Genomic DNA, 112,489 nt, shown 5'->3' on the forward strand with positions numbered 1-112,489 from the left:
TCGACGGTGATCTGCTCGGTCGGCTGGATGTCCTTGTACCGGATGACGACGGGGTCCTTGACGATCACGGGAACGCTCACCCGCATGACGCACCTGCCTCAGGAGATCGGTAGTCGGCCCGGTGGGGCGAGGGTGGGATCGACCCGGCTGCGCAGGGCGGTGTCGGTGATCGCGTAACCCCAGTTGATGAGGGCCCGCTGGGTCGGCTCGTCGAGGCGCGACAGCCCGGTGGGGACCGTCCGGGCCCGTTGCACGTCCGCCCCGGCGATCACCACCGGGTCGGCCAGGTGGTAGTCGGCCGGTTCCGTCCGGAGCCCCCAGTACGCCCCGTCGCGCAGGTTCCGCTGGTAGGCGGCGATGAGCTGGATCTTGCGCAGGGCGCGTACCTGGCTGTCGACGATCTCCAGGACGCGGATGCCGTGCCGCACCCAGTCGCGTCCCGGGGCGGGCTCGGCATCGAACTTCCCGCCGCCGTCGCTGACCAGCAGGCGGCGGCAGCGGTACCAGGCGGTCTGGAGGCCGAGGTTGTCGTACACGCCGCCGTCGGAGAGCCAGACGGACTCGCGGAACGCGGCCGCCTGGTTGACCCCGCCCGGCACGGCTTCGAACCGTCCTGAAGGAGTGATCCGGTGCGGGGACAGCACCGGCGGGAACGCGCTGGAGGCAGCGACCGCGTCGGCCAGCCTGGTGGTCGGATCCCGCCACAGCCCCACCGTCCAGTCCCCCGCGTACGGGCGGGAGAAGCGGAACAGTTTCCCGGTCTGGACGTTGGTGGCGTTGATGACGAACCGCGGCCCGGCGCCGTCCTCGGGCAGCGACCGCAGCGTCGCGCCGTGGAACAGGTGCCGGTCGTAGGCCCGGGCGACCGTCTCGGCCACGCTCCGGCCGGGCAGCAGCACGCCGGTCAGCACGGACTTCTTGTCGATCGACCGGCCGGCCATCGCCCGCAACGGGGCGACGACCCGGTCGGTGAGCGCGCGGGCCACGCCGCCGGGCCCGAAGTCGAGGTCCGGCCAAGCCAGGGCCAGCACGGCCGCGGTGATCGACCCGCCGGACACGCTCGACACCCGGTCGAGGGTGCGCAGCAGGCCGGTCTCGTTGAGCCGGATCAGCGCCCCTACGTGGAAGAGCATCGCGCGGTAGCCGCCGCCGGACAGGCACAGGGCGGTGCCGCTGGTGGGCTCGGGGCGGGCAGCCGGGTCGCTGATCGGTAGCGAGGCCGCTGACCCGGTGGGTCTGGAGTCGGGCATGTGGCACCTGCCTGTGGCGGGCCGGATATGCGCTGCTGCGGTGTCAGAATACGTCCCGGGCCGGCCGCCGGGGGCCAGGTCGGGCAGTCGGATAGGTGACCCGCTGTGATCGGGTCAGGGCAGTCTGACGGTGAACGTCGTACCGCTGCCGGGGGTGCTGTCCACCTCGACGGTGCCGCCGTGCGCGTCGGCCAGCTTGCGCACGATGGCCAGCCCCAGGCCGCTGCCGCCGGTCGCCCGGCTGCGGGACTCGTCGGCGCGCCAGAAGCGGTCGAAGATCTTCGGCAGGTTCTCCGCGGCGATGCCCACGCCGGTGTCCCGGACGGTGATCGTCGAGCCCTGCGCGCTCACCGTGACCGAGCCGCCGCGCGGGGTGTAACGGATGCCGTTGGACACCAGGTTGCCGACCATCTGACGCAGCCGTACCGGATCAGCCGCCACCACCGGGTCGCCGTCCACCTCCATGGCCAGCCCCACACCGGCCGCGTGCGCGGGCGCGCGCTGGCTGTCCACCGCCTGGACCAGCACGTCCCGGACGTACGTCGGTTCGGGGTGGATGCGCAGCGTGCCGGCGTCGGCCGCGGACAGGTCACTCAGGTCGTCGATGATGTGCTGCAGCAGCACCGCCTCCTCGTGCAGCAGCTCGAGCAGCTGCCCGTCGGTCGGGGCCAGGTCGTCCTGGGCGGCCTCCAGCCAGCTGCGGATGTTGGTCAGCGGGGTCCGCAGCTCGTGGGCCACGTCGCTGACCATGGCCCGGCGCTGGGCCTCGGCCCGGTCGCGGCGCTCGGCCGAGTCGTTCAGCGCGCGGGCCAGCCGGCCGATCTCGTCCTGGGTGGACACCAGCGCGGGGGTGTGCCGGTCGGCGGCGTCGGTGAGGGCGCGCAGCGGACGGATCAGGCGGCGGCCGACCAGCACGGTGATGAAGATGGTGGCGAGCAGCACGCCGCCGGTGGTCGTCACGATCCGGATCGTGTTCTGCCGGGACAGGGTGAAGCGGGTCTGGTCGGAGCCGGTGTCCGGGTCGGTGACGAACAGCAGGGCGGGCGGGGCGACGTACGGCTGCAGCATGGCCCGCCGCGACTTCTCGACGCAGCCGCGGATGCGGGCGGTGGCCCGTTTGTTGCCGAGGTCGAACAGCTCCCGCGGGCCGAGCGCGGTCGCGACCGCCTGATCCTTCAGGTCGGCGGGTTCGGCCTTCTGCACGTACGTCGAGAAGTCGGGCCACACGCCGAGCTGGTATTCCGGCGGCGGACCGGCGCAGCGGGTGACCAGCGCGCCCAGCTTGCCCAGCGGCTTGGCCTCGGCCCTGGTCAACGCGGGCAGCTTCGCCTCGCAGGCCGCGATGACCTTGTCGGGGCCGGTCACGGTGAGCGCCGGCCGGCCGTTCGGCAGCTCGGTGATCCGCCCGTCCGAACCGATCCGGCGCACGCAGCTGAGCTGGTCCTCGGCCACCTTCCGCAGCTCGGCCCGCTCGGCGGCCGGGAGCCGGAACGGGCCGACCGCCCGCGCGTCGATGCGCTCGGTGCCCCCGGTCAGGGCCAGGTCGAGGTTGAGCGGGTCGACGGTGGCCGACGGCCGGGCGGCCGCCAGCGACGGGCCCGGGCCGGAGTCGGCGATCACCACCCGGTCGGCGGTCATCAGCGTGATGCGGCGGCCGAGCTTGGCCGAGCGGGCCCGGATCAGCGCCGGCGCTCCCGACCAGTCGGCGTGGGTGGCCCCGTAGCCGACGAGCATGTCGTACACGCCCTTGTCCTCGGTGAGCGAGCGGCCCTGCTCCTGCCGGATGGCCCGGGTGGCGGTGCTGACGGCCAGCCAGGCCGTCGCGGCGGTCGCGGCGATCGCGATCAGCACGGAGGTGACCAGCAGCCGGGTCACCAGGCTGTGCCGCAGCGGCACCCGGCCGCGGCTCATCCGGTCTCCGCCGATCCGGCGGACAGCCGGTAGCCGACGCCGTAGACGGTGACCAGCTGGCTGGGCCGCTGCGGGTCGGTCTCGATCTTGCGGCGCAGGTTCATCACGTGCACGTCGATGGTCCGCTCGGTGGAGCTGCGGTCGATCCCGCGGGTGTGGTGCAGCAGCTGGGCCCGGGTGAACACCCGGTCCGGCTGTTCGGCCATGGCGGCCAGGATGGCGAACTCGCCCCGGGTGCACTCGACCGGCTCGTCGCCGACGGTGACCTGGTGCAGGGCCGGGTCGACGCCGATCCGGCCGATCCGGCGCAGCCCCGGACCGGCCGGCGCCGGGGCGCCCCGCGACGCCCGCCGCAGCAGCGTCCGCACCCGGGCCATCAGCTCCCGCGGGCTGTACGGCTTGGTGAGGTAGTCGTCGGCGCCCAGCTCCAGCCCGAGCAGCAGGTCCTCCTCGGCCGTGCGGGCGGTCAGCATCAGCACCAGCACGTCCGACTCCGCACGCAGCGTGCGGCACACGTGCAGCCCGTCCAGGCCGGGCATCATGACGTCGAGCACCACCAGGTCGGGTCGCCGGCGCCGGGCCTCGTCCAGCGCGGCCCGCCCGTCGTGCACGACGTACGCGTCGTGGCCCGCCGCGGTCAGGTAGCGGCGCACGACCTCGGCCTGGCGGGGATCGTCGTCGGCAACCAGGACACGGGCACGCATGGCGGCGATGATAGGCCCGCCGGGCACGCGGACCGGAGTCCTCGGCGATACCTGACAGCTTTCTAACGATCTCCGGCGACGCTCGTCGGCATGCATCCGAAGCTCGACTCCCCGACCGAGGTGATCCCCCTCGTCCCGGACCCGCCCCGGCGACGCCGCGGCGCGGTGAAATGGCTGGCCGGAGGCCTCGTCGTCGCGGTCCTCGCGGTCGTCGCCGGGGTCGTGCTGACCCGGCACCGGGCATCCGGCAAGCCCGCGGCGCAGACGCCCCCGGCGGTCGAGACGGTCAAGCTGGAGCGCCGGGACCTGTCCACCACCAAGCAGCTGAACGGCAGCATCGGCTTCGGGGCGCCCCGCCCGGTCTCCGGGCACACCGAGGCGACGGTGACCTGGCTGCCGGCCGTCGGCGCCACGATCAAGCGGGGCAAGCAGCTGTTCCGGGCCGACGACAAACCGGTGACCCTGTTCTACGGCAAGATGCCGCTCTACCGGCCGATCGCCGGGCGCAACCTGGCCGGCCGGGACGTACGGATCATCGCGGACAACCTGCGGGCGCTCGGGTACGGCATCGGCCACCAGCCCGCGCCGGGCGCATGGGTGACCCGGCCCTCCACGCCCGCACCCGCCACCAAGGTGCAGGTCAGGTCCGGGGAGAGCGTCCTCACCACCGGGCTGATCGCGGCGATCGAGAAGTGGCAGCAGGACCGCGGCCTGCCGGTCACCGGGCAGGTGGCGGTCGGTGACGTCGAGGTGCTGCCCGGTGCGGTCCGGGTCGACTCGCTCGCCGTGCAGCCCGGCTCCCCGGCGAACGCCCCGCTGATGTCGGTCACCTCCACCCGCAAGGTGATCACCGTGCCGGCCGAGCTCAGCGACGCCGCCGTCCTGGAACGGGGCAAGCGCGTGACCGTGAGCCTGCCCGACGACCGTACGGTCAAGGCCAGGATCTCCGCGGTCGGCCGCACCCTCGCCGCGCCGGAGGGTGGTGTGGCCGACGGGGCACCGACCATGACCGTGTCGGTGACCGTCGACGACCCGAAAGCCATCGCCGACCTGGACTCGGCCGACGTCCAGGTGAATGTGGCCGGCCGGACCGTCGAGGACGTGCTGGCCGCGCCGGTCGAGGCGCTGGTCGCGCTGACCGAGGGCGGCTACGCCGTGCAGGGCCCGCAGGGACTGGTCGCGGTCGGGACCGGGATGTTCGCCGACGGCTGGGTCGAGATCAGCGGCGACGGCCTGGCCCCCGGCACCGACGTGGTGGTCGCGTCGTGACGGACGAACCCGTCCTGCGCGTCCGTGACGCGAGCATGCGCTATCCCGGCGGCGTCACCGCCCTGGCCGGGGTGAGCCTGGACATCGCCCGGGGCGAGATGGTGGCCATCGTGGGCCCGTCCGGGTCGGGTAAATCGACCCTGCTGAACATCATCGGTACGCTCGACCGCCCCACCTCGGGCACGGTCCGGATCTCCGGGCAGGACGTGGCCACGCTCAGCGACCGGCACCTGTCGGCGCTGCGGGCCCGCGAGATCGGCTTCGTCTTCCAGCAGTTCCACCTCACCGACGGGCTCAGCGCGGCCGAGAACGTCGCCACCGGCCTGCTCTACGCCGGGGTGCCCCGCCGCCACCGCGGGCAGCGGGCCCGGCACGCGCTGGCCCGGGTCGGCCTGGCCCACCGCGCCGGGCACCGCCCGCACGAGCTGTCCGGCGGCGAACGGCAGCGCGTGGCGATCGCCCGCGCGCTGGTCAACCAGCCCTCGCTGGTACTGGCCGACGAACCGACCGGTGCCCTGGACACCACCAACGGCCGGGCCGTGCTGGGCCTGCTGCACCGGCTGAACGCCGAGGGCACCACCATCGCGCTGATCACCCACGACCGGGACATCGCGGCGTCCCTGCCGCGGCAGATCGAGATCCGCGACGGGCGCCTGGTCCGCGACGCCGGGGCGGCGCACCGATGAGCCGCGCTCCGGTCCGCCGGGCCCGGCTGGCCCCGATGGATCTGCTCGCGCTGGGCATGATCGGCCTGCGGACCCGGCCGGCCCGCGCTGCCCTGTCCGGGCTGGGCATCGCGATCGGCATCGCCACGATGATCGTGGTGACCGGCATCCCGGCCTCCAGCCAGGCCGCGCTGGTCGACGAGCTCAGCGCCCTGGGCACCAACACGCTGCAGGCGATGGCGCTGCCCGACGTCGACCCGCTGGCCCGGTTGCCGGAGTCGGCGGTGGCCATGGTCCGCCGGATCGGCCCGGTCACCGGCGCGAGCGCGGTCGCCAACACCCACACCGTGGTACGCCGCAACGACCGCACCGACCCGCGGGACGGCTCCGGCCTGACCGTGCTGGCCACCCGGACCGACCTGCTGCCCGTCATCAACGCGCGGATCCGGTCGGGGGCCTGGCTGACCGCGGTCACCGAGAAGTTCCCGGCCGTGGTGCTCGGCTCGGTCGCCGCCGACCGGCTCGGCATCACCGGGCTGCCGGCCGGCGCGCCGTCACCCCAGGTGATGATCGCCGACCGGAGGTTCACGGTGGTCGGGATCCTGGCCACCACTCCGCTGACCCCCGACATCGACCGCTCGGTGCTGGTCGGCTGGCCGTCGGCGAAATCCGAGCTCGCCTTCGACGGCCACCCGACCGTGCTCTACGTGCGCAGCGACGGGTCGCAGCTCGAGGCTGTCCGCGACGTCCTGCCCGAGACCATCTCGGCCGAGCGGCCCGGCGCGGTGATGATCACCCGGCCGTCCGACGCGCTGGCGGCCAAGCGGGCCACCGAACGCAGCTTCTCGGTGCTGTTCCTGGCCCTGGCCGGGGTGGCGCTGGTGGTCGGCGGCATCGGCGTGGCCAACACGATGGTCGTCTCGGTGCTGGAACGGCGCTCCGAGATCGGCCTGCGCCGCGCGCTGGGCGCGACCCGCGGCCAGATCCGCGGCCAGTTCCTCACCGAGTCGGTGGTGCTGGCCACGGTGGGCGGGCTGGCCGGCACGGTCCTGGGCCTGCTCGCCACCATGGGGTACGCGGCCTGGCAGGACTGGCCGCTGGTGGTCCCGGCCCGCTCGGCGGTGCTCGGGATCGGCGGGGCGATCGTCGTCGGAGTGCTGGCGGGCGTCTATCCCTGCGTACGGGCGTCGCGGCTGACGCCGACCCAAGCGCTGGCCACCATCTGAACGGGCGGACGGCGGCCGGGGCTCCGGCCGCCGCCCGGCGTGCTACTTCTTCGCCTTCGCCGCGGCCTCGCGCTCGCACTCGGGCATCAGATCCAGGCCCTTGCTGATCGAGCGGCTGTCGTTCTGGTCGCCGCCGAGCGCGATGTCGATGCCGTTGTCGCCGGTCTCGACGAACTTCACGCCCTTGCCCTTCAGGCACTTGACCACGTCGCGGGCGAAGTCCCGCGCCTCGGGGTTGGCCGGGTCCTTCTCCCACGGCGGCAGCGGGTAGTACAGCGGGTTGCAGATCCGGTCGGCCGCCTCGGCCTTCTCGGCCAGCTTGGTGATCGTCCTGGGATCCGGCCGCTTGTTGTCCTTGGACCACTCGCTCTTGGGCAGCGCGCCGTGCTCCTTGAGGCACTTGTCGTACGGCCCGAGCATGGCCTCGAACTCCTCGGGCGTGCCGTCCAGCCGTTCCCGCGGACGTTCCGGACTGGCTGAGGCGGACGCCTTGGCCTCGGGGCTGGCCAGCGTGGCCACCTTGGACGACTTGTCGGCGGCCGGCTCGGACGATCCGCAGGCCGACAACGCCGCCAGCGCCACGACCGTCACCAGCAGCGGGTGACTTCTCCGCATCGGGTTGCCTCTCTGTCCCGCGCCCGGGACGATCCCGGGCGCAAGGAGCCTGGCAAGCCGAAGTCAGGAACGTGTCAGGTTGCGCACGTCATCGCGACCGTGGGTGTGCCCCCGTGGCGCGCAGCTCGGCGAGCAGGCCGTCCCGGTCAGCCAGGACCGCGCCGAGGATGCGCCGGCCGGCGGCGAGCAGATCGGCGACGGCGGGCGTGCTGAGCGCGTACCGGACCAGACCGTCGTCGCGGAAGGAGGCGACGACGCCGGCCCGGCGCAGGACCGCGAGGTGTTGCGAGAGGGTGGACGGCTCGACGTCGATCTCGGCGAGCAGGTCACGCACCGGGAGCGGGCCTGCCTGCAGCAGCTCCAGCGTACGGATCCGGACGGGATGGCCGAGGACGCGGAACATCTCCGCCTTGGCCTGGTAGAGCGGTACCGACACCAACGGCCCCTCTTGTCATTCACGGAAGTTGCCGGTCTACCCAGTTGCCAATATCGGCAAGTCGGATCGGGGATGCCTCAGTTTTCATCGACGTGTCCCGGCAGGGGCGGACACGGAGTCCGACTGTCCCCCGCCCGGGTCGCTGATCCTCGATCCGGACAACACACCACTGGGGAGGGGTCACACATGGCGGAGATGGACGTTGCTCTCAAGGACGCCCTGCAACTGGACGGCGCGATCGCGGCGGCCATCGTCGACTACACCAGCGGCATGGCACTCGGCACGGCCGGCGGCGACCGCGGCTTCGACGTGGCGATCGCCGCGGCAGCCAACACCGAGGTGCTGCGGGCCAAGCTGCGCACGATGGAGCTGCTGGGCCTCCACGAGAAGATCGACGACATCCTGGTCACGCTCGGCTCGCAGTACCACCTGATCCGGCCGGTCACCGGCGGGTCCGGTCAAGGGCTGTTCATGTACCTGGCCCTGAACCGGGACCGCGCGAACCTGGCCATGGCCCGGCACCGGCTCCGGTCGATCGAGCGGACCCTCGAACTCTGACCGGGCCCCCTACGCCGGGTCGGCGTGCAGGTCGCGCAGCAGCTCCGCCTGGCCGCTGAGCACACCGGACAGGATCTGCCGGGCCACGGCCAGCAGCTCGGCGACGTGCGGGCTGGTCAGCGCGTAGTACACGGTGGACCCCTCCCGGCGGGTGACGACCAGGTTGGCCCGGCGCAGCACGGCCAGCTGCTGGGACAGGTGGGCGGGCTCGATGCCGACCTCGGGGAGCATCTCCGCCACGCAGCGCTCACGTTCGCTGAGCAGCTCCAGCACCCGGATGCGCGCGGGGTGACCGAGCGTCTTGAAGAACTCGGCCTTCAACTGGTACAGCGGTCGGCTCACCGTCACCACCTCGGTCCTCAGTCCCCCGCCGGCCGGCGGCGGGTCGCGGTCGCGGCCTGCGCCGTGCTGATGCTTCCACGACGACGACCGCGCGGGCGACCGCGGGTCCACCGGCACCGCCGCGACCAACGTCTTGCTTAATTGCTAATCTTCGCAAGTCGCGAGATGACGTGGCAATCGGCGGGCGTGAGAAGAGGGTGCCGTGGGCGGGTCCGTGCCTTTCGTCAGGCTGCTTCCGCAGCGCGCCGACTGGGCGGCGGTGCGCCGTGCACCGCGCGCCGACCTGGTCGCCGGGCTGACGGTGGCCGTGGTGGCGTTGCCGCTGGCCCTGGCCTTCGGCGTCACGTCGGGACTGGGAGCGCAGGCCGGACTGGTCACCGCGATCGTCGCCGGCGCGGTCGCCGCCGTGTTCGGCGGCTCGAACCTGCAGGTGTCCGGACCCACCGGGGCGATGACCGTGGTCCTGGTGCCGGTCGTCGCGCAGGTCGGCGCGGCCGGGGTGTTGATGGTGGGCGCGCTGGCCGGGGTGATCCTGATCGGGCTGGCGGTGGCCCGCCTCGGCCGCTACGTGCGGTACCTGCCCACCCCGGTGATCGAAGGCTTCACCGCGGGCATCGCCGTGGTCATCGCCCTGCAGCAGGTGCCGGCGGCCCTCGGCGTCTCCGGCGCGCACGGCGACAAGGTGTGGGCGGTGGCCGCCGACGCGGTGACCCGCTTCGCCCGCCACCCCCACCCGGCCGCCGTCGCGGTGGCTGTGGGCGTCGCGGCGTTGATGCTCCTCGGGGCCCGCCTGCGTCCCGGCGTGCCGTTCTCCCTCATCGGAGTGGCCGCCGCGACCATTCTGGTCGAGGTCACACCCATCGCCCTGCCCAGCATCGGCCGGCTGCCCGCCGGCCTACCGGCTCCGTCGCTGGACTTCCTCGACCTCGGCGCCGTGCGGACGCTGCTGCCCGCCGCGGTGGCGGTGGCGGCGCTCGCCGCACTGGAGAGCCTGCTGTCGGCCACGGTCGCCGACGCCATGACGGTCAACGAGCGCCACGATCCCGACCGCGAACTCTTCGGTCAGGGGCTGGCCAACCTGGTCTCCCCCGTGTTCGGCGGGATCCCCGCGACGGCGGCGATCGCCCGCACCGCGGTCAACGTGCGCGCCGGCGCCCGCTCGAAACTCGCGTCGCTGACCCACGCCGCCGCCCTGGCCGTCATCGTGCTCGCGGCGGCCCCGCTGGTCGCGCACATCCCGCTGGCCGCGCTGGCCGGGGTGCTGCTGGCCACCACCGTCCGCATGGTGGAGGCGGCGTCGCTGCTCGCGCTGGCCCGGTCGACCCGCCGCGACGCGCTGGTGCTGATCCTCACCTTCACCGTGACCGTCGCCTTCGACCTGGTCACCGCCGTGGTGGTCGGCATCGCCGTCGCGATCGTCCTGGCGCTGCGCGCGGTGGCCCGCACCGCCCGTATCGAGCGGATCCCCCTGGAGCAGGGCGATCACAGCGCCGAGGAACACGCCCTGCTGGCCGAGCACATCGTGGCCTACCGCCTCGACGGACCGCTGTTCTTCGGCGCGGCCCACACGTTCCTGCTGCACCTGTCCGAGATCACCGATGCCCAGGTGGTGATCCTGCGCATGTCGCGGGTGTCGACCGTGGACGCCACCGGGGCGCACGTGCTCGGCGATGCCATCACCCGGCTGCAACGACGCGGCATCACCGTGCTGCTCTCGGGCATAGCGACCAGCCACGAGGAGGTGCTCAGCACGCTCGGCGTCGCCGAGCACCTGCGCCGCGACGGGTGCGTCTTCGCGGACACGCCGGGTGCCATCGAGTACGCCCGCAGCCACCTCCTGCAGCACCGCTTGCCACCGGCCGGCTGACCCCGCAGCGGTCTCCCTCATTCAGTGGCGCCGGTCGAGTGAGCGAGGTCCCACTCTGCTTCGAGGGCCTCCAGGCGTCAGACGTCGACGGTGGCCCGATCCTCCTCGGCGGGCTGCTGGGCCCGGATGAGACTGGCCACGCCGATGTCGCGCAACTGGCCCATCACGAACGTGTCGACGTTGATCAGCGCGAAGGACATCCCGGCCCAGCTGACCGCTCGGTGGCTGTCCAGCAGCGCCGCGATCCCGGCGGCGTCGAGCACGCGGACGTCGGCCAGATCGAGCAGGATCGCCTCGGGCGCCCAGCGGACGACCGCCGCCCGCACGGCCCCGGGAATCTGCTCCGGATTCTGATAGACCACCGCACCGGAAAGAGCCAGCACGACGGTTTGATCGAGCAACTCAGCGCGCATCAGCAATGACACCCGTCGACCATGGCACAAGGTCACGTTCCGGTCCAGTCGAGGTCACCAAAAGTGATCGGTGGTGCACGCGGTCAGTAGCCGACGTCCCGGCGCCGCAGGCCCGCGTACCCGGCGGCCACCAGGGCCGCGACCAGGAGAACCAGCACGACCAGCGGCGCGACGGCCAGGTCGTTCAGCGGCACCCTCGGCGAGTGGAAGAACGGCGAGGCCTGCCGCGACCAGCCGGGCAGGTCGAACGAGTCGGCGAACATCGTGATGACGGCGCAGTAGGCGACCACGACCCAGGCGATGACCGCCGCCGCCCGGGGCAGCCAGCCGAACACCAGCACCGTCACGGCACCGACGAGCCACACCCCCGGCAGGTAGGCGAGCGCGACCCCGGCCAGCCGCGGTATCTGACCCAGGTCCGAGACAGTCAGGCCGTAGGCCAGGCCTTCGCCGAGGCCGAACGCGACCAGCACCACCGCGGTGCCGATCAGGGCGACGCTGAGCTGCCCGGCCAGCCAGACCCTGCGGCTCGTCCCGGTGGCCAGCACCATCTCGGCCCGGCCGGACGTCTCCTCGGCCCGGGCCCGCAGGACAGTGCTCACTCCGTAGGCGGCAGCGAGCAGGGCGGCCATGCCGGCGGTGACGGCCAGGTACGCGTTCAGGATGTCGTCGGAGCCGCCGGTCAGGAACTGGGCGATCTCGGGATTCTCCCGGACGTACTGGTCGATGCTCTCGCCGATCGACCCGTACGCGATGCCCAGGAGCAGCAGCCCGGCGGCCCAGCCCAGCAGGGCACCGCGCTGCAGGCGCCAGGCCAGCGCCTGCGCGTCACGCAGCAGCGCCGACGCCCGGGCCCGGCCCGGCCGCGGCGCCACCAGGCCCGCCCCGAGGTCCCGGTGCGTCAGCAGGCCCACCGCGGCCGACCCCAGCAGGGTGGCGACGGCCAGCGACACCAGCAGCGGCCACCAGCGGTCACCGGCGTACGGGTAGGTGCGCTGCCCCCACCCGATGGGTGAGGCCCAGGACAGCGTGCCGTCGCCCACGTCGCCGGCGGCCCGCAGCGCGAAGGCCGCACCGAGAAAGGCCGCGACCGTTCCGTACATCGCCCGGGTGCTCTCGAACACCTGCGCCGTCGCGGCGGTCAACGCGGCGAACACGAGACCGAACGCGGCCAGTGCGGCGCCGAACAGAGCCGAGCCGGCAACGGGCAGGCCGGTGCCGGCCGCCGCGGCGAACACCAGCAGGCCCGCGGCGACATCGGCCAGACCGGCGAGGAGCAGGGCGGCCGCCAACGGCGTACGGCGTCCCACCCGCGCCGAGCGGACCAGCTCCGCGCGGCCGGACTCCTCGTCGGCGCGGGTGTGCCGGCCGACCAGGAACATGTTCATCAACGCGACCACGATCGCGGCGAACGCGAAGATCTCGAACACGACCTCGCCGCCGATCGAGGCCAGCAGACCGGTCGGCCCGCTCATCGCGATCACGGCCGTGTTCGCGCCGATGGTCTGCCGCAGCCGTTGCAGCGCTTCGGCGGTGCCGTACAGATCCTGGCTCTGGGTGGATTGCACGAGGACGAGCAGCGTGACCCCCAGCAGCCACCAGGGCAGACTCCGCCGTTCCCGGCGCAGCAGGAAACGCAGCAGCGGCACCGTCCCGGTCATGACGGGGCTTCGCCGTAGTGGCGCAGGAACAGCTCTTCCAGCGTCGGCGGCGAGCTGGTCATGGTGCGCACCCCGAGCGGGGCCAGCTCGCGGATCACGGCGTCGAGCTGTGCGGTGTCGACGTCGAAGCGGGCGTGGTGGTCGGCGGCGACCACGTCATGGACACCGGGCAGCCGGGCGATGTCGGTGACCGGCCGCGTGGTCTCCACCGCGATCGACGTGCGGGTCAGGTGCCGCAGTTCGCTCAGCGTGCCCGACTCCACCGTGCGGCCGAGCCGGATGATGCTCACCCGGTCACCCAGCGCCTCCACCTCGGCCAGGATGTGACTCGACAACAGCACCGTCCGGCCCTGCCGCTTGACGTCCTGGATGCACCGCTGGAACGCCGACTCCATCAGCGGGTCCAGGCCGGAGGTCGGCTCGTCCAGCAGCAGCAGCTCGGCGTCGGAGGCCAGCGCGGCGATGAGCGCCACCTTCTGCCGGTTGCCCTTGGAGTAGGTGCGCGCCTTCTTCCTCGGGTCCAGGTCGAACTGCTCGAGCAACTCGTCGCGGCGCTGCCGGTTGATGCCACCGCGCAGCCGGCCGAGCAGGTCGATGACCTCGCCGCCGCTGATGCCGGGCCACAGGGTGACGTCGCCGGGCACGTACGCGAGTCGCCGGTGCAGCTGATCGGCGTCACGCCAGGGGTCGCCGCCGAGCAGCCGTACCTCGCCCGCATCGGCGCGCAGCAGCCCCAGGACGACCCGGATCGCGGTGGTCTTCCCGCTGCCGTTGGGCCCGAGGAAGCCGTGCACCTCTCCCCGGGCCACGGTCAGGTCGAGCCCGTCGAGAGCTCTGGTGGCGCCGAACGACTTGTGCAGACCGGTGATGGCGATCGCTGATTCCCGCGACATGGTCAGGTCAACTCCGGTGTGGAGGAAGGGCACACCTGGTCGCAGCGTACGCCCTCTCGCCGAGCGCCGACCGCCGCGCGGGGCCGGCGCAGCAGGCGCCGCCGGGCCGGCCCGGTGGCCGCCGAGATGAGGCAGCACGTGACGCATCGGCGACCGGAGCAGCCGGACCACGGGCGCGCCGGAATCGCGCGCCCGGCCTGAGGCATCGTCAACGACGGGCGTGACGGCGGACGCCGGCCACAGCCCCTTCGACGCCGGCGGCGACCAGCAGGATGAGAACCGTGCTGGTCACCGGCAATGCGACGGCGTACCCCGCCGCGATCAGATGGCGCTTCACCATGATGGCTCTCCTCCTTCGGCGCCCTGCCTTCTGCTGACAGCTCCAGCACACCGCTTCGCCGAGGCAGCCGGCAGAGGCGCAGGCACGGACCGATGCGGGTCTTTCGGCCCTGACCTCGCCGGCAGTGCCGTGGGCGGGAAATGCGGCGGTGCCAGGGCCGGTCCAGGCGGTACCGTCCCCCGCATGAAGGCCGCCCGGGCGTCACGCTTCCGCGATCCGACGTCGGACTACTCCCTGTACAACCTGGCCGCGCACCCGATCGACGTGGTGTGCCCGCGCTGTGCCGCGCATGCCCGGGTGGTCGCGGATCCGGCCGCCGGCGAGCTGCCGACGACCCGGCCGCGGCGGCTGGTGTGCCGCACGTGCGGGCTCGCGGCGACCTGGTCTCCCCGGGACCGCTCGTCCTGCTGGGGTGTGGCCGTCGACCCGTTCTTCCGGCAGCCGCTGTGGCTCACGGCGACCGTGCGGGGGCATCGGCTGTGGGCGTACAACCGGGCCCATCTGGACCTGCTGGCCGAGTTCGTCGCCGCTGATCTGCGGGAGCGCGGCCCGTACGGGGGATGCTCGATGTCCTTGATCGAGAAGTTGCCGGCGTGGCTCAAGTCGCGCCGCAACCGGGCGGACGTCCTGGCCGCGGTGGCGCGGCTGCGGGCCCGGGAAGCCCGGTGACCACCTTCCGGCTGCTGCGCCAGACCGCGCGATCGGCGCGTTTCGCCCGGGTCGGTGTCGAGGTGACGCCGGCGGACACGGCGTCGGTCGAGGTGATCGTGGACGTCGACGAGCACCACCGCCGGGAGGCGGAGCTGGGTGCTCGGTGGGCACTGCGGGATCAGCCGGCTCGGGTGACGGTGACCGAGGTCTTCACCACCGAGATCGACACCGGTACGGGCGACGTCCACGAGGCGACGGCCCGGGCCGTGGTGCAGGCGCTGGGCGATGACCGCTCGGTGCCGTACGCCGGTTTCAGCGATCAGCGGATGATCTCCGCCTGGCTGACCAGCCGGGTCGGCCTGCGGCTGGACGCGGCGACCGAGGCCCGGCGGTCGTCCGGGCTGGATGCGTGGTTGCTGTTGGCGGGTGACCTGCCGGTCGGGCTGCACGGCCGGGGCGATGAGCTCCGCCTGGTACGGGATGATCCCTTCCCCTCCGACGGCCTGGGCGACGGTGTCCTGTCCGGACTCGTCGGGGAACGGCTCAATGCCGGGGCCGTGATCCCCGCGCCGGGCGGCGAGCCGTTCTGCGCCGGTCTGGTGCTGCGCTTCGGGGACGACGACCTCGTCATCGGCCCGCAGGGTCTCCGCGCCGGCGTTCAGCCGGCGCTGAGCCACCTGGAGTGGATCTCCTCGTAGCGCAGCGGGTCGACCGCGGCCGGGTCGTCGAGGAGTTCGATCAGCAGAGCGCCGTTCGGCAGCAGCTCGCGCAGAGCCGGTTCGCCGGCCACCGGTACCTGTAGTTCCCACGTCCAGTCCGAGCCCACGACAGCATGGTGCCAGCCACGACGAGCACGTGCGCTCGTGGCACCATCGACGGGCGGCCAGGACCCATGACGAGGAGTATCGCGGTTGAACCAGACGCAGACACGGGAGCTCGCCACCCGGCTGATGCACCAGCACGGCCTGACCGACTGGCGGCTCGTGCTCGACAACGCCCGGACGCGGGCCGGGGTCTGCCACTCCGACCGTAAGGTGATCGGCCTCTCGCGGCACCTGATGAGCCTCTACTCCCCGGAACAGGTCACCGAGACCGTGCTGCACGAGATCGCGCATGCTCTCGTCGGCCCGCGGCACGGTCATGACCGGGTGTGGCGGGCGGCGGCGCGGCGGATCGGTTGTTCGGGGCAGCGGTGCATGCCGGCCGACGCGCCGAAGGTCGACGGTGCGTGGGCGGGGGTCTGCGCGGCGGGTCACCGTACGACGGCTCATCGCCGGCCCGTCCGGGTGCGCTCGTGTGCCGTGTGTTCCGCGGCCTTCGACCTGGCCGCGCTCTACACCTGGACCTACCGGGGAGAGCCGGCTCCGATGCACCCTCGCTACACGGCCGAGCTCGCGCGCCTGCGCGCACCCCGGACCGAGCCGGTAACCGTCGACCTCAAGGTGGGCGACCGGGTCCGGCTGACCGGCGCGGGACGGTACGGCGGGCTGGCCGGCACGATCGTCAAGCGCGGTCGCAGCCGCTACCAGGTGCAGACCAGCGCCGGCATGCTCAGCGCCGCGTTCCGGTCGGTGCAGCCCCTGACGCGCGACTGACGCCGGCTCAGGCCGGCCGGTGCTGGACGGCGACCACGCCCGGCATGCCCTGGACCTCCTGCACCAGCGCGGGGAAGTCGCTGGCCACGTCCAGGTCGACGGGGAAGAAGTACGGCAGTCCGGCGACGGCCTCGGCCTGCACCGGCCCGCCGTCGCAGTAGGTGTCGCGGAACTCGGCGGCGTCCGGCTCCCAGATCATCCCCTGGGTGTCGCCCGCCCAGCTCCGGCGGATCGCCGCGGTGATCAGGTTGCGCTGGTCCGGCGTGGAGGCCGGATCCACGTACACGTGGGCGAGCAGGCTGTCCCGGGTCTGCTCCGCCGGGGCCTCGGCCGGCACGCCGGGCGCGGGCCGGCACGCCGCCCTGACCGCGGGCAACGCGGCCGGCGACGACGGCAGGACGGTCGCGGTGACCAGGGCGGCGACCACCACGGCGAGGCCGGCGAGGGCGGCCCGGGGACGACGGCGCAGCGCGGCGGTGGCCCATCCGCGGGCCCGGCGCCAGCTCACGCTGCGGCTCAGGGCCACGGCCCCGGCGAGGACCAGCAGCAGCACGGCCGCGAGGGCGGCCAGCACGGTCGTGAAGAGGCCGAGATAGCCGAGGCCGCCCCACCAGGGTGACGCGCCCGGCGGGTCCGGCGGCGAGTTCATCAGCATGGCCGGCACCGACAGCACCAGCATGCCGACGGTCAGCACGCCCGTGACGGCCGTGCCGCCCGCGACCCCGGACAGGGTCCGGCTCACCCAGGCGCCCAGGAACCACGCGAGGAGCGCGCCCAGCACCGCGCCGGCCCACCCGGCCGTCGTCGCCCCGGACGAACCGCCGCGGCGCAGCGTCAGCTGGACACCACCGTCGGAGTCGTACGCCGGAAACCCGGTCAGCAGCGAGTTGTCGTACCCGAGCACCAGGCCGGAGCGGTCCGCCCAGAACGTCGCCCCGCTGCCCTGACCCCCGTCGATGTAGTTCTCGGGGCCGGTGAGCGTGAAGTCGTGCACCTCCCATCCGGCGGCGACGAGCCGGTCCCGTGCCGCGGCGCTGTAACCGCCGACGTCGCGGGTCGCGTCGTTGTGGCGCACCCAGTAGGTCGCGTAGCCGTACTCGACGCCCTCCCCGTCCGGCTGCGAGACGACAGGATCGGGGTCGCCGCCGCCCCACACCTTGAGCCCGGGCAGCACCGTCCCGGTGATCTGCGCCGCGGCCGCACCTTGGGGCAGCTCGGGAGCCAGCTCCAGGCCCACCCGATGTCCCGCCGCACCGCCGTACCACGCCCCGATCAGGGCCACCAGACCGACGAGAATGATCGCGGGCCCACGGCGCGGGAGGACGCTACGGACGCGTCCTTTTGGAGAAGCCATGGCCGACACGGTACGGAGGACCGTCAAGCGATGTCGACGGTCACCTTCGACAAGGGGCAGGCGGTGCAGGTCAGCACAAAGGTGTCCGCCCGCTGCGCGGCCGTGAGACAGTTCGGCTCGTGCTGGCTCACCTCGCCGCTGCGCAGCCGGACCATGCAGTCACCGCAGTTGCCCACCGTGCACGAGTACGGCATCGGCAGTCCCGCGGCCAGCCCCGCGTCGAGCAGCGTCTGCCCCGGCTCGACCACCACCGTCCCCAGCGGCCGCCCGTCCTGCTCGACAGTCAGCTCCCGCGGCACCGTCGTCGCGTTCCCCGGGTCAGCTCCGCTGGTGTAGCGCTCCTGGTGCACCTGCGCGTCCGGCACCCCGAGCCCGGCCAGCACCCCCTGAACAACCTCCATCAGCGGCTCCGGACCGCACACGTAGTAGTGAGCCTCCGCAACCGGGGCCACACCGGCGAGCCACCGCCGCACGCCCTCGGCGTCCAGCCGGCGGTCCCGGCGGGTCAGCACGTGGGTGACCGACAGCCGGCCGGGATGGTCCTTCGCGAGCCGGGCCAGTTCGTCGGCGAAGATCACCTCGTCCGCGTCACGGCTGCTGTAGAGCAGCGCGGTCCGGTCGCCGCCCGGTTCAGCCGTCAGCCGCGTACGGATCATGCTCATCATCGGTGTCACGCCGCTGCCCGCCGCGACCAGCACGAGCTGCTCCGGAGCATGCGGCTCGGTGTGGAAGGACCCGGAGGGGCCGAGCACCGCGAGCCGGTCCCCGACCCGGAGGCCGCCGTGCACGTGGGTGGAGAACCGCCCCGGCTCGACCCGCTTGACGGTGACCTCCAGCCGCGACGATCCCGGCACCGAGGACGCCGAGTACGCCCGCCGCACCGGCCGGCCGTTGATGTCGGCGATCAGCGTGAAGAACTGTCCGGGCCGGAAGTCGAACGTGTTGCGGCGCTCGCCGGCGTCCTCCAGGACGAGAGTGACCGCGCTCGGCGTCTCCCGCCGTACCTCCGTGACGCGCACCTCCCGTAGCGGATCGCCCACCTCGGCGCGGCGCCGGCGGCGGCCGCCCGGGACGGGCGCGATCTCCCCGTAGCCCTCCTTGCGCAGGCCGAAGCGGTAGGCGCGGTTCATCACCAGCCGCAGCAACCGCGTCATCCCGGGGATCACCCCGACAACCTTCATCAGGTACGTCGTCGAGCGACCGTCAGCGTTGGCGGCGAGGTGCTCCCCCGCCAGCGCCATCAGGTCCGGCGCGGCGCCGCGGTCGAGGTGCGCGCCGGGCGACCACAGCCGGGACCGGGCCACGGCGTCGTTGCCCGTCACCTCGGCGTGCTCGACGTCGATGAGCAGCGCCGCGTGCGGCGGTGTGCCGCGCAACGCCATCGTCTCCAGCAGCGCCGGGTCGGCGGTGATCGCGCCGCGGCCGCGGACGTGCAGGACACCGCTGCGGCCCGGGACCAGCGCGGCGAACGAGAGCCGGTCGTCCTGGAGCAGGTTGTGCAGCGTGTCGGCGCGTTTGTTGCCGCGGCGGTCCGGGATGACGAGCGTGCGGCCGTCCAGGATCCGCGCCACCGCCTGCTGATCGCCGCGCGGGCTCGTGTCGCTGCCGCCGGAGGAGTCCCACGTGGACAGGGCGAGGAACGGCGCACCGGCCAGGAAGTCGGCGACGCCGGATCGCGTCAAGGGCCCGTCCCCCGCGATCTCCACGGCCGGCTGCGGCCGGGCGGGTGGCTGCCAGAGACCGGACCGGAGTACGGCCTGAGCACAGTGCACGTACGCCTCCTGGATCTCGACCGTCGTCTCGGAGCCCTGGCGTGCGATGACCGTGCCGTTGACCCGCAGGAGCTCGCCGACGCCCGGCAGGAGGAAGAACAACGAGACCGGACCGTACGGGTCACCGGGTTCGGCGAGGGAGAACGAGATCCGCGTGGGTGAGTGGACACGCGTGAATCCCGGTGCGCCGCCGATGAAGGTCGTCCGGCTGGTGCCGTCGGTGCTCCGGTAGCCGAACGCCGCGATCGGGCACCGGGCCAGGACGGTCCGGCAGCCCGCGTCGAGGGCGCCGATCTGCTTGAGCAGGATCATCGGGGCCGGGCGGCCGATGGCTGTCTCGATCTGGTCCACCGTGGTCAGGACATGGTGCCGCACAAGGGGTTCCTCTCAGCCGGGGGCGGACCGGCCGAGGCGCCAGTAGCCGATGAAGGAGATGTCCCGCTTGGGCACTCCGCGGTCGTTGACCAGGTGTCGCCGTACCGTGGTGGCCAGCCGGGACTCGCCCGCGACCCAGGTGTAGAAGGGGCTGGGCGGTAGGTGCGCGTCGCGTACCGCCGCCACGGCCAGGGTGCCGGGCCGCAGGTCTTCGTCGTCGCGGCTCAGCCAGTGGATGCGGGCGCCGGCCGGCGTCGGCCCGGGCCGGATGTCGGCCCGAGCGGCCACCTCCAGGTAGACCTCTGTGGCCAGGCCCGGCGGTGTGCCTTCGAGGATCGACAGGATCGCCGGCAGCGCCGTCTCGTCGCCGATCAGCAGCTGGCCCCGCGCGTGCCCCGGCCGCCGGTACGTGGTGCCGATGTCGAAGATCCCGGCCGGGTCACCCGGCTCGGCCCGGCGCACCCAGGACGACAAGGGCGAGTCACCGTGCACGGCGAACTCGATGTCGAGCTCGTCGTCCGCGGGCCGCACCCGCCGGATCGTCAGGTTGCGGACCCACGGGCGCACCGCTTTCGGCGCCAGCAGCAGCTGGGCGATCCAGGCCTCGTTCGACAGGGTCGGCATCCGCAGCCCGGTCTGGCCGTCGCGGGGAAAGAACAGGCGTACGGCCTGGTCATTGCCGGCCACGACGAGCTCCCGCACGGCCGGGCCACCCAGAGTGACGTTCGCGAATCCGGGCGACAGGAACTCCCGGTGGCGCACCGCCAGGGTGATCATCGAGCGGGACCCGGGAAGCTGGACCTTGGGAATCACGTATGGGCCTTGTTTTTGCAGCTCATCGCATTATTGTGAACAATAGCTCAGGTTTTGGCTACTCGCTTTCCGCGCCCCCAAGGAGACCCCCCGATGCCGTCGGCCGACCGTCGCCTTCAACCACGTCGCACGCCCCGCCAGGTCCGCGCCGAGCTCACCCGCGAGCGGATCCTCGCCGCCGCTGCTCACGTTTTCGCCGAGCACGGCTACGCCGCCGGCACCACCAACCGCATCGCCGAACGCGCCCGCATCTCGATCGGCTCGCTGTACCAGTACTTCCCGAACAAGGACGCCATCCTCGCCCAGCTGCTGATGCGGCACCTGGACCGCGGCACCTGGACGCAGGCCGACCAGCTCGACCTCTCCCCCGGCACCCTGGAGGCGACGGTACGGGCCCTGGTCCGCGACGCGATCGACAACCACGGCGACGACCCGCAGCTGCTCCGAATCATGATCGAGGAGGCCCCGATGTCCCGGGAGCTGCTCGAGACGATCGACCGCCACGGCCGGGAACGCGGCGCTCAGGTGCGCGATCTGCTGGCCCGGCACCCGGACGTGCACGTCCGCGACATCGACACCGCGGCCGAGCTGATCATGGTCACCGTGGAGCTGAACACGCACAAGCTCATGGCCGACCCGCGCACCATCCCGGTCGAGACGTTCGAGCAGGAGCTGGTGGACATGGTGACCCGCTACCTGCGCGGCGACCGGTAACCGCCGGATCAGTTCTCGGTGAGGGCCTTCAGCGCCGCCGGCGTCAACGGCCGGTCACTGTAGAGCAGCCGGATCGCGCCCGGATCGGGGTTGCCGGCGTCCGGGCCCCGCCAGACCCGGCCGAGTCCGGTCCGCTCGACCGCCCGCAACGACTGATCATTGCCCTCCAGCAGGTACGCGGTGACCGGAAGCTCCGGCCGCCGCTGCCGGGCCGCCCCGATCGCCGCCGCGCCGATCTCCTGCGCGTAGCCCCGCCCCCAGCGCGGCGGGCTCAGCCGGAACCCGAGATTCCAGGCGACGCCGTACCGGAGGAAGCAGCCGCCGATCCCGACGAACTCGCCGCCCTCCCACGCCGTCCACATGCCGAGGCCGTCACGCTCCCACGCGGCCCGCCAGTTCCCGATCATCCGCTCGGTCTGCGCCGGATCCTCGTGTCGGCTCAGCGGATCCGGCCCCCAGACCCGCGGATCGGAGTAGAGGTCGAACAGCCGCCCCAGGTCATCCGGCTCGGGCACCCGCAGGATGAGGCGCCGGGTCGTGCTCTCGCGAAGCTGCGGATCGGTCACGCAGACCATGATGGCGGACCTCGGGCCGGATCAGGTGCCGGCGCCGCGGCGGGCGGCGCGGCGCCGGTCGGTCTGCCGGCGCGCCTTGGTCTGGCTGCCGCAGTCCTCCATGCTGCACCACCGGCGGCTGCGGTTCTTGGTGGCGTCGATGAAGAGCCAGGAGCAGCCCTCGTCGGTGGGGCACTGCTTGATCCGGTCGAGCGGCCCGTGGCCGAGCAGCTCCATCGCCGAGACGGCGACCGGCCACCACGGCCGGTCGAGCGACCCGGGGGCGTCCCAGGCCCAGCCGAAACCGCCCCCGCCGGGGACCAGCCGGCCGTGCGCGGTCGCGGCCGCGTAGGCCCGCCGCAGCACCTCGAGGTCCCCGTCGGCCGGCGCGGTGCCGTCGACGATCGCGGCGAACAGCCGGAACAGTCCCTCGCGCAGGTCGATGGCGGCCCGGAACGCGGCCCGGGCCTCCGCCGGCCGATCCGCGGCCGTGCGCAGGAGCGCGTCCGCCGCCGCGTCGTCTACAAGGTCGCCGTGCCGGGCCCACACGACCAGGTCGGCGTATCCGGTCAGCCACTCGCGGTCCACCGGACCGGTCCGCGGCTCCACCGTGTTGATGAAGTCCAGGCACAACGATCCGCCGTTGCGGACGAGGTCCGCCACGCCGCCGGTCGAGGTCACGTCGTCCATCGCATTCAACCTACTACCAAAGACTGTTTTGCTGGAAGCATCTCCGGTATGCTTCCACTAAAGCGGGTTTAGCCGGTAGCACGAGGAGGAACGATGCTCACCTACTACGCCGTCGGACGACTGGGCGTGCAGCAGGCACGCGAGGCGGCACAGTCCGCCCTGCCGGACGCGCCGGTGATCCCGGAGCGGCAACCACGACCCGCGGCCCTGCGCCTCCGGACCGCCGGCGCGCTGCACCGGCTGGCCGACCGGATCAGCCCGGCCTGCCCCGGCCCCCTGCAACAAGCCTGAGAGATTCCGGTACGCCGCCGCGCCGTCACCCGTACCGCCTCACCTCGTTGGCAGGGCGTGGACCGACGGCTGCTGGCGGTGTCGAGCTGGCTCACCGTGCTCGTCATCGGGGTGTCCCCGCCCTCCCCGCGGGCCGCCTCGTCCACCGCCGCGCGCCTGGACGCCCTGACCGTCGCCACCACCGGCAGCCTCGAGGAGAAGCGGGCGTCGGAGATCGTCAAGCACGACCGGGTCGAGACCGTGATCGCGACCTGCATGCGCGACGCCGGCCACCGCTACGACAAACGGCCGGTCCTGAGCTTCTACCGGGACTTCACCGGAGCCGACCTCGGCTACGGCATCGGCCACGCGACGGTCATCGATTCCCTGACCGCGGGCCCCCGAATTCTCATCCTCAACGAGATCGCCTACGCCCGGCTGGCTCGGGAGTCCGCCGAGGAACCGGCCGTGGCCCCACACGAGGCGAGGTGCCGGAGGACGGCCGGCCGTCGCACGTACTACCAGGTCGAGATGCCACGCGGGCTGGACCGGATCGGCCTGGCCTTCAGCGAGCTGCTGCTGGCCGTCAATCGCGATCCCGGCGTCGTCCGCGGCATGCGGCACTACCGCTCCTGCATGCACAACCGCTACGGGTACGTCGTCGACGAGCGCCGCGACTTCATCTTCGTGTCCGGACTCGACCGCCGGGACGCCCCCGTCGACGGGGCACCGGCGTCGCCCGCTTGGCGGCAGGCAGTCGCCGAGCTGGAGAGACGGTTCGCCGCCGACGCGGACTGCCGGCGCCCGGCGTACGAGGCCGGCCTGCGCGTCATCGCCGAGCGGATCGACGGCTGGGAGGCCCGGCACCGCGGTGAGATCGCCGCCGTACGCGCCCAGTGGCAGCAGCGCACCGACGACGCCGCGAAAGTGCGCCGGTAGCAGTCATCCCTGCCGCGTCGGGCGGACGACGATCTCGCCGATCTCGACGTCGTCCGGCTGCTCGACGGCGAAGGCGATCGTCCGGGCCACCGCCTCCGGTGCGATCGCGAACTCGGCCATGGTCCGGCGGGTCAGCTCGCGTACCGCCGGGTCGTCGATGGAATCGGCCAGCTCGGTGCGCACGTAGCCCGGGGACACCGCCGTGGTCCGGATGACACCGTCGGTCGACTCCTGGCGCAGCCCCTCCAGCACGGTCCGGACCGCGTTCTTGACGCCGCCGTAGACCGCCATCGTCGGCGTGATCTTCAGGCCGGCGGTCGACACCGTGGTGACGAAGTGTCCCCGGCCCTGCCGCCGGAACGCGGGCATCGCCGCGGCGACGCCGTTCAGCACGCCGCGCAGGTTGACGTCGATCATCGCCGTCCAGCCGTCGACGTCCAGGTCGGCCATCGGGCCGATCCTGGCGATCCCGGCGTTGCCGACCAGCACGTCGATCCGGCCGAACCCCTCGACGGTGCGGGCCACGAACGCGTCCATGTCGGCGCGCCGGGTGACGTCGACCCGGCCGGTGATCACCGACGCGCCCTTGTCGCGGAGCTCACCGGCGACGGCGTCCAGCCGCTCGGTGCGCCGGGCGCCCAGGGACACGAGCGCGCCGCGTTCCGCCAGCAGCCGGGCGGTCGCCTCGCCGATACCGCTGCTCGCGCCGGTGATGGCCACGACCTTGCCCGCGATGCCTGACATGTGTTCCCCCTCCATGCGGACACGTGTCCGCTTGGCGCCAACGGTAGCGGACACGTGTCCGGTTGACCAGGGTGTGGTACGACGTACCGGTGACACCCGCACGTCGCCGGGCCGACGCCACCGAGAACCGCGCCCGCATCATCGAGGCCGCCCGGGCCGAGATCGCCGGCGACACCGACATCCGGCTGAACGCGGTCGCCCAGCGGGCGGGCGTGGGGCAGGGGACCCTCTACCGGCACTTCCCGACCCGGGCCGACCTGCTCGCGGAGGTCTACCGCGCCGACGTCGAGGATCTGGTCGCCACCGCGGCCACTCTGCTGGAGCGGCACGACCCGTTGACCGCCCTGCGGGCCTGGTTCGACCGGGTCGCGGAGTACGCCCAGGTCAAGCGCGGGGTGTTCGCGGCGCTGGAGGTCGCGACCTCGGAGGACCTGTCAGCGGACAGCCTGGGCCCGATCGGGGACGCCGTCACGCTGCTGCTCGACGCCGGCCGGGTGGCCGGCGAGATCCGGCCCGACGTCGACGCCCGCGACGTGATCATCCTGATCGGCTACCTGTCCCGCCTCGACGCGGCGGAGTTCGACGCCCGGGCCCGGCACCTGCTCGGCATCGTGCTCGACGGCCTGCGCGCCCGCGGCTGAGGGACGTGGCCGCGCCGCGCTGGGGCGGGTCAGTAGCGGAAGCGGGACACCAGGGTCTGCAGCTGGCCGGCCGTCGTGGCGAGCTCACCGGCGGCGTGCCGGGTCGCCGAGACGGTGTCCGTGGTACGCCGGGTCGCGTCGGACATCCCGGTGATCGTCACGGCGATGTTGCCGGCCCCGGCGGCCGCGTCCGACAGCGTGCGGTTCATCTCCTGCGTGGTCGCGGTCTGCTCCTCGACGGCCGAGGCGATGGTCAGCTGGATGCCGTTGATCCGTTCGATGATCGCCGAGATCTCGCCGATCGCGGTGACCGCGCCGTCGGTGTCGGTCTGGATCGTGCGGACCCGCTGGGAGATGTCCTCGGTGGCCTTGGCCGTCTCCTGGGCCAGGTCCTTGACCTCCCCGGCCACGACGGCGAAGCCCTTGCCCAGCTCACCGGCGCGGGCGGCCTCGATGGTGGCGTTCAGGGCGAGCAGGTTGGTCTGCTCGGCGATCGAGGTGATCACCTTGATCACGGTGGCGATCTCGGCCGAGGACTCCCCCAGCCGGGCGACGATCGCGTTGGTGGCGGTGGCGACCTCGACGGCCTGCGCCGCCACCTCGGACGCCTCCGTGGTCGAGACACTGATGTCGCGGATCGAGGAACCCATCTCCTGCGAGCCCGAGGAGACCACCTGCAGGTTGTTCGACACCACGTCGGCGGCCGAGGCGACCGAGCCGGCCTGGGCGGCCGCGTCCGCCGCGGCGGCGTCGACCGTGCCCGACACGGTGGTGAGCTGCTGAGCCGCCTCGTTCAGGGTGCCGGCGTTGCCGGCCAGCTGCACGACGTCCGCCCGCAGGCGGCTGATCGCCCGGTCCAGGGAGGCGGCCATCCGGCCGACCTCGTCCTTGCCGTCGACCCCCGACTCCCGGGTGAGATCACCGTCGGCGAGCCCGTCGGCCAGCCGCGAGACCCCGTCCATGGCGCGGCGCAGCCGGTTGCCCACCCGGATCGCCAGCAGAATGCTCAGCAGGAGGCCGACGCCGAGCACGACCGCGATCGCCGTCACCGCCTGGCGGGCCTCGGCCGCCGAGTTCTCGATGTTGGCGGCCGACATGGCCTTCGCCCGGTTCTCCAGCGCCACCTGGTCGTCACCCAGCGCCTTGTAGAGGGCGTCGTACTGCTTGACGGCCTCCGCCAGCTGCGCGGGGGTCAACGGCGCGGGCGGCGTCGACGACGACGAGGCGCCGCCACTGTTGAAGGCCAGATAGGCCTCCCAGTCCTGCTTGGCCTTGGCGACGACCTGCGCGCCCCCGTCCTCCTGGGACAGGTTCGCGCCGAGCACGTTCAGCGCGTCGGCGATGGCCTGTTTGTTCGCGGTCAACGCGTCGTTGATGCGGCCCGCGAGGCTCGGGTAGAGCTGCAGCGAGGACGTGTTGCCGCTGAACGCCTCGATGTTCTTGCCGTAGGACCCGGCGGCGGCCTGGACCGCCAGGGTCTGACGCTGCGCGGCGGCGGCCTCGTTGTTCAGGTCCCGCACCATGTTGATCGCCACTGCTCCGACGATGAGGCCGCTGACGGCCGCCGTCAGAACCACAGCCCCGATCTTGGTACGCAGTGAACCGTTGTCGAACGCTCCACCGAGCTTCATGACCGTGCCTTTCCCGTACGCCTGGGGTCACTCACAACGTACGAGCGAAAGCGGCGCGACGAGGCGTTTCCCGGATCTGCGAACAGGACCGGGAAACGGTGGTAGGTACAGGTACAGGTCAGCCGCGCAGCAGTTCGGCGAGCACCGTCAGGTGGCTGAGACCGACGTCCTTGGTGGCGGTGAGCAGGGTGAGCGTTCCCGCCCCGGACAGCTCTCGGAGCCGGCCGAGCGCCGCTGCCGGCACCGGCTCGGCGAGTTCGACGAGGTAGCGGTCCCGGAACTCGTCGAAGAGCTCCGGCCGGTGGCCGTACCAGTGGCGCAGCGCGGTCGAGGGGGCCACGTCCTTGAGCCACTCGTCGAGCCGGGCCGCGTCCCGGGTGAGCCCGCGCGGCCAGAGGCGGTCGACCAGGACCCGCCGGCCGTCCTCCGGCGCCGGTGCCTCGTACACCCGGCGAAGTCTCAGGTCAGCACTCATGACACGCCTCCTCGGGGGGCGGGACGGGGATCGCACCGCGTGTGCGACGGCTGCCCCGGCGGGCTCGGCGACGCTGATCCTCCCAGTACCGGACCGCCACGTCGGAGGAGCAGCGATGACCAGCCTGTCGACCGTTCTCAAGGAGAGCTGGGGCCTGGTCGAGGACCGTCAGGACCGGGTGGCCCAGCACTTCTACGCCCGGCTGTTCCTGTCCGACCCGCAGCTGCGTGACCTCTTCCCGGTGCAGATGGACGTCCAGCGCGGCCGGCTGCTGGGCGCGATCGTCTCCGCCGTGCAGAACTTCGACAGTCCGGAGGACATCGACGGCTACCTGAGGTCGCTGGGCCGCGACCACCGCAAGTTCCACGTCACCCCCGAGCACTACAGCCAGGTCAAAGTCGCGCTGATCGACGCCATCCGGGCCCACGCCGGCGAAGGGTGGAACGCCGTGTACGAGCAGGCCTGGAACGACGTCTACGACCATATCGCCGCGAAGATGATCGCCGGTGCGGCCGAGGACACGGAACCGCCGTACCGGCACGCCGAGGTCCTCCATCATGAGCGGCGCGGCGCCGACATCGCCGTGTTCACCTGCCGGCCGCTGCAACCGCTGAAGTTCCGCGCCGGCCAGTACGTCAGCATCGAGTGCGGCTACCAGCCCCGGTTGTGGCGTACGTACTCCATCGCCAACGCGCCCCGCGAGGACGGCACCCTGGAGTTCCACGTCCGTGCGGCCGGCGGCGGCTGGGTGTCCAGCGCCCTGGTGCGCCGGCTCAAAGCCGGGGACATGCTGCGCATCGCCGCCCCGATGGGGTCGATGACCCTCGACCCGCAGTCGCGCCGCGACATCGTCTTCGTCACCGGTGGCACCGGCCTCGCCCCGGTCAAGGCGCTGCTGGACGAGCTGACCCGCTACAACCGCACCCGGTTCATCCACCTGTTCCGCGGCGAGCGGCAGGACGACGACTTCTACGACCGCCGGCACCTCGATCAGATCGCCGAGAGCTGTCCCTGGCTCACGATCGTCCGCGCGGCCAGCGACGAGCAGGGCTACCCGGGTGAGCGCGGCGCCATCCCGGACGTCGTCTCCCGGCACGGGCCGTGGCGGGACCACGACTTCTACGTCGCCGGCTCGGGCGCCATGGTGAATGCCACCCTGCGCCGGCTCACCGAGATGCGGATCCCGTCCACCCGGATCAAGTACGACGCCTTCACCGACTCCTGAGCCGGGTCACGCGGGACCGGGCAGCGGCTCCTGCGGCCAGTTGAGGACCTTCGCCCCGAGCACCGCCGCCTGCAACGTGAAGCGGTGCGCGGGGTCGCCCGGGTCGTAGCCGGTCAGCGTGTTGACCCGGGCCAGGCGGTAGGTGACCGTACGGACCGACACGTGCAGCCGCTTGGCCGACTCGGTGGCCACCGCGCCCGTCTCGAAGTAGGCGTGCAGGGTGTCGAGCAGCGGACCGGCACCGCCCCGGGCCGCGGTGAGCGGGCTCAGGACCGCCTGCACCAGGTCCACGATGGCCGGTTGGTCGCGCAGCAGGACCCGGTACACGAGCAGATCGTGGGCGTTGATGACCGGGGTGTCGGTGTGCAGCCGGCCGGCCATGGTGAGCGCTTCACGGGCCTCCTCATAGGAGCGGGCGATGCCGTACAGGCCGGGGTGGGGTCGGCCGACGGCGACCCGCCAGGGGCGTCCGCGGCGCAGCCGGCTCAGCTCGCGGTGCATCAGGCCGCCCAGCTCGTTGCTCGCGCCCAGCGTCGGCGGGGGCCGGCCCGCCGTCCCGGCGTCCGCCGGGGCCAGCACCACGAGCAGGCCGTCCTTGGTCGCGACCAGGACGTCCCGGTCACCGAGCCGGTCGAAGACGACCGCCTCGAGGGCGCTGATGGCCGCGTCGGCGTCCGGCAGCCGCCGGCTCGGTGCGGCCAGCGCCACCTGGTGGACCCGGGCCAGGTCGAGCCCGAACGGTTCGGCCCGTTCCACCAGCGTCCCGAGGTCGGAGTCGCCGCGCAGCAGGTCGTCGATCAGCTCCCGGCGCAGCGATTCCTCCCGGCGCACCAGGTCACGGCGGGCGACCGCGTATCCCTCGGCGAGCGTGGCGACCGCGTCGTCGACGACCTGCAGCACGGCGGTCGCCGCGGCCCGCACCGCCTCGCGGTCGCGGGAACGCACCACCACCGGCAGGTCCTGCCACAGCCGCCGTGCCGCGGACAGATACAGCTGCACCACCCGGCCCGCGGAGATGCCCTGCTCGGCCGCGCGCCGGCCGAGCAGGGCGACCGCGTCCAGTTCGCGCCGCTTCGCGCGGCGGCCGTGGGTGGCCGCGTCGGCGAGCAGCGGCAGATAGTCACCGAGCAGTTCCACCGGCACGCCACCGGCGTCGCGGCTGGCCCCTTCGGCGACGTCGACGAGCCACGCGTCCTCCGGGCTCCGCTGAGCTCTGCCGGTCATCGCCGCCTCCAGACCCGCGCCGCGCCGGCGTTCGTTGCCGACAGTCGGCAGTCTAGACCCGTTCTGTCTGGGGTCCGTGGCCCTGCCGGTGCCCGCCCGTTGCGGCGACGATGGAGACAGCCCCAGGAAAGGAGAGAACGACATGCAGATCCGCAGCTCACACGTGGTGCCCGCGGTCGCCGTCACGAGCGTCCTCGTCCTGGCCGTCACGATGTTCCTGACCCGAGGTCTCCTCGACGCGCTGCTGCTGACCGCCCTGGTCGCCGTGCTGACCGGCCTCTACCTGCTGCGCCGCCACGCCCGCGCCCGGACGCTGTATCACCGCCACGCCGAACCGCAGCCGACCGAGCCTCGCGGCGAGACCGTCGGCACCGGGAAGGGGGCATCATGACGACCTGGCGGGTCCAGGATGTGATGACCACCGAGGTGATCACCGCACCCGACGACGCGTCGGTCGCGGATCTGGTCGCCCTGCTCACCGCCCGGCAGATCACCGCCGTGCCGATCACCGACCGCTTCGACGTCGTGCTCGGCGTCGTCTCGTGGACCGACCTGCGGCGCAAGATCGCCATCGGCCCGGACGACTCACCGGCCGGCTGGTGGCGCCGCCGGGTGCCCCGGCGGTTGCGGTGGCCCGAGGGTACGGCCGTGGAGGTGATGAGCGGCCCGGCGCTGACCGTCGGAGCCGACGCGTCCCTGCCGGCCGCGGCCCGGATGATGTACCGCCGTGGCGTCGGCCGGTTGCTCGTGGTCGACCGGGCCGGCGGACTGCGGGGCATCGTCACCCGGTCGGACCTGCTGAAGGTGCACGCCCGGCTGGACGCTGTCATCCGCGACGAGGTCATGCGGGAAGTTCTGGGCCGCACGCTGATGATCCGGCCCGGCGCGGTCCGGGCCGAGGTCGACGAGGGAGTCGTCACGCTCACCGGCCGTACCGCCCGCAGGACGACCGCCGTCGCCGCCGCGCGGCTGACCGCGGCGGTCCCGGGCGTCACCGGCGTCGTCGACCAGCTCACCTTCGACCTCGACGACACCGCCGGGGCGACCCGGCCCGCCCGGCGGCCGGGCCCGCGCACCCGGGTCGCCGGGGACGCTTCCTTGCCGACGCCCGGCAAACAACGAGCCCGTTCGTCGCCGTCGCCGGCCATGGTGGGCGGAGAGGAACACCGCAATGCTTGACATCCGCAACGCCGACCGCCGCACCAGGACCGCCGCACGCCCGGTCCGGAGAGGGGCCGACATGCAGTGGCAGGTGGACGACGTCATGACCCGCGAGGTGATCACCGTGGGGGTCGACACCCCCGTGGGTCAGATCGCCGGCCTGCTCGACCGCGAGGGCATCAGCGCCGTACCGGTGACCACCCCGGCCGGCGAGGTCCTGGGCGTCGTCTCCCAGGCCGACCTGCTGGCCGGCGTCGCCGACGGCAAGCGGCGCAAGCCGCGAGGCAAGCAGCTGACCAGCGCTTCCGCCGCCCGCGCCGGCGATGTGATGACCACCCCGGCGTTGTCCGTCGACGCCGGGGTCTCCCTGCGGCAGGCGGCGAGGACCATGCGGTCCCGCAACGTCCGCCGGCTGTTCGTCACCGGGCCGCAGGGCCGCCTGCTCGGCGTGGTGTCCCAAGGTGACCTGCTGCGCCCGTACGCCCGGCCGGACGCGGCGATCCGGCGCGAGGTCGAGGCGGTGCTGCGCGGCCGGCTCTGGATCCGCCCGGAACAGGTGGCCGTCCGCGTCAGCGAGGGCACCGCGACGCTGACCGGGGCGGTGGGGCGGCGCTCGACCGCCGGCATCGTCACCCGGCTGGCCACCGCGGTGCCCGGAGTGACCGAGGTGGTCGACCGCATCGGCTACGACTTCGACGACGCCGCCCTGGCCCGTTCCAAGGTCGACCGCACCCATCCGTTCAGCGCCGACCCGTTCCGTCCCGGCGGGCGGGCCGCATGAGGACCTCGGAGGCATCATGACCGCCACGCTGCACGGCCCGGCCCGTTCGCCCGCCGATCACCTGGAGCTGCTCCGCGGCATGCTGGAGGAGCAGTTCGCCGTGCACACCGCCCGCCTGACCCAGCTCACCGTGCACGCCCGGCACGCCGGTCACGACCGCGACACCCTCGAGGCACTCATCGCGTCCACCCGGGAGCGGATCGCCGAGACCGCGCAGGCGCTCCGGCGGATGTCCGAAGGCACTTACGGGCTGTGCGTGGACTGTCACAAGCCGCTCCCCCTGGGCCGCCTGCACGCCCTGCCGCACGCCACCCACTGCACCCGCTGCGAGCGGCGCCGGACGTCCTGAGCCCGCATACGTCTACGATCGTCGGGACAGCCAGATGATCGTGAGACGGACGTGCTCCGACCGGTGAGAGGACAGCCATGCGGGTGCTGCTCGTCGCCCCTCCCGGAGCGGGAAAAGGGACCCAGGGTGCGCTGATCGCCACCCACTTCAACGTGCCGCACATCGCCACCGGCGACCTGCTCCGCGATCACGTCGCCCGGCGGACCCCGCTCGGCCTGGCCGTCCGGGCCCACCTGGACCGCGGTGAGCTGGTTCCGGACGACATCGTCCTCGACATGGTCCGCGACGCCTTCCTGGAGGCCAGGGACCAGGGCGGATACGTCCTGGACGGCATGCCCCGCAACATGGCCCAGGCCCGGGCGCTGTACCAGGTCGGGAAAAGCCTCGAGATGACCGCGAACGTCGCGCTGCACCTCAAAGCCGACGACGACGAGCTGATCCGCCGGCTGCTGGCCCGCGCCGCGCTGGAGCACCGCTCCGACGACACCGAGGAGATCATCCGCCGGCGGCTGGCCCTCTACCACGAGGTGACGTACCCGATCGTGGAGTGGTACAGCAGCCGCGGGATCCTCGTGTCCGTGGACGCCATGCGCCCGGTCGCCCAGGTCGCGCACCAGGTGCTCACCGCCCTGGAGAGCATGAGCACGCTGGTCGACCTCGTCCCGGAGAACGCCCGGCGCTCCATCGACCTGACCGGGCTCGGCGCCGCGTTCGGCGACCGCTGACCCACCCGGCCGACCAGCAGCGGAGGCGACATGATCGGCGAGGCCCGGTTCCCGGTCGAGGCGTGGCAGGTCCGTGAGGCCGTCCTGGAGCTGGACCGGCTCGGCCAGACCGAGTCGGTGCTGGCGCTGGCCAACGGCCACATCGGGCTGCGCGGCAACCTGGACGAGGGCGAGCCGCACGTCATCGCCGGCACCTACCTGAACTCGTACTACGAGCAGCGGCCGCTGCCGTACCCGGAGGGCGGCTACGGCTATCCGGAGCAGGGACAGACCGTCGTCAACGTCACCGACGGCAAGCTGATCCGGCTGATGGTCGACGACGAGCCGTTCCACGTGGCGCACGGCCGGCTGCACGCCCACGAACGCGTCCTGGACCTGCGGGCCGGTGTGCTGCGCCGCGAGGTCGACTGGGAGTCACCGGCCGGGCGGCGGGTGCGGATCCGCAGCTCCCGGCTCGTCTCGTTCACCCAGCGCGCGGTGGCCGCCGTCGACTACGAGGTCGAGGCGGTCGGCCACGAGGTGCGGATCACCGTCCAGTCGGGGCTGGTGGCCAACGAGGAGCAGCCGCAGAAGTCCAAGGACCCACGCGTCGCCGCCGCGCTGGACCGCCCGCTGGTCGCGGTGGCCCAGGACACCGAGCAGCACGGCGCGGTGCTGCTGCACCGCACCCGCACCAGCGGCCTGCTGATGGCGGCCGGCATGGACCACGCTGTCACCGCGGCGGGCCCGTACGACGAGGAGACCGACGTCCGCGACGACTGGGCCCGCACCACGGTGGTCACCGTGCTGCGGCCCGGCGAGCGACTGCGGATCACCAAGTTCCTCGGGTACGCGTGGAGCAGCCAGCGGTCGCCGCAGGCGTTGCGCGACCAGGTGGCCGCGGCGCTGACCGGTGCTCAGTACGCCGGCTGGGACGGTCTCGCCGCCGAGCAGCGCGCGTACCTCGACGACTTCTGGGACGCCGCCGATGTCGAGGTCGAGGGCGACCCGGTGTTGCAGCAGGCGGTCCGGTTCGGCCTGTTCCACGTCCTGCAGGCCGGCGCCCGGGCCGAGCGGCGGGCCATCGGGGCCAAGGGACTGACCGGCCCGGGGTACGACGGGCATGCCTTCTGGGACACCGAGGGTTACGTCCTGCCGCTACTGACCTACATCGCCCCGCACGCCACGGCCGACGCGCTGCGGTGGCGGCACAGCATCCTCGACCAGGCCCGGCAGCGCGCCCGTACGCTCGGCCTGGCCGGTGCGGCGTTCCCGTGGCGCACCATCCACGGCGAGGAGTGCTCGGCGTACTGGCCGGCCGGCACCGCCGCGCTGCACCTGAACGCGGTGATCGCCCGGGCCGTCGAGCGCTACCGCCAGGTCACCGGCGACGACTCCCTGGAGGCCGAGTGCGGCCTGGAGATCCTCGTGGAGACGGCCCGGCTGTGGGTCTCCCACGGCCACCACGACGCCGCCGGGCACTGGCACGTCGACGGGGTCACCGGCCCGGACGAGTACAGCGCCGTCGCCGACGACAACGTCTTCACCAACCTGATGGCCGCCCGTAACCTGCGGGCCGCGGCGGCCGCGTGCGCCCGCCGGCCCGAGGCCGCCGAGCGGCTCGGTGTCCGCCCGGACGAGCCGCGGGCGTGGCAGGCGGCCGCCGAGGCGGTGCACGTGCCCTACGACGAACGGCTCGGCGTGCACGAGCAGTCGGCCGGCTTCACCCGCTACGCCCCCTGGGACTTCGCCCCCGAGCATCCCGGCGAGCCGCTGATGCTGCACGCGCCGTACTTCCAGCTGTACCGCCGGCAGGTGATCAAGCAGGCGGATCTGGTGCTGGCGCTGCACTGGTGCCCGGAGGCCTTCACCGCCGAGCAGAAGGCCCGCAACGTCGACTACTACGAGCGCGTCACCGTACGCGACTCGTCGCTGTCGGCGTGCACCCAGGCGGTGATGTGCGCCGAGGTCGGCCACGTGGAGCTGGCCCACGACTACGCCTGGGAGGCCGCCCTGGTCGACCTGCGTGACCTGCACGCCAACACCCGCGACGGGCTGCACCTGGCCTCGCTGGCCGGGGCGTGGTCGGCGATCGTCGAGGGCTTCGGCGGCCTGCGCGAGCACGACGACGTGCTCGCGCTGGCGCCGCGACTGCCCGAGGGCATCACCGGGCTGCGTTTCCGGCTGCGGCACAGCGGTCTCCGCCTGCTGGTCGAGGCCGGCCCCACGACGGTACGGCTGAGCCTGCGCGACGGCACCGACGCCCGCCTGACGATCAAGCTGTACGGGGAGCCGATCGAGCTCACCGCCGGTGCTGCCGTCGAGCGTCCCGTCGCCGTCCTGGAACCGCTCCTCCCGCCGCCCCACCAGCCCCCGGGCTACGCCCCCGAGCGCGCCGGAGCTTCCTGAGCCAGCAGGGAGTCCTCCGGGCCGTCGCTGCCCGCCGGATACTCCAGCAGCGGGACGGTCCCGTCCCGCCAGGCGGTCAGCACCGGCTCCACGATCCGCCAGCACTGCTCGGCGGTGTCACCGCGCACCGACAGCAGCGGGTCGTCGTCCAGGACGCCGCGCAGCACTTCGCCGTACGCGGGCAGCTCTCCCGGCCCGAAGTCGGCATCGAGGGTGACCGGATCGATCTCGAACGGGTCGCCGGGGCCGTTGATGTTGAGGTCGACGGCGAGCCGGTCCGGGCCGAAGCCGATCCGCAGCCGGTCGGGCCGGTCGTAGCCGGTCAGCCCGCCGGGCACGCGGGCCGGCTGCTTGAACGTGATGACCGCTTCCTTGCGCGTCGCACTCATCGCCTTGCCGGACCGCAGCCGGAACGGCACCCCGGCCCACCGCCAGGTGTCCACCGTGAGCACCACCTCGGCCAGCGTCTCGGTGTTCCGGCCCGGGTCGACGCCCGGCTCGTCGGCGTACGCGGGCAACTGCCGCCCGTCGATCTCGCCGGCGGTGTACCGGGCGCGACGGGTGCAGGTCCGGGCGTCGTCGCTCCACAGCCGGGTGGCCCGCAGGACCTGGGCCTTGCGGTCACGCACCTCGCGGGCGTCGATCGTGGGCGGCGCGTCCATGGCCAGCAGGGCCAGCACCTGCAGCAGGTGACTCTGCACCATGTCGACGAGGGCGCCCGCGTTGTCGTAGTAGCCGGCCCGGCCCTCCAGGGCGAGACTCTCGTCGAAGATGATGTCGACACCGGCGACGTGCTCGGCGTTCAGCACGGGTTCGAACAGCCGGTTGGCGAACCGCAGGCCGAGGATGTTGAGCACCGTGGACTTGCCCAGGAAGTGGTCGACCCGGTGGATCTGCTCCTCGGGCACCAGCGTGGCCAGCAGCTGGTTGAGCCGCTCGGCGCCGGCGGTGTCGGTGCCGAAGGGCTTCTCCAGCACCAGCCGGGTGCCGGCCGGCAGGTCGAGGCCGCTCAGGGCCTGGCAGGCCTTCGCCGTGACGGCCGGCGGCAGGGCGAAGAAGATCACGATCGGCCCGCGGCAGGCGTCGAGCAACCGGCGCAGGTCCTCCGCCTTGGTGACGTCGGCCCGCAGGTAGCGCGTGCCCTCGACCGTGGCGGTCACCTGGGGGCCGGTCGCGGACACCGAGGAGAAGGAGTCATCGACGCGCTTGCGCCAGCGCTCCTCGTCCCAGTCGTCCATGCCGCTGCCCAGCAGGAACAGGGGCCGGCCGGGAACCGCGGTGAGCAGCCCGCCCAGTCCGGGCAGCAGCAGCCGGGCCGTCAGGTCGCCGCTGGCGCCGAGCACGAGCAGGCTCTGTTCTCCGCCGGCCGGGCCCGCAGATCTTGTCGTCATCACCCCACCATGCCCGGGCCGCCCCGGCACTAATCTCCGCGGGGCTGTCACAACGGCGGGGGCTGTCCGGTCTGAGCAGGTGAACGAACTCTCGACCAGGAAGGTCACGCACATGAAGATCGCCGTCATCGGTGGCACCGGGCTCATCGGCTCGCAGGTGGTCCGGATGCTGAACGCGGGCGGGCACGAGGCGGTGCCGCACTCGCCGTCCACCGGCCTCGACCTGCTCAGCGGGAAGGGCCTGGACGAGGCGCTGCGAGGGGCCGACGTCGTCGTCAACCTGACGAACTCGCCGACCTTCGACGACGCCTCCCCCGCCTTCTTCCGCACGACCATGGACAACCTGCTCGCCGCGGCCCGGCGCGCCGGGGTCGGCCACGCGGTCATCCTGTCCATCGTGGGCGCCGAGCAGGTGCCGGACCTGGCCTACTACCGCGCGAAGGTGCTGCAGGAGGACATCCTCAAGGCCGGCCCGGTGCCGTACTCGATCGTCCGGGCCACGCAGTTCTTCGAGTTCATCGACGCGGTGCTGTCCTGGACCTCCGACGAGCACACGGTCCGGCTGCCGGCCACGCCCGTGCAGCCCATGGCCGCGGCCGAGGTCGCCCGGGCCGTGGCGGAGGTGGCCGTCGGCTCGCCGCTGAACGGCACCCGCAACGTCGCCGGTCCCGAGGTCTTCGCCCTCGACGAACTGGGCCGGATCACCCTCGCCGCCCACGGAGACCAGCGCAAGGTGGTCACCGACAGCAGCGCCGGCATGTTCGCCGCCGCCCCGGGTGACGCGCTGATCGCCCGGCAGGACGCCGTGATCGCCAAGACGTCGTACCGGGAGTGGCTGGCCCGCTGATCCCGGCGTCGCGGTGGCGGCGCGACAACGCGACGGAGGACTCGTCGATCAGACCGGCGTCCACGTCCGCCGAGGTCGTCGCGCCGCCGTCCGCGATGCGGATGTCCCGGCGGTGTCCGCACATTCTCACCAGGACCGCGAGACGCGACCCTCGTCGTCGAGCCCGAAGACCTCGAGCTGACGGGCCTGCTGGTGCTCGCCTCGGCTGCGGATGAGATGGATGAGGGCCGGCATGGCGTTCTGCTCACCCCGATCGATCGCCGTGACGAACCAACGGCGGGCCCTGTCCAGATCACCCATCTGCTGGTACCACCAGCCCACCGCCACATCCATTCGACCCATTCGCTCCATCAGTTCGTCCACTCGCGCATGATCACGACGGCGGACCAGGTCATACACCGTGTCCCGATCGAGGGGATCTGTGGCGGATGAGTCGGTGGCGGTCGGTGCCGAAGCCTCCGGACCCGACCCGTCCCGCTGCGGTGGGTCCATGGCCCGGGCGATCCGCGGACCGTTCGGAGCGGAGTACGGAGCTGCTTGGTCGCCGTACCTCACATTGACCACGAACTCGCTGCCCGGCGGAAACGATCCACTCCGCCGCATCGACTCGATGACCCTCGACACCGCCATGCCGGCAGATCCCGGCGGAAGGTCGAGCAGTAGAGCCGCTGCCTGCTCGGCCAGTCCCCGATCACGGCGCCTACGCGCCAGGGCGAGCAGCGCGGCCGGATCGTCGGCGTCGCGTATTGCCTGCCGTGCCACCTCGGCTGCGGCGTGCTCGTCGCCGGCGGCGTCGCAGGCCAGGGCAAGGACGATCCGAGCTCCTGAATCGCCGCGGGCGACTGCCTTGGTACCCAGCCTGCGTGCTGTTGCGGCGTCCCCCGAGATCAGACGCATCCATGCCATGGCCTCGAGTGCGGCTGTACTGCCGCGCCAGGCTGCTGCTGCTGACAGTTGATAGGCACGGTGGTATCTGCCTCGAACGGTCGCCGCGCGAGCGAGTTGCAGCAACTGATCGGCGTCGTTCAGCGACTCCGCTGCCGCTTTCCAGAAGGTGCCGGGTGGACACCGACGCGAGCGCTCGGAGCGGCCGGCCTCCGCCAGGACGTCGGCGAGCCGATAGGCGGGTGTGGGCGCGCCGGCGCCGCCCGGTGCCGGTTTCCGAGCTGTCAGCGGGCCCGGCACGCCGCGAGCAGGTCGGCAGAGCTCGTCGGTCGCGGTTTCGAACCAGTCGTCGGCTGTCTGGTCCCAGGCGGAAGCAGTCAGATAACCGGAGGCGGCAGCGCGGAGAAAGGCGGCGGGCAAGTGGACGGTACCGGTCAGCCGCTGCAGATCCACCGCTGCCCACAACACGGCCCGGGCGACTTCGCCGGCATTGCGATACCGATCGAGCAACTGCGGCGCGCCCGCCAGAAACTGGGTGATCCGCCCGTCAGCCGACCGATCGGCGAGTCCCAGCCGCGGGTCCGGAGGATCGGCCAGGCGCAGCCGGCGCATGTCCGCGTCGTGGAACGTCGACGGCACCGGAACCGCACTACCCTGCAGCAAGGCCCGAGCGGCAGGATGGTCCTTCGTCTCGGCGTCCGTGAGGGAATTCCAGAAGTTGGGCCACATGGACCCCAGGACGATCACCGGACCGCCCGGCTGAGCGCCGATCAACTGCTGCAGTTCCGAAGCCACTCGCTCGCCGACGCCCGGCCGGCCGAGGTACAGCTGCGCTTCGTTCAGCCAGATCACCGTTCGGGGTGCGATGGTGCCGGCCTCGATCGCCGAGACGAGCGCCTCAGGCCGCTCGGGTGCGAGCGGATGCCACACCCGCCAATCCGGGAGAACTGCACGCATCGCCTCCCAGCATGCGCGGGTCTTGCCGGTCGACGACTCGCCGATCAGCATGATGACGCCACCTCGCGCTCGGCAGCGGCGCAGGCTCTCCCGCACATCATGGTCAAAGGGCCGTTCGACGTATCGAGGCAGTAGGGGAAGGTCCTCGTCACCATCGGTGAGCACTGCTCGATGAACCTCCAACGCCAAGGCATCCGCCTCGGTGAGCTCGCCGACGGACATACCCTCGGTCCGACCGCGGCGCGCCGACGACTGCCGGGACGCGATCTCGGCGGCCGGATCAGACGGTGGCCCGCCGCCCGGGCGGTGGGCCTGCGCCACGGCCAGGGTCGCAGCGACTGCTGTCAGTACGCCGACCGCGGACCAGACAAGCCACGGTGTCCGCAGCCAGTCCCACGCCGGAAGCACCTCGGTCCCGACATTGGTGGCGACAGCCAGCACCGCTACCGTCAGCGCCGTGACCGCCGGAAGGACCGCGGTCGCGAGGAGAGCCTGTGAGCGTCCGCCTCGCTTGCCGACAGTCATGCGCCGATGATGCCACGTGAAAGTCGAGCGCCCGCCTCGACGACCGGGCCTCGCCGCACGAGCAGCGAGTGGCTACATTGACACCGCCGCGATCTTGTCGGGGTTGACCATCCACAGCAGCTGGTCGATGCCGTCGGCCGAGGCGCTGATGGTGAGCAGGCCGTAGACGGCACCATCGCGGCGGAACACCGCGGCGGGCTGCCCGTTCGTGGTCGCCCACCGCACGTCGATGTCGTCCCAGAACCACGTCGAGATCGCCGCGAGGAACTTCGTCACCCGCGCCGCGCCCACCACTGGCTGGCGGGCGACCCGGTACGCCCCGTTGCCGTCGGACACGCTGGTGACGTCGGCCGCGAAGAGCTTCTCCAGCGCGCTCAGGTCCCCGGACCGGGCTGCCGCGATGAACGTCGCCAGGAGCTCTTTCTGCGCGTCCGCGCTCACCGGCGTACGGCGCTCGGCGGTCACGTGCTTACGGGCGCGGCTGACGAGTTGGCGCACCGCGGACTCGGTCGACCGGAGAATGTCGGCGATCTGCGCGTACGGGTAGTCGAAGGCCTCGCGCAGCACGTAGGCCGCGCGTTCGCCGGGGGTGAGCTTCTCCATCAGCAGCAGGGTCGCGAACTGCAGCGCCTCACCGCGCTCGGCGCCCAGGTACGGGTCCGCGCTGGTGTCGACGGGCTCGGGCAGCCACGGCCCGACGTAGGTCTCGCGGCGCACCCGCGCCGACTGCAGGGCGTTGATGGCCAGCCGGGTGGCGGTCGTGGCGAGGAACGCGCCCGGGTTGACGACCACGCTGCGGTCGGTCGTCTGCCAGCGCAGCCAGACGTCCTGCACGAGATCCTCGGCCTCGGTGGCACTGCTGAGCATCCTGTACGCGATGCCGAACAGCCGTGGCCGCACCTCCTGGAAGACGGCCGTCGCGTCCCGCAGATCCTCGGTCACCCCGGGGCCGCCGTCCGGGTCAGGACGCCTGGCTGACGGGTGTGCCGGCCAGCCACACCTCGGCCAGCTCGCTCAGCGGGATGTCGAGGACCTCGCTCAGGCTGACCACCGTGCCGAACGCCGGCGCCGGGAGCCGGCCCACCTCGATCTTGCGCAGCGTCTCGGGTGAGATGCCGGCCGCCAGGGCCACCTCGGCGAGGCTGCGGCCCGTTCGCGCGGCCCGGAGGGCGGCGCCCAGTCGCCGGCCGGCGGCGATCTGTTCGGCGGTGAGCGGTTGGCGAACCATGCCAGCAGGATAGTCCCCCGGGGCGCCCCCGGCCGAGCGTGGTATAAAAATACCGCAATCGGAGAGGGAGGCTGTCGTGATCGAGCTCAAATCCCCCGCAGAGGTGGAACAGATGGCCGTGACCGGCCGGTTCGTCGGCGAGTTGCTGGCCGAGCTCGGCGCGGCCACCGCCGTCGGGGTCAACCTGATGGACCTCGAGCACCTCGCCCGCCGGCGGATCAAGGAACGCGGCGCCGAGTCCTGCTACTGGGACTACGCGCCCTCGTTCGGCCGCGGCCCGTTCCGTCACGTGCTGTGCCTGTCGGTCAACGACGCGGTGCTGCACGGCCTGCCCCACGACTACGTGCTGCGCGACGGCGACCTGCTCAGCATCGACATGGCGGTCACCATCGACGGCTGGGCCGCCGACTCCGCGCTGTCGGTCGTCGCCGGCACCCCCGACCCGGCCGACCTCAAGCTGATCGAGGCCACCGAGGTCGCGCTCGCCGCCGGGGTCGCGGCCGCCCGGCCCGGCGGCCACCTGGGCGATGTCTCGGCCGCGATCGGCGCGGTCGCCGGGCGCTACGGGTACGGCGTCAACGGCGAGTTCGGCGGCCACGGCATCGGGCGCACCATGCACGAGGCCCCGCACGTGGCCAACAGCGGCCGCCCCCGCCGGGGCATGCGGCTGGAGCCCGGCCTGACCATCGCGATCGAGCCGTGGTTCTGCCGGAGCACCGACAAGATCCGGACCGACGAGGACGGCTGGACGATCCGGTCGGCGGACGGATCCCGTACGGCGCACTCGGAGCACACGGTGGCGATCACCGAGGCCGGTCCCCGCGTGCTGACCGGGCGTCCCGGCGTCGAGGAGTCCCCCGCGGCCCGGGCCACGCTCGCCGACCAGCGGTAGGTCAGCGGTGCTGTCCGAGCTGGTCGCGGCGGCGGGTCAGGTAGGCGATCTCGGCCGTGTTGCCCGCGAGCTCGATCGCTTTCCCGTACGCCTCGCGCGCGGCCGGACCACGCCCCAGCCGCCGCAGCAGGTCGGCGCGGGTCGCGTGGTAGGCGTGATACCCGGCCAGCTTGTCGGCCAGGCGGTCGACCGCCGCCAGCGCCACCTCGGGCCCGTCGAGCTCGGCGACCGCGATGGCCCGGTTGAGCGCGACGATCGGTGACGGGTCGAGCCGGATGAGCTGGTCGTAGAGGGCCACGATCTGAGACCAGTCGGTGTCGCGGACGTCGCGGGCCGAGGTGTGCACGGCGTTGATCGCTGCGAGGATCTGGTAGCGGCCGGGGGCCACTCCTGCGGCCAGGCGCTCGCGGACCAGCCGGTGGCCCTCGGCGATCAGCGTCCGGTCCCAGGCGCCCCGGTCCTGCTCGCCCAGGGTCACCAGCTCGCCGCTCCCCGAGACCCGGGCGGTGCGGCGGGCCTCGGTGAGCAGCATCAGCGCCAGCAGCCCGGCCACCTCACCGTCGTCGGGCAGCAACGCCCGGATCAGCCGGGTGAGCCGGATCGCCTCGGCGGTCAGGTCGTGCCGTACGGGATCGGTGTCGGGCCCGGTGGCCAGGTAGCCCTCGTTGAAGACCAGGAACAGGACCGCGAGCACGCCGGACACGCGGGCCGGGAGATCCTCCGCCGACGGCACCCGGTACGGGATCCGGGCCGCCTTGATCTTGGCCTTGGCCCGGGTGATCCGCTGCCCCATGGCGGCCTCCTGGACCAGGAACGCGCGGGCGATCTCGGGCATGGTCAGGCCGCCGACCATCCGCAGCGTGAGCGCCATCCGGGTCTCCATCGCGAGCGCCGGGTGGCAGCAGGTGAAGATCAGCCGGAGCCGTTCGTCCTCGATGGCACCGAGAGGCTCCGGCGGTTCGTCGTCGAACACCAGCTGGGCCTCCTTGTGCTTGTCGTCTCGCCTGCTCTCGCGCCGGATCCGGTCGATGGCCTTGCGGCTGGCGGTGGTGGTCAGCCAGGCGCCGGGATTCGGGGGCACGCCATCGGCCGGCCACCGCTCGACGGCGGTCGCGAACGCCTCGGCCGCCGCCTCCTCGGCGATGTCGAGATCACCGAACCGTCTGGTGAGGGCGGCGACCACCCGCGCCCACTCCGCGCGGTGGGCCCGGGTGACCGCCTCGCCGGCGTCGATCAGGGTCACAGGAACGGCCGTACCTCGATCTTGCGATCGCAGACCTCCGACGCCTCGGTGGCCAGCCGCAGCGCCACGTCCAGGTCGGGGGCCTCCCAGATCCAGACGCCGGCCAGGTACTCCTTCGACTCCACGAACGGCCCGTCGCTGAACACCGCCTGCTCACCCCGGTTGTCGATGACCGTGGCCGCGTCGGTGTCGGCCAGTCCGCCCGCGAAGACCCAGTGGCCTCCGGCGATCAGTCGTTCGTTGAACGCGCTGATCGCGGGCTCCCGGTCGGTGCTGCCGGGATTGCTCTTGTCGTCGATCACGGAAACCAGGTACTGCATCTGACGATCATCTCCTGCGCTCCGGGCACCCCTCGCAGGCGGCCGCTTCTCACCCGTACCACGAACCCACAGGCCGCGATCCGACACCGCCGCCGGAATTCCTTCAGGATTTCTCCGACAGACGGGCCCGGGCGGCCTCGGCGCCGTCCGCGTCGCCGGCCTTCTCGCAGGCCTCGGCCGCCGCCTCCCAGTGCTGCCGGGCGTCGTCGGGGTCGTCGAGGATCCGCGCGACGTCCCCGAGGTAGAGGCGCGTGCGGCCGGTCGGCCGGCCGTCGGCCCGGCGGATGCGCAGGCTCTCCTGCAGCAGCTGCTGGGCCTGGGTGGCCCGCCGCCGGCTGCCGGGCTCGCCCGCGCCGGTGAGGCCGGCCCCGGCGGCCACGATGGCCCCGGCGTTGAGCAGCGCCGCGGCCTGGCCCTGGCGGTCCTTGACGGCCGGGTGGCACTCCAGCGCCGCACTCCAGGCCTGGGCGGCGTCCAGGCGTTCGCCGAGCCACCACTGGGCCAGCGCGAGATTGGTCAGGGCGGCGGCATACCCGCGCCGGTCGCCGACGGCCTCGAACTGGTTGGCCGCGCGGATCAGGTGCCGGCTGGCGAACCGTGGCTCCTCGCGGGTCAGGAACGCCACGCCCAGGCCCAGCTCGGTGAGCGCCTGGCCGGCCCGGTCGCTCGGGGAGCGCTGCTGGCGGGCCCGCTGGAGCTGGTCCACCGCGCCGTCGACGTCGCCCTGGTCAAGGAGGGCGAGCCCCAGGTTGGTCCGGGACTGGGCGGCGCCCCGGCGGTGCCGCAGCGCCACCGCCGCGGTCAGCTCGACGGCGGCCCGGTGCGGATCGCCCTGCCACCGGTAGACCGCGCCGAGCTCGTTGTGCGCCCAGCCCGCGACCGCGGCCGAGTGGCCGGCCACCGGACTGTCCAGCACCGCCCGGCACACCGCGGCCCAGTCGTCGAGCCGGCCGGCGGACGCGTACCAGGTGCACAGGGCGACCGCGAGCCGCAGCCACCAGCGGCGCATCCGCCGCGGCGGGTTGGCCGGCAGGGCGCCCGGCCGGCCCCACGGCTCGCAGATCAGCGTCCGCAGCAACGCCTCGTGCCGGCCGAACCAGTCGCTGCCGGGCTCGGTGCCGGGCGGCTCGTCGGGCGACACGGAGTCGGCGTAGCGCTCGGCCTGCCGGGCCAGATACCGCACCAGCCGGGCCTGCGCGGCCACCCGCCGCCGCGGGGGCTCGTCGCACAGCAGATGCACCCGGGCGTACGGAACGAGCAGGGGCCGCAGCCGGTAGCGGCCGTCCGGGGTCACCGTGACGAAGGCGCCGTCGGCCGCCTGGTCGAGCATCCGGTCGGTGTGCCCGCGGTTGGTGCCGGCCAGCGCGGCCACGGCGTTGCGGCTGACCGGCTGGGGCACGAGCGCGAGCAGCCGGACCAGGCGCCGGGTGTCGGCGGCGAGCCCGGCGTACGCCCGGTCCCGGCTGGCCAGCAACGTCAGCGTGGCGTCGGCGCGGCTGTGGTCCAGCCCGTGCCGCAGGGCGGTCAGCAGATCCTGCGGCGACCAGCCCTGGGCGGCCAGCCACGAGCCGAGCACCCGGACCGCGTGCGGCTGCCGGCCGGCCAGCTCCACGATGTGCCGTACGCTCGGCTCGGCCGGCAGGCCGCGGCGTACGGACCCGGCGTCGCGGGCGGCCGCCACGAACAGCTCCACCGCGTCGTCGGCGGACGGCTCGGCCAGCCGCCGGACCCGGACGCCCTCGAGCCCGTTCAGGGTGGGACTGCCGGCGATCAGCAGGCGGCAGCGCCGGGCCGGGGGCAGCAGCGGTTTCACCTGCTCCGGCGAGTCGACGTTGTCCAGCACCAGCAGGATCTTGCGGTCGCCGAGCGCGGCGCGCAGCAGCGTGGCGGCCGCGTCGAGGTCGGCGGCCTGGCCCAGGGTGATCTCGTCGATGCCGACCTTGCGGCACAGCGCGTCGACGACCTCCCGGGGCCGCGACGCCCGGGCCGGGCCGCGCCGGTCGACCTTGCGGAGGTCCAGGTAGAGCTGCCCGTCGGGGTAATGGCTGCGGACCGCGTTGGCCGCCTGGACGACACAGGCGGACGTGCCGACGGCCCGCCGGCCCAGCAGCGCCACGGCATGCTCGGCGCGGATGGTCCCGGCCAGCCAGTCCACCACCGTGCGGCGGCCCACGAAGCCGGTGGTGTCGGGCAGGTCGGTGGGCACCCCGGCCTCCTGGACCGGCACCGCGGGAGCCGGCTCGACCGCAGCGTCGGCCTGCAGCGCACGGCGGCTGCGCACCTCGAGCGTGGCCAGCACCCCGGCGATCAGGACCCCGCCCCCGGCGATGATCCAGGTGATCGCGCCCAGGTTGGGGTCGATCATGTCGGCCAGGATGTTGCTGGCGATGCCGCCCACCACCGAGCCGACGGCGATGGACAGGGTCAGCACCCACTGCCAGGGCCGGGGCGCATCGGTCCGCGGGCTCATCGCACCGCCCCGGACACCAGGCCGGCGATCACCTGACGGCGGGCGAGCACGATGACCACCAGCGGCGGCACCGAGGCGAGCAGCGCGAACGCGGCCAGGGTGCCGCTGTTGGAGACGAACTGCCGGGTCTGGCCGAACAGCATCAGCCCGAGCGGCGTGCCCGAGCCGCCGAACAGCAGCCCGACCACGAAGTCGTTCCACACCTGGACGAACTCCAGCACGGCCACCGCGATGATGGCCGGCACCGCGGCGGGCACCGTACGCCACAGCACGCCCCACTCGCGCCGGCCGGCGGTGCGGGCCGCCCGGATCCGGGCGCCGGGCACGTCGGCCAGCGCGTTGCGCAGCACCAGGACGGCGAACGGCGCACCGAGGGCCACGTGCACCAGACCCAGGCCGACGCCGGTGCCGGCCAGCCCCACGCGTTCCAGCACCTCGTTGATGGGACCGGCCACCACCTGCACCGGCACCGCCGACGCGGCGACCAGCAGGGCCCCGGCGGCAGACGTGCCGGGTGGGCGCAGCCGGGCCAGGGCGTACCCGGCCGGCAGGGCCACGATGATCACCAGCACGGTCACCGACACGGCGAGCAGGGCGGTGAAGGCGAACGAGCGGATGACCTCCTGCTGGGTGAGGACGTCGACGTACGAGCTGAGCCGCAGCGACGCGGCGGACCAGCCCCGGGTGGCGGCTTCGCGCGGTGAGTGCAGCGAGGTGGCCACCAGGGCGAGCACCGGCACAGCCCAGAGCAGGGCGATCAGGACGGGCAGGGCGCGGCGGACCGGCGACCGGGTGCCTTCGGCCACCGTACGCACGGGCGCGTCCTCCAGCGTGGGCGGTGGCCACGCCTGCCGCCCGCCGATCGCCGCGGCCACGACGCCGATGCCCAGCGCGACCAGCCACAACGTGTTGAGGGCGGCGGCCGGTCCGGTGGTGGAGCTGCCCGAGGTCTGCCACACCCGGACCGCGAGATTGGCCGCCTCGTCCAGGCTGGAGCCCGGCGCCATCACCAGGATCAGGTCGAACGCCCGGGCGGTGCCCAGTGCCACCAGCGCGAACACGATGGCCGCGGTGCGCCGCAGCAGCGGCCGCCACAGCGCGTCGCGGAAGACATCGAGCCGTCCGCCGCCACCGGCCCGGACCGCGTCGGAGAGGTCGGCCGGCAGCGCGTCCAGCGCCGCCCGGAACACCACCACGGGCAGGCCGATCCAGGCCCACACGAACGCCGACATCAGCGCGACCGTGATCAGGCCGGAGCCCAGCCAGGACGGCGCCTCGTCGGCGGGCACCCCGAACAGGCCGGCCACCGAGGTCAGCACCGCGGTGCCGGCGCCCCGGGCCGGATCGGGGTCGTAGAACAGCCGGAACATCACCCCGGTCACGACCAGCGGCAACGCCATCGGCGCGAGCAGCAGCAGCGTGCCGGTGCGGCGCGACGCGGCCAGCAGACAGCCCAGGGTGATCACCACGACCGGGACCACCGCGGCCCACAGCACCGTACGGCCCAGCACCTCCCAGGTGCCCTCCGCGGCCAGGGCGGTGCGGAAGTTCTCCAGGCCGACCCACTGGCCGTCCGGCCCGGTCAGGCTCGCCTGCACCGTACGGGCGACCGGCCAGAGCAGGATGCCGCCCAGCAGCAGGGCGATCGGGGTGAGCAGCATCGACGCGAATCCGCCGCTCGGGTACGCCCGGCTGCGCCGGCCCGGACCGACGTCGTCGATGACCACCGTCTCGCCGAGCAGCCGGGGCGCGGCCGTCCGGGTGCGCGCCGACTCCGTCACGAGCCGGTCTCCCTGCGGGCCTGCGCGGCCGCCCGGACCAGGCTCCGGCAGGCCCGGTCGACGGCGTCGGGCCGGGTCACCTCGGTGAGGAAGTCCTGCAGGATCTTCCAGCTGCCCAGCCCGTCCGGGCCGCCGAGCGAGCCGCGCAGCTGATCGGACAGGTCGAACTGGAGCGCACCCGCGGGATCGCGCAGCTCGGCCGCCCGGGCCGCCGCCGGCCCGTACGCGTCCGGCAGGATCAGGGTGTTCGGCGACAGGTAGCCGCCGGCGGAGATCCACGGCCGGAACGAATCCCGCCGCGTCAGCCACTCCACCAGCTCACCACCGGCGCGCGATCCGGCGAACACCATCGCCGCGTCCCCGGCCACCAGCAGCGGTAACGCGCGGGGCCCGGCCGGGAACCGGGCGGCTGACAGGGCCGGCGCCCCGGCCGGGCGGAACCTGTCCGCGACGGCGGCGACGAAATCACCCTCGACCATCATCGCGGCGCGGCCCTCGGCCACCTGGATGACCGACTCCTCGTTCTGGGTGATCAGGGCGCGGCCGATCCCGTCCGGGAACGCGCCGGGGACCGACCAGACGGTGGCGAGCTGGGTGAGCGCGGTGCGCACCAGCGGGCCGTCCCAGGGCACGGTGCCGTCCACGAGGCCCTGGTATTCGCCGTCCGCGGCGAAGCCGATGAGCAGATTCTCCAGCCAGTCGGTGAGGACCCAGCCGTCCGCCGCACCGAGGGCCAGCGGTGCGGGCCGGCCGGCGGCGGCGAGGTCGCGGACCAGCGACACGAACCCGGCCCAGGTGGCGGGCGGCGCGGGCATGCGGCCGGGGTGGTACCAGACCAGCGACTTGTGGGCGGCCTTCACCCAGGCGCCGTACTGCCGGCCGTCCACGGTGACCATGGCCCGCCACTGGTCGGCGAAGCGCTCCGTCACCTGCCGCGGCACCGGTTGCAGCCAGCCCCGGCGGGCGTAGTCGGCGATCAGGCTGATCTGCGGCACGATCGCCACGTCGGGCTGGTTGCCGGCCCGGTAGCGGGCGCTGAGGAAGGCGTCGATGTCGTTGCGGGTGCTGATCACGTCGACCGGCTGCGGATACTGCCGGACGACCTCGCGGAACCGGACCAGTTCCCCGCCGCTCCAGACCACGGCGACCTGCACCGGTCGCGGGGACCGGCCGCAGCCGGTGGCCCCGGCGACGACGGCGCCGAGTGCTCCCCCCAGGACAGTGCGCCGGCTGGTCACGGCGTCACCGCCACGGTCCGGGCGCTGTCGGGAGCGGCCTGCCGATCACCGAAGACCACCGTGGCCGGGGCGGCGGAGACCGGCGACTCGATCCGGGCCAGCAGGTCGTCCAGCGGGCCGCAGACGGCGGGATCGGGCCGTTCGAGGACCAGCGCCTCGGGCATCGAGACCACCGCCCGGGCCAGGGCGCCGCGCATCCGCTGCTGGGCGGTGATCTCGTGCGGCCGCTGCTCCAGCACCGGTCCGAGCTCGAGCTGGTAGATCAAAGTGGACGCCCAGCCACGGACGATCTCGCGCACCGACTCCTGCCGCCAGACCAGATACTCGATGTTCTGCCGGACGGTGAGATGCGGCAGGAGAGCTCCGCCGCGGGGTACGTACCCGATCTGCCGGCGGCCGGGCGGCAGCTCGGTGACGTCGCGGTCGCCGACCAGGACCCGCCCGGAGAGCGGCTGGGCCAGGCCGGCCACCGTCCGGGCCAGCGCCGTGGCGGCCGGCGCGTCGGCGATCACCGCGGTGGGCCCGGCCTCGCGGGCGGAGAACGAGACGGCGGCCCGGGCCCCACCGGACACCACGACGACCAGCTCAACCACGTCGAGAATCGCCCAACACCTCCCCGGTCACCGGCCCGGACATCAACAGGCGGTCACCGCAGCCTATCGATCCCGTGCCCGTCCCCGGTGTCCCGTGGCACGATCCTGCCCGGCGGGCGCCGGAAGAGATTCGGTAGACCCATAGGGGACTGTCACGGGTGGCCGGACCCGGAGGGCTCATGGTGAGTGCACCCGAACAGACGGTCGTCGCCTCGGCCGGCTTCGCGTACGGCGTGGTCGGCGCGGACCTGCATGTCTTCGGCGACGGGTCCCCGCTCTACCTGCTGGAGGAGTTCCGGCCGACGCCGCCGCCGGACCCGGGATGGCTGCGCGAGCTGCCCAGCCGCATGCTGGACGCCCGCTCCGGCCTGGTCCCGTTCACCGGGCGCGAGGCCGAGCGGGCCGGCCTGCGGGAGTGGCTCGGGTCGCCCGGCCGGCTGGCGGTGCGCTGGCTCTCCGGGCCCGGCGGCCAGGGCAAGACCAGGCTGCTCGAGGACGTCGCCGAGCAGGCCCGGGCAGCGGGCTGGAAGGTGGTCGTCGCCGGCCCGGGCGTCGGGGCGATCATGCCGTCGCGGGGCAGCCAGGACCTGCGTACGGAGCAGGCGAAGGGCGTTCTCGTACTGGTCGATTACGCCGACCGCTGGCCGCTGACCTCGCTGCTCTGGCTCTCCCGCAACGCGCTGCTGCACCGTCCGGGGGTGCGTACCCGGATCCTGCTGGCCGGGCGCGGAGCGACCAACTGGCCGGCCCTGCGGAGCGAGCTGGGACGGCCGGCGGTCGCAGCCGCCACCTCCCGCACGGAGCTCGGAGCACTCGCGGTCGCCGACCGGCCGGCCATGTACGCCGCCGCCCGCACCGCCTTCGCCCGCGTGCATGACGTCTCTCCCCCGCCGGGCCCCGGCGTGGATCTCGACGGTGAACACTTCGGGCTGACCCTGGCCGTGCACCTGGCCGCCCTGGTCGAGGTGGACGCGCGGGCCAACGACGCGCGACCGGAGACCGACCCGGCCAAGCACACCCAGTACCTGCTCGACCGCGAGCATCTGCAGTGGACCCGGCTCCACGAGGGCGCCGTCCGCGGCCTCGACTTCGCGACCCCGCCCAGCGTCATGGCCCGGACGGTCTTCACGGCCGCTCTCACCGGGGCACTGCCGGACGACCAGGGAAAGGCTCTCCTGACCCGCGTCGAACAGGAGATGCCGGCCGTGCGGATCCTGCGGGACCACGGCGTCTGCTACCCGTCCTCCCGGGTGTTGCAGCCGTTGCTGCCCGACCGGCTCGCCGAGGACTACCTCGCGCTCACCCTGACCGGCGGTCCCGAGGGGCGGCCCTGGTCCGGCTCGCGGCTGGCCGCGGTGCTGACCACTGTCGACCCGCGGCGACCGTTGACCTTCCTGATCGCGGCCGCCGCCCGGTGGCCGCACGTCGGGCCGGACCATCTGTACCCGCTGCTGCGCAGCGATCCCACCCTCGCGGTACAGGCGGGCAGCGAGGCGCTGGCGGGACTGGCCGCGATCGCCGACGTGGACCTGACCATGCTGGCGGGAGTCGCCGACATCCTGCCGCGCGGCCGCCACGTCGATCTCGACGACGGGATCGCCGCCGTCAGCGCCCGCCTACTCGCCGGGCGCCTGGCCGGCCCGGCCGATCCGGCGGAACGCGCGCGGGTCCTCATCGACCACACGATCCGGCTGCACCACGCCGGTCGCCACGAGGCGGCGGTGGAGACCGCGTCAGAAGCCGTGGAGCTGCTGGCCGCCGCCGGACCGGACCACCACCTCGGCGACTACGCGAACTCACTGAGCATCCGCGGCGCGGCGTTCGCGTTCACCGGCGACCATCAGCGAGCGCTGAAGGATGCCGGACAGGCCGCGCACCTGCACCATCGTCTCGCCCTGGAGCACGCCGGGTATCTGCCGGACCTGGCGACCTCGCTGATGAACATCGGCACCGTTCTCGCCGAGCTGGGCCGGGACGAGGAAGCGGTCGCCCCCACCGAGGACGCTGCCGTCCTGCTGCGACGGGTCGCCGAGGCCTACCCGGAGCGCCACCTGGCCGACCTGGCCGGGAGTCTGATCAATCTGAGCGGCCGGTACCTCGCCGTCGGTCGTCGCGACGAGGCGTCGCGGGCCGCCGAGGAGGCCACGGCGATCTACCGTGGGCTGGTCGAGGACGATCGGCACCGGTATCTCCCGGACCTCGCGAACGCACTGGGAAACCAGGCCGCGACCCGCAGGAGCACCGGCCGGCGGCCGGCCGCCCACGAGGCCGCCGCCGAGGCCCTCGCGGTCACGCGGGAACTCGCGCGGAGCAATCCCGCCGCGCACCGGCCGGCGCTGGCCGTGGCGCTGCACAACTCCGGCGCCTGCCTCGGCGACGCCGGCCGGTACCCCGAAGCGCTCGCCCACACGCTGGAGGCGATCGAGATCCGGGAAGACCTGGTCCGGGTCAACGCGCCGAAGGTCCAGCCGTTGCTGGCCACGTCGCTCAGCAACGCGGCCACCTTCACCGGCGCCCTCGGCCGGATCGACGAGGCTGTCACGTTCGCCCGGCGGGCCCTGGAGCTGATGCAGGATCTGGTCGGCGACCAGGGTGAGCACGTCCCGCAGTACGCCGGCGCGTTGCAGGTGGTCGCGACGCATCTGCAGGGCACCGGACGGCACGCGGAGGCGTCGGCCACCGTCAGCGAGGCGCTTCGGCTCCGGCGGCGGCTGGCCGAGACGGACCCTGTCGCCCATCGGCCGGCCCTCGGCGACTCGCTCGCCCGCCGGGCGGCCGTCCTGCGGGAAATGGGCCGGCACGAGGAGGCCCTGGCCGACGCCGAGGAGGCGGTGGGCGTCTTCGAGCACCTGATCGAACAGGACCGGGACACCCACCTGGTGGGCTACGTCGCCGCGGTCGCCGTCCAGGGCCTCGCCCTGTCCGAGCTGGGCCGCCACGAGGAGGCCGTCGCGGCCGGGGAACACCACGTGGCGTTGCTGCGGGGCCTCGCCCGGGACAACCCCGAACGGTACGAGGGTGCCCTCGCCACGGCCCTGAACAACCTGTCCGTGCGGTACCGCGATCACGGCCGGCCCGCCGACGGGATGAGTTCCCTGGTCGAAGCCCACGAGATCTTCCAGCGACGGTGGCGGACCGACCCGGCCGGTGAAGCCGGCGACCTGGCCATGACCGCCGCCAACCTGGGTGCGGCCGTGACCGGCCTCGGCCGGCCCACCGACGGCCTGACCCTCGTGGAGCAGGCCCTGCTCCTCTACCGCGACCTCGCCGCGAAACACCCGGACCGCTACCGCGGCGACCTGGCCACCACCCTCAACACCTACGCCGCGGTCCTCTCGGACCTCGGGCGGGTCGAGGACGCGTTGCGGGCGGCCGAGGAGGGCGTCGGCCACCTGCGCGAGCTCGCGGCGCGGGACCCGGACGCGTACGAGTTCCGGTACGCCGTCCTCAGCGACAGCGTCGGCCTGCGCCTGGCCCAGCTCGGCCGGCACCCACAGGCCCTCGGCCACAGCCGGATCGCCGTCTCGATCTTCCGCTCACTGGCCGCCCGGCGCCCGCAGGCGCACCTGCCCCACCTCGCCCAGGCGCTCAACAACCTGGGGCTGCGCTACGTCGAGAACGACATGCTCGACCAGTCGCTGCTGGCCGCCACCGAGGCGCTGGCCGTCCTGCGCAGCCTGCCACCGGACGTCGCGGCCGCTCATCGACGGCTGATGGCCGAGGCCCTGACCAACCTGGGCACGTCCCTCGGAGAAGCCGGCCGTAACCAGGAGAGCCTGCCGCTGCTCGAACAGGCGGTGGTGATCAGGCGCCGGATCGCGGCTCAGGGAACCAGCGTGCACCAGGTCGAGCTGGCCATCTGCCTCAACTCGCTGGCCGTGTGCCTCATCGGCCTCGACCGGGCCGGCGCGGCACTGCCCGTCATGCGCGAGGCGGTGGCCGCGGCCCGGCAGGGGTCACCGGCCGACGCCCACCAGCTGGTGCAGCTGCTGTGCAACTACGCCCTCGTGAACCTGGACCGCGGCGCGCCGGGTCTCACCGAGGCCGTGTCCGCGGTCCGTGAGGGCCTGGAGGTGCTCCCCGGGCTGCATCCCGTGGCCCGGCAGACCGTGACGCCGGCGGTGGCGGTCGCCTGTCGCCAGCTGCACCTCATGCTGCGCAAGGCCGGCCGCGACCGCGAAGCCGCCCACCTGGTACGCCTCTACCAGACCAACTTCAGTCGTCCTGGAGGGCCGCCAGCACGCTCCACGTGACGGCTCCGTACGTCAGGTGCGGCAGCAGGTCGGCGACCCAGTCGGAGACGCCCAGCTGCCGCAGATCGCTGACGCCCAGCTTGGCCATGGTCCCGTCGGTGAAGGCCATGACGGTGAGCCCGGTCAGGGCCGCGCCCAGCAGTGGGTGTGGCCGTACCCCGGCCTGCCGCAGCACGCCGAACAGCGCGCCCACCGCCACGCCGGTGACGATGCCGGACAGCGAGCCGATCCCGCTGACCCGGTTGTCGCGGGTCTCGCCCTCGCCGGGGATCGAACCCGCGGTCCGGTCGTCGATGGCCTCGATCGTTTCTTCCGGCGTGCTGCTCGCCGGGCGGCCCCGCACGATCATGTCGACGTAGGTCGCGGCGTTGAGCGCGGTCGATCCCGCTGCCCCCGCGGCGGCGCCGGAAAGTATGCCAAGTCCCATGCGAACCGCCTACCCGCCGTGTCCCGGGACAAACGCCGGGGCCGAGGTGTGACCTGGGCCCCAGGTGGTTTGAGGCCGCGGAGGCGGGGTAGCCCAGTTGCCTCAGCGCGGATCGGAAAGACGGTGGCCATGCATCGGGACGACCTGGTGACCGAGGTTCGGATTCGCGCTCGCCTGTACGGCCGGAACCACGCCCGACGTGTCGTCCGAGCCGTGATGCACGCGCTGCGGAACGTCCTTCCCGACCCGGCGTACCTGGGCCTGGCCGCGCAGCTGCCACCCGAGGTCCGTCCCGGCGCGACCGATCGCCGGCACCACACCGGCTCAGCTCAGCAGCTCATCCGGGAGGTCGCCGACGAGCTGCACGTCAGCGAGCCGAATGCCGCGTTCTACACCCGCGTGACCCTCGAGCAGCTCAACGCCTACTGCCGCGGCACCACCCCGGCCGGGCTGGCCGCGTCGCTGCCCGCCGACCTGCGTCCACTGATGTCCGCCCGGGCCGAGGATCCGGCCCACCGGCACCGGCATCTGGTGCGGCGGCTGGGTTCGGCGGTCACCAACCTCAGCCTGGGAGCCCCGCTCCGTCGCGACGACGAGACGGCCGGCCGCCCGGCGGTGGCCGCCCGGCGGCAACGCGACCACGCGAGCTGAGCCGCGGTCAGTCGGCGACCACCAGCGCCTGCGGCGCGGCGGCCTTCATGCGCGTCCGGAGCCATTTGAGCTGCATCGCGGTCTCGCCCGCACAGTCCTGCACGACCCGGCGCAGGTCGTCGTCGCGGGCGCCGCGGGCCGCCTGGCCGACGACCGTCCAGCAGATGTCGCACTCGGCGGCCATCAGGTACAGGTCCTGCAGGTCGCGCAGCAGACCGATGCCCCCGGTACGGGTGCCGCCGAACAGCTCCGAGTGCAGCCGGTCGGGTTCCTCCGGCGCCTCCTCGGAGTAACGCCGGGCGAACGGTTGCAGCTTCTCGGCCTGGCGGTCGCAGACGAGGGCCTGTTGCCGGCACAGGTGGAAGATGTCGGGTTCGGCGGCGTGCGCCGTGGCCACCTGCCGTAAGGCGTCGGCCAGGTTGGTCTGGGCGCGGTGCAACAGTCCGAGGTAGTGGGCCAGGTGCATCGGTCAGTCCCCCTCGGTTCGTGCGGTCGCCTCCGCCGCGGGACCACCGGTCGTGGCGGGCACCGTGCTGTCGAGTGGTGCGCTGCCGCCGATGGTCGGGGCCGGGGCCGGGATCCCGCCGCCGTCCGCGAGCTTGGCCACGCGTACCGCGGCGACTTTGAAGATCGGTTGTTTGGAGACGGGATCCCAGGCGGTGAGGGTCAGCTCGTTCGCGGCCCTCGGTGTCCGGTCGGCGGGGTCGACGTCGAAGTAGCCGTAGTGGAACGGCACGAAGACCACGCCGGGCCGTACCCGGCCGATCCGGGCCCGGACCTGGATCGCGCCGCGCGGCGACGCGATGCCGACGACGTCGCCTTCGGCGAGGCCCAGCCGGGCGGCGTCGCCGGCGTTCAGCTCCACCCAGGCGTCGGGCGCGGCCGCGTCGAGCTGCGGGGTACGGCCGGTCTTGGTGCGGGTGTGGAACTGGTACACCGTACGGCCGGTGGTCAGCAGCAGGGGGTAGTCGTCGCTGGTGACCTCGGGTGAGGGCTGGTGGTCGACGGCGTGCAGGAACGCCCGGCCGGCCGGCTCCCTGGCCCGGTACTCGTCCTCGGTGAACTCGGCGCCGGTGGCCAGGTCCTGGCCGTACGTCTCGCAGTAGGCGGGATCGGTGGCGAAGACGCCGTCGGTGTAGAGGCGCTCGGTGCCCTCCGGGTGGGCGTCGTCGCACGGCCACTGGATGCCGCTGCCGCCGCGCAGCCTGCCGTAGGTGATGCCGGTGTAGTCGCACGGCCGTCCGGCCGAGCACTTCTTCCAGGCCTCGAACACGTCTTCGGGCCCCTGCCAGGTGATCAGCGGATCGCCGTCACGGTCCCGGAAGTCCATCCGGCGGGCGTAGTCGAGGAAGATGTCCAGGTCCGCCCGGGCCTGACCGGGCGGGTCCACGGCCTTCTCGCTCAGGTGCACGGTGCGGTCGGCGTTGGTGAACGTGCCCAGCTTCTCGCCCCAGGTGGCGGCGGGCAGCACCACGTCGGCCAGCTCGGCGGTCTCGGTCAGGAACAGGTCCTGCACCACGACGAACAGCTCCGGGGCGGCCAGGATGCGCCGGATCCGGGCGAGTTCGGGCAGCGACACCGCCGGGTTCGTGGCCGAGATCCACAGCAGCTTGACGGAGCCCTGTTCGGCGTACCGGAAGATCTGCATGGCGTGGGTCGGCGGGGCCCAGTGCGGGATCCGGCCGGGCTCGACGTTCCACAGCTGCGCGAGCTGCTCGATGTGCTCCTCGTTGTTCCAGTTGCGCAGCCCGGGCAGGTCGCCGTCGGCACCGGTCTCGCGGGTGTTCTGCGCGGTGGGCTGGCCGTTCATCTGGTAGAGCCCGGCGCCCGGGCGGCCGATCATGCCGCGGATCAGGTGCAGGTTGTTGACCCCGCACGCGGCAGCGGTCGCCTGATTGGACTGGTAGAAGCCCTGCAGCACCGTCGACAGCAGCCGCTGCGAGGCGCCCAGCAGCTCCGCGGCGCGTTCCAGCCGTGCCACCGGCACATCACAGATCCGGGCGACGGTGTCCAACGGATACCTGTCGACGGTCGTGCAGAGCTCGTCGAAGCCGATGGTGTGCGCGTCGACGTACGCCCGGTCGTACCAGCCGCGCTGGATGATCTCGCGCAGCAGGCCGTTGACCAGGGCGACGTTCGTGCCGGCCCGCACCGCCAGGTGCACGTCGGCCTCCCGGGCGACCGGCGTGGCCCGGGGGTCGACCGCCAGCATCGCGGGCGGGTTGGGGCCGCGGCGGCGATCCAGCATGCGGCTCCACAACACGGTCTGCGTCTCGGCGACGTTGTGCCCCCACAGGGCGATCGCGTCGCAGGAGTCGACATCGGTGTACGAACCGGGCTGGCCGTCGGCGCCGAAACTGGCCTTGAGCGCCGCGGCGGCCGTGGCGGTGCACAGGCGGGTGTTGCCGTCCATGTGCGGGGTGCCGAGGCCGGCCTTGCCGATCACCGCGAGCGTGTAGTACTCCTCCAGGAACAGCTGGCCGGAGGTGTGGAAGCCGAAGTGCCCCCACCCGCCCGGGCCGTCGAGCAGCTGCCGCGACCGCTCGACGATGCGTCCCATGGCGGTGTCCCAGTCACTCTCGACCAGCCGGCCACCCTCGCGGACCAGGGGCCGGGTCAGCCGGTCGGTGCTGTTGTCGGCCTGCCAGCCGTACAGGTCCTTGGGGTCGAGACGACCGTGGTTGATCCGGTCGACCGCCCGGCCGCGGACCCCGGCGATCCGCCCGTCCTTGACGGCGATGTCCATGGCATCGCCGTTGGCGTGCAGCACCGAGGCACTCTGCCACCAGGAGTCGACGTCGGCCTCGGTGAGCTCACCGTCGAGGAAGGTGTCGACGCGCACCGGCCAGGCCTCCCCCGGCCCGTACGGCGTGCGCGGCCCCCACGGCTCAGCGATCCGGTCAACCATGGCCCACCCCCTGACGAACCCGACCGCAACGATCTACCCGGTCCGGATCCGGGTATTCCCCGGACCCGGGTGCTGCTTGATTCACGGGTGGCCGGCGGGCTCTGCGGGGCCGGTCAGCGGCCTCAGCGGAGGCGTTCGCGGGTGTCCAGGTCCCAGAAGTGCAGAGCGTTGCCGCGGTCGCCGGAGGCCACGATCGTGCGCCCGGCGACGTCGGCGGTGGCCACGCAGCTCACGAACTCGCGGTGCCCGACGTACCGGAACTCCCCCGGTCTGCCGGTCCCGTACGCGTTCACCCCGACGACCCAGTCCTCGGCCGTGACCAGTACGAGGCCGCCCTGAACAGCCGCCCGGTAGCTCCAACCCCGCTTCGACCGGTGCCGGCTGAGCACCGTACGGGTGACGACGTCGATCACCTGGACGTCGGCGGCCTCCTCCGGGTGGTACCCCGCGCCGCCGGCGGACGCGTCGATCCCCTGGACCACCACGAGCCGCCCGTCCAGCATCGCCAGCGTCCCGACCTCGCACTCCTCCGGCACGGCCATGGGCTCGTCCAGCGGTTCGCCGGTGGTCACGTCCCACAGGGTCAGCGCCGGGCTGTCGCTGTCACCGGAACTGTCGTGCCCGATCGTCAGGGCGACGGGCCGCCCGTCCAGCACGCCCAGGTCCGTACGGCTCACTCGCAGGGCCGCGCCGGGGCGCAGCGCGGCGACGGGCGCACTCGTCCCGGCCTCCCAGATCCGCAGGACACCGTCCGCGGTCCCGATTCCCACCACCGCGCGCCCGCCCACCTCGGCCGGACTGATCCCGGCGATCCGCTTGCCCAGCCGGGCCAGCGGCTCGCTGCGAGGAACGCCGGCGTGGACCTGCCAGCGCAACACCACCCCGTTGCCGTCGCCGGTGACCAGGATGTCGCGGTCGGGGCCGGTGAAGGCGACGTGCGTGACCTCCGCGGCATGCTCGGTGAGCGCCGGGCCGAGGGCCCGCCCGGTGGCCGCATCCCAGAGGCGCACGGTCCGGTCGGCGCCACCGGAGGCGAACACCGGGCGGCCCTGCCACCGGCCGGCCGCGACGGTGTGGACGGCGTCGGTGTGTCCGCTGCTCGCAGCCGTTGCGCGCAGTCGCCACAGGCGCGGTGGGCCGCTCGCCGCGTGGGACACCACCACCGGCTCGCCGTGCCGCTCGGCCACGTGGAGGGCGACGATGCGATCGTCGTGGCCGCTCCAGGGTCCGCCGACGCAGGCACCGGTGGTGGCGTCCCAGACGCGTACGGTCTTGTCCCAGCTCCCCGTGACCAGCACGGTGCGGCCGTCCGCGGCGCCGAAGGCGAGCGCGGTCAGTCTCTGGGAATGACCGGCCAGGGGCGGCACGACGGCCGCCCCGGTCGCCGGGTCGAACACGTGCACCGCGTTGTCCTGGCCGCCGGCGGCCAGCACCGCACGGTCGCCGATCCGGCCGGCGGCGATCGTCGACACGGAGCTGGAGAGCCCGCGGTACGGCCGGCCCAGCGGCTCACCGGTGACGGCGTCCCACGATCGGACGGTACGGCCGATCGCCACCGCCACCGCCGCGCGGTCGTCGATCCGGGTGAACACGACGTCGGCCGGGCTGTCGTCGGCCGTGGTGCGGGCCAGCGGGACCTCGACGGCCGGCGCACCCGCGTCGGGATCCCAGAGGCTGAGGCCGACACCGCTGTCCCGGCCACCGGTGACGAGGGCGAACACCCTGCGGCCGGCCACCTCGCCGGCCGCGATCCGGGCGGCGGACCGGTCCAGCCGGGCCACCGGCACGCCGGCTCCGACGTCCCACAAGCGCATGGGCCGGCCGCGCTGCAGGACGACGGCACGACCGGCGCCGCCCGTGGCACCGATGACGCTGTCGTCCGGTGATCCACCGTAGAACGGGCTGCTGAACTCCCGTCCGGTCCGCGCGTCGAACAAGCGCAGTGCTCCCCCGGCGCCGCCGAGAGCAACCGTGGGAGAGCCGTTGACCTCGCCCAGCGCTATCCGCGACATGCCGCCGTCCGTCAGCGCCGTGCGCCGGGTCCCCTGCGATGAGTGCACCCACAGCGCGGACGAGCCGTCCCGGTCGCACGTGACCGCGAAGAAGCCGTCGGGCAGGCTGCCCAGCGCCACCCGCGCGCATCTGCCGTCGTATCCGGCGAAGGCGTCCGGGAAAACCTGCCGCCCGGTGATCAGATCCCACAGCGTCACTGACGATTCCGCCTTGCCGGAGCGGGCGGCGAGCAGCAGCGGCCGTCCATGGACCGACGCGACGTCGATCTCCTGGACGTCGTCGAAGGGCGGAGCAGTGGGCAGCGCGGCGCCGGTGGTCACGTCCCACAGTGAGACCTTGCAGGCGGCGTGGTGATCGAGGAAGGCGACCAGCAGCCGGCCGTCGTGGTCCACCGCCGCCATCCGGAAGACGGAACCGGAGAAGTCACAGCTGAACGGCTGCCCGTACGGCTCCCCGGTCAGCGCGTCGTACAGCCGCAGCGAGGTGGCCGACTCCTGCGCCACGAGGAGGTGCCGGCCCCGGAACTCCGTGAGACACCAGCCGTTGCGGCGGTCGTGCCGGGCGATCAGCGCGCCGGTCTGTACATCGTGGACCGCCAGGCCGGACCCGGCGGCGATCACGACCGGTCGCCCGTCGAGCACGGTGAGGGAGATGCCGCGGGGTTTCAGTGGCAGCGGTACGCCGACCGGTGAACCCGTCACCGCGTCCCGGACGACGACGGTTCCGCTGGGCCGGCCCGCGGTCGCGACCAGGCCGCCCGCGCCGAGCGCCAGAGAGTCGTGCTGTTCACGGCGCAGTCCCGAGTGGTCCGGCAGCACCGCGCCGGTGGCCAGGTCGACCGCACCGACGAAGCCGGGGTCGCCGTCGACCGGGGCCGGCACCACCAGCACCGGGCGTCCCCCGGCCGTCACCATCGTCGCGGACCGGGTCCCGTCGAACGGACCCCGCAGCAGGAGATGGGGCGCGGCGTCGGGGTCCTCGGCCCATCCGGACTCCGCCGATGGTGGTGTCTGAGCTTCCATCCGCGGCAGCGTAGTGGGCGGCACCCGTGGTGGGTGCCGCCCGGTCGTGGGTGAGCGAGGGTTACTTGAGCCAGGGCAGGCGCTGCACCAGCGGCAGCCGGGCCCACATCTTGCCGAGACCGAGGGTGTCACCAGCGGCGGTCAGAGCCAGCAGGGCCAGGACACCGGCGTAGATCAGGTGGTCGTCCATGAACGGGTTGTTCTCCGGAGGCAGGACCGCGGTCCACATCAGAACCAGCAGCAGACCGCCCGCGGCGGCGGCCAGGCGCATGCCGATCCCGGCGATCAGGGCGATGCCGATGCCGGCCAGGCCGAGCATGAACAGCCAGTCGGCCCAGGCCGCACCGGCGATGCTGTGGTAGACGCCCTCGAACGGACCCGCGACGGCGTTGCCCAGGAAGCCCTTGGTCGGGCTGCCGCCGTTGATCCACGCCCCCTTGTCGGGAGTGGCCAGGCCGAGGCCGAACAGCTTGTCGATGAACGCCCACAGGAACACCCAGCCCAGCGCCAGACGCAGACCGGCGAGAGTGAAACGGGTGGCCTTGCCGCGGCGGGTCTCGGTGACGGCCGCAGCGCCGTCCCCGGCGGGGGCCATGGTGATGGGGTGCTGGACGGCGGTCATGGCGTCCACGTCCTTCCTCGGTTCGTCGGCTACACCCCTATTCCAGCCGCCGTCGACGCCGGTGATCAGTGCCGCACTGCCGTACCTTCCGGGACCTTCGGCCCCTGGGGTGCCGGGCCGAGCAGGTACTGCCGCACGGTCGGGGTGAGCCAGGCGATCAGGTCGGCCCGTTCCATGGCGACCACCGGGGGCAGCTTGAGCACGTACCGGCACAGCGCCAGCCCGAGCACCTGGCTGGACACCAGCCCGGCCCGGGTGTGCGGCTGGTCCGGGGCCACCCGCTCGGCCAGCGGGCCCAGCTGGGCCGCGAAGATCTCCCGCATGCGCTCGGCGGCGGCCGGGTTGGTCACGCCGGCCCGCAGCAGCGCCATCAGCGTCTCGTCGCCCTCCCAGCGGTCCAGGAAGTGGGCGACGAGCAGGGCGGCGACCTCGTCCACCGGTACGCCGGACAGCTCCGGCAACCGCAGGTCGAACTCGGCCGCCGCGGCGAACAGGCGTTCCTTGTTGCCGTAGTAGCGCATCACCATCGACGGGTCGATGGCCGCGTCCGCCGCGATGGCCCGGATGGTGGCCCGCTCGTAGCCGTCGGCGGCGAACCGTTCCCGGGCCGCGCGCAGGATCGCCGCCCGGGTGCCGTCGGATCGCCGTGATCGTTCCTCACTCATGCCAACAAGTGTAGGCCAACATGTGTTGACCCGCGCGCCGAGGAGGGCTACCTTCGAGTCAACAGATGTTGGCAAACAAACGTTGGCAGGTGACTCCGATGCTCCCCGCAACCTCCGATGTCCTGATCGTCGGCGCTGGACCCGTGGGCCTGGCCACGGCCGCCGCCCTCACCGGGGCCGGGGTCGACGTCACAGTCGTCGACCGCGCCGCGACCGCCGCGCACACCAGCCGGGCCGCCGTGGTGCACGCCCACACCCTCGAGGTGCTCGACCGGATCGGCGCGGCCGAACCGCTGGCCGCGGCCGGCATCCCGGCGCCGCGCTTCACCATCCGCGACCGTGACCGCACCCTGGTCCCGATCTCGTTCGCCGGCCTGCCCACCCGTTTCCCGTACGCGCTGATGGTGCCGCAGTCGACCACCGAGGCCGTGCTGCACGACCGGCTGGTGGCCGCCGGTGGCCGGGTCCTGCGCGGCTACGAGGCCGTCGGCCTGTCCGGCGGCACCGTGACCTTCGCCAACGGCGAGAGCGTGACGGCCCGCTACGTGGTCGCCGCCGACGGCATGCACAGCACGATCCGCGAGCTGGCCGGCATCGGCTTCGGCGATCCGTCGTCCGGCGGCGAGTCGTTCACCCTGGCCGACGTGAAGGTCGACGGCGGCCCGCCCCGCGACGAGGTGGTGCTGTACTTCTCCGGCGCCGGCCTGCTCGTCTGGGCGCCGCTGCCGGACGGCACGGTGCGCCTCGTGGCCGCCGTCGACGACGCTCCCGAGCATCCCGGGACCGCGTACGTGCAGGCTCTGCTGGACCACCGCGGACCGGACCGCTCCCCCGCCCGGGTCACCGACGTGGTCTGGGGTTCGCGGTTCCGCGTCCACCACCGCGTCGCGGACACCTTCCGCGCCGGGCCGGTCCTGCTGGCCGGCGACGCCGGCCACGTGCACAGCCCGGCCGGCGGCCAGGGCATGAACCTCGGTCTCAAGGACGGCCTCGCGCTGGCCGACGCTCTCACCGAGGCGTTGCGGTCCGGCTCCGAGGCACCCCTCGACCGGTACGCGGCCGAGCGCCGTCCCGTGGCCCAGGCCGTGGTCGGCTTCGCGTCGCAGCTGACCCGCCTGGCGACCGTGCCGGCACCGCTGCGCCCGGTCCGCAACGCGCTGCTGTCCACGCTCGCCCGGATCCCGGCGTTCCGCCGCCGCCTGGCGTACCGGCTGTCCGGGCTCGACCAGCGCCACGCCGGCCCGGCCGTTGCGGAAGAATCGCAGCATGGAATCGAGCGAACCGGCCACCGGGCCGCACGCACGTGATCGAGACGCCGCCGGACGGCCCCGTAACGCCCGGCCCCGCGACGGGCTGGGCCGGCCGCTGCCCAAGGGGATGCCCGGCGTGCCGACCACGCCCGACGACCTGATCCTGCCGCCCGTCGAGGCGCTGCGCGAGGCCCAGCGCCTGCTCGACGGCGGGCGGCCGTTCCACGCCCACGAGGTGCTCGAAGCGGCCTGGAAGGCGTCCGGCCGGCCGGAACGCGAGTTCTGGCGGGGCCTGGCCCAGCTCGCCGTCGGCCTGACCCACGCACGGCGGGGCAACACCGAGGGCGCGTCCCGGCTGCTGCGGCGGGCGGCGGACCGGATCGAGGACTACGCCGCGGCACCGCCGTACGGCGTACCGGTGGCGGCGCTGACCGCTTGGGCGCGGAGCACCGCCCAGCTCATCGACCGCGCCGACGGCAGCCTGTCCGACCAGGCGCTCACCCCCGAGCTCCTGGAGCAGCGGTAGCCCGCCGGCTCAGAACCGCTCGAACTTGCTCTCCAGATCGGGGACGCCGACCTCACCACGATGGTGGCTGACCGCGGGCACCTTGTTGTCGTTGTGCACGCCGCGCGGATAGCTGTCGTTGGCCCACCCTCCGCCGCGGGCCGGGGCCTGCACCGTCCCGGTCATCACCGGCCGCCGGGCCGGGTCCGTGACGAAGAAGTCCATCAGCTGCTTGAGCTGGGCGGTCTGGGCCGACATCTGCTCGGCGGTGGCGGCCAGTTCCTCACTGGACGAGGCGGTCTGCTCGGTCACCTTGCCGATCTGCGTCATCGCGACGTTGATCTGGCGCACCCCGGTGGACTGCTCCCCGCTGGCCGCGGCGATCTCCTGGACCAGGTCGGACGTGCGGGTGATGCTCGGGATGATCGTGTTGAGCAGCTCGCCGGCCCGCTCGGCGGTCTGCACGCTGCCCGCGGCCAGCTCACTGATCTCCTGCGCCGCCACCTGGCTGCGCTCGGCGAGCTTGCCGACCTCGGTGGCCACCACCGCGAAGCCCTTGCCGTGCTCGCCGGCCCGGGCGGCCTCGATGGTGGCGTTCAGGGCCAGCATGTTGGTCTGGAACGCGATGTCGTCGATGATGCCGATCTTGCCGGTGATCTCCTTCATCGCGGCGACCGTCCGCTGCACCGCGTCGCCGCCCTCCTGGGCCTCGGCCGCGGCCTTGGTCGCGATGCCCTCGGTGGCGATGGCGTTCTCGCTGTTCTGCGAGATCCCGGCGGTCATCTCCTGCACGCTGCTCGTGGTCTCCTCGACGCTGGCGGCCTGCTCGGTCGCCGCCTGCGACAGGCTCTGCGAAGCGCCGCTGATCTGGTTCGAGGCCAGGTTCAGCTGCGCGGCGGAGTCGACCACCGTACTGACCGTCTCGCCCAGGCGGCTCATCGCGCTGTTCAGCGCGGTGCCCATCCGGCCGACCTCGTCGCGGCCCCGGACCGTGAGACGCTGGTCCAGCCGGCCGTCGGCGAGCCCGATCAGCACGTCGACCGTCTCCCGCAGCGGGCGCGCGATGGCCGCGGTGATCAGCTGCACCACGACGAAGGTCACCAGGATCGCGATCACGATGAGCGCGATCAGCACCATCCGCGAGGTCTCGTACGCCGACGTGGAGGCGTCCAGCGAGGCCTTCGCCGCGTTGTCCTCCTCGTCGGACAGCCCGTCGATCGCCGTGTCGATCGCCGCGGAGACCGGCTCGACCTCGGTCCGGCTGATCTGGTTGAACTGGGCGAAGTTGCGCGCGGCGACGGCCGGCTTCAGCTTGTCCGTCGCGATGGTCTTGTACGAGGTCCACCCGGTCAGGAAGGCCTGCCCGTTGCCGGTGCCCACGCTCGGCCGGTCCTTGGCGAAGGTGGCCCAGACCTCGTCGAGCGCGCCGATGGCCGCGTCCAGGGACCGGTTGGCCGCCGTGGTGTCGGCCTCGTTCTGCGCCATGGCCAGCTTGCGCATGTCGATGCGGACCTGTTTGTAGTCGGCCCGCACGTCACCGAGCATCCGCACATCGTGCAGGTTGCCGGAGTACAGCCGGTTGAGCCGTTCCTGGGTGTTGGCCAGGCTCACCATGCCGACCAGCCCGACGGTCAGCAGCAGGACCCCCGAAACCAACGCCAGGATGCGCAGTTTCCAGCCGATCGACATATCCCGGAACGAGAATCCGCTGCGATGCCGGCGCGTTTCCGACTCGGCCATTTCCAGGCTCCCTTTGTCCCCCGCCGCGGCCGCGAGCGCACCGCCCGCCACCCATGACCGGGCCAGCCTATCGGCGCCCGACGAGGGAGAACGCGGAATGCGAAGCCCCCGGCAAATGGTTTTCCGGCAATACGACAACGGGCTCGGAAAGGGATCCCGGGAGCAGTCGGGCGCAATGACCTGAGCTCCTGCGGGAGCCGTCACGGATCTGATCGAATAGCACCGGCAGCAGGCTCGGGCAGGCGGGAGGACCGGCGGTGACCACCAGTTCCGCGATGTCGGCGGCGGGGGCGCGCGGTGCCGTCGTGGCCGGCGAGTCGGCCCGCTATCTGACGTTCACGCTCAACGGCGAGTCGTACGCGCTCGACATCTTCCACGTCAAGGAGATCCTCGAGTACCGCAGCCTCACCGTGGTGCCGATGATGCCCGACTTCATCCGCGGCGTGATCAACCTGCGCGGGCGGGCCGTACCGGTCATCGACCTGGCGATCCGCTTCGCGCGCGGCACCACCGCCGTGCGCCGCCGCACGACGATCATCATCGTGCACATCCGCGAGGCGGTGCTGCCCGGCGAGGAGGCCGGCGCGCCCGGGCTCACCGAGACCGACGGTGGCCAGGACATCGGCATCCTGGTCGACGCGGTCAACAAGGTGGTCAGCCTCGACGAGGGCGCGATGGAACCGGCACCGGCGTTCGGCGCCGGCATCCGCGCCGACTACATCAGCGGCATGGCCCGCCGCGACGACGACTTCCTCATCGTGCTGGACGTCAGCCGGGTCCTGTCCATCAGCGACATGGTCAGCCTCGGCGACCTCGCCCGAGGCCGCCCGCCGGCCGACGACGACGCCGGGCCGGAGCCGCGCTGATGTTGCCGCCCGCGGCCGTCCAGCAGCTCACCGACGACCAGTTCCGCCGGCTGACCGGACTGCTGCACGACCACACCGGGATCGCCCTGGCGCCGGGCAAGGAGGCGCTGGTGGCGGGCCGGCTCGACAAGCGGATCCGGCAGCTGGGGCTGGGCGGCTACGGCGAGTACCTCGCCGTGCTGCGCGACGGCCACGACGAGGTCGAGCTGCACCAGATGATCAACCTGCTCACCACCAACGAGACGTTCTTCTTCCGCGAGCCGCGGCACTTCGAGTTCCTCGAGCGGGTCATCGTGCCGGGGCGGCCACCGGGCCGGGCGCTGCGGATGTGGAGCGCGGCCAGTTCCACCGGCGAGGAGGCGTACACCGCCGCCATGGTCCTCGGCGACGCGCTGCCGGTGGCGCAGTGGGAGATCGTCGGCAGTGACATCTCCACCGACGTGGTGGAGACGGCCCGCCGGGCGCTCTACCCGATCGAGGCCGCCGAGCGGATCCCGCCGTCGCTGCTGCGCCGCTACTGCCTGCGGGGCCGCGAGGAGTACCAGGGCCTGCTGACGATCTGCCGGGAACTGCGCGCCCGGGTCGAGTTCCACTGCCTGAACCTGATGGAGGACTTCCGCCGGCTCGGCCGCTTCGACGTCATCTTCCTGCGCAACGTGATGATCTATTTCGACCTGGCGACCAAGCGTGACCTGGTCGACCGGATGCAGCAGCTGCTCTTCCCGGGCGGCTTCCTGATCATCGGCAGCTCCGAGTCGCTCAACGCGATCCCGTCGCCGCTGCGCATGGTCGAACCGTCGATCTACCGGCTCGCCGGCCCGGCGGAGGTGGGCCGTGCGTGAGCCCGTCGACGTGCACCTGCTTCCCGGTGACTTCCGCTTCGCCGGGGCCGGCACCCGCCTGCACACCCTGCTCGGCTCGTGCGTCGCGATCACCCTGTGGCACCCGGCCCGGCAGATCGGCGGGATGTGCCACTACCTGCTGCCCGGCCGGGATCCCGCCACCGCCGGGTCCGAACTGGACGGCCGGTACGCCGAGGACGCCGTGGCGATGTTCCGCCGGGAGACCGACCGGCACGGCACCGGCCCCGGCGAGTACGTCGTCAAGGTCTTCGGCGGCGCGGACCAGTTCCCCGGCCTGGCCGGCCCGCGGCCCAGCATCGCGGCGCAGAACGCCCGGGCCGGCCCGGACCTGCTGACCCGCGAGGGTTTCACGGTGACCACGTGCCGGCTCGGCGGCCGCGGCTCCCGGCGGCTGATCTTCGAGCTCGCCACCGGCCACGTGTGGCTGCGCAGCCTCCGGGCCCGCGACGACCGGACCCCCGACGACGGGTCCTTCGACGACCGGTCCTTCGACGACCGGTCCTTCGGCAGCCGGGTCCCCGCGCCCGGGGACGCGCACCCGGCGGTCCCGCGGTGACCGGGGCGGGCGGATCCACGGGCGGGCCGACCCGGGTACTGATCGTCGACGACTCGGCCGTCGTCCGGCAGGTGCTGGCCGCCCGGTTGCGCGGCTGCGCCGGGATCGAGGTCATCGGCGCGGTGCCGGACCCGATCTTCGCGATGGAGCACATGAACCGGTCCTGGCCGGACGTCGTGGTGCTGGACATCGAGATGCCCCGGATGGACGGCCTGACCTTCCTGCACAGGATCATGTCGGTGCGGCCCACACCGGTGGTGATCTGCTCGACGCTGACCCGCCGGGGCGCCGAGACCACCATGGAGGCGCTCGCCGCCGGGGCCGCCGCGGTGATCGCCAAGCCGGCCACCGGGCTGAAGAAGTTCATGGAGGACGACTCCGGCGACATCGTGACCGCGGTCCGGGCCGCCGCGGCCAGCAACGCCGGCCGGCTGCGCCCGGCTGCCCGGGTGCCGGCGTACGCGGCCCCGCCGCCGGCCGCGGGCACCGGCATCGGCCCGGCCGGACCGGGCCCGGACACCGAGCGGGTGGTGGCGATCGGTACGTCGACCGGCGGCACCCAGGCGCTGGAGGTCGTGCTGCCCGCCCTGCCGGCCGGAGGCCCCGGGGTGGTGCTGGTGCAGCACATGCCGCCCAGGTTCACCGCCGCGTTCGCCGAGCGGCTCGACGTGATGTGCCGGGTCCGGGTCCGCGAGGCCCGCGACGGTGACCCGGTCCTGCCCGGCCAGGTGCTGGTGGCGCCGGGCGGACGGCACATGGAACTGCGCCGGCCGGACGCCCGCTACCGGGTCCGCGTCTTCGACGGGCCACCGGTGAACCGGCACACCCCGTCGGTGGACGTGCTGTTCCGGTCGGTGGCCAAGGTGGCCGGGAGCAACGCCGTCGGCGTGATCATGACCGGCATGGGCGACGACGGCGCCCGGGGCCTGCTGGAGATGCGCCGGGCCGGCGCGTACACGGTCGCCCAGGACGAGGCCAGCTGCGTCGTGCACGGCATGCCGCGCGAGGCCGTCCGGCTCGGGGCCGTCGACCGGGAGAGCCCGCTGGGCTCGATCGCGGAGGTGATCCACCATCATGGTTGAGCTCATCGGCATCGTCGTGGCCCTGCTGGCCGGCGCGGCCGGCGGTTACGGGTACGCCCGCAGGCGTGGCGCCCGGCCGGCGGCCCCCGGGCAGTCCGCCGAGCCCCCGGCGGGTGACCCGATGCGGGGCATGACCGAGTTCGCCGGGGCGGTCGCCCCGGTCTGGTCGGCGCAGATCGACTCGTCCCGGGTGCAGATGGAGTCGGCCGTCGGCCGGCTGACCGAGAAGTTCGCCGGCATCGTCGACAACCTGGACTCGGTGCTGACCACCTCGTCCGGGGCACTGCACGACGAGAACGCGGTGGCGTTCGACCGCAGCCGGCAGCGCCTGGGCGAGGTCGTCGGCACGCTCAACCACGCCCTGACCGCGAAACGGGCGGCCCTGGAGGAGCTGCAGACCCTGCTGGACCTCAACGACGAGCTGCGGCAGATGTCCGGCGAGGTCACCCGGATCGCCGCGCAGACCAACCTGCTCGCGCTCAACGCCGCCATCGAGGCGGCCCGGGTGGGCACGGCGGGCGCGGCCTTCGGCGTGGTCGCCCTGGAGGTCCGCGAGCTGGCCGAACGCTCGCACAGCACCAGCGAACGCATCTCGGCGAAGGTCGAGGGCGTCGCCGCCGCGATCGGCTCGGTGCTGGCCAGCGCCCGGGACAGCGCCGGACGCGAGGACCAGGCCGTCACCTACGCCAACGAGGAGGTGCAGGCGGTGCTGGAGGATCTGCGTACGGTGCTGTCGGGCCTGCAGGACTCGTCGGCCGAGCTCGAACAGGCCGCCGTCGGCATCCGCGCGGACATCGGCCAGTCGCTGGTCAACCTGCAGTTCCAGGACCGGGTCGGACAGATTCTCGAGCACCTGCGGGACAGCGTCGACCAGTTCCCGGGCGTGGTCGCCGAGGCCGGCGAGCGGGCCGGCGAGGGCCGGACGCTGGACCCGCAGGCGCTGCTGGACAAGCTCGCGGCGAACTACACGATGGCCGAGGAGCGCGAGGCCCACAAGTCCGGGGCGCAGGCGGCGCCGTCCGAATCCGAAATCACGTTCTTCTAGGGGAGACGATGGCCAAGACCATTCTGATCGTCGACGACTCGGCCTCGGTGCGGCAGGTCGTCACCATCGCGCTCAAGGGCGCCGGGTACGACGTGATCGCGGGCGTGGACGGCAAGGACGCTCTGACCAAGCTCAACGGCCAGCGCATCCACCTGATCATCTCCGACGTGAACATGCCCAACATGGACGGGATCACGTTCGTGGCGGAGGCGCGCAAGCTGCCGGCGTACAAGTTCACGCCGATCATCATGCTGACCACCGAGTCCCAGGAGGAGAAGAAGCGCCAGGCCCAGGCCGCGGGGGCCAAGGCCTGGGTGACCAAGCCGTTCCAGCCCGAGCAGATGCTCAGCGCGGTGGCGAAGCTGATCGCGCCGTGACCACCCGGGAACTGCGCCGGGTCACCCTCGACGGGGAGCTGACCATCATGACCGCGGCCGAGCACAAGGACCGGCTGCTGACCGCCCTGGCGGGCAGCGGCGGCCTGCGCGTGGACCTGTCCGCCGTCGAGGAGGTCGACACCGCCGGCCTGCAGGTGCTGCTGCTGGCGCGGCGCGAGGCCGAACAGTTGAGCCTGCCCTTCGAGCTCGCCGCACCCGCCCCGGACGTCGCCGCGGTGCTGGCCCTGGCCGGGCTGACCGCGGCCGAGGAGGAGTGATGTCCGCCGACGACGACGACATGCGCGAGGCCCTCGACACCTTCGTCACCGAGGCCCGCGACCTGGTGCAGCAACTCGAGGACGGGCTGCTCGACCTGGAGGCGCACCCGTCGGCGGCGGAGACGGTCAACACCGTGTTCCGCGCCGCGCACACCCTCAAGGGCTCGTCCGGGCTCTTCGGCCTGCGGCACCTGGTCCACTTCACCCACGTGGTCGAGACCGTGCTGGGCTCCGTACGGGAAGGGGATCTGGCGGTGTCGCCCGGGCTGGTCAGCAGCCTGCTGCCGTGCGCCGACCACATCGGGGCGATGATCGAGGGGCTCGCCGCGGGACGGCTGGAGCCGGACGCCGCCCAGGCCGCCGAGGGCGCCCGCCTGCTCGCCGCGCTGGAGCCGTACCTGCCGGACGGGCAGGCCGCACTCGCCGCGGACCGCGCGGAACAGAGCGGCGGGGACGCGGTGCCGGAGCGGGCGTGGCGGCTGAGCCTGCGCTTCGGGGCCGACAGCCTGCGCAACGGCATGGACCCGCTGTCGTTCCTGCGCTACCTGGCCAGCATCGGCACGGTGTCGCAGGTGACGACCGACGCGGGGGCGTTGCCGGCCGCCGGGGAGATGGACCCCGAGACCTGCTACCTGGCCTTCGAGGTGGAGCTGGTCAGTGGCGCCCCGAAGGAGGAGATCGAGGCCGTCTTCGAGTTCGTGCGCGAGGACAGCGACATCCGGATCGTGCCGGCGGACCACCAGCTCGACGCGTACGTGTGGGCGATCCGGGCCATGCCGGAGAGCGACCGGGTCGGCGACGTGCTCATCGGCAGCGGCGTGGTGACCGAGCTGGAGATGGCCGAGGCGCTGCGGATCCAGCAGGATCAGGCGGTGCGCAGCGGGACCCAGCCGGTGCCGATCGGCGAGATCCTGGTCCGGCACGGCATCGTCCCGGCCCCGATCGTGGACGCGGCGCTGAACCGCCAGCGCAAGACCACCGAGACCCGCTCGCAGGACACCACCACCATCCGGATCGACGCGGCCCGCCTCGACCGGCTCATCGACCTGGTCGGCGAGCTGGTCATCGCCCAGTCCAGCACCGGGTTGCGCGCCGGCGCCGGCGGCGAGGCCCAGGGCGAGGTGATGCGCCTGGTCGACGAGGTGCGCCACAGTGCCCTCGCCCTGCGGATGGTGCCGATCGGGACCACGCTGCGCCGCTTCGAACGGGTGGTCCGCGACGTCTGCGTGGAGCTGCACAAGGAGGTGTCGCTGGTGATCACCGGTGGCGACGCCGAGATGGACAAGGCCCTGGTCGAGCGGATCAGCGACCCGCTGCTGCACCTGGTGCGCAACTCGCTGGACCACGGCATCGAGACCCCGGCCGAGCGGCAGCGGCACGGCAAGACGGCCCAGGGGACGCTGCGGCTCAACGCGTACCACGACGCCGGCAGCATCGTGATCGAGGTCAGCGACGACGGCCGCGGCCTCGACCGGGACCGGATCCTGGCCAAGGCGGTCGAGCGCGAGGTGGTCGCCGCCGGCGCGGTACTGAGCGACCAGGAGGTCTACGACCTGATCTTCGAGCCGGGCTTCTCCACCGCGGAGACGGTCTCCAACCTCTCCGGCCGCGGCGTGGGCATGGACGTGGTCCGGCGCAACGTCACCGCCCTGCGCGGCAGCATCGAGGTGGACACCACCCGCGGGGCCGGCACCACCATCCGGATCCGGCTGCCGCTCACCCTGGCCATCATCGACGGCTTCCTGGTCGGCGTCGGCTCCTCGTCGTTCATCGTGCCCCTGGACCGGGTGACCGAATGCGTGGAGCTGCCGCCCGGCCCGCTCGGGCGCGACTGCATGAACCTGCGCGGCGAGGTCCTGCCGTTCATCCGGCTGCGCGAGCTGTTCGACATCCCGGGCGAGCCGGCCCGGCGGCAGAACGTCGTGATCGTCGAGCAGTCCGGGCAGCGTACCGGTCTGGTGGTGGACGCCCTGCTGGGCGAGCTGCAGACCGTGATCAAGCCGCTGGGTGTGCTGTTCAGCCGGCTCAAGTGCATCAGCGGGTCGACCATCCTGGGCAGCGGCGAGATCGCCCTCATCCTGGACGTCGGGCCACTGGTGGCCGACCACTCCGAACGTGAACACCTGCTCCGCGCCCGCCCTGCGGCCTGACCGCACGGCTACCGTGGACCGGTGCTGTGGACAGCTGAGGAACTGCGCCGCCGGCTGGACCGGGCCCGGCGGGAAGTGGCCCGGCAGGGCTGGACGGCCCTGCTGGTCACGCCCGGCCCCGACCTGCGCCATCTGACCGGTTACGGGGCGATGCCGCTGGAACGGCTCACCTGCCTGGTGCTGCCGGCCGCCGGCGAGGCCACCCTGATCGTTCCCCGGCTGGAACGGGCCGCCGCCGAGGCCGCGCTCGGTGACCTGCGGCTCCGGCTGGCCGATCACCCCGACGGCGGTGACGCCGCGGGGCTGCTGGCCGCGACGCTGCCGGACTCCACCGGGGTGGTCGGCGTCGTGGACGCGATGCCAGCCGGCCACCTGCTCCCCCTGCAGCGCCTGCTGCCCGGCCTGCGCTGGAAGGAAGCCGGCCGGGCGACCGGATCGCTGCGGGCGGTGAAGTCACCGGCGGAGATCACCGCGCTGGCCGAGGCCGGGGCCGCCATCGACGAGGTGCACCGCCGGATGCACCGCTGGCTGCGCCCGGGTCGCACCGAGGCCGAGGTCGCCGCCGACATCGACGTGGCCATCCGCGACGCCGGGCACGCCCGCACGGACTTCGTCATCGTCGCGGCCGGCCCGAACGCCGCCAGCCCGCACCACAGCAGCGGGCCGCGGATCATCGAACGCGGCGACCCGGTGGTCGTCGACATCGGCGGCACGATGCCGAGCGGCTACTGCTCCGACTGCACCCGCACGTACGTCATCGGGCCGGCGGCGCCCGCGGACTTCACCGACTACTACGCCGTGCTCGAGGCCGCCCAGCGGGCCGCGGTGGCCGCCGTCCGGCCGGACGTGAGCGCCGAGGCAGTGGACGCCGCCGCACGCCGCCCCATCGAGCGGGCCGGCTACGGGGAGCTGTTCCTGCACCGCACCGGTCATGGGATCGGGCTGGAGACGCACGAGGACCCGTACATCGTCGCGGGCAACACCGACCCCCTGGTGGCCGGCATGGCGTTCTCGGTCGAGCCCGGCATCTACCGGGCCGGTGCGCACGGGGCCCGGATCGAGGACATCGTCGTCTGCACCCCCGACGGCGTACGGCGGCTCAACTCCACCGACACCGGCCTGGTCCACCTCTAACGCTCGTTCAGGAGCAACCCGTGGGTACCGGAAATGCGGCGAGCCGCTACGGTTTACGACATGACGACCTACTCGGGTCCGGCAACGCTGATCCTCGTCGACGGCGCACGGGTCACCGGCATGGCCTCGCTCGGCACCAACAACCGGGGGAACCTCAACGGCTGGAGCGGCACGTTCCGGCCCAACGAGGTCAGCACGGACATCCGTAACGCGACCGAGGGACTGCAGCTGGAGCTGCCCTACGACCAGATCGGTGAGGTCGCCGTGACCGGCGTCCGCAAGCTGCTGGCCACCCAGGTGCTGATGTCGCTGGTCGGTCGCGGGCCCGCACCTTTCTGAGGCCGGCCCGGCCGGGCCCTCGGGGTCATACCGGGGACGTCTCCGGGGATGGCCGGATGGTTCGCCGCCGCGCCGCACGCGAGGCTCGCAGACATGGGAAGTGTCCGAGCCTCGCTCGTTCGATCCGACGCCGCCGTGCTGCATCTGCGGGTGCTGCTGCTCTCGGGCATCGCGACGGTCCTGATCACCCGCGGCTTCCTCGCGGCCACCGGCTACCCCCAGCTGGGCGGCGGCGGGCTGCACATCGCCCACGTGCTCTGGGGCGGTCTGCTCATGCTGGCCGGCCTGGGCGCCGCCCTGGCCCTGGCCGGGCGGGCGGCCCGGCTGGGCGCGGCCATCCTGGGCGGCGCCGGCTTCGGGCTGTTCATCGACGAGGTCGGCAAGTTCGTCACCGAGCGGACCGACTACTTCTACCGGCCCGCCGCCGGCCTCATCTACCTCGCCTTCGCGGCGCTGGCCGTGCTCACCGGACGGGTCCGCCGCAGCCCGGCCGCGCCGGACCGGCGCACCGCCGAGGCCGCGCAGCTGGCCCTCACCGGGGTCACCTCGGGGCTGACCGCCCGGCAGCACGCCGCCGCGTCACAGCTGGTGGAGGGCTCCGACCGGGAGGCCGACCGGGCGGTGGCCCGGCTGCTCGCCACGGTGCCACCCCGTCGTGACGTGTGGGACGAGCGCCGGCAGGCGGTCGGGGACCTGATCCGGGCCGCACTGACCCCGGAGCGCCGGGCCCGGCTGGTGGCGGCGAGCGTCGGCGCGGTCATCGCGCTGCCGTTCCTCACGATGATCGGCGCCACCGGGGAGGCACTGACCGGCGATCTCGTCCATGATCCGGAGCTCGGTGCCACCCTGGCGGTGGGGGCCTCGGCTGTGGTGTCGTCCGTGCTCGCCGTCGGGGCAATGCTGCGGCTGGGCCGCGACCGGGCGGCGGCGTTCCGGCTGCTCCACCTGTCGCTGCTGGTGAACCTGCTGGTCGGCCAGGTCTTCACATTCGTGGTCAACCAGTTCGCGGCCGTCGCCGCGCTCGGCGTGACCGTGCTGCTGCTGGCGGTCGTACGGCACGAGTCCGACCGCCTCGCCCAGGGCCGAGACCGAGCTGCCTAGGTCGTCTTTCTGGTCTCGTCGAGGCTGACGTACTGCGGCACGTCGTTGCGCAGCTGCTCCTGCATCGCCCGTACCTCGTCGGCGGAGACGCCGCGCAGGCAGGCCGGCAGGCCGCGCAGCACCTCCTCCAGGCCGAGCGCCCGGTTGGCGTTGTGGTGGTAGAACCGCAGCTCAGCCACGAAGTCGGCGATCAGCACCGTGGCCTTGGCCGGGTTCTCCCGCCACAGCCAGGTGAACACCGAACCGAACGAGTCACCGAGCACCGCCGTGGTGCCCGGCTCCGAGTGCTCCAGGGTCAGCTCGGCCTCGTAGAACACGACGCTGACCAGCAGCTGATCGAGAACGTGCTCAGGTATCTCGCGGGTGTGCACATAGGCATCCTCTCTGGTGCACGCCACCCTTAGTGACCCGCGGCCCGCCGGTTGTTCTGTCGGGGCCGCGACAATTGCCGTCCCGCACGTCATTGACCGGCGGTCACCGCGACCCGGTCGGCGGTGGTCTGCCGCGGGCCGGGCTCCGATCCGCGCTGCCGGGGGATCAGCGCGGGCGGTCCCCCGACCGGCTCCGACCCGGTCGACTCAGGTCCGGCCCGCTCCGGCCCGGCCGGCTCTGATCCGGCCCCCTCCGGCCCGGCCGGTGGCGACCCGGCGGGCTGCGGCGCGGCCGGCAGCTCCCGACGGCGCCCGATCGCGAGGGCCGCCGCATACCCGAAGGCGCAGGCGACCGGCAGCCAGATCGGCGCCATCAGCCGGTTGTACTCGGTGTCGACCGGATGGGCCAGGAGCATCAGCACCCCGGTCAGCCCGGTGAAGATCCACAGTGCCGCGACGGCGCGCATCCGCCGGACGAGCACGACGACCGCGAACAGGAACGCGGCCAGGGTGCCGGGCACGGCCAGCTCCAGGCCGAGCTGGTCCGGCCAGAAGCCGAGGTTGCGCTCGATCAGCCACCCGATCGGGTCGGCCACGTCGGGGCGGGCCTGGAAATGGCGGGTGGCGAAGTCCTGGATCGTGTCGTTCAGGCCCGGCAGGTGCAGCACCCGGCTCAGCAGCTGCCAGGCCAGCGCGGCCAGCAGACCGGTCGCGCCGAGCAGCACCCCGGGCCACCGCTGCCGCCGGCCGAGTGCCGTGAGGGCCCCGGCGGCGAGCAGGGTCAGGGCCATCGCCATCCCGCTGGCCGAACGGACCGCGAACAGCCAGGCCAGCGCCGCGACCACGAGCAACAGCCCGGCCCGGCGGCCCCGCACCACCAGCGTGGCACCGAGCACGACCGCGAGGTAGCCGGCGAAGACACCGCTCTCGGTGAGCATCCGGGTCATGGCGAAACCCGTCGGCAGCACGAAGAGCACGGTCGCGGCCAGCACCCCGGCCGGTCGCAGACCGCTGGCCAGCCAGACGGCCAGATACGCCAGTACGGCGGCGAGCAGCGCCAGTATCAACGTCGCCGCCATCATGCCGGTCCACAATCCCAGCGTCGCCACGAACGGCGCGGCGAACAGCGGATAACCGGGCCGGCTGTGGAAGATCGCGGCGTATCGGGGCGAGAAACCGGCGGTCACGTAATTCCTGCAGGTCGGCGTCTCGCCGCGGGCCCGGAACGAGCGGTTCAGATCCCGGCACACCTGCCGGCCCGCTTCGATGCGGGCCACCTCGGGGTCCGTACCGGTGAAGATCAGCGCCTGGCGCATGTACCAGAAGCTGTCCCCGGAGGCGACGCGCCTCGGATCCTCGTAGCGGGCGAAGAACAGCAGACCGGCGATCAGGATGACGAGCAGCACCCAGGCTGTCTCGATCAGGCCCCGCCGGGTGCGGGACCTCGACGGGCGCGACCCGGCCCGATCAGCGACAACGGTTTCCACGTATTCACTCGATCCCCGTGATTGAGCATGACGACCAGCGGTCGCGCGTAGTCCGCGACCGCTGTTTCGCGGCGCGTCCATTGCTGATCGCCCCGCTGTCCCCCTAGACGCCGGACCGAGCACCGGCGGGCGACAGGAAAGGGAAAAGAATCCGATCCGGGGCCGGTGATCCGGCCCGGTGTAGCCTCCGGCCGGGAGGACAACGTGCCGAGGAACGCTGAGAGCCCCGCGCTACGGGGGCGCCGACGCGAGCGGGAACTGCTCGACGAGCTGGTGCGCGACATCCGGACCGGGCACAGCCGGGTCCTGGTGCTGCGCGGGGAGGCCGGAGCCGGCAAGACCGCCCTGCTGGACTACCTGAGCGGGCACTCCCCCGGGACCCGGGTCGTCCGCGCGGCCGGGGTCGAGCCCGAGTCGGAGATCGCGTACTCCGCGCTGCAGCAGCTGTGCGCTCCCCTGCTGGACCACCTCGACCGGCTCGCCGAGCCGCAACGGGCCGCGCTGGCCACCGCCTTCGGGCTCAGCTCCGGCAGCCCGCCGCAGGCCCTGCTCGTCGGGCTGGCCGTGCTGGGGTTGTTGGCCGAGGCCGCCGCCGAGCAGCCGCTGGTCTGCGTGGTGGACGACGTGCAGTGGCTGGACCGGATGTCCGAGGTGGTGCTCACCTTCGCCGCCCGCCGGCTGGAGGCCGAGTCCGTCGCCCTGCTCTTCGCCGCCCGCAGTCCCGGCGACGAGCAGCTCCTTCCCGGCCTGCCGGAGCTGATTGTCACCGGGCTGCCCGACGCGGACGCCCACGACCTGCTGGACTCGGTGCTCCCGGGCCCGGTCGACGCCCGGGTCCGCGAACGGATCGTCGCCGAGACGCGCGGCAACCCGCTCGCCCTGCTCGAACTGCCGCGCGATCTCACGCCGGCCGAGCTGGCGTTCGGGTTCGGCGCGCAGACGGCGATGCCGTTGCCGAGCCGGGTGGAGGAGGGCTTCCAGCGGCGTATCGCGGCGTTGCCGCCGGACACCCGCAGGCTGCTGCTCACCGCCGCTGTCGAGCCGGTCGGTGACGTGACGCTGCTGTGGCGCGCCCTCAAGCGGCTGGGCGTCGGTCCGGAGGCTGCGGCCCCGGCGGAGGCCGCCGGGCTGGTCGAGTTCGCCGCCCGCACGCGTTTCCGGCATCCGCTGGTGCGCTCGGCCTGCTGGCGGTCCGCCGACGCCGCCGAGCTGCGGGACGTGCACCGGGCCCTGGCCGAGGTGACCGACCCGGCGCAGGAGCCCGACCGCCGGGCCTGGCACCGGGCCCATGCCGCGGTGGGACCGGACGAGCAGGTCGCCGGCGAGCTGGAACGGTCGGCCGACCGGGCTCTGTCCCGCGGCGGTCGCTCCGCGGCGGCGACGTTTCTCGAACGCGCGGCGGAGCTCAGCCCGGACCCGAAGCCCCGCGCCGCCCGGGCTCTCGCCGCCGCGCAGGCCCGGTTCGAAGCCGGAGCGCCGGCCCGGGTGCCCGGCCTGCTGGCCGCCGCCGAGCTGGGTCCGCTCGACCCGTTGCAGCGGGCCCGGGTGGAACGGTTGCGGGCCCAGGTCGCGTTCGCCCTCAACCACGGCCGGGCGGCCGGACCACCGCTGCTGGCCGCCGCCCGCCGCCTCGAGGAGCTGGACCTGGCCGCGGCTCGTGAGACGTACCTGTCGGCGCTGGGCGCCGCCGTGCACGCGGGACGACTCGGCGGCGACGACCTGCGCCACGCGGCCGAGGCCGCCCGGGCGGTGCCGGCCGGTACGGACGCCGCCGGCCTGCTGCTGACCGGCCTCACGACCTGGACCTTGGACGGGTACGCGGCCGCCGTACCGGAACTGCGCCGGGCCCTGGGGACGCTGACCGCCGACGAGGACCTCGGTCTGCTGTGGCTGGCCGTACCGGTGGCGCAGTTGCTCTGGGACGACGCGGCCTGGCACCGGCTCACCGAGCAGGCTGTCCGCGTGGCCCGCGCCACCGGCGCGATGTCGCTGCTGCCCACCGCGCTGGTCTTCCGGGCCGGCGCGCTGCTGCCGGCGGGCCGGTTCACCGACGCGTCGGACGTGCTCGACGAGGCCGCCGCCATCGGGCTGGCCACCGGGCTGCCCACGCCACCGTCCGCCGCGCTCACCCTGGCGGCCTACCGCGGCCACGAGGCTCCCGCCCTGGAGCTGATCAACGCGACTGCCCGGGACGCCGATGTGCGCGGTGAGGGCGCGTTGCACGGCCTGGCCGGTCTGGCCGAAGCGGTGCTGCGCAACGGCACCGGCCGGTATCAGGACGCGACGCGGGCAGCCCGCCAGGTGGTCGAGTACGAGGATCCCGGCGTCCACGCCTGGGCCCTGGCCGAGCTGGTCGAAGCCGCGGCCCGCGCCGGGGAGCCCGCGGTCGCCGCGCAGGCACGCGAGCGGCTGGCCGAGCGGACCAGCACCGCCGGTACGGCCTGGGCGCTCGGCGTCCAGGCCGTCGCCGACGCGCTCGCGGGACCGGCGGCCAAGGCCGAGGACCGCTACCGCGAGGCGCTCGAACACCTGACCGCCACGACCCGGCAAGAGGTGCAGGTGGCCCGGGCCCGCCTGCTCTACGGCGAGTGGCTGCGCCGCGAGAACAGGCGCACCGACGCCCGCGCCCAGTTGCGCACGGCCCACGAGGCGTTCACCGAGATGGGCGCGGAGGGCTTCGCCGACCGGGCCGGGCGCGAGCTGGTCGCCACCGGCGAGACCGTCCACAAGCGTGTCCCCGGCGCCCGCGCCGAGCTGACCGCGCAGGAGGCCCAGATCGCCCGCCTGGCCGCGGCGGGACGCACCAACCCGGAGATCGGCACCGTCCTGTTCCTCAGCCCGCGCACCGTCGAGTGGCACCTGCGCAAGGTCTTCGGCAAGCTCGGTCTCGGCTCCCGCCGGGAACTGGCCGCCGCCCTGCGCGATGGTCCATAGTGTTCGGATGCCGCAGGGTCTGACGTACGCCAGCGCGGTCAAGCTGCTGGGCGGGTCGAGCCCGCTGGTCACGGTCGCGGACAACCTGCTGGGTGGGGCGCTGAGCCTGGCCACGGCCGGCGGCAGCGAGGTCGCGCTCAGCCTCTTCGACGCCAAGGCCGAGGTGATCCGGCTCGGCCACCTGGTGGCCGGCCTGACGGAGACGGTACGCGGCCTGAGCCGCTACGACCGCAGCATGCGGCTGCAAGCAGCACACGGCGTCCTGGTGGTGACCGCGTACTTCGAGGCGCTCGACGACTGCCTCGGCACCGCCGGCATGGCCTCGCCCGGCTTCACCCGCGACGAGCAGCTCACCCTGGCCGCCGCCACCGAAGTCGCCGGTGACTGGCCCGCCCGGCTGCTCGCCGCCCCCATTCCGGTGCCGTCACCGGACCGCGGCTACGACGAGCTGCTGAGCGACCTGCGGTCATGGTTCGCCGTGCTGGCGGTGAAGACCGTCGACCACCTCGGCGGCCTGGCGGTCTGGGACAGCTCCGACGTGCGCACCCAGCGCCTGGTCGACAGCCTGCTGCACACGGTGTTGCCGGACCGGGCCGTCGAGCGCTACGAGGAGGCGGCCCGCCGGCTGTCCGCCGAGCTGCCCGAGTTCGCCATCTGGATGCAGCGGCTGGCGGACCGGGCGGCGGCGCGCGGCCTCCAGACCCTGGAAGAGGCGCTGCTGCGGGCCACTTCCGGCCGCGATCCGGTACGCCTGCGCGCCGCCCTCGCCGCCGCCTACCGGGCGGAGCTGGACCGTCCCATCCTCGGCGGTGACGCCGGCGACCTGATCATGCCCGCCCTCGGCGCGGCCTACATCGACCCGCGCTTCCGGGTCCAGGTGGCCGGCGTCGCGTCCCGGCCGGCCGAGCAGGACTGGTGGCAGGCGGAGCCGCGCGACGACCTGGCCGGCTTCCTGGCCACCTACGTGACCACCCCGCAGGCGGCGGACGTCCCGATGCTGCTGCTGGGCCAGCCCGGCGCCGGCAAGTCCTCGCTGACCCGGATCCTGGCCGCCCGGCTGCCGGCCGCGGACTTCCTGGTCGTCCGGGTCGCCCTGCGCGACGTGCGCGCCGAGGCGGAGATCCAGGACCAGGTGGAGCAGGCGCTGCGTGACACCGTCGGCGAGACCGTGGCCTGGGCGGAGCTGGCCCGCTCGGCCGGCGGGGCGATGCCGGTCATCCTGCTCGACGGCTTCGACGAGCTGCTCCAGGCCACCGGCATCCACCAGTCCGACTACCTGCAGCGGGTGGCGGCGTTCCAGCAGCGTGAGGCGGTGCTCGGCCGGCCGGTGGCGGTGCTGGTGACGACCCGCGAGGCGGTCGCCGACCGGGCCCGGCTGCCGGCCGGGGGCCTGGTGGTCAGGCTGGAGCCGTTCGCCGACGAGCAGCTCGACCGGTGGTTGGAGGTCTGGAACGGCACGAACGGCGAGCGGCTGGCCGCGGCCGGCCGGCGCCCGCTGTCGGCGGCGGTGCTGCGGCGCTTCCCCGATCTGGCCGAGCAACCGCTGCTGCTGCTCATGCTGGCGCTCTACGACGCCACGGGCAACGCCCTGCAGGGCGACGACGAGACCTTCGACATCGGCCAGCTCTACGAGCGGCTGCTCAGCGAGTTCGCCGACCGGGAGGTACGCCGGGTGCACGCCGGCCGCCCCGAGCCGGCGATGCCGGAGCTGATCGAGGCGGAGCTGTTGCGGCTGTCCGTCGTCGCGTTCGCGATGTTCCACCGCCTGCGGCTCTGGGCCACCACCGAGGAGCTCGACGCGGACCTGGCCGGCCTGGGTCTGCGGCCGTCGCGGGAGGCGGGCAGCGAGGGCTTCCGGGCGCCGATCACGGCCGGGCAGGAGATGGTCGGGCGGTTCTTCTTCATCCAGCGGGCCCAGGCCCACCAGGACGACCGGACCCGGCAGACGTACGAGTTCCTGCACGCCACGTTCGGCGAGTATCTCGTGGCCCGGTTGGTCGTGCAGGCGTTGCGGGACGCGGCCGCGCGGGCCCGGGCCCGTACCCTGCGGCTCGGCCGGGCCGACGAGGACGACCTGCTGCAGTCATTGCTCGGCTTCACCCCGCTGAGTGCCCGCACCACGGTCCTGCCGTTCGTCACCGCCCTGCTGCGCGGCCCGGACACGGCGGAGGTCCGGGGGTGGCTGGTGGACCGGCTGCGAACCGCGGTGATGCGCCCGCAGTACGTCCCGCGGCAGTACCGGCCGGTCGACAAGCGCATCGACCACTGGATGGCCACCTACTCGTTCAATCTGATGCTGCTCACGCTGGCCTGCGGCGGCACCGTGCGGGCGTCGGAGCTCTTCAGCCTGGCCCGTGACCCGGCGCACTGGCTGCGCGACACGGCTCTGCAGTGGCGGGCGGCCGTACCGGGAAGCATGTTCCTGGACGCGCTGGAGCCGCTGGCGGTCACCCGGGCCTGGACTGACGACGGCCGCCGCGAACTGATCCTGGCCCACTCCCCCGGAGCCGGCGTCGCTCACGTCGATCCGTTCTGGTCCCACGGTTTCGGTCCGGACTGGGAGTTCCGCGACGCGAATCCCGGCAGCGGCTTCAGCGACTACTTCCCGCTGGGTCCCGCCCTGACGTCGATGCAACTGAGCAGTGCGCTCAGCGACGACACCCTGCGGCACGCGGTCGAGCCACTGATCGACCGGCTGCCGGAAACGGTGACGACGTTCACCCTGCACGGGCCCGACGACGCTGAATCCTTCGCCCGCATGCTGGTCCGCCTGTGGGTGGGCTCGGCCCTGGGCGACGATCCGTCCCGCCTGCTGGCCGCCTACGACAGGGTGACCGCGGCCCTGGCGGGCAATGCCTGGGGACCGGCCGAGGCTTCGACCAGCTCGCCGGATCTCGTCATCCGCATGGTGCTGCACAGCCTCGCCACGGACGCACACCGGCTGCCCTCCGCCGACGTGCTGCGCCTGGCCGGCCAGATCCGGGGGGCCGCGAGGTTCGATCCGGCCGAGCACCTGCTGCCGCTGGTGGTATGCCTCCTGGCGGACCCGGCCCCGATCGACGACGAGCGCGAGGCGCTGATCGACCGGCTGCTGTCCGAGCTGACGGCGCTGGTCGGCGAAATGTCTCCGGAGGACTGCCTGAGCCTGCTGACGGCGCTGGCCAGGGCCCGGTTCGTGGCGCCGCGCGTGACGCTGACGGCGATCGACGAACGCCTGGCGGCACCCGCTCTCCGGACCACTCCCGAGCTCTACGCCCGCCTGCGGAGCACCCGCGAGCGGCTACCCGAGCTCTGAGGCGGCCGGCACCTCGTCGCGCAGGCCGACACAGTCGTACTCCCAGAACGTGGACGGGTAGACGAACGTGCCGGTCATCCAGGGCTCGTAGGCGGACAACCGCACGACCTGGAAACCGGCGTCGGGGACGCGCAGCGAGGGCTTGCCGAAGCCGAGCTCCCCGGCGGGCCCGAACCCGAGACGCGAGTAGTAACGCGGATCGCCCTCGAGAAAGACCAGCGGAACGCCACGCTCGTCGAGGCGCCGCAGCGCGGCGCGGACGAGGGCCGAGCCGATCCCGCGGCGTTGCCGGAGCGGCAAGACCGCGAGCGGGCTCAACGTCTTCGCCTCGACCAGCCGCCGCGGGGCGTCGACCCAGGCCCGGCTGACCATGACGTGCCCGACGACCGCACCGCCCTCCTCGGCCACCAGGGAGAGCGCCGAGGGGTCGTCGCGCCGCAGGGCGCCGACCAGCTGGGCGACCGTGTCTCCGTGCCCAGGGCCGAACCCACTGCGATGGACGTCGGCCACCGCGGCATGGTCACGCGCCTGCTCGCTGCGAAGGGACATGGCGGCAAGCTAACGCCCGCCGACCCGGCCGCCAAGCGATTAACCGCTCGCTCGCCTCAGGGCTGCAGGGGCCGGCGGCGGGGCCGGACCACCCGGTGGGTGATGCGCCAGCCGGCGGCCGTTCGTTCGACGGTGTCGTCGTAGGTGACGCTGCCCGCTGACCCGTCCGCCATGACGCCGAGTCCCTTCGACGTGGCTCGCACGGTCCCGTCGCTCACCTCGCGCAGCACGATGTTGGTCACGTGGTGCGCCACCGGGTTGCCGTCGCCCAGGGCGAGGGCGGCCTCCCGGGTTGCCGCCCATCCCACCAGCACGCCGCCGCCGAGGGCGGTCACGTCGTAGGCGGCGTCCTCGGTGAACACGGCGGCCAGGCCGGCGAAGTCGCCGCGATCGATCAGGTGGCCGTGCAGGTTGATCAGGTCGGCGATGGCGAACCGGTCGTCGGCGGTCAGGGCCATGGCCGCACCGTACCGCACCGGTCACCGGCACTGGCGGCAGTGGGCGCTCGTCGACGGGCAGAACTCGCGGCCCACGGCCAGGGCCACCGTGCGCACGGCCGGGCCGATCGCGCGGGGATCGAGCCGGCCCGACCAGCCCGAGACCGCGACCGCGGCCACCGGGTGCCCGTCGGCGTGCCGGATCGCGCAGGCGACGCCGCCGACTCCCGGGCCGGACTCCTCGCTCTCGTAGGCCAGGCCCGACTCGCGTACCAGCCTCAGCTGCCGTCGCAACGACGCCGGCGTCAGCACCGTGCGTGGCCCCAGCGCCGCCAGCGGCCGGGCACAGACCAGGTCGACGGCTGCCTCGCCGCCGCCCGCCAGCAGCGCCTTGCCGGGCGCACAGGCGTGCGCCGGCAGCCGGCCACCGGACGCCGGGCGCTGCGGGGTGTCCCGGCCGCGCAGCACTTCGAGGTGTACGACGTCAGCCCCGTCCAGAACCGCCAGCTGCACCGACTGCCGCGTCGCCTCCCGCAGGTCCACCAGGTACGGCAACGCGACCGCGCGCAGGTCCCGGCGGCGCGTGGTGAGCCGGCCGAGCTCGGCCAGTCGGGGGCCCAGGTGCAGGTGCGGGCCGCCGCGTTCCAGGAAGCCGTACGCCACCAGCTCGGTCACCAGCCGGGAGGTCGTCGACTTGGGCAGGCCGCAGCGCCGGCTGATCTCGGTGAGCCGCAGGTCGCGGTGCTCCGGGTCGAACGCGCCGAGCACCGCCGACACCCGGGCCACGGCCACGTCGGGGATGTTCCGCTCAGCGGCACGTTCCATCGCAGCTCCCTTGACAGGCCCGCACCCTCATCGCTTACTAACGTACCAGTTCGTACATCGAGTGCCGTTGATCCGCGTCCCAGCCACGACGGGAGCTTCACGCCCATGAAACCTTGCCGGTACGGCCTCATCGGTGCGGGCATCGGCGCGTCGCTGTCCCCGTCGCTGCACGAGACCGAGGGCCGGCACCACGGGCTGGACCTGTCCTACGAGCTGATCGACATCGCCGAGCCCGGTACGCCGGACGACCTCGGCCACCTGCTCACCCGGGCGCAGGCCGACGGGTTCGCCGGAGTCAACATCACCCACCCGTTCAAGCAGCGGGTCGTCGGGCTGCTCGACGAGCTCTCCCCGCAGGCGCGCGACATCGGCGCGGTCAACACCGTCGTCTTCCGGCACGGCCGGCGGCTGGGCCACAACACCGACGCGTACGGCTTCGCCGAGTCGTTCCGCCGCGGGCTGCCCGGCGCGGCGGTCGGCCGGGTGGTGCAGCTCGGTGCCGGCGGCGCCGGCGCGGCCTGCGCGTTCGCCCAGCTCGGCGGCGGCGTCGAGCAGCTGACGGTGGTCGATCCGGACGCCGACCAGCGGGGGTTGCTGGCCGAGGCGCTGAGCATGCGCTTCGAGGTCGAGCGCATCGCGGTGGCGGCGCCCGACGAGCTGCCCGCGGTGCTGGCCGGGGCCGACGGCCTGGTCAACGCGAGCCCGGTCGGCATGGCGGCCAGCCCCGGGCTGCCGCTGCCGGTCGCGCTGCTGCGCCCGGGCCTGTGGGTGGTCGACATCATCTATCTGCCCGTCGAGACGCACCTGCTGCGCGCCGCGCGGGCCGCGGGCCTGCGCGCCATCGGGGGCGCCGCCATGTGCGTGTTCCAGGCCGCCGCGGCGTTCGAGCTCTTCACCGGGTGCACCCCCGACACCGGGCGGATGCTCGCCCACCTCAACCGGCTGCTGCAAGGCAGCGGGCGCCACATCCACGCCTGACCCGTCCCCCGCCCCCCCACAGTTGGAGTGACCGATGAGCCGACCGACGCGACGAGCAGACCGCACCGTGCCTCCCGACGGGCACCTCACCACCCGGAACCTTCCCGAGCCGATGTCGTTGCGCCGCATGGTCGGCCCGGGCGTCGTGGCGGTCGGCATCGGCATGGCGGCCGGGGAGATCATCCTGTGGCCGTACCTCACCGCGATCGGCGGGCTGGGCCTGCTCTGGCTGGCCTTCGCCACCCTGGCCGTGCAGTTCGTCATCAACATGGAGATCGAGCGCTACACCCTGGCCACCGGGCAGACCGCCGTCGGCGGCTTCTCCCGCTGGTGGAAGGGCTGGGGCATCATCATCTGCCTGGCCGGCGCCTTCCAGTACGTGTGGCCGGGCTGGGCCACCAGCGGCTCCACGGTGTTCACCTACCTGGTCGGCGGGGGCGACCCGGTCTGGATCACCGTGGGCGTGCTGGCCGCCATCGGCGTCCTGCTGTCGCTGTCGAAGGTCATCTACAAGACCGTCGAGCGGGTCGAGATCGTCAAGGTCGGCCTGACGCTGTTCTTCCTGGCCGTCGTCGTGGTCTTCGTCATCTCCCTGCCCACCTGGGGCGAGGGCGCGCGGGAGAGCGTCACCGGCTTCGGGCGGATCCCCGAGGGCATCACCTTCACCCTGCTGCTCAGCGCCATCGGCGCCGCGGGCGCCGGCGGCGTGCACAACCTGGTGCTCAGCAACTGGATCCGCGACAAGCGGTACGGCATGGGCGCGCACGTCCCCCGGCTCATCTCCCCCATCACCGGCCGGGAGGAGGCGGCCGGTGGCGACCGGTACACGTTCCCCCAGGACGACGAGAACCTCGCCCGCTGGCGGGTCTGGTGGAAACGCGCCAACATCGAGCACTTCTTCGCGTTCCTGCTGGTCTGCTTCGTGACCATCACGATCATGAGCCTGCTGGCCTACGAGACCCTGTTCGGCCGCGACGACCTCAAGTCCGACCCGTCGTTCCTGCGGATCGAGGGTGACGTGCTGGCCACCGAGGTCGGCGGCTGGCTGAAGCTGCTGTTCTTCGCGATCGCCGCCGTCTCGCTGTGGGCCGCCGCGATGGGACTGCTCGACGTCATCGGCCGGGTGGCCAGTGACTTCGTCCGCCGCAACTACCTGGCCGGCTCGGCCCGCTGGACCGAGGCCCGGCTCTACCTGGCCGTGGTCTGGGGCGAGATCGTGCTGGGCTCGCTGATCCTGCTGGCCGGCTTCACCCAGCCGCTGGGCCTGCTGATCGTGTCGACCTGCGCCGCCTCGGTGGTGACCCTGCTGTACTCGGTGCTGCTCGTGCGGCTCAACCGCGGGGACCTGCCCGCCGCCGTCCGGATCGGCGGCTGGCGGCTGGGCGGGCTGCTGGTGGCGATCGGCTTCTACGGCTTCTTCGCCGTGGCCATGGTGGTGACCCAGCTGCAGAAACTCTGAGGACCCCGATCAGCTCGCCGACAACCGCAGGTGGCGGTGGGCGGCCATCCGTACGGGTGCGTTGGCTTCGCCGAAGCCGTCGTAACCGCCCCGGCGCTGGAGGATCTCGAAGAAGACCCGCCCGCCGTAGACCGGGGTGTACAGGTGGAACAGCTCACCGCCGCGGGAGTCGCGGTCGTAGAGGATGCCGTGCCGGCGCAGCCGCTCGACGACGTCCCCGGGCAGGGCGAAGCGGGCGACCAGGTCGGCGTAGTAGTTGTCCGGCACCGGCATCGCCGGGCCGCCCAGCCGCTCCACGGCCGCGGCGGTGGCGAAGATGTCGGCGGCGGTGAAGGCGACGTGCTGCGGATCCACCACGGCCGGCGCCCACTCGCCGCGGCGCAGCAGGGCCACCGTCAGGGCCAGCCGGATCGTGCGGTGCGCGGTGCTGAACGCCCGGGAGCGCATGAGCCCGAACGGGGCCGCGTACTCCTCGGTGGTCAGCTGGGTCAGCCCGAGCACCGAGTGGTAGAACAGCCCGGCCTCGTCGAAGTGGTCGAAGGGCTGGGCCAGCCCGAGATGATCGGTGCCCCGCAGCCCGGCGTCCACAGTGGGCCGCTCCCCGGTGGCCAGGAAGTCGGCCCGCCAGTCGTTGTCGTCGGCGCTGAAGAACACCGAGGTCCCGTCCGGGGCGGCCACCGCGGCCAGGTCGGCCTCCCGCAATCCGCGGGCCCGGGGCAGCGCCGGAGCCAGCAGTGCCTCGGCCCGCGCCCGGGACCGGTGCGGGTCGGCGCTGGTGAGCGCGAAGGCGCTGAGGGCGGCGGTGCCCGGACTCTGCGGGCGGGTGACCGCGCTGTTGAGGATGACCCGGCACGATCCCTGCTCCCACAGCTCGACCGGCTTGGAGCGGTGCTGGCCGGTGTGGGCGAAGCCGAGACCCCGCAACGCCTCCTGCAGCACCGGCCCGGAACGGCCGTCCACCGTGAACTCGCTGAACGCGTGCACCGACAGCGCCGGCGCGGCCGGCAACCGGCGTACCTCGATCGCCGCGGGCTGCGCCGGGAGACTGTCCTCCAGGCTGATCAGCGACCGCATCGCGTCGACGGCCGTACGCCGGGGGTCGGCCTGCCGGAAGACGTCGTTGAACACCTCCAGCGACAGCGGCCCGGTGTAGCCGGCGGCCAGCACCCGCTGGACGAAGCCGGTGAGGTCGAACGTGCCCTGGCCGGGGAAGAGCCGGTGATGCCGGCTCCACTGCAGGACGTCCATGCGCAGGTGCGGCGCGTCGGCCAGCTGGAGGAAGAAGATCTTGCCCGGCGTGATCCGCGCGATGTCGTCGGTGCCGGCCGCACGCGACAGCACGTGGAAGGAATCCAGGCACAGGCCGAGCGCGGGATGGTCGGCGTCCCGCACGATCCGCCACGAGTGGTCCCAGGTGGACACGTGCCGGCCCCAGGCCAGCGCTTCGTAGGCGATGCGCATCCCCCGGGCCTGGGCCCGGTCGGCCAGCAGAGCCAGCTGCTCGGCGGCCAGAGCATCGTCGTCGATCGCGGCCGGGGAGACCGACGAGCAGACCAGGACGGTGTCGGCGCCCAGCTCGGCCATGACGTCGAACTTGTGCTCGGCGCGGGCCAGGTTGGCGGCCAGCAGCGGTACGGGGACCGCCTCGAAGTCGCGCAACGGCTGGTACAGCTCGATGCCCAGCCCGAGGTCGGCGCACCGGGCCCGTACCTCGGCCGGCGACCAGGGGGCCACCACCAGGTCGTTCTCGAACAGCTCGATGCCGTCGAAGCCGGCCGCGGCGGCCGCGGCGATCTTGTCGTCCAGCGTCCCGGAGACACACACCGTCGCGATCGACCGGCGCAGACGGCTCGCGGTCACGGCTCAGTCCCCGGACCGGCCGAGGTAGCCCACGACCATGTCGGCCAGCATGGTCCGGTACCGGTCGCGGGCGGACGGGTCGAGCAGGTCGCGGCCGAACAGGGCGCCGAAGGTGTGCCGGTTGGCCACCCGGAAGAAGCAGAACGCGCTGATCATCATGTGCACGTCCAGCGCGTCCACGTCCGCGCGGAAGGTGCCGTCGCGCTGGCCCCGGGCGAGCGCGTCGTGCAGGACGCCGATCGCCGAGCTGTTGAGGTCGACCAGCCGCGCGACCTTGGACATGTTCTTCGCCTGCTGGGAGTTCTCCACCCCGACCAGCTTGATGAACGTGGGGTGCGCCTCGTGGTGGTCGAAGGTGACCTCGGCGATGCGGCGGATCGCGGCCACCGGCGTCAGGTGCTCGACGTCGACGGTGCGTTCGGCCGCCCGGATCTCCGCGTACGCGCGCTCCAGCACGGCCAGGTAGAGCTGCTCCTTGCCGCCGAAGTAGTAGTAGATCATCCGTTTGGTGGTGCGCGTCCGCGCCGCGATCTCGTCCACCCGGGCACCGCTGTAGCCCTGGTCGGCGAACTCCCGGGTGGCGACGTCGAGAATGTCCGTACGGGTACGCCCGGCGTCGCGCCGGCGGTCGACCTCGGGTTCTGATGCCGCTCCCGGGCTCATCACGCTCCTTGTATACGAACTAGTCCGTACATCATGCCTCATGAATCCGTCAGGCGTTCCCACGGCCCGGCGTACCGTGGAGGAGCGTGCGACGGCCCGGCCGGCGACGCAGAGAGGTCTCCCCTGATGGCCCGCTTCGACGTGTCCCTCGACGTGCGCGCTCCGGCCTCCCGCGTGTGGGCGGAGCTGGTGGACTGGCCCAAGCACGCCGACTGGGCGCCGCTGACCAGCGTCCGCGTCACCAGCGCCCGGCCCGACGGGGTGGGCGCCGTCTTCGTCGCCCGCACCGGGATCGGCCCGCTCGGCTTCGACGATCCGATGACGGTGGTCCGCTGGGAGCCGCCCGCCGGTGACGCCCCGGACGACGCGCCCGGCCGCTGTGACGTGACCAAGCACGGCCGGGTCGTGCACGGCCGGGCCTGGTTCGTGGTCACCCCGCTGCCGGGTGACCGCAGCCGGGTGGTGTGGAGCGAGGACATCACGGTCAGCCCGCACCGGCTGACCCGGCTGACCGCTCCCCTGCTGTCCGTGGTCGGCAAGGTCGGCTTCGCCCGGGTGCTGCGCTCGATGGCCCGCGAGGCCGAGCGCCCCCTCGGCCGGGCCTGACGCCCGCGGCGTCAGCCGCGCCTGAGCCAGTGGTCCAGCCAGGCGAAGGCCTCGTCCTGCATCTCGCGGACGAAGACATGGCCCAGACCCGGCCACACCTTGGTGCTCAGGCGGTGCCGGGCCCGCTGGGAGGCCCACACCGCCCGCATTTTCGCGTACGCGACCTCGACGCCCGCCGCGGTGAAGAGCGGATCGCTCTCCCCGTCGAGCAGCATCATCGGCCGGGGCGCGGCGATGCTCGCCACGTCCGGGATGTCGAGGTAACGGGGCAGGCCGGGGTGCAGCATGAAGAACGCCGACTGCCCGCGCAGCGTGTTGTTGCCCGGAACCATCATCTCCTTGAGCCCGGTCATCCAGCAGGCCGAGACGGTGGCCGCGATGTGGTCCGACAAGGCCGCGACCTGCCACGCCCGGTAGCCCCCGAGGGAGAAGCCGACGGCGGCGATCCGGCGCCGGTCGACCTCGGGCAGCGTGGCCAGCAGGGCGGCGGCGCGGACGTCCTCCCGTGCCATCAGCCCGGACGGCGACGACCCCAGGTTGAAGAGGTTGGCGGCCAGCGCCTGTTGCCCCTCGTAGGTCAGGCCGCCGCGGTCGCCCCAGCCGAGGGCGTCGACGGCCAGGACCGCGTACCCCCGGCGGGCCAGTTCGTCGCCGATGAACCGGCCGGAGAAGTACCGCTGGGCCCAGGCCTGCGCCGACGCCCGGCGGGTGTCGTCGTACCAGGGTTCGATCAGCTTCTCCTTGCCGATGTCGAACTTCGCGCCGTGGTCGTGCAGCAGCAGCGCCGCCGGGAACGGCCCCGGCCCGTCCGGGATCAGCATCGACGCCCGGACCCGGCTGTGCCGGGTGACGTCGAACAGCACCAGGCGCCGCCGGTAGCCGTCGTGAGCCTGCTCGTCGACGATCTCGACGTCGAAGGGCGAGCTGTCCTCGGGCTGCCACAGCAGTTCCTCGACCTTGGCGCGGGCCCGCCGCTGCCAGGTCCGGAAGCCGAGCCGGCGGTTGCGGCTCCAGGCCAGCGGGAAGTCGAGCTCGGCCTTGAGCTGCTCGGCGAAGATGGGCAGGCCGCCGTCGACCACCGCGGGCCCCTCGAACTCCGGGGCGGCGACCCCGGCCGGGCCGGGCGCTGCCGCCAGATCCGGGACCGGCACCTGGCCTGAGGCCAGGGCCAGCGTCGGCAGAGTGACGAACGCGCGGCGCTTCATCCATTCCCCTATGTCGATGGATGTCGACCGTAGAAGCGGCGCCGCACCGCTGTCAACGCCCCGCCGCGCCGGGTGCCGGGGCACCCGGCGGGGTGCGGGTCAGGCCGGGATGTTCGTCACCCCCAGGCCGTGCCCGGCCAAGGTGATCAGGTCGGGCATGGTGAAGTCGCCGGGGGTCGCCGACGGCAGGAACGGCTTCCAGTCGGGCTGGTTGCGCAGGTAGGAGGAGGCGTCCTTGGCCAGCAGCCCGAGGAACACCTCGGCGACGATGCGGCCGCCGACCTGCCCGAGATGCCGGCCACCGGCCTGCACCTGGGCCTCGCGCAGGATGTAGTACCACAGCGGGGCCGGGCCGCCGCCGGGCAGACCGAGGTCGTCGTCGGACAGCACGTCGGCCGCCATGTGGTGGGCCACGTCCTGCCCGGACGGCAGCAGCAGGCGGGCGCCGCGGGTCAGGTTGCGGTCGATCAGCGACGGCCGGTTCGCCGCGATCTCCGGCGGGAGCGCGGCCAGCGGGTCGGCGAGCTTGGTGTCGATCAGCCGGGACTTCTGCAGCCCCTCCCGACCGGCCCCGTCGACCTCGAAGAAGCGCGCCCACTCGATCGTCCAGAACCGGGGCAGGATCCGGAAGCCGCCGAAGTGCCCGAGCGGGTTCTCCTCGGAGATCGGCTTGGCGGTGAACGTCGGCAGCGGTCCGACCAGGGTGTTCAGCTTGTACCGGCCGCGGATCATGGAGTGCCCGAACCGGTACGCCGCCACGGAGAACTCGACCGGCATGTACGGGTCCTGCTGCCACACGTAGAACTGCCGGTCGACCCGCGGATAGCGACCGCTCTCGTCCAGCACGCCGGAGAGCATGTCGGCACCGACCGCGCGCCGCAGGAAGTCGTGCACCACCATCCACTGGTAGTGCCACCGTACGATCCGCTGGGCCGCCTCGAACGCGGTCTCGCTGCCCCGCCGCAGCGCCGGGTCGTCGTGCACGCGGTCGACCACCGCGTTGTGGAACTTGAGCATGGTGAGCTGCAACTGGCTGACGAAGGTGTTCTCGTCGTTGCGGGGATCACCGAGCAGGGCGGTCTGCTGCGGGTTGCGCGGCAGGTCGTCCTCGTCGTCGTGGTGACCGATCAGCAGCTTCTCGCCGCCGGAGTCCTTGTCGTAGAGGAACGGGTCGTCGACCGGCCCGCGCCCGTAGACGCAGTCGAGGTCGAAGCGGGGGCTGCGGAAGTTGGTCAGCGCGTCCGGGTCGTTCTGCCGGTCGAGGCTGGACACCGGGTCGAAGGTGAGATCGTGGTCGATGAACTGGCCCAGGTAGGTGTAGCCGGCCGGGATATCGGGGTTGTCGGACTCGGGACTCGGCCCGGTCGCGTTCTCCTTCATCAGGTCGGCGATCTGGGCGATCCGCTCGTCGCTCGGCACGAACGGCGGCAACCGGAACATCCGCCCGAATCTGCCCTCGTGCAGCCGGGACACCGGGACGTAGGACAGGCCACGTAACTCGTAGCCGTGACCGCGCGCGGAACGGCGCCCGGAGCCGAGACCGTGACCGGAGGTCGCGCCGGCGACGAGTTGCTCGGCGGTACGCGGAGCGTGGACCTGCGGCGTGGATTTGTGGTTGTCGACAGACATGGATGCCCCCTCGGAAGGCAGCAGGCGTGGGATGACGTGGGCACTCACCGCGGGTGACCGACCGGCGTCCAGCCCCGTCGGGCGACACCACGGCCGTCCGGATTCCGGCCCGTGACCAGCCTGGACCCGGCACCGGCCACGGGCAACGAAGTGTCGTTGATTACGCACCGCAGCACTCCCCGGGCGGGGTGATCGACCCCGGACGAGTGTACCCGCGGGTGTACCGTTGCGAGCCGGTACCACCCAGTGCCGACCTGCTCCCCTGATCATGGTGAAGTGACCGATGCCCCTCTCCGCCACGCTGACCCATGACGCCATGCTGTACGGCAGTGACGACGAGTTCGTCTCGGCGCTCGTCCCGTTCGCCCGCGAGGGGCTGAAGCACGACGAGGCTCTGGTCGCGGCGGTGACAGCGGCCAACATCGCCCTCCTGCGGGACGCGCTCGGCGCGGACGCCGCCGCGGTGACGTTCATCGATCGCGACGAGTGGTACAAGCGGCCCGCGACCACGGTGGGCGGCTGGCAGCGGCTGCTCACCGACGCCCTCGCCCGCGGGCACAAGAGCGTGCGCCTGATCGGCGAGGTCGCCTTCGGCCCGCGCCGTGAGCACCCCACCTGGACGCGGTACGAGGCCGCCCTCAACGACGTGTTCGCGCAGGCGCCGGCGTGGATCGTGTGCCCGTACGACTCCCGGGCGCTCCCGCCGTCGCTGCTGGACGACGCCCGCCGGACCCACCCGGCGACCTTTCACCCGCGGCGCTGCCCCAGCGAGCAGTACCTGGAGCCGGAGCAGTTCCTGCACAGCGTCGCCGAGCCGATGCCGCCGATCAGCGGGCCGCCGGTGCTGAGCCTGGACGTGGCCGAGGGGGTGGCGGCTGCCCGTCACGCCGTGTCCGAGCTGCTCGTGGCGGCCGGCTGGGCGGGCCTCGAGCGCGGTGACGATCTGATCCTGGCGATGTGCGAGATCGTCACCAACAGCATCCGCCACGGCCGCGGCCGGCGGGAGCTGCGGGTGTGGGCGCAGGACGGGACCGTCACCTGCGAGGTCAGCGACGAGGGCGCCGGCGTGACCGATCCGCTGATCGGCTACCGCCCGCCCGCGCAGGACCTGACCGGTGGCCGGGGACTGTGGATCGCCCAGCAGTTGTGCGACGCGCTCACGGTGATCCGGCGCGATGCCACGACCGTCGTCCGCTTCGCGGTCACCCGGCCGGCCTGATCCGGGCCGGCTGATCCGGCTCGTCGGCACGGCGATGACGGGGGCCCCGGCACTCGCGCACCGGGGCCCGGGGGCTACGGATCAGAACACCAGCTGCCGGCGGTGACGCCGGGCCGGGGCGTTCGCGTCTTTGTCGTCTTCGTCGTTTCTCGCCGTTGATCAGAGAAACGCTAACCGAGGACCCCGAGAAAGTCTAGGTGGAGCCACCTAGACTTTCTGGCGCGTCACCCGGAGGGTGGGTTCCGGTCCGGGGCCCGCTGGCCCGCTGCGGATCGGCGCCGGCGTCGGTGCTGCGTGTCTCGCCGTGACCGCCGTGCCAGTCGACGACCAGCAGGCACGCGTCGTCGGGCAGGGTGCCCGACGAGCCGGCGACGGACAGGACCAGATCTCCGAGCACTCTGACCAGCTCCCGCGGGTGAAGGTCGCTCAGGTGCTGCAACTGGGCGTGCAGCTCGAGCGCCGCCGCGCCGCGTTCGAGCATGCCGTCGGTGAGCATGACCAGGCGGTCCCCGGGCTCCAGGGCCAGCTGGGTGGTCCGGAAGGCCCGGTCGCCCCGTACCCCGAGGGGCGGGTTGACCGCCAGCGCGACGGTCTGCACCACGCCGCCGCGCACCAGCAGCGGGGCGGGATGCCCGGCATTGACGACCGCCAGGGAGCCGGTCCGCAGGTCCAGCCGCCCGAGGATGCCGGTGACGAACGCGGAGCCGTCCGAGCCGTTGTCGAGCAGCGCCCGGTGCGCGGCGTCCGCCTGCTCGACCAGCGTGTGCCCGCGGCGGCGCGCGTTGCGCAGGCCCGCGACGCAGAGGGTCGCGGTGAGCGCGCTGTGCACCCCGTGCCCCACCGCGTCGGTGATGGACAGGTGCAGCAGGTCGCGGGCGAGGCTGTAGTCGAACGTGTCTCCGCCGATGCTCGCGGCCGGCTCCAGCCAGGCCGCCAGCGTGAACGAGTCGGCCTCACACGTGAACGACGGCGGCAGCAGGCGCCGCTGGATCTCCGCGGCCAGGGTGAACGGCGTCGTCCGCTGGCCCCACTCGAACAGGTCGGTGTGCCGGCGGTTGGCGATCACCACGAAGGCGAGGGCGTGCGCGACCTGCGACACCCGCCGCACGACCTCGTCGGTCGGCGCGCTGGACAGGGAGATCTCCAGCAGTCCGATCGCCTCCCCGCGCTGGGTCACCGGAGCCCGCACCAGGAACCGGTCCCCGGCCTGGTCGACGAGCACCCGCTGGGTGCGCAGCGCCTGCTCCTGCGGGCCGCCGTCGAACGGCAGGACCACCGCGACGTCCTCGTCGTGCCGGCGTTCCGGCGTGGCGATCCCGATCGGCAGGTGGACCAGGCGCACCAGGGCGCGCCCGCTCATGTCGGCCACGAGGAACGACACCCAGAGCGCACCGAGGTTCAGTCCCAGCTTGCGGGTGACCGCCCGTACGGCGTCGACCGGGGCCGCTCTCTCGACGGCGAGCAGCACATCGTCGAGGTCCATACTGCTCGTCACCCTGGTGTCCACGGAACGGAGCATAGACGCGCGGCCGGACGCCGGGCGGTCAGTGCACCAGGCGGCGCAGCGCCCACCACGCCATCGGCAGATAACCCGCGACCGCGGGCGCGAAACCGACAACGGTGAGGCCGGTCCGCGTACCCGTGGCGGTGGATTGGACGGTGTGCAGCAGGGTGAGCTTCACCCCGGCGGCCGACGCCGTCCACGACCAGGTCCGCACCGGACCCGCGGCGTCGACGCCGATGACCTGGAAGGGCACCGGCAGACCGGCGGGCCCGCGCACGACGCCGGTGGTGCCGGGCGTGAGCCGGTCCCCCGGGTAGTCGACCGACCGGATCTGGGGTGACCACTCCGGCCACCGTTGCGGGCGCACGTAGCGGTCCCAGACGTCGTCGGCGGCGCGCGGGCCGTCGACGGTGATCTCACGGCGCAGGGCCGGCCAGGCGGATCTCACCCACCCATGGTGCGGCACGGCCGGCGATCCGCGGCCCGGACAGCGATGAGTTCCCGGGCCGGCGCCGGTCTCATCACCATGGCCGCCCATTTCTCCGTCGGCCCGACGGTCACCCGCGCGGACGTGCCCGGCCTGTGCGCCGGTCTCGCCGACCTGCTGCGGGGGCGTGCCGGCAGCGTCGTGATCTGCGACGTGGCCGGCGTGCAGCGACCCGACGTGGTGACGGTCGACGCGCTGGCCCGGCTACGCCTGACCGCCCGGCGGCACGGGTGCGAGCTCGTCGTCGGTGGCGCCGGCGCGGAGCTGTCCCAGCTGCTGCGGCTGGTCGGCCTGACCGACGTCCTGCCCCAGGTGGGGCGGGAGACCGAACAGCGGGAACAGGCGGGCGGTGTCGAGGAAGTTGGTGACGCCCGCGATCCGCCCGGCTGAGATCTCCAGCACGATCAGCGCCCAGGGGTCGTGGCCCGTGCCGCCGGCGCTGCGGCGGTACTGACCGAAGGCGGGCATGCCGTTGGCCGTGACCGGCACCAGGCGGGAGCCGCGGCAACCGCTGCCCGTGCCGGCCATCCAGGCGGTGATGTCGCCGGTGCCGCGGAACCACAACGGCAGCGGCGGCATGGACAGGGTCGCGTCATCGTGCAGCAGAGCCGTCAGCGCCGTCAGGTCGTACGCCTCGAACGCGCTCACGTAGCGCGCGAGCAACGCCCTCTGCTCCTCGTCGAGCGGGGTGCGCGGGTCGGCGGTGGTGTCCGCGGCCGCGATGGTGGCCCGGGCCCGCTGCAGCGCACTGGTGACACTGGCCACCGAGGTGTCGAGCAGCTCGGCCACCTCCTGCGCCGACCAGGCCAGCACCTCCCGCAGGATCAGCACGGCCCGCTGCCGGGGCGGCAGGTGCTGCAGCGCGGCGATGAACGCCAGGCGGACCGACTCCCGCTCGGCGACCACGGCGGCCGGGTCCGCGCCCTCGGGCAGCAACCGGCTGTCCGGCACCGGCCCGACCCAGATCTCGTCCGGGCGCGGCTCGCCGGGATCGGTGGACCGGCCCGACCCGGCCGGGCCGAGATCCATCGGGCGCACCCGGCGCTGGGCGCTGTCCAGCATCGTCAGGCAGACATTCGTCGCGATCCGGTACAGCCAGGACCGCAGCGCCGCCCGGCCCTCGAAACGGTCGTAGCCGCGCCAGGCCCGGACCAGCGTGTCCTGCACGGCGTCCTCGGCCTCGAACGCGGACCCGAGCATCCGGTAGCAGTAGCCGGTCAGCTCGGGCCGGTAGGCCTCCAGCCGCTGCTCGATCGCCACATCTTCCACCGGCTCAACTTAGCTGGCCGGTGAGCGATTAGTTCGCGCCGCCGGCCCGGTCTACCCCCCGTCACCTCAGCACCGGACACCAAGGGAGTCACCATGACCGGCACCGGCCAGTACGCCGACGTCAACGGCATCAACCTCTACCACGAGTCGTACGGGACCGGCGCGCCGCTGATCCTGCTGCACGGCGGCCTCGGCTCGGGTGAGATGTTCGGGCCGATCCTGCCCGTGCTCGCCGACCACCACCGGGTCATCACCGTCGACCTGCAGGGCCACGGCCGGACCGCCGACATCGACCGGCCGCTCGACGTACGCCTGATGGCCGGCGACGTCGCCGCTCTCATCGACCACCTCGGCCTGGACCGGCCCGACGTCGTCGGTTACTCACTCGGCGGCGGGGTGGCCTTCCAGGTGGCGTTCCAGTTCCCGGAGAAGGTCGGGCGCCTGGTCGCGGCGTCGGCCAACATCCGCCGCGACGCGATCTACCCCGAGATGCTGCAGCAGCAGGGCCAGGTGAGCGCCGCCGCGGCGGAGTTCATGAAGGAGACCCCGATGTACGAGCTCTACCAGCGGGTGGCCCCGCGCCCGGCGGACTTCCCGCGACTGCTCGACAAGATCGGCGTGGCGATGGCCCGGGACTTCGACTTCACCGAGGAGGTCCGCGGCCTGCGGGTGCCGACGCTGGTGGTGGCGGCCGACGCCGACATGGCTCCGCCGAGCCACTTCGCCGAGGTCTTCGGCCTGCTCGGCGGCGGTCTGCGCGACGGCGGCTGGATGGGCGAGTCCCGGCCCGAGGGCGGCCACGCGCTGGCCCTGCTGCCCGGCCTCACCCACTACAACCTGTTCCGGTCGCCGCTGTTCGCCGCGGTGACCCTGGCCTTCCTCGACCAGGAGTGAGCCCGGGGTCAGTCGCCGGGGTCGGTCCGGGGCGGCGCCTCTTCGGCCCCGGACCGCAGGAGGTCCTCCAGGGCCGACACCTCCCGCAGGTCCGCCCGCTGTTCCCGCTCGTCGGCGGCACGGTCCCGCGCGTCAGCGGCCCGGTCCCGCGCCCCGTGGCTCGCGTTGCGTTGCTCCTCGAGGCGGTCCAGCCGGCGCTCACGGTCGTCGAGGCGCGCGGCGCGGGCCGCCGCCTGCCGGGAGTCTTCATCCATACCGGTGACTATCCCCCGGGCGGGCACCCGGCACCACACCCGCTCCGCCCGATGTCACCCGGCCGGGCTACAGCTCGGCCAGGAACGGACGGATGAGCCCGGCCACCTCGTCCACGGCGGGCCCCAGCAGGAAGTGGCCGCCGCCGAGCAGGTGGATCTGAGCGCCGGGCAGGTCGGCGGCGAACGCCCGGGCACCGGCTTTCCGGGCGTTCCGGCCTCCCGGCAGAGAAGCCGGTGCCCGTCGACATCGAGTCCGCCCGCGCGGCCGCGGCCGGCGGGCAGCTGAGCTCAGGCGGCGGCCAGGGCCTCCGTCGGCGCCAGCCGGGCGGCCCGGATGGCGGGATACAGACCCGCCACCGCCCCGATCACCACGGTCGCGGCCACGCCGCCCAGCAGCACCCATACCGGGACCACCGTCGGCCACGCCTGCGTCGTCGCGTAGAGCGCGGTCACCGCGGATCCCAGCAGCACTCCCCCGGCCCCGCCGGCCAGCGACAGCAGCAGCGACTCGGCCACGAACTGCACCCGGATCTGCCCGCGGGTGGCTCCGAGCGAGCGGCGCAGCCCGATCTCCGCCCGGCGTTCCAGCACCGAGATCACCATCGTGTTGGCCACCCCGATCCCGCCGACCAGCAGCGCCACCGCCCCCAGCCCGAGCAGCAGCTGGGTGAAGGTGCGGTTGGTGGCCTGCCGGGCCTGCAGCGCGTCGGAGGGCCGGGAGACCTTGACCTCGTCCGGGTTCTCCGGGTTGGCCGTCGCCGCGAGCACGTCGCGCACCGCCGTGACCCGGGCGTCGTCGGACCGGGTGTAGACCGTGGTCGGGTGCCCGTCGAAGCCCAGGTACGACGCCGCCGCCGGCCAGCCGACCAGGACGGCCGAGTCGAGTTCCGGCGCCAGCGGCACCGGTGCCAGCACCCCGGTGACGGTGAACCACCGTCCGCCCAGGTGGACCGACGGCACGGACCCCAGCCGCCGGGCCGCCGTGGCGCCCAGCACGACCGCCGGATACCGGGCGGTCGCCGCGTTGAGCCACGACCCGGACGCGACCGTGGCGCCCACCGTGGACGGCAGATCCAGCTGCGCCGCGGCCACCGAGAGGCCGCCGGTCTGCGCGGCCGGGATCCGATCGGTCCGGTACACCGTCGTGTCCGGGACCGTACCGGTCGCGGCCACCGCGCGCACCGGCCCGATCCGCTCGATCATCGACACGGACTCGTCCGGCAGCGTCGCGTCGTCGCCGAACATGGTGTTGCCCGGGCCGACCGTGAGCAGGTTGGTGCCCAGGGCCGCCAGGGCCCGGTCCAGGTCGGCCCGGCTGGACGACGAGATGCCCACCACCGCGGTCATCGCCGCGATGCCGATCGCGATGCCCAGCGAGGACAGCACCGCGCGCAACGGCCGGGCCCGCAGGCCCGACAATCCGACCCGCATCAGGTCGGCGACCCGCAACCGGGCCGGTGTCAGGACGGTCACGGTCAGCTCACCCGCCCGTCGCGCATGGAGATCTGCCGTGGCAGGCCGGCGGCCAGCTCCCGGTCGTGGGTGATCACCACGACGGTCGTGCCGGCCGCGTGCAGCTCACGCAGCAGCTCCACCACCCCGGCCCCGGCGACCGAGTCCAGGTTGCCGGTCGGCTCGTCGGCCAGCAGCAGGGCCGGATCCCCGGCCACCGCGCGGGCCATCGCGACCCGCTGCCGTTCCCCGCCCGAGAGCTGGTGCGGGCGGTGCCCGAGCCGGGCCCCGAGACCGACCCGGTGCAGCGCGGCCTCGGCGCGCCGCTCCCGCTCCTTGCGGGGTACGCCCGCATACAGCAGGCCGTCGGCCACGTTGGCCACCGCGGTACGGCCGGGAGACAGGTGGAACTGCTGGAACACGAAGCCGATCCGGCGCGCCCGCAACGCCGACAGTTGCCGGTCGGAGAGCCGGGACACGTCGTGCCCGTCGATCCGGACCGTGCCCGCCGACGGCCGGTCGAGGGTGCCGATGAGGTGCAGCATCGTCGACTTGCCGGAGCCGGACGGGCCGACCACCGCGGCCAGTTCGCCGTACCCGACGCTCAGGTCCACGTGGTCCAGGGCGGTGACGCCGCCGGGGTAGGACTTCGTCGCACCGGCCAGTTCGATCACCGTCATGACGGCATGCCCACCGTCGTGCCGGCCGCGATCCCGGTGCCGGAGACCTCGACCCGGCCGTCGGCGAACAGGCCGGCCTCCACCGCGGTGATGCTGCTGCGGCCGCCGTCGACGACCTCCAGGCCGTACCCGCCCTCGGCCAGCGCGAGCAGCGCGGCGACCGGCACCGTCAGGACGCCGGGCCGCTTCGCCGCGGTGAACTCGACACTGACCGACGCCTGGTCCAGGCCGGCCGGCGCCTCGGCGAAGCCGATGGTCACCGACAGGCTCGTCGACGCCTCCTGCTGGCCCTCGGCCGGCGTGACCACGGTCTCGACCCCCTTGATGGTCCCGGCGACCTGCTTGCCGTCGGGCAGGGTCACCCGGACGGCCGCGCCCTTGCGGGCCAGCCGCTGATCCGAGATGTCGAGCTCCACCGTGGCGACCCGGCCGGTACCGGTCGTCTCCAGTAGGTCCGTGCCGGGCTGCACGACGTCACCCGGCTCGGCCGCGCGGCTGTCGACCCGGACCGCGCCGCTCGCGTAGACGATCCGGGCCGGGTCGACCGTCCCGGTCCCGGCCAGCCCGAGGTCGTCCTGCCAGTCCCGGACGGCCGAGGCGGTCGCCGGCGAGTACGTCCGGTCCACGGTGAAACCGCGGTAGCCCAGCGCCCACAGGTTCCGCTCGAACTGCTTGACGTCCCTGCCCGTGTCCCCCGATGACAATGTCCGATACGCGGGCAGGGAGCCGTACAGCAGCACGACCGGGTCGTCGTCGATCCGGTACAGGGCCTGGCCCCGGGTCACCGTCGAGCCCTCGGCGGCGAGTGCGGTGACGGTGCCCGAGAGCCGGGAGGCGTGCGCGGTCGGGTCGCCGTACCCCAGCTCGCCGTCGGTGGTCTCGGTGTCGACCAGCGTCTCCTTCTTCACCACCGCCGTGGCCGTCGGGGCGGACGCCTGCGCCTGCTCCTGCGCGTCCGGCAGGGCGACCACGACCGCGGCCGCGGCACCGGCCGTCAGCGCCACAGCCGCCGCGGCGTAGACCGTACGCCGGCTCATCCCTCCCCCTTTTCCTGGCTCTTGGGGGCGTCGGGACCGCCCGGGCGGTACTTCGAGCAGGCCTGCTCGGCCTTGTCGAAGGCCGGGTCGCCGGGACCCTGGCCGATCTTGTCCCCGTCGAGCCGGATGCTGCCGTCGGCCTGCGGGTCGGGGAAGTTCGGCACCCCGTTGTCGCGCATGCACTGGGCCATCCGCCGGCCCTGCTCGAGCTGCTGCGGGTCGGCGGGGCCCCGGTCACCGCCGTCGGGCGCCCACTCCTTGCACGCCGCCATCGCCGCGTCGAACTTCGCTTTGTCCGTACCCTGAGGGATCTTGATCTGCAGCCGGCCGCCCGGCTGGGGGTCGGGGAACCAGCTCATGCCCTGTTCGCGCATGCACTGGGAGAACTTCAGGGGGGCGTCGTCGTCCCGGGCGGCCGCGGCGCCGGCGCTCGCCGTGGGCGCGCCGCCCGCCGAGGCGACCTGGTCGCCCTCCGCCGCCTCAGCGCACCCGGCCGCCGCCATGGTCAGCAGCAGGCCGAGCGCCAGGATCCTGGTGGTCCGCATCGTCGTCGTCTCCTCGTCGGCGGCCGGGCGGCCGCCACGGGAAGCAGTGAAGTCCCCGGCGGGTTTCCCGGCCGTCACGCCGAACCGTGACGCCCAGGTGACGTGACCTTGGGTCACCATGGAGGCATGCGCATCCTGGTGGTCGAGGACGAGCCGCTGCTGGCCGACACCGTCGCGGCGGGTCTGCGCCACGACACCCACGCGGTGGACGTGGTCTACGACGGCGCCGCCGCGCTGGAACGGGCCGGGGTCAACGACTACGACGTGGTGATCCTGGACCGGGACCTGCCCGGCGTGCACGGCGACGAGGTGTGCCGGCAGCTCGCCGGGCGCGACACCACCGCCCGGATCATCATGCTGACCGCGGCGGCCGACATCGACGACCGGGTCGAAGGGCTGGCCCTGGGCGCCGACGACTACCTGCCCAAGCCGTTCGCCTTCCGCGAGCTGGCCGCCCGGGTCGCCGCGCTGGGCCGCCGGTCGCGGCCGGCCGCGCCGCCGGTGCTGCGCCGGGCCGGGATCAGCCTGGATCCGCACCGGCGCGAGGTGTTCCGCGACGGACGGTACGTGCCGCTGTCCCGCAAGGAGTTCGCCGTGCTGGCCGAGCTGCTGCGCGCCGACGGTACGGCGGTCTCGGCCGAGCACCTGCTGGAGAAGGCCTGGGACGAGAACGCGGACCCGTTCACCCACGCCGTACGGATGACGATCCTGAAGTTGCGCCGCAAGCTCGGCAACCCGCCGGTGCTGCTCACCGAGCCCGGAGTGGGGTATCGGATCGGATGAGGCTCACCGTGCGGGGCCGACTGACCCTGGTGTACGGCGGCCTGTTCCTGGCCGCCGGCGTCGTGCTGCTGGGCTTCACCTACGTCCTGGTGAAGCAGCAGCTGCCGGCCAAGGCCCTCATCACCGGCGGCAGCGTGGCCGGCCAGCCACCACCGGGCGTGGTGGCACCGGATGTCATCTTCCAGCGCGTCGTCCAGGACACCCGCGAGGACGCGCTGTCCGCGCTCGTCACCCAGGGCGGCATCGCGCTGCTGGTGGTCGGGGCGGCCGCGATCGCGCTGGGCTGGCTGATCGCCGGGCGGATGCTGCAACCGCTGCACCGGATCACCGACGCCGCCCGGCGCATCGCCGAGTCGCCGGCGGCCGACCGCGGTCTGCACGAGCGCATCGCGCTGGCCGGCCCGGACGACGAGATCAAGCAGCTGGCGGACACCTTCGACCTGATGCTGACCCGGCTGGACCGCTCGTTCGACGGCCAGCGGCGGTTCATCGCCAACGCGTCGCACGAGCTGCGCACACCGCTGACCCTCAACCGGACCCTGCTGGAGGTCGCCCTGCACCAGGAGCAGGCGTCACCGGAGGTCCGGCAGCTCGGCACGACCCTGCTGGCGATCAACGACCGGCACGGCCGGCTCATCGACGGGCTGCTGCTGCTGGCCCGGTCGGAGCGCGAGCTGACCGAGCGGGCGTACGTGGACCTGGCCGACATCGCCTCGCACGTCAGCGGCCCCGACATTCGGGCCGAGCTGGCCGAGGCCACCACGGTCGGCGACCCGGTGCTGCTGGAACGGCTGGTGCAGAACCTGGTCGAGAACGGGGTGCGGCACAACGTGCCCGGCGGCTGGGTACGGGTGGCCACGTACGCCAAGGACGGGCGGGCCACACTGGAGGTCAGCAACACCGGACCGGTGGTGCCGCGGTACGAGGTGGAGGGCCTGTTCGAGCCGTTCCGCCGGCTCGGCACCGACCGGCTGGCCGGGCCGGGCGTCGGGCTGGGCCTGTCGATCGTGCGCGCGGTGGCCCGGGCCCACGACGGTGACGTGCACGCCGTGCCGCGCGACGAGGGCGGCCTGGTCGTGACGGTCTCCCTGCCGGCGGCGTACTGAAGCGGTCGCCGGTAAACCGGTGGCCGCGCGGTTGCGTACGCCGTTACCGTGCTCGCGCCCTGTCTCCTCGGTGAGGACATGCCGTTGTACGTCCTGTGAGACCTCCTGAGCGCTGATTCATGGCGCGTCGCCGCGGGGCGACGTGCGCCTTTTCGCTGCGGACTTCTCACTGGGACCGGTGTATCTCCATGTCCAGAAACTGGGTGGTCGTGCCCACCCGCCTGCCCCTCGTCATCCGCCGCTGCCACGGGTGCGCCTCGCAGCGCTTCCGGGCGAGCGGCAAATTCCGGGTCAACGCCAACCACAAGCTCATCGACGCCTGGCTCCTCGCGCTGTGCACCGGCTGCGGGGAGACCATCAAACTGACCCTGTTCGAACGCGTGGCGGTGCGTTCCGTCCGGCCGGAGCTCCTGGACCGGCTGCACGACAACGACCTCGGCCTGACCGCCGAGCTGCTCCAGGATCCGCTCGTGTGGCGCCGCAACCGCATCGCCCTCGACTGGGACGGCGCCTGGCGCCTCGACACCGGTGAACCGGATCAGCCGGCCGGCGAGGCGATCGAGGTGTCGGTGCATTTCGCGGCGCCGGTTCCGGTCCGGCCGGTGCGCCTGATCGCTGACGGCTTCGGGTTCTCCCGGGCCGAGGTCGCGGGACTGCTCGCCGAGGGAAGTCTCGTCTCGGCGGTCCGCCTGACCGGCAGGCTCTCGGGCGACTTCACCTTCACGCTCAAGCGCTGAGCGATCCGGCGGGCCCGTCCGGCGTGATCCGCCCGGCGGGCCTGCTGGCCGCTTGCTGCCAGGCCCGGAATCCGTGGTGGCAACCGGCCTACGGTGCCGTCATGGTGAGTTTCGAGAATCTTCTCGCCGCCCGGCCGGACGAGTGGGGCCGGGCCGCCGACACCTGGGCCGCCCTCGCCCGCGAGTCCGAGGACGCCGCGAACGGCATCTTCGAACGGGGCTCGGCCAAGGTCGCCGAGAACTGGACCGACCAGGTCGGCGCCGAGGCCGGGGCGAAGCTCGACGCCCTGGCCAACTCGTACCTGACCGCCGCCGGCACGATGCACGGCGTGGTGTCGATCCTGTACGGCCTGGACGACTCGATCGGCCCGATCCGCCGTTCGCTGGAGTCCGCCGTGGACTACGCGCGCCGCAACGGCTTCACCGTCGACGCCGACGGGCGGGTCACCGCCCCGGCGGGCAGCACGGCTCCGCCCGAGGCATTGCGCGAAGCCGACGCGCTGATCCGGGAGGCGCTCGACTCGGCGACCCGGATCGACGTGGAGGCCCGCACCCAGCTCGACGAGCTCGCCGCCGCGGTCTTCAACGCCGACCGGGACTGGGCCGTCGACCACGTCCAGGGCAACGCCTCCCGCGCCCAGGTGGAGCTGCTGGCCGAGGCCCTGCCGACCGGCCAGGACCCGGCGACCGTGGCCGCCTGGTGGAACGCCCTGCCACCGCAGGACCGGGCCGCGTTCGAACGGGCCGTCCCGGTCGAGCTCTACGATCTGCCGGGCCTGCCCGAGGACGTCAAGCGCCGGCTGGAGGGCGACGACGGCTACAACCGGATCGAGGCGGTGCGCTGGGCGCAGCAGAACGCGTTCAACCGCGACATCGACATCTTCGACAACAACTGCGCCAACTTCGTCTCGTACGCACTGTCCAACGCCGGGCTGGCGCCGAAGCTGGACGACTTCGGCGGCGCTTACCAGGACGGCTGGAGCCAGGGCGCGCAGACCGGGTGGGACTGGCTCGACGCCCGCGACTACACCCACACCCCGGCCTGGACGGTGTCGGACCGCCAGCGCGACTTCTTCCTGGACAACGGCGGCAGCGAGATCCCGCTCTCCGGCGCCCAGCCCGGTGACGTCATCTACTGGGAGCAGGCGGCGCCCGGTGGCCCCATCGCCGAGGGCGGCGTCCACCACGCCGCGGTCGTCACGTCGGTGACCCCGGACGGCGACGTGCACTACACCCAGCACACCGCCTCCCGCCTCGACGCCAGCCTGGACGGCCGGCTGCCGACCAACGAGGTGGTCGAGGGCGACCAGCGGGTGGTCATCGTCCGGCCCCGGCAGAGCTGGTAGGCGTCCGTGAGCATCGAGATGCGACCGGAGCAGGTGGCGACTGCCGGTGACGACCTGCGGACGCTGGCCGACGAGGCCAAGCAGAAGCTGGCCTCCTTGTTCCACCTCAGCGACGTCGCGGCGCAGGCCAACCCCGGCTGGCTGGCCGCGGCGTCACTGAGCAACTGCCGCACGGTCTGGGAGCAGCGCATGCGCGAGACGGTGGACTCCACGGCCACGCTGGGCGAGGCGCTGACCGTCTCGGCCGGCGACGCGGCGAACGCCGACGCGGAAGGAGCAGACCGGCTCACCACCGTTCTGGACACCTTCGGCACCTGACGGGCCGGCCGCGGTCGGGGGCGCCGCGGCCGGCCGTACGCCTCAGCGCTTCAGGCCGTGCTCGATGGCCTCGATGATGCGCGGCCGCAGCTCGGCCGCCTTGATGATCGCGTCCACCGAGCCGACCTCGACCGCGCGCTGGATGCTGTGCACCCGGTCGAACTCGGCCGCCACCTGACCGAGCTTCTCCGAGCGCACCGCCGACTGCACCTCGCCCAGCTGCGCGTTCAGCGCCGCCCGCTCGGCGCCGCTGGCCGCCGCGATCCGGGTCTGCAGCTCGGTCACCCGCGGGTCGTTCGCCGTACGGGTGTTGACCTCACCGGAGAACACCACGGCCGCCGCCGGGGCACCGCCGAGCACCGAGGCGAACGAGCCCTCCAGCGCCAGCACGGTCATGGTCGGGTTCAGCGCCTTGGAGAACACCACGAACGCGCCGCCGTGGTAGCGCGAGATCACGCAGAACACGATCGGGCCGTCGAAGTTGACGATCGCCCGGCCGATCTCGGCGCCGTACTCCAGCTGGAGCTTGCGCATCGACTCCGGGGAGCCGTCGAAGCCGGACAGGTTGGCCAGCACCACCACCGGCCGGTTGCCGGACGCCGCGTTGATCGCCCGGGCCGTCTTCTTCGACGAGCGCGGGAAAAGCGTGCCCGCCGTGTAGGTGTCCGGGCCGTCGGTGGGCGGGAAACCACGCCGCGGCACCGAGCGCGACTCGATGCCGATCAGGCAGACCGGCCACCCGCCGAGGTGCACGTCCTGCACCGCGGACGTCTCCGCGTCGGCCATGCCGGCCCAGCGTTCCAGCACCGGGTGGTCCTGGTCGGCCAGGGCGCGCATCACCGTACGGATGTCGAACGGCTTCTTGCGGTCCGGGTTGTGCTCGGCGGAGAAGATCTGCCCGACGGTCGCGAAGTCGCTGCCGGGGAAGGTGTGCGGGAACGACGACACGTCCCGGTCCACCGGGTCCTCCGTGCGCGCCTTGCGCGGCCCGCTCTCACCGGGCAGGACGTAGGAGTGGTCGTAGTGCGCCATCAGCACGTCGCGGGCCGCCGGCAGGCTCGGCGCCCAGTACTGCGCCTGGCCGTTCGGGCCCATCACCCGGTCGTAGCCGCCGATGCCGAAGTTGTCCTCGGCCGACACGCCGCCGGAGAAGTCCAGCGACTGCTTGCCGGTGAGCACCATCGCCGAGTCCGGCGTCATCACCAGGATGCCCTTGGTGTGCATGAGCATCGTCGCCTCGGCGTTCCAGTACGGCTGGGCGCCCACGTTGATGCCCGCGACCACGATGTTGATCTCGCCGCCGGCCTGGGTGAACGTGACGATCCGCTTGAGCGCCGCCGCGACCCAGTCCATGTTCTCGGTGCCGGAGGTCATCGAGATGCGCGCGCCCGCCGACAGTGCGAACCACTCCAGCGGCACCCGCATCCGCTCGGCCAGGTCGAGCGCGGCGATGACCCGGGAACATTCCGGTTCGGACAGTGCGCCCAGCGCCTTGGTCGGGTCGCCGAGCAGCACGACCCGGGTGACGCCCTCGGCGTACCGCTCGGTCGGGGTGGTGACGACGCCCGCCACGATCGCCGCGGAGTTGCGGCCCCGGGGCCGGTCCACCGGCACGAGCACGCCGTTGTCGTCGAGGTCGTGCTCGACGAAACTGCCCTGCGGCCCGGCGAGCAGCCCGGTCAGCTCGTACGGGTACACGTTGCCGCGCCGGGCCGCGCGCAGCACCTTCTGCCGGTAGTCGTCCAGCGGCTGCACCGGCTCGGTCGACGGCTTGTCCACGTGCAGCTGCGCGCCGTTGCCCGGATCCAGGGTGATGCGGACGGCCACCTCGGTCAGCTCGCCCGCCGCGTTGCGCTGGCGGGCCACGAACTGGACCTCCTCCAGCCCGGCCCCGGCCGAGGTCGGCAGGATGCGCTGGACCAGGGCGTTCAGCTCGTCGCTGGTGAGCTCGGTGGCCGGCCAGACGTACATCATGATCCGGTTGGTGTCGAACCGCTTGTTCGGCGGGCGCTGGGCCTGGATGTTGCGGATCGCGTCCAGGCCGGCCGTGATCGCGTCCTCCACCGCGGGCAGCGCGACCAGCCGGCCGTCGGCCTCGCGCAGCGGTGTCAGGTCGCGGACCTGACCCATCGCGAACAGCCGCTCGTCGGCCGGGTTGCTCTTGGCCACCGCCTTGAACAGGTAGATCTCCTCGTCCGCCGACGGCAGCCGGGTGAGGTCGAACTCGCGCAGCCGCTGCAGCTGCAGGCGCCGGGCGATCTGCGGGTGCAGGCCCCGGATCAGCCTGTCCTCGGCGAAGCCCGCGCCGTCGGGGCGGAAGGTGAAGTGGTGGTGCATGACCGCGCCGCTGGTGCCGGCGACGGTCGTGGTGATCCGGCGGACACCGGCGGGCAGGCTGCACACGGCGAGCAGCTCACCGAGCCGGACCGCCATCGCGTCGGCGTCGGGCTGGTCCTCCCAGGTGACGTAGAGGTCGGCCACCAGGCCGCGCTCGGCGACATCGGCGGCGAGCGTGCCGACCGCGTCGAGGGCGTCCGGCAGGGCGGCGATGTCCACGGCGGTGGTGACCACGCGGGTCACCCGCTCCGAGCCGGTGTGCACGGCGGTGACGAACCGGCAGCCCGCGATGTCGCGCGCGGTCACCTCGGACAGCCCGCGGTTGCCGTAGTAACGGCGGGTCAGCACCTCCAGCAGGGCGGCGTGGTCGCGGCCGGGCCGGCCCATCCGCTGCCCGATCAGCCGGACCAGCGGTTCGGCGCTGGCCACCATGGCCTGGATGCGCTCGGCGCGGTCGGCGGCGTCCGGGTTGTTGTCCAGGTGGCGCAGTTCCTCCCGGACGGCGGCGTAGACCTTGGCGCGGTTGCGGCGCAGCAGCGGCTGGACGAACCAGCGGAACACCACCCCGCGGGCCAGGTCGGCCACCGCCGGGAAGCGCACCTGGGTGGCCTCCACGAGGTGCTCCAGGGTGAGCCCGGCCCGCTCGCTCAGCGACTCGGCCGGCGGCGGCCCGGCCAGCCACTGCCGCAGCAGCTCCGAGACCACGGCGACGTCGGTGGACATCCGCTGCTGGGCCAGGAAGATGCGGAAGACCGCGGCCTCGAGCTCCGGCGTCCGGTCCAGGTCGTCGACGCCGTAGTGGGCCAGCATCTGCCGGAGCTTGACCTGGAACGCCTCGGTGACCCCGGCGCGCTCGACGTCGAGGCTCTGCAGGTAGCTGTGGAAGTACTCGCGGGGGCTGTGCACCGGGCTGCCCGGCTCGACCTCCACGTCACCGGCGGGCTTGTTGCGGCTCAGCTCCGACAGATCGGCGAAGACGGTCAGCACGGTCAGCTCACCGGCCAGCGGCTGGCCGCCGAGCTCGGCCCGGGCGGCCAGGTAGCCGGTCAGCAGGCGTTTGCGGTCGCGCGGGTCGGCGTCGAAGCCCAGCAGCAGGCTGCGCAGGTCCTGCAGGCCACGCTCGACCCGGTCGGCGGCGGACACGTCGGCGGGCTCGCCGGGCAGGTCGACCTCGACGGTCTCGCCGGCCCCGGCGGCCTGCACCTCGGCGCCCTGCTCGGCCAGCGGCTCCAGGCGCATCAACGGCGTACCGGTCTCGACCTGGCTGCCCACCGAGACCGGGCACTCCCGCACCCGGGCCCGGAACGGCGCCCGCAGCACGGTCTCCATCTTCATGCTCTCCAGCACCAGGATCGGCGCGCCGGCCTCGACCTCGTCCCCGACGGCCAGCGGCGTGGCCACCACCAGCGCGGGCGCCGGGGAACGCACGACGCCGCCCTCGTCGCGGCTGACCCGGCGGGTGACCCCGTCGACCTCGACCAGGTGGATCGGGCCGTGGGTGGCCGACACCAGCCGGAACCGGTGGCCGTTGACCACGACCCGGCCGCTGTGCGCGTCGAAGCGTTCCACCTCGACGTCGGCCGGGTGCATGTCGCCGCCGCCGGAGATGCCGACCCGGAAACGCTGCCGGCCGACCCGGGCCACGCTCACCCGGTAGGAGGCGCCGCGCAGCTTGAGGTCGAGCGGGCGGGCGATCTCGTGCTGCACCTGGGGCCGGCCGCCGTGCGCGGTGGCCAGCAGGCGCTGCCGGCTGACCTCCTCCTCGTCCTGGTACGCCTCGATCGCGGCCACGGCCAGGGCGATCGCCGAGTGCCGGTGGCTGACCAGGCGGCCCTGCGCGCGGACCCGGTCGATCCAGCCGGTGTCGGCGCTGGCGTCGATGACCTCGGGCTGGTCGAGCAGGTCGAGCACGAAGCTCTTGTTGGTGGTGCCGCCCTCGATGATCACGGTGGTCTCGGCCATCGCCCGGCGCAGCCGGCCCAGCGCCTCGTCGCGGTCCCGGCCGTACGCGATGATCTTGGCGATCATCGAGTCGAAGTCGGCCGGGATGGTGTCGCCCTCGCTGACCCCGGTGTCCACCCGGATGCCGGGCCCGGCCGGCAACACCAGCCGGGTGATGCGCCCGGGTGACGGGGCGAAGTCGCGGTCCGGGTCCTCGGCGTTGAGCCGGGCCTCGACGGCATGGCCGGACTCGGCCGGCTGCGGGCCGGTCAGCCGCCCGCCCCCGGCCACGTGCAGCTGGAGCCGGACCAGGTCGGTGCCGGTGGTGATCTCGGTGATCGGGTGCTCGACCTGGAGCCGGGTGTTGACCTCCAGGAAGGCGAACAGCTTCTCGCCCGGGTGGTAGAGGAACTCGACGGTGCAGGCGCCGCGGTAACCGACGGCCACGGCGAGCCGCTCGGCCGACGCCTTCAGCTCGGCGGTCTGCTCCGGCGAGAGCACCGGGGAGGCCGACTCCTCGATGACCTTCTGGTTGCGCCGCTGCACCGAGCAGTCGCGCACCCCCAGCGCCCACGCGGTGCCCTGGCCGTCGGCGATGACCTGCACCTCGACGTGGCGGGCCCCGGTGACCAGGCGCTCCAGGAAGACGACCCCGGAGCCGAACGCCCGCAGCGCCTCCTGACTGGTGCGCTCGTACGCGTCGGCCAGGTCCGCACCCGAGGCGACCATCCGGATGCCGCGACCGCCGCCGCCCGCGGTGGCCTTGAGCATCAGCGGGTAGCCGATCCGGTCCCCGGCCCGCAGGGCGTCCTCCAGCGTGGCGACCTCGCCGCGGCTCCACGGG

General features: G+C 73.2%; 104 protein-coding genes and 1 pseudogene (2 of these 105 only partly in view). 49 read left to right on the forward strand and 56 right to left on the reverse strand.

Going from position 1 to position 112,489, the window contains the following annotated elements:
• The 4 genes from AB0C12_RS27630 to AB0C12_RS27645 all read right to left on the reverse strand — a co-directional run.
• Window positions 1–80 carry the 5' end (the start) of a hypothetical protein gene (locus AB0C12_RS27630; RefSeq protein ID WP_360552725.1) on the reverse strand. 1,561 nt of this gene lie to the left of the window's left edge, so the window shows 80 of its 1,641 coding nt (coding positions 1–80); the start codon lies at window positions 78–80; the stop codon falls past the left edge of the window.
• Between the two features lie 18 nt (window positions 81–98).
• Complete coding sequence (locus tag AB0C12_RS27635) at window positions 99–1,250, reverse strand: patatin-like phospholipase family protein (protein ID WP_360552726.1); 1,152 nt, start codon at window positions 1,248–1,250, stop codon at window positions 99–101.
• Window positions 1,251–1,364: 114 nt separating this feature from the next.
• Window positions 1,365–3,161: a HAMP domain-containing sensor histidine kinase gene (locus AB0C12_RS27640; RefSeq protein ID WP_360552727.1), complete on the reverse strand. Its 1,797-nt coding sequence runs from the start codon at window positions 3,159–3,161 to the stop codon at window positions 1,365–1,367.
• Window positions 3,158–3,865: a response regulator transcription factor gene (locus AB0C12_RS27645; protein WP_360552728.1), complete on the reverse strand. Its 708-nt coding sequence runs from the start codon at window positions 3,863–3,865 to the stop codon at window positions 3,158–3,160. Before AB0C12_RS27645 ends, AB0C12_RS27640 begins: the two co-directional genes overlap by 4 nt.
• A gap of 90 nt (window positions 3,866–3,955) precedes the next feature.
• Between AB0C12_RS27645 and AB0C12_RS27650 the strand changes: the two genes are divergently transcribed.
• From AB0C12_RS27650 to AB0C12_RS27660, 3 genes are read left to right on the forward strand one after another with little or no spacing between them, the layout of a single operon-like run.
• Window positions 3,956–5,134, forward strand: coding sequence for an efflux RND transporter periplasmic adaptor subunit (locus AB0C12_RS27650; RefSeq protein WP_360552729.1), 1,179 nt, complete (start codon window positions 3,956–3,958; stop codon window positions 5,132–5,134).
• A gap of 35 nt (window positions 5,135–5,169) precedes the next feature.
• The gene (locus AB0C12_RS27655) at window positions 5,170–5,820 is read left to right on the forward strand and encodes an ABC transporter ATP-binding protein (protein ID WP_360552857.1); all 651 of its coding nucleotides are present in this window, start codon (window positions 5,170–5,172) and stop codon (window positions 5,818–5,820) included.
• Window positions 5,817–7,025, forward strand: coding sequence for an ABC transporter permease (locus AB0C12_RS27660; RefSeq protein WP_360552730.1), 1,209 nt, complete (start codon window positions 5,817–5,819; stop codon window positions 7,023–7,025). The genes AB0C12_RS27655 and AB0C12_RS27660 overlap by 4 nt, the downstream gene beginning before the upstream one ends.
• Before the next feature lie 42 nt (window positions 7,026–7,067).
• On the opposite strand, the gene AB0C12_RS27665 is transcribed toward AB0C12_RS27660, so the two are convergent.
• Together AB0C12_RS27665 and AB0C12_RS27670 are read right to left on the reverse strand one after the other, a co-directional pair.
• Window positions 7,068–7,640 carry a hypothetical protein gene (locus AB0C12_RS27665; protein WP_360552731.1) on the reverse strand — a complete coding sequence of 191 codons (573 nt, stop codon included), beginning with the start codon at window positions 7,638–7,640 and terminating at the stop codon, window positions 7,068–7,070.
• Between the two features lie 88 nt (window positions 7,641–7,728).
• Window positions 7,729–8,076, reverse strand: a complete 348-nt coding sequence (locus AB0C12_RS27670) for a metalloregulator ArsR/SmtB family transcription factor (RefSeq protein WP_360552732.1) — start codon at window positions 8,074–8,076, stop codon at window positions 7,729–7,731.
• Between the two features lie 186 nt (window positions 8,077–8,262).
• On the opposite strand from AB0C12_RS27670, the gene AB0C12_RS27675 reads away from it, so the two are divergent.
• Entirely contained in the window at window positions 8,263–8,634 is a 372-nt protein-coding gene (locus AB0C12_RS27675; protein ID WP_360552733.1) for a hypothetical protein, read from the forward strand.
• Window positions 8,635–8,643: 9 nt separating this feature from the next.
• Here the strand turns inward: AB0C12_RS27675 and AB0C12_RS27680 are convergent, their stop codons facing one another.
• Window positions 8,644–8,976, reverse strand: a complete 333-nt coding sequence (locus tag AB0C12_RS27680) for a metalloregulator ArsR/SmtB family transcription factor (protein WP_360552734.1) — start codon at window positions 8,974–8,976, stop codon at window positions 8,644–8,646.
• A gap of 214 nt (window positions 8,977–9,190) precedes the next feature.
• Here AB0C12_RS27680 and AB0C12_RS27685 point away from each other — a divergent pair, with 214 nt between their 5' ends.
• Complete coding sequence (locus tag AB0C12_RS27685) at window positions 9,191–10,843, forward strand: SulP family inorganic anion transporter (protein ID WP_360552735.1); 1,653 nt, start codon at window positions 9,191–9,193, stop codon at window positions 10,841–10,843.
• A gap of 77 nt (window positions 10,844–10,920) precedes the next feature.
• Here the strand turns inward: AB0C12_RS27685 and AB0C12_RS27690 are convergent, their stop codons facing one another.
• The 4 genes from AB0C12_RS27690 to AB0C12_RS27705 form a co-directional block, all read right to left on the reverse strand.
• Window positions 10,921–11,256, reverse strand: a complete 336-nt coding sequence (locus tag AB0C12_RS27690) for an STAS domain-containing protein (protein WP_360552736.1) — start codon at window positions 11,254–11,256, stop codon at window positions 10,921–10,923.
• Window positions 11,257–11,339: 83 nt separating this feature from the next.
• Window positions 11,340–12,917, reverse strand: coding sequence for an ABC transporter permease (locus AB0C12_RS27695; protein WP_360552737.1), 1,578 nt, complete (start codon window positions 12,915–12,917; stop codon window positions 11,340–11,342).
• A complete protein-coding gene (locus tag AB0C12_RS27700; RefSeq protein ID WP_360552738.1) occupies window positions 12,914–13,810 on the reverse strand; it encodes an ABC transporter ATP-binding protein in 897 nt (298 codons plus the stop codon). The genes AB0C12_RS27695 and AB0C12_RS27700 overlap by 4 nt, the downstream gene beginning before the upstream one ends.
• A 208-nt stretch (window positions 13,811–14,018) precedes the next feature.
• On the reverse strand, window positions 14,019–14,150 hold the full coding sequence (locus AB0C12_RS27705) for a hypothetical protein (protein ID WP_360552739.1): 132 nt from the start codon (window positions 14,148–14,150) through the stop codon (window positions 14,019–14,021).
• Between the two features lie 183 nt (window positions 14,151–14,333).
• On the opposite strand from AB0C12_RS27705, the gene AB0C12_RS27710 reads away from it, so the two are divergent.
• Complete coding sequence (locus tag AB0C12_RS27710) at window positions 14,334–14,819, forward strand: hypothetical protein (RefSeq protein WP_360552740.1); 486 nt, start codon at window positions 14,334–14,336, stop codon at window positions 14,817–14,819.
• Window positions 14,816–15,499: a hypothetical protein gene (locus AB0C12_RS27715; protein ID WP_360552741.1), complete on the forward strand. Its 684-nt coding sequence runs from the start codon at window positions 14,816–14,818 to the stop codon at window positions 15,497–15,499. The genes AB0C12_RS27710 and AB0C12_RS27715 overlap by 4 nt, the downstream gene beginning before the upstream one ends.
• Here AB0C12_RS27715 and AB0C12_RS27720 read toward each other — a convergent pair.
• Complete coding sequence (locus tag AB0C12_RS27720) at window positions 15,460–15,627, reverse strand: hypothetical protein (RefSeq protein ID WP_360552742.1); 168 nt, start codon at window positions 15,625–15,627, stop codon at window positions 15,460–15,462. The genes AB0C12_RS27715 and AB0C12_RS27720 overlap by 40 nt on opposite strands.
• An 85-nt stretch (window positions 15,628–15,712) precedes the next feature.
• On the opposite strand from AB0C12_RS27720, the gene AB0C12_RS27725 reads away from it, so the two are divergent.
• Window positions 15,713–16,396: a SprT-like domain-containing protein gene (locus AB0C12_RS27725; protein ID WP_360552743.1), complete on the forward strand. Its 684-nt coding sequence runs from the start codon at window positions 15,713–15,715 to the stop codon at window positions 16,394–16,396.
• 7 nt (window positions 16,397–16,403) lie between these two features.
• Here the strand turns inward: AB0C12_RS27725 and AB0C12_RS27730 are convergent, their stop codons facing one another.
• Genes AB0C12_RS27730 through AB0C12_RS27740 form a run of 3 tightly spaced genes read right to left on the reverse strand, consistent with a single transcriptional unit; the run spans window position 16,404 to window position 20,710 of the window.
• The gene (locus tag AB0C12_RS27730; protein ID WP_360552744.1) at window positions 16,404–17,750 is read right to left on the reverse strand and encodes a hypothetical protein; all 1,347 of its coding nucleotides are present in this window, start codon (window positions 17,748–17,750) and stop codon (window positions 16,404–16,406) included.
• Window positions 17,751–17,773: 23 nt separating this feature from the next.
• A complete protein-coding gene (locus AB0C12_RS27735) occupies window positions 17,774–19,897 on the reverse strand; it encodes a 2Fe-2S iron-sulfur cluster-binding protein (protein ID WP_360552745.1) in 2,124 nt (707 codons plus the stop codon).
• Between the two features lie 12 nt (window positions 19,898–19,909).
• Entirely contained in the window at window positions 19,910–20,710 is an 801-nt protein-coding gene (locus AB0C12_RS27740; protein ID WP_360552746.1) for a siderophore-interacting protein, read from the reverse strand.
• Between the two features lie 93 nt (window positions 20,711–20,803).
• On the opposite strand from AB0C12_RS27740, the gene AB0C12_RS27745 reads away from it, so the two are divergent.
• A complete protein-coding gene (locus AB0C12_RS27745; protein WP_360552747.1) occupies window positions 20,804–21,424 on the forward strand; it encodes a TetR/AcrR family transcriptional regulator in 621 nt (206 codons plus the stop codon).
• An 8-nt stretch (window positions 21,425–21,432) separates the two neighbouring features.
• Here AB0C12_RS27745 and AB0C12_RS27750 read toward each other — a convergent pair whose 3' ends face one another.
• Both AB0C12_RS27750 and AB0C12_RS27755 read right to left on the reverse strand, forming a co-directional pair.
• Window positions 21,433–21,990 carry a GNAT family N-acetyltransferase gene (locus AB0C12_RS27750; protein ID WP_360552748.1) on the reverse strand — a complete coding sequence of 186 codons (558 nt, stop codon included), beginning with the start codon at window positions 21,988–21,990 and terminating at the stop codon, window positions 21,433–21,435.
• 30 nt (window positions 21,991–22,020) lie between these two features.
• Window positions 22,021–22,668: an ABATE domain-containing protein gene (locus AB0C12_RS27755; protein WP_360552749.1), complete on the reverse strand. Its 648-nt coding sequence runs from the start codon at window positions 22,666–22,668 to the stop codon at window positions 22,021–22,023.
• A 93-nt stretch (window positions 22,669–22,761) separates the two neighbouring features.
• On the opposite strand from AB0C12_RS27755, the gene AB0C12_RS27760 reads away from it, so the two are divergent.
• Entirely contained in the window at window positions 22,762–22,959 is a 198-nt protein-coding gene (locus AB0C12_RS27760) for a hypothetical protein (protein ID WP_360552750.1), read from the forward strand.
• A gap of 57 nt (window positions 22,960–23,016) precedes the next feature.
• Window positions 23,017–23,877 (forward strand): hypothetical protein, encoded by an 861-nt coding sequence (locus AB0C12_RS27765; protein ID WP_360552751.1) that lies wholly within the window; start codon window positions 23,017–23,019, stop codon window positions 23,875–23,877.
• 3 nt (window positions 23,878–23,880) lie between these two features.
• Here AB0C12_RS27765 and AB0C12_RS27770 read toward each other — a convergent pair whose 3' ends face one another.
• Window positions 23,881–24,621 carry an SDR family oxidoreductase gene (locus AB0C12_RS27770; protein ID WP_360552752.1) on the reverse strand — a complete coding sequence of 247 codons (741 nt, stop codon included), beginning with the start codon at window positions 24,619–24,621 and terminating at the stop codon, window positions 23,881–23,883.
• An 89-nt stretch (window positions 24,622–24,710) separates the two neighbouring features.
• On the opposite strand from AB0C12_RS27770, the gene AB0C12_RS27775 reads away from it, so the two are divergent.
• On the forward strand, window positions 24,711–25,262 hold the full coding sequence (locus AB0C12_RS27775; protein ID WP_360552753.1) for a TetR family transcriptional regulator: 552 nt from the start codon (window positions 24,711–24,713) through the stop codon (window positions 25,260–25,262).
• A gap of 29 nt (window positions 25,263–25,291) precedes the next feature.
• Here the strand turns inward: AB0C12_RS27775 and AB0C12_RS27780 are convergent, their stop codons facing one another.
• The gene (locus AB0C12_RS27780; protein ID WP_360552754.1) at window positions 25,292–26,893 is read right to left on the reverse strand and encodes a methyl-accepting chemotaxis protein; all 1,602 of its coding nucleotides are present in this window, start codon (window positions 26,891–26,893) and stop codon (window positions 25,292–25,294) included.
• A 118-nt stretch (window positions 26,894–27,011) separates the two neighbouring features.
• Entirely contained in the window at window positions 27,012–27,368 is a 357-nt protein-coding gene (locus AB0C12_RS27785) for a DUF488 family protein (RefSeq protein WP_360552755.1), read from the reverse strand.
• A gap of 115 nt (window positions 27,369–27,483) precedes the next feature.
• On the opposite strand from AB0C12_RS27785, the gene AB0C12_RS27790 reads away from it, so the two are divergent.
• Window positions 27,484–28,593: a globin domain-containing protein gene (locus AB0C12_RS27790; protein WP_360552756.1), complete on the forward strand. Its 1,110-nt coding sequence runs from the start codon at window positions 27,484–27,486 to the stop codon at window positions 28,591–28,593.
• A 6-nt stretch (window positions 28,594–28,599) separates the two neighbouring features.
• On the opposite strand, the gene AB0C12_RS27795 is transcribed toward AB0C12_RS27790, so the two are convergent.
• Window positions 28,600–29,817: a helix-turn-helix domain-containing protein gene (locus tag AB0C12_RS27795; protein ID WP_360552757.1), complete on the reverse strand. Its 1,218-nt coding sequence runs from the start codon at window positions 29,815–29,817 to the stop codon at window positions 28,600–28,602.
• Window positions 29,818–29,959: 142 nt separating this feature from the next.
• Here AB0C12_RS27795 and AB0C12_RS27800 point away from each other — a divergent pair, with 142 nt between their 5' ends.
• The 6 genes from AB0C12_RS27800 to AB0C12_RS27825 all read left to right on the forward strand — a co-directional run bounded on the left by AB0C12_RS27800 (window position 29,960) and on the right by AB0C12_RS27825 (window position 35,221).
• The gene (locus tag AB0C12_RS27800; RefSeq protein WP_360552758.1) at window positions 29,960–30,208 is read left to right on the forward strand and encodes a hypothetical protein; all 249 of its coding nucleotides are present in this window, start codon (window positions 29,960–29,962) and stop codon (window positions 30,206–30,208) included.
• A complete protein-coding gene (locus tag AB0C12_RS27805) occupies window positions 30,205–30,996 on the forward strand; it encodes a CBS domain-containing protein (RefSeq protein WP_360552759.1) in 792 nt (263 codons plus the stop codon). The genes AB0C12_RS27800 and AB0C12_RS27805 overlap by 4 nt, the downstream gene beginning before the upstream one ends.
• Before the next feature lie 61 nt (window positions 30,997–31,057).
• Window positions 31,058–31,759 carry a CBS domain-containing protein gene (locus AB0C12_RS27810; protein ID WP_360552760.1) on the forward strand — a complete coding sequence of 234 codons (702 nt, stop codon included), beginning with the start codon at window positions 31,058–31,060 and terminating at the stop codon, window positions 31,757–31,759.
• 16 nt (window positions 31,760–31,775) lie between these two features.
• Window positions 31,776–32,108, forward strand: a complete 333-nt coding sequence (locus AB0C12_RS27815) for a TraR/DksA C4-type zinc finger protein (protein WP_360552761.1) — start codon at window positions 31,776–31,778, stop codon at window positions 32,106–32,108.
• Window positions 32,109–32,185: 77 nt separating this feature from the next.
• Window positions 32,186–32,833, forward strand: coding sequence for an adenylate kinase (locus AB0C12_RS27820; protein ID WP_360552762.1), 648 nt, complete (start codon window positions 32,186–32,188; stop codon window positions 32,831–32,833).
• Between the two features lie 30 nt (window positions 32,834–32,863).
• Window positions 32,864–35,221 carry a glycosyl hydrolase family 65 protein gene (locus tag AB0C12_RS27825; RefSeq protein ID WP_360552763.1) on the forward strand — a complete coding sequence of 786 codons (2,358 nt, stop codon included), beginning with the start codon at window positions 32,864–32,866 and terminating at the stop codon, window positions 35,219–35,221.
• Here the strand turns inward: AB0C12_RS27825 and AB0C12_RS27830 are convergent.
• Window positions 35,191–36,612: a glucose-6-phosphate dehydrogenase gene (locus AB0C12_RS27830; RefSeq protein WP_360552764.1), complete on the reverse strand. Its 1,422-nt coding sequence runs from the start codon at window positions 36,610–36,612 to the stop codon at window positions 35,191–35,193. The genes AB0C12_RS27825 and AB0C12_RS27830 overlap by 31 nt on opposite strands.
• Window positions 36,613–36,724: 112 nt before the next feature.
• On the opposite strand from AB0C12_RS27830, the gene AB0C12_RS27835 reads away from it, so the two are divergent.
• Window positions 36,725–37,459, forward strand: a complete 735-nt coding sequence (locus AB0C12_RS27835; protein WP_360552765.1) for an NAD(P)H-binding protein — start codon at window positions 36,725–36,727, stop codon at window positions 37,457–37,459.
• Between the two features lie 126 nt (window positions 37,460–37,585).
• Here AB0C12_RS27835 and AB0C12_RS27840 read toward each other — a convergent pair whose 3' ends face one another.
• The 3 genes from AB0C12_RS27840 to AB0C12_RS27850 all read right to left on the reverse strand — a co-directional run bounded on the left by AB0C12_RS27840 (window position 37,586) and on the right by AB0C12_RS27850 (window position 41,054).
• On the reverse strand, window positions 37,586–39,826 hold the full coding sequence (locus AB0C12_RS27840) for a hypothetical protein (protein WP_360552766.1): 2,241 nt from the start codon (window positions 39,824–39,826) through the stop codon (window positions 37,586–37,588).
• Between the two features lie 72 nt (window positions 39,827–39,898).
• Window positions 39,899–40,768, reverse strand: a complete 870-nt coding sequence (locus AB0C12_RS27845; RefSeq protein ID WP_360552767.1) for an RNA polymerase sigma-70 factor — start codon at window positions 40,766–40,768, stop codon at window positions 39,899–39,901.
• A gap of 19 nt (window positions 40,769–40,787) precedes the next feature.
• On the reverse strand, window positions 40,788–41,054 hold the full coding sequence (locus tag AB0C12_RS27850) for a helix-turn-helix transcriptional regulator (protein ID WP_360552768.1): 267 nt from the start codon (window positions 41,052–41,054) through the stop codon (window positions 40,788–40,790).
• Window positions 41,055–41,130: 76 nt separating this feature from the next.
• Between AB0C12_RS27850 and map the strand changes: the two genes are divergently transcribed.
• Complete coding sequence (gene map, locus AB0C12_RS27855; RefSeq protein WP_360552769.1) at window positions 41,131–41,946, forward strand: type I methionyl aminopeptidase; 816 nt, start codon at window positions 41,131–41,133, stop codon at window positions 41,944–41,946.
• A gap of 1 nt (window position 41,947) precedes the next feature.
• On the opposite strand, the gene AB0C12_RS27860 is transcribed toward map, so the two are convergent.
• The 6 genes from AB0C12_RS27860 to AB0C12_RS27885 all read right to left on the reverse strand — a co-directional run bounded on the left by AB0C12_RS27860 (window position 41,948) and on the right by AB0C12_RS27885 (window position 49,591).
• Window positions 41,948–43,183, reverse strand: a complete 1,236-nt coding sequence (locus AB0C12_RS27860) for a DUF6596 domain-containing protein (RefSeq protein WP_360552858.1) — start codon at window positions 43,181–43,183, stop codon at window positions 41,948–41,950.
• A gap of 2 nt (window positions 43,184–43,185) precedes the next feature.
• Complete coding sequence (locus AB0C12_RS27865; RefSeq protein WP_360552770.1) at window positions 43,186–43,509, reverse strand: YciI family protein; 324 nt, start codon at window positions 43,507–43,509, stop codon at window positions 43,186–43,188.
• A gap of 103 nt (window positions 43,510–43,612) precedes the next feature.
• Window positions 43,613–45,979 (reverse strand): tetratricopeptide repeat protein, encoded by a 2,367-nt coding sequence (locus AB0C12_RS27870; RefSeq protein WP_360552771.1) that lies wholly within the window; start codon window positions 45,977–45,979, stop codon window positions 43,613–43,615.
• The gene (locus tag AB0C12_RS27875; RefSeq protein ID WP_360552772.1) at window positions 45,976–47,760 is read right to left on the reverse strand and encodes an ABC transporter permease subunit; all 1,785 of its coding nucleotides are present in this window, start codon (window positions 47,758–47,760) and stop codon (window positions 45,976–45,978) included. The genes AB0C12_RS27870 and AB0C12_RS27875 overlap by 4 nt, the downstream gene beginning before the upstream one ends.
• On the reverse strand, window positions 47,757–48,998 hold the full coding sequence (locus tag AB0C12_RS27880) for an ABC transporter substrate-binding protein (RefSeq protein ID WP_360552773.1): 1,242 nt from the start codon (window positions 48,996–48,998) through the stop codon (window positions 47,757–47,759). The genes AB0C12_RS27875 and AB0C12_RS27880 overlap by 4 nt, the downstream gene beginning before the upstream one ends.
• Window positions 48,995–49,591, reverse strand: a complete 597-nt coding sequence (locus AB0C12_RS27885) for an ATP-binding cassette domain-containing protein (protein ID WP_360552774.1) — start codon at window positions 49,589–49,591, stop codon at window positions 48,995–48,997. The genes AB0C12_RS27880 and AB0C12_RS27885 overlap by 4 nt, the downstream gene beginning before the upstream one ends.
• A 179-nt stretch (window positions 49,592–49,770) precedes the next feature.
• On the opposite strand from AB0C12_RS27885, the gene AB0C12_RS27890 reads away from it, so the two are divergent.
• The gene (locus tag AB0C12_RS27890) at window positions 49,771–53,844 is read left to right on the forward strand and encodes a tetratricopeptide repeat protein (protein WP_360552775.1); all 4,074 of its coding nucleotides are present in this window, start codon (window positions 49,771–49,773) and stop codon (window positions 53,842–53,844) included.
• On the opposite strand, the gene AB0C12_RS27895 is transcribed toward AB0C12_RS27890, so the two are convergent.
• Window positions 53,807–54,271: a hypothetical protein gene (locus tag AB0C12_RS27895; RefSeq protein WP_360552776.1), complete on the reverse strand. Its 465-nt coding sequence runs from the start codon at window positions 54,269–54,271 to the stop codon at window positions 53,807–53,809. The genes AB0C12_RS27890 and AB0C12_RS27895 overlap by 38 nt on opposite strands.
• A gap of 129 nt (window positions 54,272–54,400) precedes the next feature.
• Here AB0C12_RS27895 and AB0C12_RS27900 point away from each other — a divergent pair, with 129 nt between their 5' ends.
• On the forward strand, window positions 54,401–54,922 hold the full coding sequence (locus tag AB0C12_RS27900) for a DUF2267 domain-containing protein (protein WP_360552777.1): 522 nt from the start codon (window positions 54,401–54,403) through the stop codon (window positions 54,920–54,922).
• Window positions 54,923–54,929: 7 nt separating this feature from the next.
• Here the strand turns inward: AB0C12_RS27900 and AB0C12_RS27905 are convergent, their stop codons facing one another.
• From AB0C12_RS27905 to AB0C12_RS27925, 5 genes are all read right to left on the reverse strand, one after another.
• Window positions 54,930–55,388, reverse strand: coding sequence for a hypothetical protein (locus AB0C12_RS27905; protein ID WP_360552778.1), 459 nt, complete (start codon window positions 55,386–55,388; stop codon window positions 54,930–54,932).
• Window positions 55,389–55,391: 3 nt separating this feature from the next.
• Window positions 55,392–57,830, reverse strand: coding sequence for a molybdopterin oxidoreductase family protein (locus tag AB0C12_RS27910; RefSeq protein WP_360552779.1), 2,439 nt, complete (start codon window positions 57,828–57,830; stop codon window positions 55,392–55,394).
• A gap of 122 nt (window positions 57,831–57,952) precedes the next feature.
• Entirely contained in the window at window positions 57,953–60,865 is a 2,913-nt protein-coding gene (locus tag AB0C12_RS27915; protein WP_360552780.1) for a WD40 repeat domain-containing protein, read from the reverse strand.
• Between the two features lie 61 nt (window positions 60,866–60,926).
• The gene (locus AB0C12_RS27920) at window positions 60,927–61,460 is read right to left on the reverse strand and encodes a hypothetical protein (RefSeq protein WP_360552859.1); all 534 of its coding nucleotides are present in this window, start codon (window positions 61,458–61,460) and stop codon (window positions 60,927–60,929) included.
• Between the two features lie 92 nt (window positions 61,461–61,552).
• Window positions 61,553–62,152: a TetR/AcrR family transcriptional regulator gene (locus AB0C12_RS27925; RefSeq protein WP_360552781.1), complete on the reverse strand. Its 600-nt coding sequence runs from the start codon at window positions 62,150–62,152 to the stop codon at window positions 61,553–61,555.
• Window positions 62,153–62,250: 98 nt separating this feature from the next.
• On the opposite strand from AB0C12_RS27925, the gene AB0C12_RS27930 reads away from it, so the two are divergent.
• Both AB0C12_RS27930 and AB0C12_RS27935 read left to right on the forward strand, forming a co-directional pair.
• A complete protein-coding gene (locus AB0C12_RS27930) occupies window positions 62,251–63,459 on the forward strand; it encodes an FAD-dependent oxidoreductase (RefSeq protein WP_360552782.1) in 1,209 nt (402 codons plus the stop codon).
• The gene (locus AB0C12_RS27935; RefSeq protein WP_360552783.1) at window positions 63,419–63,928 is read left to right on the forward strand and encodes a DUF309 domain-containing protein; all 510 of its coding nucleotides are present in this window, start codon (window positions 63,419–63,421) and stop codon (window positions 63,926–63,928) included. The genes AB0C12_RS27930 and AB0C12_RS27935 overlap by 41 nt, the downstream gene beginning before the upstream one ends.
• Window positions 63,929–63,937: 9 nt before the next feature.
• Here the strand turns inward: AB0C12_RS27935 and AB0C12_RS27940 are convergent, their stop codons facing one another.
• Window positions 63,938–65,647 (reverse strand): methyl-accepting chemotaxis protein, encoded by a 1,710-nt coding sequence (locus AB0C12_RS27940; protein WP_360552784.1) that lies wholly within the window; start codon window positions 65,645–65,647, stop codon window positions 63,938–63,940.
• 257 nt (window positions 65,648–65,904) lie between these two features.
• Between AB0C12_RS27940 and AB0C12_RS27945 the strand changes: the two genes are divergently transcribed.
• From AB0C12_RS27945 to AB0C12_RS27995, 11 genes are all read left to right on the forward strand, one after another.
• Complete coding sequence (locus tag AB0C12_RS27945; RefSeq protein ID WP_360552785.1) at window positions 65,905–66,513, forward strand: chemotaxis protein CheW; 609 nt, start codon at window positions 65,905–65,907, stop codon at window positions 66,511–66,513.
• On the forward strand, window positions 66,513–67,355 hold the full coding sequence (locus AB0C12_RS27950; RefSeq protein ID WP_360552786.1) for a CheR family methyltransferase: 843 nt from the start codon (window positions 66,513–66,515) through the stop codon (window positions 67,353–67,355). The genes AB0C12_RS27945 and AB0C12_RS27950 overlap by 1 nt, the downstream gene beginning before the upstream one ends.
• Window positions 67,348–67,932 carry a chemotaxis protein CheD gene (locus AB0C12_RS27955; RefSeq protein WP_360552787.1) on the forward strand — a complete coding sequence of 195 codons (585 nt, stop codon included), beginning with the start codon at window positions 67,348–67,350 and terminating at the stop codon, window positions 67,930–67,932. The genes AB0C12_RS27950 and AB0C12_RS27955 overlap by 8 nt, the downstream gene beginning before the upstream one ends.
• Window positions 67,929–69,014: a chemotaxis response regulator protein-glutamate methylesterase gene (locus AB0C12_RS27960; protein WP_360552788.1), complete on the forward strand. Its 1,086-nt coding sequence runs from the start codon at window positions 67,929–67,931 to the stop codon at window positions 69,012–69,014. Before AB0C12_RS27955 ends, AB0C12_RS27960 begins: the two co-directional genes overlap by 4 nt.
• Entirely contained in the window at window positions 69,007–70,059 is a 1,053-nt protein-coding gene (locus AB0C12_RS27965; RefSeq protein WP_360552789.1) for a methyl-accepting chemotaxis protein, read from the forward strand. The genes AB0C12_RS27960 and AB0C12_RS27965 overlap by 8 nt, the downstream gene beginning before the upstream one ends.
• An 8-nt stretch (window positions 70,060–70,067) precedes the next feature.
• The gene (locus AB0C12_RS27970) at window positions 70,068–70,436 is read left to right on the forward strand and encodes a response regulator (protein ID WP_360552790.1); all 369 of its coding nucleotides are present in this window, start codon (window positions 70,068–70,070) and stop codon (window positions 70,434–70,436) included.
• Window positions 70,433–70,714 carry an STAS domain-containing protein gene (locus tag AB0C12_RS27975; RefSeq protein WP_360552791.1) on the forward strand — a complete coding sequence of 94 codons (282 nt, stop codon included), beginning with the start codon at window positions 70,433–70,435 and terminating at the stop codon, window positions 70,712–70,714. Before AB0C12_RS27970 ends, AB0C12_RS27975 begins: the two co-directional genes overlap by 4 nt.
• Window positions 70,714–72,864: a chemotaxis protein CheA gene (locus AB0C12_RS27980; protein ID WP_360552792.1), complete on the forward strand. Its 2,151-nt coding sequence runs from the start codon at window positions 70,714–70,716 to the stop codon at window positions 72,862–72,864. Before AB0C12_RS27975 ends, AB0C12_RS27980 begins: the two co-directional genes overlap by 1 nt.
• Before the next feature lie 21 nt (window positions 72,865–72,885).
• Window positions 72,886–73,998 (forward strand): Xaa-Pro peptidase family protein, encoded by a 1,113-nt coding sequence (locus AB0C12_RS27985; RefSeq protein ID WP_360552793.1) that lies wholly within the window; start codon window positions 72,886–72,888, stop codon window positions 73,996–73,998.
• A 60-nt stretch (window positions 73,999–74,058) separates the two neighbouring features.
• Window positions 74,059–74,337, forward strand: coding sequence for a hypothetical protein (locus tag AB0C12_RS27990; RefSeq protein ID WP_360552794.1), 279 nt, complete (start codon window positions 74,059–74,061; stop codon window positions 74,335–74,337).
• A 93-nt stretch (window positions 74,338–74,430) separates the two neighbouring features.
• Window positions 74,431–75,438 carry a hypothetical protein gene (locus AB0C12_RS27995; RefSeq protein WP_360552795.1) on the forward strand — a complete coding sequence of 336 codons (1,008 nt, stop codon included), beginning with the start codon at window positions 74,431–74,433 and terminating at the stop codon, window positions 75,436–75,438.
• Here AB0C12_RS27995 and AB0C12_RS28000 read toward each other — a convergent pair.
• On the reverse strand, window positions 75,435–75,836 hold the full coding sequence (locus tag AB0C12_RS28000; RefSeq protein ID WP_360552796.1) for a hypothetical protein: 402 nt from the start codon (window positions 75,834–75,836) through the stop codon (window positions 75,435–75,437). The two genes, AB0C12_RS27995 and AB0C12_RS28000, sit on opposite strands and share 4 nt — an antisense overlap.
• 62 nt (window positions 75,837–75,898) lie before the next feature.
• Window positions 75,899–77,296: a hypothetical protein gene (locus tag AB0C12_RS28005; RefSeq protein WP_360552797.1), complete on the reverse strand. Its 1,398-nt coding sequence runs from the start codon at window positions 77,294–77,296 to the stop codon at window positions 75,899–75,901.
• Window positions 77,297–77,500: 204 nt separating this feature from the next.
• On the opposite strand from AB0C12_RS28005, the gene AB0C12_RS28010 reads away from it, so the two are divergent.
• Both AB0C12_RS28010 and AB0C12_RS28015 read left to right on the forward strand, forming a co-directional pair.
• On the forward strand, window positions 77,501–80,230 hold the full coding sequence (locus tag AB0C12_RS28010) for an AAA family ATPase (protein ID WP_360552798.1): 2,730 nt from the start codon (window positions 77,501–77,503) through the stop codon (window positions 80,228–80,230).
• Between the two features lie 7 nt (window positions 80,231–80,237).
• Window positions 80,238–83,525: an AAA family ATPase gene (locus tag AB0C12_RS28015; protein WP_360552799.1), complete on the forward strand. Its 3,288-nt coding sequence runs from the start codon at window positions 80,238–80,240 to the stop codon at window positions 83,523–83,525.
• Here the strand turns inward: AB0C12_RS28015 and AB0C12_RS28020 are convergent.
• Genes AB0C12_RS28020 through AB0C12_RS28030 form a run of 3 tightly spaced genes read right to left on the reverse strand, consistent with a single transcriptional unit; the run spans window position 83,511 to window position 85,336 of the window.
• The gene (locus AB0C12_RS28020) at window positions 83,511–84,074 is read right to left on the reverse strand and encodes an N-acetyltransferase (RefSeq protein WP_360552800.1); all 564 of its coding nucleotides are present in this window, start codon (window positions 84,072–84,074) and stop codon (window positions 83,511–83,513) included. The two genes, AB0C12_RS28015 and AB0C12_RS28020, sit on opposite strands and share 15 nt — an antisense overlap.
• Before the next feature lie 56 nt (window positions 84,075–84,130).
• On the reverse strand, window positions 84,131–84,532 hold the full coding sequence (locus tag AB0C12_RS28025) for a nuclear transport factor 2 family protein (protein WP_360552801.1): 402 nt from the start codon (window positions 84,530–84,532) through the stop codon (window positions 84,131–84,133).
• Between the two features lie 21 nt (window positions 84,533–84,553).
• Window positions 84,554–85,336, reverse strand: a complete 783-nt coding sequence (locus tag AB0C12_RS28030) for an IclR family transcriptional regulator (RefSeq protein ID WP_360552802.1) — start codon at window positions 85,334–85,336, stop codon at window positions 84,554–84,556.
• A gap of 105 nt (window positions 85,337–85,441) precedes the next feature.
• Between AB0C12_RS28030 and AB0C12_RS28035 the strand changes: the two genes are divergently transcribed.
• A complete protein-coding gene (locus AB0C12_RS28035) occupies window positions 85,442–86,314 on the forward strand; it encodes a shikimate dehydrogenase (protein WP_360552803.1) in 873 nt (290 codons plus the stop codon).
• A 34-nt stretch (window positions 86,315–86,348) separates the two neighbouring features.
• Window positions 86,349–87,773, forward strand: a complete 1,425-nt coding sequence (locus tag AB0C12_RS28040) for an Nramp family divalent metal transporter (protein WP_360552804.1) — start codon at window positions 86,349–86,351, stop codon at window positions 87,771–87,773.
• Window positions 87,774–87,782: 9 nt separating this feature from the next.
• On the opposite strand, the gene AB0C12_RS28045 is transcribed toward AB0C12_RS28040, so the two are convergent.
• Together AB0C12_RS28045 and AB0C12_RS28050 are read right to left on the reverse strand one after the other, a co-directional pair.
• Window positions 87,783–89,633: a TIM barrel protein gene (locus tag AB0C12_RS28045; RefSeq protein WP_360552805.1), complete on the reverse strand. Its 1,851-nt coding sequence runs from the start codon at window positions 89,631–89,633 to the stop codon at window positions 87,783–87,785.
• Between the two features lie 3 nt (window positions 89,634–89,636).
• On the reverse strand, window positions 89,637–90,296 hold the full coding sequence (locus tag AB0C12_RS28050; protein ID WP_360552806.1) for a TetR/AcrR family transcriptional regulator: 660 nt from the start codon (window positions 90,294–90,296) through the stop codon (window positions 89,637–89,639).
• A 126-nt stretch (window positions 90,297–90,422) separates the two neighbouring features.
• Here AB0C12_RS28050 and AB0C12_RS28055 point away from each other — a divergent pair, with 126 nt between their 5' ends.
• Complete coding sequence (locus tag AB0C12_RS28055; protein ID WP_360552807.1) at window positions 90,423–90,902, forward strand: SRPBCC family protein; 480 nt, start codon at window positions 90,423–90,425, stop codon at window positions 90,900–90,902.
• An 11-nt stretch (window positions 90,903–90,913) separates the two neighbouring features.
• On the opposite strand, the gene AB0C12_RS28060 is transcribed toward AB0C12_RS28055, so the two are convergent.
• Window positions 90,914–92,107 carry an alpha/beta fold hydrolase gene (locus tag AB0C12_RS28060; RefSeq protein WP_360552808.1) on the reverse strand — a complete coding sequence of 398 codons (1,194 nt, stop codon included), beginning with the start codon at window positions 92,105–92,107 and terminating at the stop codon, window positions 90,914–90,916.
• A 99-nt stretch (window positions 92,108–92,206) separates the two neighbouring features.
• Window positions 92,207–93,736, reverse strand: a complete 1,530-nt coding sequence (locus AB0C12_RS28065; protein WP_360552809.1) for a heme peroxidase family protein — start codon at window positions 93,734–93,736, stop codon at window positions 92,207–92,209.
• 283 nt (window positions 93,737–94,019) lie between these two features.
• Between AB0C12_RS28065 and AB0C12_RS28070 the strand changes: the two genes are divergently transcribed.
• Window positions 94,020–94,955 carry an anti-sigma factor RsbA family regulatory protein gene (locus AB0C12_RS28070; protein WP_360552810.1) on the forward strand — a complete coding sequence of 312 codons (936 nt, stop codon included), beginning with the start codon at window positions 94,020–94,022 and terminating at the stop codon, window positions 94,953–94,955.
• Between the two features lie 193 nt (window positions 94,956–95,148).
• Here AB0C12_RS28070 and AB0C12_RS28075 read toward each other — a convergent pair whose 3' ends face one another.
• The gene (locus tag AB0C12_RS28075; RefSeq protein WP_360552811.1) at window positions 95,149–96,462 is read right to left on the reverse strand and encodes a PP2C family protein-serine/threonine phosphatase; all 1,314 of its coding nucleotides are present in this window, start codon (window positions 96,460–96,462) and stop codon (window positions 95,149–95,151) included.
• A 37-nt stretch (window positions 96,463–96,499) separates the two neighbouring features.
• Window positions 96,500–96,907, reverse strand: coding sequence for an SRPBCC family protein (locus AB0C12_RS28080; protein ID WP_360552812.1), 408 nt, complete (start codon window positions 96,905–96,907; stop codon window positions 96,500–96,502).
• A gap of 78 nt (window positions 96,908–96,985) precedes the next feature.
• On the opposite strand from AB0C12_RS28080, the pseudogene AB0C12_RS28085 reads away from it, so the two are divergent.
• Window positions 96,986–97,192 (forward strand): annotated as a pseudogene (locus tag AB0C12_RS28085) (STAS domain-containing protein); the annotation flags it as partial.
• Here the strand turns inward: AB0C12_RS28085 and AB0C12_RS28090 are convergent.
• Window positions 97,151–98,215, reverse strand: coding sequence for a sigma-70 family RNA polymerase sigma factor (locus tag AB0C12_RS28090; RefSeq protein ID WP_360552813.1), 1,065 nt, complete (start codon window positions 98,213–98,215; stop codon window positions 97,151–97,153). The pseudogene AB0C12_RS28085 and the gene AB0C12_RS28090 sit on opposite strands and share 42 nt — an antisense overlap.
• A 93-nt stretch (window positions 98,216–98,308) precedes the next feature.
• On the opposite strand from AB0C12_RS28090, the gene AB0C12_RS28095 reads away from it, so the two are divergent.
• Window positions 98,309–99,109, forward strand: coding sequence for an alpha/beta fold hydrolase (locus AB0C12_RS28095; protein WP_360552814.1), 801 nt, complete (start codon window positions 98,309–98,311; stop codon window positions 99,107–99,109).
• Window positions 99,110–99,117: 8 nt separating this feature from the next.
• Here AB0C12_RS28095 and AB0C12_RS28100 read toward each other — a convergent pair whose 3' ends face one another.
• From AB0C12_RS28100 to AB0C12_RS28120, 5 genes are all read right to left on the reverse strand, one after another.
• A complete protein-coding gene (locus AB0C12_RS28100) occupies window positions 99,118–99,363 on the reverse strand; it encodes a hypothetical protein (protein ID WP_360552815.1) in 246 nt (81 codons plus the stop codon).
• Between the two features lie 288 nt (window positions 99,364–99,651).
• Window positions 99,652–100,842, reverse strand: coding sequence for an ABC transporter permease (locus tag AB0C12_RS28105; RefSeq protein WP_360552860.1), 1,191 nt, complete (start codon window positions 100,840–100,842; stop codon window positions 99,652–99,654).
• Window positions 100,839–101,495 carry an ABC transporter ATP-binding protein gene (locus AB0C12_RS28110; RefSeq protein ID WP_360552816.1) on the reverse strand — a complete coding sequence of 219 codons (657 nt, stop codon included), beginning with the start codon at window positions 101,493–101,495 and terminating at the stop codon, window positions 100,839–100,841. The genes AB0C12_RS28105 and AB0C12_RS28110 overlap by 4 nt, the downstream gene beginning before the upstream one ends.
• Complete coding sequence (locus AB0C12_RS28115) at window positions 101,492–102,532, reverse strand: peptidoglycan-binding protein (protein WP_360552817.1); 1,041 nt, start codon at window positions 102,530–102,532, stop codon at window positions 101,492–101,494. Before AB0C12_RS28115 ends, AB0C12_RS28110 begins: the two co-directional genes overlap by 4 nt.
• Window positions 102,529–103,197, reverse strand: coding sequence for a hypothetical protein (locus tag AB0C12_RS28120; RefSeq protein WP_360552818.1), 669 nt, complete (start codon window positions 103,195–103,197; stop codon window positions 102,529–102,531). The genes AB0C12_RS28115 and AB0C12_RS28120 overlap by 4 nt, the downstream gene beginning before the upstream one ends.
• Before the next feature lie 6 nt (window positions 103,198–103,203).
• Between AB0C12_RS28120 and AB0C12_RS28125 the strand changes: the two genes are divergently transcribed.
• From AB0C12_RS28125 to AB0C12_RS28145, 5 genes are all read left to right on the forward strand, one after another.
• A complete protein-coding gene (locus AB0C12_RS28125) occupies window positions 103,204–103,860 on the forward strand; it encodes a response regulator transcription factor (protein ID WP_360552819.1) in 657 nt (218 codons plus the stop codon).
• A complete protein-coding gene (locus tag AB0C12_RS28130; protein WP_360552820.1) occupies window positions 103,857–104,966 on the forward strand; it encodes a HAMP domain-containing sensor histidine kinase in 1,110 nt (369 codons plus the stop codon). The genes AB0C12_RS28125 and AB0C12_RS28130 overlap by 4 nt, the downstream gene beginning before the upstream one ends.
• Window positions 104,967–105,154: 188 nt before the next feature.
• Window positions 105,155–105,703 (forward strand): DUF1062 domain-containing protein, encoded by a 549-nt coding sequence (locus AB0C12_RS28135; protein WP_360552821.1) that lies wholly within the window; start codon window positions 105,155–105,157, stop codon window positions 105,701–105,703.
• 101 nt (window positions 105,704–105,804) lie between these two features.
• On the forward strand, window positions 105,805–107,049 hold the full coding sequence (locus AB0C12_RS28140) for an amidase domain-containing protein (protein WP_360552822.1): 1,245 nt from the start codon (window positions 105,805–105,807) through the stop codon (window positions 107,047–107,049).
• 6 nt (window positions 107,050–107,055) lie between these two features.
• Entirely contained in the window at window positions 107,056–107,367 is a 312-nt protein-coding gene (locus AB0C12_RS28145; RefSeq protein WP_360552823.1) for a hypothetical protein, read from the forward strand.
• Window positions 107,368–107,409: 42 nt separating this feature from the next.
• On the opposite strand, the gene AB0C12_RS28150 is transcribed toward AB0C12_RS28145, so the two are convergent.
• Window positions 107,410–112,489 carry the 3' portion of a biotin carboxylase N-terminal domain-containing protein gene (locus tag AB0C12_RS28150; RefSeq protein ID WP_360552824.1) on the reverse strand. It continues 407 nt past the right edge of the window, so 5,080 of the gene's 5,487 nt are visible here — the last part of the coding sequence; its start codon lies beyond the right edge, outside the window; it ends in the stop codon at window positions 107,410–107,412.

Source organism: Actinoplanes sp. NPDC048967, from assembly GCF_040649415.1.
Lineage (GTDB): Bacteria > Actinomycetota > Actinomycetes > Mycobacteriales > Micromonosporaceae > Actinoplanes.

Excerpts from the sequence above, each read along its gene's own strand:
- AB0C12_RS27635 (WP_360552726.1), bottom strand. The coding sequence starts at position 1,250 with ATGCCCGACTCCAGACCCACCGGGTCAGCGGCCTCGCTACCGATCAGC.
- AB0C12_RS27640 (WP_360552727.1), bottom strand. The coding sequence starts at position 3,161 with ATGAGCCGCGGCCGGGTGCCGCTGCGGCACAGCCTGGTGACCCGGCTG.
- AB0C12_RS27645 (WP_360552728.1), bottom strand. The coding sequence starts at position 3,865 with ATGCGTGCCCGTGTCCTGGTTGCCGACGACGATCCCCGCCAGGCCGAG.
- AB0C12_RS27650 (WP_360552729.1), top strand. The coding sequence starts at position 3,956 with ATGCATCCGAAGCTCGACTCCCCGACCGAGGTGATCCCCCTCGTCCCG.
- AB0C12_RS27655 (WP_360552857.1), top strand. The coding sequence starts at position 5,170 with ATGCGCTATCCCGGCGGCGTCACCGCCCTGGCCGGGGTGAGCCTGGAC.
- AB0C12_RS27660 (WP_360552730.1), top strand. The coding sequence starts at position 5,817 with ATGAGCCGCGCTCCGGTCCGCCGGGCCCGGCTGGCCCCGATGGATCTG.
- AB0C12_RS27665 (WP_360552731.1), bottom strand. The coding sequence starts at position 7,640 with ATGCGGAGAAGTCACCCGCTGCTGGTGACGGTCGTGGCGCTGGCGGCG.
- AB0C12_RS27675 (WP_360552733.1), top strand. The coding sequence starts at position 8,263 with ATGGCGGAGATGGACGTTGCTCTCAAGGACGCCCTGCAACTGGACGGC.
- AB0C12_RS27690 (WP_360552736.1), bottom strand. The coding sequence starts at position 11,256 with ATGCGCGCTGAGTTGCTCGATCAAACCGTCGTGCTGGCTCTTTCCGGT.
- AB0C12_RS27695 (WP_360552737.1), bottom strand. The coding sequence starts at position 12,917 with ATGACCGGGACGGTGCCGCTGCTGCGTTTCCTGCTGCGCCGGGAACGG.
- AB0C12_RS27700 (WP_360552738.1), bottom strand. The coding sequence starts at position 13,810 with ATGTCGCGGGAATCAGCGATCGCCATCACCGGTCTGCACAAGTCGTTC.
- AB0C12_RS27705 (WP_360552739.1), bottom strand. The coding sequence starts at position 14,150 with ATGGTGAAGCGCCATCTGATCGCGGCGGGGTACGCCGTCGCATTGCCG.
- AB0C12_RS27710 (WP_360552740.1), top strand. The coding sequence starts at position 14,334 with ATGAAGGCCGCCCGGGCGTCACGCTTCCGCGATCCGACGTCGGACTAC.
- AB0C12_RS27730 (WP_360552744.1), bottom strand. The coding sequence starts at position 17,750 with ATGGCTTCTCCAAAAGGACGCGTCCGTAGCGTCCTCCCGCGCCGTGGG.
- AB0C12_RS27745 (WP_360552747.1), top strand. The coding sequence starts at position 20,804 with ATGCCGTCGGCCGACCGTCGCCTTCAACCACGTCGCACGCCCCGCCAG.
- AB0C12_RS27755 (WP_360552749.1), bottom strand. The coding sequence starts at position 22,668 with ATGGACGACGTGACCTCGACCGGCGGCGTGGCGGACCTCGTCCGCAAC.
- AB0C12_RS27760 (WP_360552750.1), top strand. The coding sequence starts at position 22,762 with ATGCTCACCTACTACGCCGTCGGACGACTGGGCGTGCAGCAGGCACGC.
- AB0C12_RS27770 (WP_360552752.1), bottom strand. The coding sequence starts at position 24,621 with ATGTCAGGCATCGCGGGCAAGGTCGTGGCCATCACCGGCGCGAGCAGC.
- AB0C12_RS27780 (WP_360552754.1), bottom strand. The coding sequence starts at position 26,893 with ATGAAGCTCGGTGGAGCGTTCGACAACGGTTCACTGCGTACCAAGATC.
- AB0C12_RS27785 (WP_360552755.1), bottom strand. The coding sequence starts at position 27,368 with ATGAGTGCTGACCTGAGACTTCGCCGGGTGTACGAGGCACCGGCGCCG.
- AB0C12_RS27790 (WP_360552756.1), top strand. The coding sequence starts at position 27,484 with ATGACCAGCCTGTCGACCGTTCTCAAGGAGAGCTGGGGCCTGGTCGAG.
- AB0C12_RS27795 (WP_360552757.1), bottom strand. The coding sequence starts at position 29,817 with ATGACCGGCAGAGCTCAGCGGAGCCCGGAGGACGCGTGGCTCGTCGAC.
- AB0C12_RS27800 (WP_360552758.1), top strand. The coding sequence starts at position 29,960 with ATGCAGATCCGCAGCTCACACGTGGTGCCCGCGGTCGCCGTCACGAGC.
- AB0C12_RS27805 (WP_360552759.1), top strand. The coding sequence starts at position 30,205 with ATGACGACCTGGCGGGTCCAGGATGTGATGACCACCGAGGTGATCACC.
- AB0C12_RS27810 (WP_360552760.1), top strand. The coding sequence starts at position 31,058 with ATGCAGTGGCAGGTGGACGACGTCATGACCCGCGAGGTGATCACCGTG.
- AB0C12_RS27815 (WP_360552761.1), top strand. The coding sequence starts at position 31,776 with ATGACCGCCACGCTGCACGGCCCGGCCCGTTCGCCCGCCGATCACCTG.
- AB0C12_RS27820 (WP_360552762.1), top strand. The coding sequence starts at position 32,186 with ATGCGGGTGCTGCTCGTCGCCCCTCCCGGAGCGGGAAAAGGGACCCAG.
- AB0C12_RS27825 (WP_360552763.1), top strand. The coding sequence starts at position 32,864 with ATGATCGGCGAGGCCCGGTTCCCGGTCGAGGCGTGGCAGGTCCGTGAG.
- AB0C12_RS27830 (WP_360552764.1), bottom strand. The coding sequence starts at position 36,612 with ATGACGACAAGATCTGCGGGCCCGGCCGGCGGAGAACAGAGCCTGCTC.
- AB0C12_RS27835 (WP_360552765.1), top strand. The coding sequence starts at position 36,725 with ATGAAGATCGCCGTCATCGGTGGCACCGGGCTCATCGGCTCGCAGGTG.
- AB0C12_RS27840 (WP_360552766.1), bottom strand. The coding sequence starts at position 39,826 with ATGACTGTCGGCAAGCGAGGCGGACGCTCACAGGCTCTCCTCGCGACC.
- AB0C12_RS27850 (WP_360552768.1), bottom strand. The coding sequence starts at position 41,054 with ATGGTTCGCCAACCGCTCACCGCCGAACAGATCGCCGCCGGCCGGCGA.
- AB0C12_RS27865 (WP_360552770.1), bottom strand. The coding sequence starts at position 43,509 with ATGCAGTACCTGGTTTCCGTGATCGACGACAAGAGCAATCCCGGCAGC.
- AB0C12_RS27870 (WP_360552771.1), bottom strand. The coding sequence starts at position 45,979 with ATGAGCCCGCGGACCGATGCGCCCCGGCCCTGGCAGTGGGTGCTGACC.
- AB0C12_RS27890 (WP_360552775.1), top strand. The coding sequence starts at position 49,771 with ATGGTGAGTGCACCCGAACAGACGGTCGTCGCCTCGGCCGGCTTCGCG.
- AB0C12_RS27895 (WP_360552776.1), bottom strand. The coding sequence starts at position 54,271 with ATGGGACTTGGCATACTTTCCGGCGCCGCCGCGGGGGCAGCGGGATCG.
- AB0C12_RS27900 (WP_360552777.1), top strand. The coding sequence starts at position 54,401 with ATGCATCGGGACGACCTGGTGACCGAGGTTCGGATTCGCGCTCGCCTG.
- AB0C12_RS27905 (WP_360552778.1), bottom strand. The coding sequence starts at position 55,388 with ATGCACCTGGCCCACTACCTCGGACTGTTGCACCGCGCCCAGACCAAC.
- AB0C12_RS27910 (WP_360552779.1), bottom strand. The coding sequence starts at position 57,830 with ATGGTTGACCGGATCGCTGAGCCGTGGGGGCCGCGCACGCCGTACGGG.
- AB0C12_RS27915 (WP_360552780.1), bottom strand. The coding sequence starts at position 60,865 with ATGGAAGCTCAGACACCACCATCGGCGGAGTCCGGATGGGCCGAGGAC.
- AB0C12_RS27920 (WP_360552859.1), bottom strand. The coding sequence starts at position 61,460 with ATGGCCCCCGCCGGGGACGGCGCTGCGGCCGTCACCGAGACCCGCCGC.
- AB0C12_RS27925 (WP_360552781.1), bottom strand. The coding sequence starts at position 62,152 with ATGAGTGAGGAACGATCACGGCGATCCGACGGCACCCGGGCGGCGATC.
- AB0C12_RS27930 (WP_360552782.1), top strand. The coding sequence starts at position 62,251 with ATGCTCCCCGCAACCTCCGATGTCCTGATCGTCGGCGCTGGACCCGTG.
- AB0C12_RS27935 (WP_360552783.1), top strand. The coding sequence starts at position 63,419 with ATGGAATCGAGCGAACCGGCCACCGGGCCGCACGCACGTGATCGAGAC.
- AB0C12_RS27940 (WP_360552784.1), bottom strand. The coding sequence starts at position 65,647 with ATGGCCGAGTCGGAAACGCGCCGGCATCGCAGCGGATTCTCGTTCCGG.
- AB0C12_RS27950 (WP_360552786.1), top strand. The coding sequence starts at position 66,513 with ATGTTGCCGCCCGCGGCCGTCCAGCAGCTCACCGACGACCAGTTCCGC.
- AB0C12_RS27965 (WP_360552789.1), top strand. The coding sequence starts at position 69,007 with ATGGTTGAGCTCATCGGCATCGTCGTGGCCCTGCTGGCCGGCGCGGCC.
- AB0C12_RS27970 (WP_360552790.1), top strand. The coding sequence starts at position 70,068 with ATGGCCAAGACCATTCTGATCGTCGACGACTCGGCCTCGGTGCGGCAG.
- AB0C12_RS27980 (WP_360552792.1), top strand. The coding sequence starts at position 70,714 with ATGTCCGCCGACGACGACGACATGCGCGAGGCCCTCGACACCTTCGTC.
- AB0C12_RS27990 (WP_360552794.1), top strand. The coding sequence starts at position 74,059 with ATGACGACCTACTCGGGTCCGGCAACGCTGATCCTCGTCGACGGCGCA.
- AB0C12_RS27995 (WP_360552795.1), top strand. The coding sequence starts at position 74,431 with ATGGGAAGTGTCCGAGCCTCGCTCGTTCGATCCGACGCCGCCGTGCTG.
- AB0C12_RS28015 (WP_360552799.1), top strand. The coding sequence starts at position 80,238 with ATGCCGCAGGGTCTGACGTACGCCAGCGCGGTCAAGCTGCTGGGCGGG.
- AB0C12_RS28020 (WP_360552800.1), bottom strand. The coding sequence starts at position 84,074 with ATGTCCCTTCGCAGCGAGCAGGCGCGTGACCATGCCGCGGTGGCCGAC.
- AB0C12_RS28025 (WP_360552801.1), bottom strand. The coding sequence starts at position 84,532 with ATGGCCCTGACCGCCGACGACCGGTTCGCCATCGCCGACCTGATCAAC.
- AB0C12_RS28030 (WP_360552802.1), bottom strand. The coding sequence starts at position 85,336 with ATGGAACGTGCCGCTGAGCGGAACATCCCCGACGTGGCCGTGGCCCGG.
- AB0C12_RS28035 (WP_360552803.1), top strand. The coding sequence starts at position 85,442 with ATGAAACCTTGCCGGTACGGCCTCATCGGTGCGGGCATCGGCGCGTCG.
- AB0C12_RS28040 (WP_360552804.1), top strand. The coding sequence starts at position 86,349 with ATGAGCCGACCGACGCGACGAGCAGACCGCACCGTGCCTCCCGACGGG.
- AB0C12_RS28050 (WP_360552806.1), bottom strand. The coding sequence starts at position 90,296 with ATGAGCCCGGGAGCGGCATCAGAACCCGAGGTCGACCGCCGGCGCGAC.
- AB0C12_RS28055 (WP_360552807.1), top strand. The coding sequence starts at position 90,423 with ATGGCCCGCTTCGACGTGTCCCTCGACGTGCGCGCTCCGGCCTCCCGC.
- AB0C12_RS28060 (WP_360552808.1), bottom strand. The coding sequence starts at position 92,107 with ATGAAGCGCCGCGCGTTCGTCACTCTGCCGACGCTGGCCCTGGCCTCA.
- AB0C12_RS28065 (WP_360552809.1), bottom strand. The coding sequence starts at position 93,736 with ATGTCTGTCGACAACCACAAATCCACGCCGCAGGTCCACGCTCCGCGT.
- AB0C12_RS28070 (WP_360552810.1), top strand. The coding sequence starts at position 94,020 with ATGCCCCTCTCCGCCACGCTGACCCATGACGCCATGCTGTACGGCAGT.
- AB0C12_RS28095 (WP_360552814.1), top strand. The coding sequence starts at position 98,309 with ATGACCGGCACCGGCCAGTACGCCGACGTCAACGGCATCAACCTCTAC.
- AB0C12_RS28100 (WP_360552815.1), bottom strand. The coding sequence starts at position 99,363 with ATGGATGAAGACTCCCGGCAGGCGGCGGCCCGCGCCGCGCGCCTCGAC.
- AB0C12_RS28110 (WP_360552816.1), bottom strand. The coding sequence starts at position 101,495 with ATGACGGTGATCGAACTGGCCGGTGCGACGAAGTCCTACCCCGGCGGC.
- AB0C12_RS28115 (WP_360552817.1), bottom strand. The coding sequence starts at position 102,532 with ATGAGCCGGCGTACGGTCTACGCCGCGGCGGCTGTGGCGCTGACGGCC.
- AB0C12_RS28120 (WP_360552818.1), bottom strand. The coding sequence starts at position 103,197 with ATGGTGACCCAAGGTCACGTCACCTGGGCGTCACGGTTCGGCGTGACG.
- AB0C12_RS28125 (WP_360552819.1), top strand. The coding sequence starts at position 103,204 with ATGCGCATCCTGGTGGTCGAGGACGAGCCGCTGCTGGCCGACACCGTC.
- AB0C12_RS28130 (WP_360552820.1), top strand. The coding sequence starts at position 103,857 with ATGAGGCTCACCGTGCGGGGCCGACTGACCCTGGTGTACGGCGGCCTG.
- AB0C12_RS28135 (WP_360552821.1), top strand. The coding sequence starts at position 105,155 with ATGTCCAGAAACTGGGTGGTCGTGCCCACCCGCCTGCCCCTCGTCATC.
- AB0C12_RS28140 (WP_360552822.1), top strand. The coding sequence starts at position 105,805 with ATGGTGAGTTTCGAGAATCTTCTCGCCGCCCGGCCGGACGAGTGGGGC.